Below are 115343 nucleotides of genomic sequence, written 5' to 3'. Positions count from 1 at the left end.
ATGGTGCCGCTGATTAATCACGGGGATGAGGAATTTTTTATCGCCAAGGGAACCAGAGTGGCCCAAGGGATTTTCTATAAGTATCTCACAGTGGACGGGGATGATGCCGGCGTGGGTGCTGAAAGAACCGGGGGCTTTGGTTCAACGGGAAAGTAAGTGAGCAGTATGGAATTAGGCATGGATTTATTTGCGGCGGCGGAAAAAAGCGACAGCAAAAAATATGAGCCACTGGCCCAGCGCATGAGACCACGGAATTTTGACGAGTTTATTGGCCAGGAGGAGGCCGTGGGCAAGGGAAAGTACCTTAGAAAAATGATTGAGAAGGACCAGCTTCCTTCCCTGATTCTCTATGGCCCCCCGGGGACGGGGAAGACCACCCTGGCCCAGATGGTGGCCACTCTTACCAACAGTAATTTTAAGAAGCTGAATGCTGTATCCGCGGGAATTGGCGATATCAGAAAAATCGTGGATGAGGCGGCGGAGGCCCGTCGTTTCTACCAGAAACGCACAATTGTATTTATAGATGAGATTCATCGCTTTAACAAGAGCCAGCAGGACGTGCTTCTTCCCTATGTGGAGGATGGACGTCTTATTCTCATTGGTGCCACCACGGAAAATCCATTTTTTGAGGTAAATCACGCCCTTTTGAGCCGGGTGAGAATAGTGCGGCTTTCTGCCCTTTCCGACAAGGATCTTATGCGCATGCTGCAGCAGGCCATTTCAGATAAGGAAAGGGGGCTTGGCTCCCGCAATCTTACCATTACCGATGAGTCTGTGGAGGCCATTGCCCAGCTGTCCGGAGGGGACGGCCGTATGGCCCTGAATCTTTTGGAGCAGGCCGCTGCCATGATTGAGGACGGCAGTGAAATTAATATTGAGCTTCTCCATACTATTTTGGGGGAGCGGATTCAGACCTACGACAAAAAGGGAGACAACCATTATGATACTGTGTCCGCCTTTATAAAGAGTATGCGGGGCAGTGACCCCGATGCGGCCATTCACTATCTGGCAAGGATGCTGGCTGCGGGGGAGGATCTTAATTTTATTGCCCGCAGAGTGGCCATTTGTGCCGCCGAGGATGTGGGAAATGCTGACCCCTTTGCCCTGGTTGTGGCCATGGCGGCGGTGCAGGCGGTACAGTTCGTGGGAATGCCGGAGGCACGGATTCCTTTGGCTGAGGCTGTGACATACGTGGCCTCTGCGCCCAAGAGCAATGCGGCTTATCTGGCCATTGATGCGGCTTTGGCAGATGTGCGTCACCGTGACTGCGGGCCGGTGCCGGAGCATCTTAGGGATGCCCATTACAAGGGGGCGGCCAAGCTGGGCCACGGTATAAATTATAAATATGCCCATGATTTTCCGTATCATTTCGTGAAGCAGCAGTATCTGCCAAACAAGCTTAAGGGCACCACATATTACCATCCAACTGCCAACGGCAGGGAAGGAAGAATCAGCGAATATCTGAAGGCCTGCTGGCCGGAGCGGTACAAATAAAAGATGGGGCAACATTATATGGGGCGGCTGTGGGGCCGTCCCTTTCTTTATGATTTTGGGAGCGGATAATTATTTTCTGAAATAGAAAAATACGCCTAAGTGATGTATAATATTTTAGTTAGACATTGATGTGAAAAACAGTTTTTTAGATTGGATTGAGATTTTTGAAGCGATTAATTGTTAATGCTGACGATTTCGGTCGGCATGAGCTTATAAATAAAGCGGTGGAGCAGGCTGTGGAAAAGGGCATTTTACGTTCTGCCACCCTAATGCCCGGAGCAAAGGCCTTCGATTCTGCAGTGGAAATTGGCAGAAAGCACCCGGAGCTGGGAGTTGGAATCCATTTCACACTGGTAAATGGATATCCCGTATTGCCACCAAATGAGATTCCTTCCCTTGTAACTGAGGAGGGAGTCTTCGTTGATGACCATACAGCCTTTGTAAAGAAGCTGGTTTCCGGCCATGTGAATATGCAGGAGGTTAGGGCTGAGCTCAGCGCCCAGCTGGAAAAAATGCAAAATACAGGCCTTGAACTGACCCACGCAGACAGCCATCAGCACATGCACACCCTGCCCGGGGTAATTAATGTGGTTATTGATCTGGTGAAGGAAGCGGGCATTAAGGCTGTGCGTATACCCAAGGCGCCTCTTTTCAGCGGTGAATTTGGTGGTATTGGACAGCTTATCGGCCGCTTTGGCCTGGGAACTCTGGCCCGTATTTCTGGCAGTAAGGCAAAAAGCAGAAATATTGCTTCTCCTGATTATTTTGCCGGTATTGTGGCGGGGGAGGCGGTGTCCGAGGATGAACTTTTGGCTGTGATTAAGAATCTTAAGAATGGCACAACCGAAGTTATGATGCACCCTGGTATTGATAATAAGCAGCTAATTCCCGATACTGGTTGGGACCATGATTTTGAGGCGGAATACAGGGCCATGGTTTCACCTGAAATTATTAAGCTGATTGAAGAAAATAAGGTGGAGATTACAAATTTCCGTTCCTTGTGGCCGAATGATTAAGGAGACAAAGTAATCTATGGATAAGATAACAATCATAGTTCCCTGCTATAACGAGCAGGAGGGCGTGGAACAATTTTATACTGTGGTAACTGATGTCTTAAAGGGCGTAAAGGATTGTGAATTTAACTATCTCTTTGTAAATGACGGCAGTACTGACGATACTTTGGTTAAAATCCGTGAGCTGGCGTCTGCCCATGAGGATGTAGCATATATAAGCCTTTCCAGAAATTTTGGCAAGGAGCCTGCCATGATGGCGGGACTGGATTATGCAGATGGTGATGCGGTAATCATTATGGATGCTGATTTGCAGCACCCGCCCCAGCTTATTCCGGAGATGATTGACTGGTGGCACAAGGGCTATGATGATGTGTGTGGCAAACGCACCGGCCGTGAGGATGAAGCCTGGCTTAAGCGTACCGCAGCCAATTTCTTTTATTTGGGTATGGACTCCGTTTCAAAAATAAAACTGCAGCGGGATGTGGGGGATTTTCGTCTTTTGGACAAGCGCTGTGTGGCTGCCCTTCGTCTTATGCGGGAAAATCAGAGATTTACCAAGGGTATGTATACCTGGGTGGGGTATAATAAAAAGGAGATTCCTTTCAAGGTTCAGCCCCGTGCCTACGGCAAAACTACTTGGAATTATTTGTCCCTGTGCAATCTGGCCATTGAGGGGATTACCTCATTTACCACAGCACCTCTAAGGATGACCACCATGCTGGGAATGGGTGTATCTGTCCTGGCCCTGGGGTATATGTGCTTTGTGCTGTTTAATGCCCTGTGCTACGGGGATCCTGTGGCGGGCTACCCTACATTGATAACTGTTGTGCTGTTTTTGGGTGGTGTCCAGCTCCTATCCCTTGGTATCATTGGGGAATATTTGGGCCGGGTATTTACGGAAAGCAAGCATCGTCCCGCCTATCTGGTAGATGAATATAATGGCATAAAGGTTATATACGACAGTCCGGTGAAAAGACCGGAATTGACTAAAAAGTAAGGAGTGTAAGGTTTTGTCCCAAGAGAAAAATAGTGGCTGGCAGACGGGATTGATATTGGCGGGACTGTTTCTGCTGATGTTTATGCTGAATGTATTAATGCCCCTTCACCGCGATGATTATGATTATTCAATGATATATACTATGGCCGAGCACATCGTAGATTTTGATGGTGTGCTTCGCTCCTGCTATGTGCATTACATGCTGCATGGGGGCAGAATGTTTACTGTGTTCTGTCTGGATTTGTTCCTGTGGTTGGGGAAAATCTGGTTTGATATTGCCAATGCCCTGATGTTTGTGGCTTTGGTGGTGCTGATATACTTCCATGCCCGCCGTGATATCAAGCTTTTTGGAGAGCCTGTTATGGTGGCCATTGCCAGTTTATTGGCCTGGCTGTCCTTCCCTCATTTTGGGGAGGTGGCTATCTGGAAAAGCGGCTCCACCGTTTATTTGTGGTCTGCAGTGCCTGTAGCCCTGTTTTTACTGCCATATAATCTCTCATTGAAAAAAGGGGAGTCTGTACTTAAGGGCTGGATGCTTGTTCCCATGCTTCTTCTTGGGATAATTGCAGGCTGGTCCGTGGAAAATCTGGCAGTTACTGTGGTTGGAGTCACTGCAGTTATGAGCTGGTATTTCCACAAAAGGAAAAACCTTTCTGGCTGGATGCCTGCCGGCTGTTTTGGTGCTTTACTTGGACTTATTGGTCTGGTGGGAGCTCCCGGCAATTATGTCCGCTATGATGATCAGGGCTCCGGAAAGGGAATTTTCACCCATATTGGCAATCAGTTTGCTGGAAACGGGGAAATGGTTCTCTATATTCTCCCTATAATATTGGCCCTGCTTATTGCCTGGAGAATTTTTAAAATTGTGTTGGCGGAGAAGAAGGGCATAGCCCTGAAGCCCGTTGATGCCAGGGTAACTGTTGGCCAGTGGATTCTCCTTGGTCTCATTGTGCTGTTGGTTGTTTCCTACTTTAACGGCAGCTTTGTGGCTTGGGCCATTAGGGATGCCCTTTATATTGGCGTCATGGTGCCCGTGGGACTAACGGATCCTAATGTGTTGGACAAGGTAAACAATATTTTCCGGGGCTTTGAGGAAATGGCCATTTACTGGTTCATTATTTTCTTTATATATGCCATGGCCAAAAAGAGACTTGGCCTTTCCAAGGAAAACATCAAGCTTCTTGCCGAAAATGTTAAGGCCAGGGAAATTTGGGAAGCATACGAGTCTGTACGATATGCGGGCTGGATGCTGGTACTGGCGCTGCTTAACAATATGGTTATGATTGCGGCACCTACCTTCCCGGCAAGGGCCACCTTCAGCTCAGTTGCCATGATTATCATTGCGGCCATTGCTGTATTCAGGGAGCCTGTAATCCGCCAGTATTACGAAAAATACACATCAAAAATTTTGTATGCCGGTGCCTTTGGTATAGGATTATTTACTGTATCGGCGGCTACTCTGGTGATGTACACCATGCAGCAGGAGAATGATGTACGTATTGCCATTGTGGAGGAGACTGCTGCCAGGGGTGAAGCCGTTGCCTATATGGAGCCTATAAAGATGACAAACAGGGCCCTGCGCCACGTGTTCTTTGTGGATTTTGACAACGGTGTAACCAAGGACGGTCTGTGCAGATACTACGGCATAAAAGATATTAAGGTCTTAAATGACGAAAACAAATAAGGAAAAACAATAATTAATAAATAAAGCTTTTAAAGCATTTTAAAAGGACAGAGGATTCATTGTTGCAAGTATGCAGCGATGAACCATCTGTCCTTTTTTTTTACTCCCTGGCCTGCAAAAGTATTGGATTAAGTACCTCGTCCTCAGGGGTAACATATAACGTGTTTTGGTTGGTAAATATCACAAAGCCCGGCTTTGCCCCGGCGGGCTTCTTTACGAAGCGGCAGCGGGTGTAGTCCACGGGCACCTTGGAGGAATTGGCTGCCTGGGAGAAATGCACTGCCAGATATGAGGCAAGCAACAGTGTATCCTCAGAAGGATCATCCCCATCACAGCGGATAATAACATGGGAACCGGGAATCTCCTGGGTGTGAAGCCAGATATCCCCGGGGTTGCTTACCTTGAAGGTAAGACGGTCATTCTGGTAATTGTTCTTCCCCACAAGAATAACGGTTCCGTCAGGGGCGGTGAACTTGAATGGCTGGGACTGCTTCACGGAGGCGTGCTTCTTAAGGTTCTCCCTTAAAATATTGTTGGTAATGAGCTCTGTATTAATATCATTTATCTCCGCCAGGGAGGTGGAGGCCTCCAGGGAGGTTTCGATGGAGGCAAGATACTTGATGTCATCAAGACATTTTGTCAGCTGATTTTCCAGAAGCTCCTTGCCCCGCTTCAGCTTGTCGTATTTTTTGTAATAGGCCTGAACATTTTCGCTGACGGAAAGGCGCTGGTCCATGGCAATGGAAATCTTTTCTCCGGCTTCGCTGTAAATGTTCGTAACCGTAACAGTGGCATCCTCACGATCTTTTAACTGATATTGATAGGTCATAAGGTTGTCCGCCTTGATGCGGTATTCCTCCGCATTGTCTGCTGCGGCAATATCCTCCTTCAGCTTATCCACCTTGTGCTGGGCTCGGCTAAGCTCATTTTTTATAAGCTTTTTAAAGCGGTCCCTGTCAGGAAGCTGGAAGCTGCCGGCAATGGCAGAGGCCTTGGCCAGCATTTCGCTGATGGTGGGGAACTTTACGACAGTGTCATTAATATAGTAGTGGAGTGGGAAGGAGGCGGTGGCCAGCAGCTTTTGGTTGGCATCAACCACAAGGCAGGCTTCCCCGCAGGGCTCCTTAAAGGCCTCTCTTATTTCCTCCAGACCATTTTTAAGGGAGGCAAAATCACTTTCATCCAATTCGCTTACTAATGAATTGTGGGGAAGACCCGCCAGATAGGCGGCTTCCTTTGCGGTAACGGGACCAAAGCCGAGACATGTATCGAGGATGGCCTTGCTGAGCTTCAGCTCCGCCTTTGATTTTATAGATCCAATAACATTATCCAGGTCACATTCAAGGAGATCAATTTTATCCTGCACCGGCGGTAAAACATAAGGGTCACCTGGCAGAACGGTTCTTATGCGGCTGGAGTTGGCCCCGACTCTTCTCAGTACATCGATGATGTTTTCATCCTGCACAAGAATAATATTGCTGTACTTGCCCATAAGCTCAACCACCAGGGACTTTGTAACAATCTGTCCACCGGCGGCCAGCACGTCCATGTCCAATATAATGATGCGGTCAAGGCTGTGCTGATAGACCCTTGCTATGCGTGCAGTTTCAATGTGCTTTCGGAGAACCATGCAGAACATAGGGGGCTCCGGGGGATTGTCCGGTGCCTTTTCAATAATGTGAACAGCCGGGTTCTGGGGATTAATTGAAATGTGAACCAAATAATTTTTCCCGGGCTGTCTTACTGAAAGAATGACAGACTGTTTATTTGGCTGATTTATTTTATCTATGCGGCCTCCTGTAATGGCCCTGTCAAGCTCAATGGCCAGGGGGTGCATGGAAATACCGTCCAAACTCATAAGAGTGTACCTCCAAACAATTGGATTTATTCAGTGGGAGCGTTTGAGCCCCGTGAATAAAACTAGAATAAGCATAACATTTAAGGTTATTTCGGTCAAATTGGGATAATATTATCTAAAATATCATATAAAATTTTATAAAAATATTTTAAAATAATTTTGTGGATACATGTAACTATTCCCATCATAATCGGGAATTAATCCTAAATACAGGCTAAAGTTACCCAATATATACCCAAAATATGGGTAAACAATAAAAAATACTGTGTAATTTACTAAAATTTTATTGAAAAATTTATATGACCGATGTTATAATGTGAGTGTAATAAAAGAGAAAATTGTAGAGGGTCAGGAAGATACCCACAAAGAGAAAACTAAAAATTAGTATTATCTTATTAAGTTATATATTTTATGTGTGTTATTTTATAGGGGGAAATGACATGGTAAAAATCAAGTTAGGCTACGCGCCTACCAGACGCAGTATCTTCAGTGCTCCGGATGCAGTTAAGTATCGTGGATTAACCCGTCAGCGCCTTGAGGAATTGGGCGTTGAATTCGTTGATATTGATGACATCAACGAGGAGGGGCTGCTCTACGATGAGAACGATCGCTTAAAGATTGTAGAGAAATTTAAGAAAGAAAAAATCGACGGACTGTTTTTGCCGCATTGCAATTTCGGTACTGAGTATTTGTGCGCACGTCTCGCCAAGGACATGAACGTTCCTGTCCTTCTCTGGGGACCTCTTGATGAGCGTCCTGAGCCAAACGGCGTAAGACTTCGCGATACCCAGTGCGGACTTTTTGCAACTGGCAAGGTACTCCGTCGTTTTCAGGTGCCATTTACTTATATGACCAACTGCCGTCTCAGTGATCCTGTTTTTGAGCGCGGTATCAAGGACTTTTTGGCAGTATGTAATATAGTAAAGACCTTCAGAAGTATCCGTATTCTCCAGATTGCACCGCGTCCTTACGATTTCTGGACCACCATGTGCAACGAGGGTGAGCTGTTGGAGAAGTTCAACATTCAGCTTTCCCCAATCCCGATGCCTGAGCTGATGGATGCCGTAAAGGCAGCCAAGGAGGAGGGCACCGAGGTTCAGAAGGTTGTGTCTTACTGCCGCGAGAAGATGGAAATCAAGGTTAAGGACGACGAGCTTGAGAACGTGGCAGCTCTCAAGGTGGGCATGTCCAACCTTATAAAGAAATATGGCTGTAATGCAGCAGCAATTCAGTGCTGGAATGCTCTCCAGTCTGAGCTGGGCATTATGCCATGTGCAGCCAATGCACTTTTAAATGATGAAGGTATTCCTGTAGTTTGCGAAACCGATATTCACGGTGCCATTACCGCCCTTCTGGTGGAGGCAGCAGGCATGGGTGAGACCCGTTCCTTCTTCGCTGATTGGACTATCCGTCATCCTGATATTGAAAATGGCGAGCTTTTGCAGCATTGTGGCCCATGGCCAATTTCCATTGCCAAGGAAAAAGCTCAGCTTACATATCCGTTAGCATTTGACCATCCTGGTTCCCTGACTGCTGAGGCACGTCACGGTGATGTTACCCTGTGCCGCTTTGACGGCGACAACGGCGAATACTCCATGCTCCTGGGTAATGCCAAGGGCGTTGAGGGTCCGCGCTGCATGGGTACTTATCTCTGGATTGAGGTTGAGAACATCAAGCGCCTGGAGGCCAAGGTGGTTGAGGGACCATATATCCACCATTGCGTAGGTATTCACAAGAATGTAGTGCCCGTTCTTTACGAGGCATGTAAATATATTGGGGTAAAGCCGGATCTTTACGACCCAATTGAGGAAGAGGTAAAGGCGTATTTGAGAGGTGAGTAAGCTATGAATCTTGAAGCAAAGGCTTTGGATATCCGCAAGGATATCATCGAGCTGATTTATAGCGCAGGCTGTGGCCATATTGGCGGCGATCTCAGTGTTACCGACATTCTGGTGGACCTGTACTATAAGCAGATGAATGTGGATCCTAAAAAAATGGACGACCCGAACAGGGACCGTTTTGTACTGAGCAAGGGTCATTCCGTGGAGGCACTCTACTGTGTACTGGCTGACAGGGGATTCTTCGACAAGAAGGAACTCTTCGATACTTATTCCAAGTATCTGTCAAAGTACATTGGCCATCCAAACAACAAGATTAACGGTGTGGAAATGAACACCGGCTCCCTTGGTCACGGTTTGTCTGTGGCTGTGGGCATGGCCCTGGCGGGAAAAATGGACAAGAAGGATTATCGCGTATATGCTGTTATGGGTGACGGCGAAATGGCAGAGGGCTCCAATTGGGAGGCCGTTACTGCAGGCGCCCACTACGGACTGGATAATCTTACTGCCTTTGTGGACCGCAACAGACTCCAGATCTCCGGCACCACCGAGGAGGTTATGACCGCAGACGATCAGGAGGAGCGCTGGGCAGCATTTGGCTGGAATGTTATTTCCATTCAGGGCAACAATATGGAAGCAATTGACGATGCAGTGGAAGAGGCCAAAAAAACCAAGGGCAAGCCAACTGTAATTATTGCAAATACCACCAAGGGCTGTGGCGTTTCCTTCATTGAAAACAAGGCAGCATGGCATCACAAGGTTCCTACTGAGGCTGAATATCAGCAGGCCCTTAAAGAGCTTGATGAAAGGAGGGCCCAGTTATGAACAAGATAGCTAATAAGCAGGTCATCAATGACGTTCTTTTGGAGGAATCCGCAAAGGACAAGGATATTATCGTTCTGTGCAGTGATTCCAGAGGTTCTGCGGGAATGAAATCCTACGCCGAGCAGCGTCCTGAGCAGTTCGTGGAGGTAGGTATTGCAGAGCAGAATCTGGTGGGCATTTCCGCGGGTCTGGCATCTTGCGGCAAGAAGCCATTTGCCGTATCCCCGGCCAGCTTCCTTTCCACCAGAAGTATGGAACAGGCCAAGGTGGATGTGGCTTATTCCAATACCAACGTAAAGCTTATCGGTATCAGCGGTGGCGTAAGCTACGGAGCTTTGGGCATGACCCATCATTCCGCAACCGATATTGCAACTATGGGCTCCATGCCTAATATGAGGGTATATCTCCCAAGTGACCGTTTTCAGACAGAGGCTTTGATCAGAAGCGTATTAAAGGATGAAAAGCCAGCCTATATCCGCATTGGCCGTAATGCCGTTGAGGATGTGTACGAGGAAGGCAATGTTCCTTTCGAGCTGGACAAGGCTACTCTGGTAAAGGATGGCACTGACGTTACCATTATCGCCTGCGGTGAGCTGGTGGGAGATGCCAAGGCAGCGGCTGAGGAGCTCAGCGGCAAGGGCATTTCCACAAGGGTTCTTGATATGTATTGCGTAAAGCCAATTGACAAGGATGCAATCATCAAGGCTGCCAAGGAAACCAAGCTCATTGTAACTGTGGAGGAGCACACCATGTATGGTGGTATGGGCTCCATGGTGGCTCAGATTACCTCAGCCAACGCTCCTGTTAAGGTGGTAAATCTCACCTTGCCGGATGCTCCTGTGGTAACGGGCAAATCAAGAGAAATTTTCAAGTATTATGGTCTTGATGCTGAAGGTATTGTTAAGACAGTAACGGAGCAGCTGTGATATGGCCAAATACATTTTAGGAATAGATCAGAGCACCCAGGGCACCAAGGTTCTTCTCTTTGACGAAAAGGGTAAAGCCGTTTGCCGCGTGGACAAGGGGCACCGTCAGATAGTGGATGAACGGGGCTGGGTAGAGCATGATCCCGAGGAAATCTGGAATAATCTCCTGGAAATTACCAAAGAGCTTTTGGCTGAAACCAATGTGGCCAGCAAGGATATTGCAGCAGTTGGTATCAGCAACCAGCGGGAAACCTCCGTGGCCTGGAACAGGGAAAGCGGAAAGCCCGTGTACAACGCCATTGTGTGGCAATGTGCCAGAGGCACCGCCATCTGCCAGAGACTGGACAAGGATGGCTTTGGTGAAAAGGTGAAGGCCCATACTGGTCTTGCCTTATCCCCGTATTTCTCCGCCGCCAAGCTGGCCTGGATCATAGAAAATGTAGGCGAGGCAAAGTCCTTGATGGAAGAGGACAAGCTGGCAGTGGGCACCATGGACAGCTGGCTGGTGTACAAGCTCACCAATGGCAAGGTCCACAAAACCGATTATTCCAATGCTTCCCGTACAGAGCTGTTTAACATAAACACTCTAAAATGGGATGAGGAAATCAGCAATGCCTTTGGCATTAAGGCTTCGGCCCTGCCTGAGGTCTGCGATTCCAATGCTTTGTATGGAACCACGGACTTTGGGGGACTCTTTGACACAGCAGTGCCGATTCACGGGGTATTTGGGGATTCCCATGCGGCCCTTTACGGCCAGGGGTGTCACTTGCCGGGCATGATCAAGGCCACCTACGGTACCGGGTCATCTGTAATGATGAATATTGGTGAAAAACCAATAACCAGTCAGAAAGGACTTGTTACTTCCCTGGCCTGGAGCCTTGACGGCAAGCCGGAGTACGTTCTGGAGGGCAACATAAATTACACTGGGGCCTCCATTACATGGCTCAAGGATAACGTTGAGCTTATAGAAAGTGCGGCGGAAACCGCAGCACTGGCCAAGAAGGCAAATCCAGCCGACAAGACCTACTTCGTTCCCGCCTTTTCAGGGCTGGGAGCCCCTTATTGGGACAGCGAGTCCACGGGCCTGTTTACGGGGATTACCCGTGTAACTGGGAAATCAGAGCTGGTAAGGGCAGTGGTTGATTCCATAGCTTATCAGATTTCCGATATCGCCACCCTGATGGAGGAAGAATCTGGTAAGACCCTGAAGGGACTCCGTGTTGACGGAGGGCCAACCAGAAATGATTATCTCATGCAATTCCAGGCGGATATTCTTGACAGACCAGTGGAGGTTCCTGATTCCGAGGAGCTTTCTGCCATGGGTGCAGCATACGCTGCGGGAATTTCTGTAGGAATTTATGATAATAAGAAGGTTTTTGACGAAATATCGCGAATTAGTTATGTGTCGGGTATGAGTCAGGACCGAAGGAACCAATTGAAATCCGGTTGGGAGAGCGCAATAGGGAGAACATTGGCTCGTACATAATATTATTGGATTTAGCAGGGAGCCTAAACCTGATAAATCATAAACGTTTTCCAATTATATCTTAAAGGAGGAAAAAAACAAGATGGGTAAGTTCAAGAAAGTTTTGGCATTAGTGGCATCTCTTTGCATGATGATGATGCTGATCGCCGGCTGCGGTGCAGACAAAAAAGCTGCTGATGGAGGGGACAAGGCTGCTCTGAAGGGTGGCGGATCCAATATTCTTTATATTATCACTCCATCTCATTCCAATCCATTCTTCAAGACTGAGGCTGATGCAGCTGCTGCTAAGGCAAAGGCTCTTGGTTATGAAGTAAAGATGGTATCTCATGATGACGATGCAACTAAGCAGTCCGAGCTGTTCGAGAATGCAATTTCCGACAAGGCTGCAGCAATTATCTGCGACAACGCAGGTGCTGATGCAACTGTAGCAGCTGTAAAGAAGGCTCGTGAGGCTGGTATCCCTACTTTCCTGATTGACCGCGAGATCAACGCTAGCGGTGTTGCAATCTCCCAGATTGTAGCAAACAACTATCAGGGTGCAAAGGCTATTGCCGAGGCATTCGTTGAGAAGATGGGTGAGAAGGGCGAATACGCTGAGCTGCTCGGTAAGGAGTCCGATACTAACGCAGGCGTTCGTTCCAAGGCATTCCATGAAGTTATTGATCAGTACAAAGACATGAAGATGGTTGCTCAGCAGACTGCAAACTGGGAGCAGACTGAAGGCTTCCAGAAGACTGAGACCATTCTCCAGTCCAACCCTAACATCAAGGGTATCATCTGCGGTAACGACACCATGGCTGTTGGTGCTGTAGCTGCTGTTAAGAATGCAGGTCTCCAGGGCAAGATCGCCATCATCGGCGTTGACGGTTCCGACGAGGCTGCTGCTGCAATCAAGGCTGGCGACATGACCGGTACTGCACTGCAGCAGGCTGCAAAGATTGCTGAAATGGCTGTTGAGCAGGCTGACAAGTATCTGAAGACTGGTTCCACTGGTCTGGACGAGAAGCAGCTTGTAGACTGCATTGCAATCACTGCAAAGAATGTTGACAAGCTCAAGGCTTTCGTATACAAAGAGTAATTCTTAAGGTATAAAGAGCAAAGGTGAGGGTGGACAATAGGCGGTTCACCCTCTTTCCTTAGAAAATTGGAAAACGAGGAGTACACAATTATGAAGAAGAGAATCAGTTTAATTTTAATGATCTGTCTGGTAATGGTATTTTCTCTTACTGGCTGCGTAAAGGTTGTGCAGATCGGTCATGAGGATGAGGTTACCGGCAACAAGGCATTTAATGCTGCTGAGTCTGTTGAGGCCATCTGGGCTTCCCAGGCTGTTCCAGAATTGAAGGAAAAAGCAGTTGATCTGCCAACGCTTCTCAATGAAGCAAATGGCAATTTGAAGGCCGTAGCAGGCAAGTACGGTAAATATTCCATGGGTGATTCCGGCGAGCTGAGCTTTGTTGTAAAGGGCAAGGGCCAGGTTACCGAGGTTAACACCGAAAAGAAGGCTGGTTATATGACTGTTCAGCTGGATGGATACAGCGGCCCAATGGTGGTTAAGCTCCAGATCGGCAGCGTATTCAAGGGCGCAGCTATCCGCGACAGCCTCAGCTTTATTAAATATGAAGATTACACCAATCAGGTTGATTGGGCTAAGATATCCCAGAGCATTCATGACGTTGTGGCAAAGGATGTAATTGAGCCAGCAAAGGTTACTGAGCTCAAGGGCAAGACCATTGAATTCACTGGCGCATTCACTGTGGACAAGCCAGACGAAATTCTCGTAACCCCAGCAGAATTAATTGTTAAGTAAAGGAGGCAACTGCAAATGGCAGTCAATATAACAAATGGGCCTGATGTTTGCCTTCACGCTGAAAAAATCAGCAAGATTTATCCGGGTACCAAAGCCTTGGACGAGGTTTCCTTCAATGTGTACAAGGGCAAGGTAAATGTACTTATTGGTGAGAATGGTGCTGGTAAATCCACTCTTATGAAGATAATAGCCGGAATTGAGCAGGAGTCTGAAGGCGAGCTGTTCATGGGTGAGGAGAAGGTTCATTTTGATGATGTAACTGAGGCCAGAGAGCATGGCATCGGCATTATTCATCAGGAGCTGAATCTGTTCCCTAACCTTGCGGTATATCAGAATATTTTCATGGCCAAGGAGCGCAAAAAGGGCTCCGTTGGTCTGGATAATGAATATCATATCAAGGAAACAAAGCGGATAATGGAAAAGCTCCAGCATCCACTTGATCCTCATACTATCGTAGGTGACCTCCGCGTAGGTCAGCAGCAGATGATTGAGATTGCCCGTAATCTGATTCAGGATGATCTGAAGATTTTGATTATGGACGAGCCTACTTCCTCCCTCAGCGAGCAGGAGGTACAGGTTCTCTTTAAGATTATGCGTGAGCTGACAGCCGAGGGCATTTCCATCGTTTATATCTCCCATCGTCTGGAGGAAATTATGCAGATCGGTGACTATGTAACCGTTCTTCGTGACGGCAAGCTGGTGGATAGTGCAGCCGTTGAGGACATTGATATCTCCTGGATTGTTCAGAAGATGGTGGGCAAGGGCAAGAGCTATCCTAAGCGTGATGGGGATATTGACTGGTCCTCCAGGGAAACAGTTCTTGAAGTTAAAGACCTTTCACTTCCTAAGAAGGGCGGCGGCTGGCTCCTTGACAAGGTCAGCTTCAAGCTGAAAAAAGGCGAAATCCTTGGTATTTACGGACTTATGGGTGCGGGACGTACCGAGATATTTGAGTGCATAATGGGCCTTCGTCCGGAGCACACGGGAGAGGTTATCCTTAACGGTGAGACCTTGAATATCAAGAGTATCACCGAGCAGATTGACCGGGGCTTCGCCCTTATTCCTGAGGACAGACAGCGTGAGGGCCTGGTTCAGACCATGGACATTGGCAAGAATCTGTCTCTGTCCAGTCTTAAAAATTATGCCAAGGGCATTTTCCTCAAGAGCAAGGAGGAAGAGGCCAACATTGACAAGATTATCGACGAGATCCACATTAAGGTTGCTGATAAGCGCCTGCCAATTCTTTCCCTCTCTGGTGGTAACCAGCAGAAGGTGGTAATTGGCAAGGGCATCATGACTAATCCAAAGATTCTTCTTCTGGATGAGCCATCCCGTGGTATCGATATCGGTGCCAAGACCGATGTATTTGAAATAATGAATCATTTCGCCGATGCAGGTCTTTCCCTGCTGGTAGTTTCCTCTGAGCTGGAGGAGATTAAATCCATTGCAGACCGCATCATAGTCCTCTCCAATGGCATCAAGACTGCTGAGCTGGCAGGAGATGAAATCACAGAGGACAGACTTGTTATGGCTTCCTATGAGGGGCATAACTCCGGGAAGAAGAATTAAAGAAGGGTGGATAACTTAAAATGTTTAAAGATAAAACATCAATGATGATGACCCTCCTGAAGGGCCGTACCTTGATCGTATTGGTGCTGCTGCTGATTTTCTTCAGCGTGGCAAATGACAATTTCCTTTCTACCAACACTTTGCTGCTCCTTGCAAAGCACGTGGCACTTTATGGTATTCTGGCCATCGGCATGACCTACGTAATTATTACGGGCGGTATCGACTTGTCGGTTGGTGCCGTGGTTGGTCTGGCCGGCATGATTGCCGGCGGTATGCTTCAGAATGGTGTAACTCTCCAGTTTGCAGGAGTAACCCTTTACTTCAGCGTTCCTCTGGTAGTTATTCTCACCATTATTGTGGGTGCCTTTATCGGCTGGCTGAATGGTATTATCATCACCAAGTTTGGTGTAGCACCATTTATCGCAACTCTGGGTACCATGTACATGGCCCGTGGTTGGGCAATGCTCCATTCCAATGGTGCAACCTATTCCAGCCTGGCTGGTAACGAGGCGTTGGGAAATACGGGCTTCAGCTTCTTTGGAAGCCGCATCGCCGAGATTCCTGTTGGTGCATTGATTCTGGTGGTTATTGCCATCATTGCCCATATTCTTCTGAAAAAGACCGTATTCGGCTGGCACATTTTCGCCATCGGCGGTAACGAGAAGGCCGCAAAGCTTTCCGGTGTAAAGGTTGATAAGGTTAAAATTCTGGTATACATTTTCTCCGCAGTATGCGCCGCTATCGTAGGTCTTATTACTGCATCACAGCTGGAGGCAGCACATCCTGCCACCGGTGAGACCTGGGAAATGAACGCCATCGCTGCGGCTGTACTTGGTGGTACTTCCATGGCCGGTGGTATCGGTACTATTGGCGGAACCATCGTCGGTGCTTTCGTTATCGGTGTAATTTCCGATGGTATGGTTATGTGCGGTGTATCCGAGTTCTGGCAGATGATTATCAAGGGTCTCGTAATTATCCTGGCCGTAATCATTGACCAGTTCCAGCGCAACATGGAGGCCAAGATGGCTCTCCAGGCCCGCAACGAATCCAAGGACTAATTTGAAAAGCAGAAAAATACGAGGCGATTATTATGAAAAAGACCGGAATTTTAAATGCAGACCTTTCCTATCTGGTGGCTGGGTTGGGTCATAAGGATTTGGTTATGATTGGTGACGCCGGAATGCCTATTCCGGAGGGCGTTACTATTGTAGATATGGCACTGGTTCCTGGTATTCCAACCTTTAAGCAGACCCTTGATGCCCTGCTTACTGAGATGGAAGTGGAATACTATTTCCTGGCTGATGAAATGGATGAGAAAAATCCAAAGCTTAAGGCTTACGTGGGAGAAAAGCTTCCTGGCATTGAGCATGAATCCATGCCACATGATGCTTTGAAGGAATTCTCCGCACAGGTGAAGTTCGCCATCCGCACAGGTGAGTTTAGTCCGTATGCAAATGTTATTTTGAGGGCTGGCGTAGTATTTTAAGGGGACCGCTATGAAGGTAAATATAAAGAAAATCAGTGAATTATCTGGTTTTTCTGTAGCGACGGTTTCCAATGCCCTTAGTAATAAGCGGGGAGTGAACAAGGATACAGCTGAGAAAATCATCAAAATAGCCCGGGAAAACGGCTATATCAAGGATGAGAAAATCAAGCGTATCAAGATGGTTACTTACCGCGACAGTGGAGAGGTATTTAACGAATCACCATTTTTTTCCACGCTGCTGGACAGCATTGAGGCTGAAAGCAGGCGTTCGGGCTACGATGTTTCTATTGTGAATCTTTACCGGCATCATAGCGATTTTGAGGACAATGTCCGTGAGCTTTTAAATGACACATCATCGGCGGTATTGCTGGTGGGCACCGAAATGAGCGAGGAGGATGCCCGTATCTTTGAGGATGCCAGCATTCCTCTGGTGATGGTGGATAATTATTTTGAATCCCTGAATTTTGATACTGTCCTTATGGACAACGAGGATTCCGTATCAAAGGCTGTGAAGTATCTGCTGGAGAACGGCCACACCAAGATTGGCTATCTCCAGGGGGATACCCGTATCAGAAACTTCGTTGCCAGAGGACGGAGCTTTAATCGGACGTTGTGGGAAAACGGCTTGACCATGGACAAGAATCTGGTGTTCAATGTGAAGCCAAATGTGGTGGGTGCCTTTGAAGGGCTAAACCGTTATATTGCAGAAGGCAGAGAAATGCCAACCGCATTTTTTGCCGATAATGATATGATTGCCTTGGGGGCCATGCAGGCCCTGCAGAAAAATGGATTTTCCATTCCCGAGGACATTTCAATAATCGGCTTCGATGATATTACTTTGGGAGAGGCCTTCTCCCCGGGGCTGACCACCATCAGCGTGGACATCAAGGCCATGGGACGTCTTGCTGTGCGCCGTCTGGTGGAGCAGATCCAAAACCGCAACGAGGCCCATTCATGTACCAGACTCTACAACAATCTGGTTATAAGGGGCAGCGTGGGTAAATTAAAAAGATAAGGTGATTATATGAAGATTGCAGTTATCGGTTCAACAAATATGGATGTTGTATCCTACACTGATAAGATTCCCGAGGCTGGGGAAACCAGGGAAGCCACGGGCTTTCACACCGCCTGCGGCGGCAAGGGTGCCAATCAGGCTGTGGCTGCGGGGAAGCTTGGCGCTGATGTTATGATGGTTACCGCCATCGGCGATGACCTCTTTGGTGAAAAGTCCATGGACAACTTCCTTGAGAATAACATCAATACGGATTATGTGTGGACTGCCACTGGCGTTGCCAATGGCGTGGCTACAATTTTGGTGGACGAGTCCTCCCAGAACCGTATCCTCATTCACAAGGGAGCCAATGCGTGCCTTACTCCTGAGGTTATTGAGGATGCTGAGGATGCCTTGAAGGAATGCGGCCTTATAGTGCTGCAGCTGGAGGTTCCTCTGGAGACTGTCTATGCCGCCATTGATATGGGCAAGAAGCATAATGTCCCGGTTCTCCTGAACCCTGCTCCTGCCAGCAAGGAGCTTTCCATCGAGAAGGCTTGTCTCTGCGATTTCTTCGTGCCAAACGAGACTGAACTTTCCATTCTCACTGGTATGCCAACCAACTCTCTTGAGGAGATCAAGGCGGCTGCCCAGACACTGGTGGACAAGGGCCTTAAGAACGTAATCGTTACCATGGGCTCCAAGGGCTCCATGTGGCTCACCAAGGAGGATTATCTGGTAGTTCCAGCCGTCAAGGTGGATGCCGTTGACACCACTGGCGCCGGGGATTCCTTTATCGGCTGCTTCGTGGAAAACTATTCCCGCACCCAGAACATTCCTGAGGCCATGAAGGAAGCTTCCCAGTATGCGTCCTTAAGCGTAACCCGCAAGGGCACCCAGGATTCCTATCTTACAAGGGAAGAGTTTGATAAGCTGAAGAAATAAATAGCGTAACATAAAATGCACACCCGTTTTGCTAGACTTTGTTTAGTGAGATGGGTGTGTTTTTATGAGTTTAAAACTGCATTTAAGAAGTTTTATTTTATATTGACACCGTGACGTTTTTTATATACAATAAAACTGACACGAAGTCATTTTTATATTACAGAGTTGGAAGATTCCTAAACTGGTATACCTAAAATATTAATAGCTAATTGTAAAGGGACATGAAAGGTAGCGTGATTTGAAAATGTGGAAAGCCAAAGGTAGATTGTGCAGAATTCTGTTTGCTGGTTTTGTTGGCACAGTAATTGCCGTTTCAAGCTGGTCAGCGCAGGCAGCTGAAGCATGGAAGCTGCCCGATTCCGGTATCATTATGGCTGATAAGGAAAAACAGGCTTATGTGGCAGAAAAAATGGGAAAGATTTTTCAGCCAGCGACAAATACCCCAAAAGCTACAAATGGACAAGTTCCAAAGACCAATTTTGCTGCACCGGATGGTTGGGACTATAAAGTCTTTAGCTTAGGTGATTTACCTGTGGAACAGTTGAATAATCCTTCTGCCACATCTAAGCGTACCGTATTGCAATTTCACGGCGGTGGCTATATTAATTCTTTGGGAGATGGACATCGCTTATTCTGTGTAAAACAGATGGTTCTTACTGATGCAAAGGCTGGTTATATTGTGGATTACAGGACTGCACCGCAGAATACCTATCCAGCTGCCTTGGAGGATGCAGTTCGGGCCTATGAGGATATCCTGGCTAAAGGAACCGCTCCTCAGGATATTGTCGTATTTGGTGATTCTGCCGGGGGAAATCTGGCCCTGGAATTGTCTCTTTATCTGCGCGAGCACAATATGCCACAGCCAGGTGCAATGGTACTGGCTTCTCCCTGGGCTACCTTTGAAACTGATTTGCCATCTCGTAAGCAAAATGCTGATAGAGATTTGATACTGGGAAAAATTAATCCGCGTATGTATAATGAAATCCTTAATCCGTCTTATGGAAAGGGGCTTTCTGCCAAGGATGTGCATCTGTCGCCAATGTATGCTGATCTGGCAGGCTTACCACCAATGCTGATACAGGCTGGAGGATATGAGCTGTTTTTGGATGAAAGCATAGCATTGGCTCAAAAGGCCGCAGGTGATGGTACAGACGTTACCCTTACAGTTTATCCGGGTATGTCCCATGATTTTGCACTTCTGCTTCCAGAGCTTGATGATAGTGTGAAGTCCTTCAAGGAAATTCGCGATTTTGTGGACCGTTATATGGAAAAATGATAAAGTGATAATATGTCGTTTGTTTTACACAATATAAAGTAATGGAGGCAAATTGTTGTCCCATGGAATATTTTAAGGTTTAAGGAGAAGGATATGCCAAAGGTTACAGAGGAATTTTTGCTGGCGAAGCGGGAGGAAATTATTGATGCTTGTGCCCAGCTGTATGAGACAATGAGTTTTAAGGATATAACCCTTAAAGAAATTGCCAATGCCACTTCCCTTAATCGTACATCAATATATAATTATTTTGATACGAAAGAGGAAATTTTTCTGGTGTATATGCAAAAAGAGTACGAGTTATGGATAGAAGACCTGGAAAATCTGTGCAGAAATAATAAGGAGCTTTCCAGGGATGAGCTGGCTGATAAGTTGGCAAAAACTCTGGAAAGGCGTGGAAAGCTGCTTAAGCTGATGACCATGAACCACTTCGACATGGAGGGAAACAGCAGGTATGAAATCCTTGTGGAATTCAAAAAGGTATATGGTAACTCAATAAGGGCGGTAAAGAAGTGCCTTGATATGTTTTGCCAGGATATGACCGAGGACGCCAAGCAGGAATTTTTGTATGTATTTTTCCCTTTTATTTATGGTATTTACCCCTATGTAGAGATCAATGAAAAGCAAAGGGAAGCCATGGATGAGGCCAAAGTGGGTTTTGTATATCACTCAGTATATGAAATAAGCTATAATTGCCTAAAAAAGCTATTAGGCTCTGAAAATAGCTAATGACGTGAGCTTATCTGGTGGGAGTTATCGCCTCCCACTGGATAAGAAAAAATTTTCTTTTTAATAAACAACCTGTCGTTTTTATTGTTAAATTAGGGGGGCTAAAAATGAAAAAACTGCCAAAGATTGCGTTGGGTGCATGGTCATGGGGAACGGGCATGGCTGGTGGAGATCAGGTTTTTGGTAATAACCTGGGAGAAAAGGATTTGAAACCAATTTTTGACGTAGCTATGAAGCATGGATTAAATCTGTGGGATACGGCTACTGTCTACGGAATGGGCTCTTCCGAGGACATTTTGGGAAGCTTTGTAAAAGGTGTAAAGAGGGATGAGGTAATTATTTCAACTAAGTTCACACCTCAGATTGCTGAAATGTACGATAATTCTATGGAAAAAATGGCTGATGCCAGCATGAAGCGCCTTGGTATAGACGATATAGATATTTATTGGATACATAATCCGGCAGATGTAGAGCAGTGGACACCTCAGCTGGCACCGTTGGTGAAAAACGGCAAGGTAAAAGCAGTGGGGGTATCAAACCACAATCTGACTGAACTGAAGCGGGCCAATGAAATATTATCGGGGCTTGGTTGTAAGATAGAAGCTGTACAGAATCATTTCAGCCTTTTAAATCGTTCCTCAGAGACATCAGGTATATTGGATTATTGCAAGGAAAATGATATTATCTTCTTTGCCTATATGGTTCTTGAACAGGGAGCTCTTTCCGGTAAGTATGATACAAGCCATCCATTCCCGGAAGGTTCTGACAGAGCGAGAAGCTATAATCCGATTTTGCCACAGCTGGAAGAACTGACGAAATTAATGCAGGAAATAGGTGAAGCTAATGGTATATCGGTGGCCCAGGTTGCTACGGCTTGGGCTATAAATAAGGGGACTTTACCCATCATTGGTGTGACAAAAGTTCACCATGTAGAGGATGCCGTAAAGGCTGCCGGGATGGTGCTGACAAATGATGAAATTAGTCGTTTGGAGTCTGTTGCCGATAAAGCAAATGTTTCCACTATTCGTGAGTGGGAAAAGAAGATGGAATAATCAAGATAAATAGAAAGGCAGGCAATGTATTATGTTTATCATTAATGAAGTCCTTAAGAAGGATAAGATTCCGGCAGATAAAATGGATGAGCTCTTTAAAAAGCATGTGGAATGGTTTACCCATCATTTTGAGGAAGGTAATTTTGTTTTATTGGGGCCATATACCGATCAGGAGATGGTGGGGATTATGTTGTCACCAGTTAAAACCCGTGAAGAATTGGAAAATATTTTGAAAAGTGACGTTTATTATGCCGATGGTATGGCTGATTATGAGGTTCACTCATTTACTGCGGCAAAAATTTCGCCAAAAATTATGGACTATGTTGGGAAATAATTTGAGAAATTCCCATTGATTAGGAAGCTAAGGTGAGAAGCCATGGATAGACGAGAGTTTTTAAAGGTCACTAGTATGGGGGCTATCACCCTGTTTCTTTCAGGATGTGGTTTCTCAGGTCTGACAGGAAAAAATAAGAATAAGACAACTGAGGTGCCAGCGAAGGGCAGTGTATCGGGAGGAAAAAATATGAAAATAGTAGTAATAACATCAAGTCCTCATCCTAAAAATGAATCCACATCTATATACTTGGCTGACCGTTTTACCGAGGGCGCAAAAAGTGCAGGGCATGAGGTATTTACCTTTGATGCGGCCAACGAGGACACCCATCCGTGTCGGGGCTGTGACAAGTGCGGTATGGATGGCCCATGTGTATTTAAGGACGCTATTGAAAATACACTTATGCCGAAAATGCTGGAGGCGGACCTTATCGTGCTGACTACCCCATTGTATTATTTTGGTATGTCAGCCCAGCTGAAGATAATAGTAGACCGGTTCTATTCACGCACGGAAAAGCTTCACAGGAAAAAGTCTATAATGATGGCCACTGCTTATAACAGTGCTGACTGGACCATGGAGGCCCTGTCAAATCATTATGATACTTTGGTTCGTTATATGGAATGGACTGATGTGGGGCAGGTATGGGCAACAGGCTGTGGAGCCCGCTCTTTGGTGGAGCGTTCTGAGTTTGCAGATGTGGCCTACAAGATAGGAGCTAATCTGTAAATACTATAAAATGTTAAAACTCCCGGACAATTATGATGTCTGGGAGCTTTTCATTTTTTAGGTTTATATGCAGCTGAAGCAGGGGGAATTTTTGAAGTGAGGAAAAATTAGTGATAATAAATATAGAGAAAATTTCGAAAAAGACTAAAAAACTTGGAAAATATAACTTTTTTCTTATAATATATAGGTAGGGCATTTATACAAAAAAGACTGTGACGAACCTAAAAATCCCGCCTGATGGTGGCATGATGCCAACCGTCAGACGGGATAAGTCTTTTTTGTGGTAAAGGACTAAAGCTTTGTGGCCAGCTCCTGAATTTGCTCTTCAGTGAGGCCGGTGTATTCGGCTATTTTATCAATAGGCTCGTTTTTGCTAAGCATATTCATGGCAACAGTGGTGGCCATTTTAGTAAGGCCTTCAGCAAGACCTTCAGCAAGACCCTCTTCTTTGCCTTCATTACGTGCTTCTTGCATTTTCATTTCAAAGGTCATATAGCTCACCCTTTCCTTTTCTTGAAGTTTGATATCACTGATTAGAGTTTGAATCTCAACTACAAAGTCGTTGGTAACTGGAAGTCCCTTCATAAAATCAAGGAATGCCTTGACATCTGGTGATACATCATCCATTGTGCCATCGGAACAGAGGAAAATCTTTGTAGTTCCGTCCTCTAGCCTGATTTGAGTGTCTTGGAGGCATACATTGCGGAATGTATACATATGGCGCTTTTTATCAAACATGGCAAACGGGCACAGGAAAATAATAAAAGAATTTTTGAGTTCAGTGTAGTGTTTGGTGCCGGCAGGCAGCACATCATTGTCAATCATGGACTGATAATATCTGGTACGGTATGCAAATTCAGTATCGTCGTAGTGCTGCACTTGCATTTCAATGTCATAAATGACATTATCACCCTCGACATAAACATCAAGGCGAATCCCTTTTCCTGTATAGCTGTTATCCAAGGTTTTCTCTGTTTCAAGATACTTTATGTGCTTAATCTTGATGTTGAGAATTTTCTCAATAAGCCGTTGACAGATACGGGGATGTTTCATTACCAGCTTGAACATATAGTCATCAGTAATGGTCAAGTCTTCCCATGGTTTGATTGTGTGTTTTGTAGTGCTCATAAGGTGTTTCCTTTCTAAAATTATAACATATTTGTAAAAAATGAGAAAAAATATAATGCAAGTCATATATACTAATTAATATAATAATAATATCATAAATACAAAATAAAACAAATGATAATCTATATATATCCTAACAATATTATACTATAAGATAGTCACATGTATACTTAAAAACAGATTATGATAAAAATCCCGTCTGATGGTGGCTATGCAGCCAATATGTCAGACGGGATGTGTCTTTTAAAGAAAATATATAAATTGAATTTATGAGCTGACTTGTGCAACTTTGCAAATTCTTTCATTCACTGCATCAGCAATAATTTTGGTTGACGAGTCCTCCCAGAACCGTATCCTCATTCACAAGGGGGCCAATGCGTGCCTTACTCCTGAGGTTATTGAGGATGCTGAGGATGCCTTGAAGGAATGCGGCCTTATAGTGCTGCAGCTGGAGGTTCCTCTGGAGACTGTCTATGCCGCCATTGATATGGGCAAGAAGCATAATGTCCCGGTTCTCCTGAACCCTGCTCCTGCCAGCAAGGAGCTTTCCATCGAGAAGGCTTGTCTCTGCGATTTCTTCGTGCCAAACGAGACAGAGCTTTCCATTCTCACTGGTATGCCAACCAACTCTCTTGAGGAGATCAAGGCGGCTGCCCAGACTCTGGTGGACAAGGGACTGAAGAACGTAATCGTTACCATGGGCTCCAAGGGCTCCATGTGGCTCACCAAGGAGGATTATCTGGTAGTTCCAGCCGTCAAGGTGGATGCCGTTGACACCACCGGCGCCGGGGATTCCTTCATCGGCTGCTTCGTGGAAAACTATTCCCGCACCCAAAACATTCCTGAGGCCATGAAGGAAGCTTCCCAGTATGCCTCCTTAAGTGTAACCCGCAAGGGCACTCAGGATTCCTATCTTACAAGGGAAGAATTTGATAAGCTGAAAAAGTAAGGTATAAAAAAGCTAAATTAATAAGCTGAAAAATGAGTTAAAAAATAACGGGACTGCCCTTTGATGAAAGCATCAATGGGACGGTCCCGTTTTTTTTAGTTCAGTCAGTTCTTTAGTCCAGCAGTTTGGTTTCCCCAAGCTTATCCAAAAGGAGATTTGTTTCCAGCACGGAAAGGTTATTTTCCAGGGCATGCCATATTACGCTGTCCCAGCTGTTGCGCACGTAAAGGCGTTCAGCCTTTGCATAATATAAAAGGTGCTGTACCTCATCAGGAGTAAGCTTCATGGCAATGGCCAGTGCCAATATCTTATTTCGTGATGGATTTTTGCGGCCCGCAAAAATGTGATAGGCGTAGACCTTATCCAGTCCGGATTGCTCAATTACCTCGGCTTTGTTCAGTCCTTTTTCTGTTATAAGCTTCTCCAAATGCTCAGCCAGGGACTGGTTGATAAGCTCAGAATCGTTGGCAGAAAGATAATCCTCGATTCTTTTGGCTTCACTCAGTTCATGCTCCAGACTGGCAGTAGTTTTATTTTTCATGTCCCCTCCAACAAAAATGGTGTATATTATGTTAAACTATGAGTATGATAATATACTTTAGCGAACAAAGCAAGGTGATATTATGGGGCAGGACAATTCCAGAACAGCCATGGAGCTGGCGGAGGAATATATAAAAAGCAAATACGAAAAGGTGCGTCTGCTCCATGAGAGTGACAGGGCAGAGGTGTGGCTGGCCGCGGACAGTACAGGCAGCTTTGTGGTTATTAAATATATTAAGCTGGCCAATTTGCCATATTCCACACTTAAAACAATGGGGAAATCCCTTTGGCCGGAGGTTATTTACTGCACCGAGGATGAGCATAACACCATTGTGGTGGAGGAATTTATCAACGGGGAGTCCTTTGAGGAGCTGCTGGCAAACAGGAAGCATTTGACGGAGGCAAGGGCAAGGGAGCTGCTTTTGCAGCTTTGTGACGGCCTTGGCATGCTCCATAATAAGGGAATAATTCATCGTGATATAAAGCCGTCGAATTTAATACTACAAAATGTTGGCGGCCATGATTTTGCAAGGCTCATAGATTATGATGCTGCCCGCACGGTGAAGGAGGAGCAAAAGGAAGATACCCGCCTTCTGGGCACCAAGGGCTATGCTCCCCCGGAGCAATACGGCTATGGCCAGACTGACCAGCGAAGCGATATTTATTCCTTGGGCATCACCTTTCAGGAAATGATGGGGCCTGATTATAAGGGCTGGCTGAAAGCAATATTGCAAAAATGCACTGAGGTTGACGCAAGAAGCCGTTACCAGACAGTTAAGGATCTGAAAAATGCTTTGCTCTATCACAGGAGGAACAAGCTCCTTAAAGTGGCGGGGATTGCAGCTGTATCACTGGCGGTTGTGCTGGTAATATGGACAAACTGGCAGCATTCTCATGATGAAAAAATCATTCCTCCTGCAGTGGAAGAAATAATGGAGGAAGTAAAGGAAAAAGTGCCTCTTCCTTCAGTAGAGGAAAAGACACCAGAAGCTGAAAAGGATAAGCCTGAATCAAAGGAAAGCGGGTCTGTACAACAGGAAAATGGCCCTATACCACATGAAAATAAGCCAAACACCATGGAAAACAATAAAGCAGTACAGGAAGCGGCAACTGGTGCTGAAACGGGGAAAAATGCTGTTTATGCCAAGTATTATTTTAATGGCGAAAGGCAGGGGGCGTGGACGGACAGATTTGAAACACCAAGAAATGATTGGGGGACGTTTTTTACAATTCCGCCTAATATATGGAAAAATTGGAGTGACACCTATCCAAACGATTGGGAAGTTCGTGTAACGGTGGATAATAGGAGCAATAAGCATTGGGAAAATCCACATCTCAGTGTATGGACCACAGATGGTGTGGGGGGAGAATCAAAGGACTATTACGGAAATACTTTGGCACCAGGGGAAAGCTGTGTATTTGTGGTTCCACTGAATGAATTCAGATTGCCTGTTCTGCATAAGGAGAGGCGAAGACAGGAAATGCATTTCCAATTATATGCCTCGGGAGATCAGATGCTTTTTGGTGAAAAAGCAGAAATGGATTTTGAACTGGAAAAATAAATAGTGGCTATAAAAAATTGTCCCAGCGGGTAAACAAACCCTGCTGGGACATTTTGTATAATTTCGTTGAACACAGTTTTTAGCCTTCCCCTATGGGGAAGCACCTAAAGGTACTAGGAGCAAAGCTCCGTCGGTGTCAGCCTTATAGGCTGACGGATGAGGTCTCTCTACCCATTATTAGTGGTTTTCCTGCTCATACACGGCATTAAGGGTAATATCCACAATATCCTTGCCGGATTCACTTAAATCAAGATACTTTCGGAGCTGCCCGCTGATATGGGGAGATACCTCCCGTACCTTGCTTTCAAGGGTGGATTCCTCACGGCCAAGCAGGTAATCGACACTGACATTAAATAGGATAGCCAGTTCATTAAGCTTTCGTACAGGTTTGATGTCGCCACTTTCGTACTTGTTATAGGCTGTTCGAGTGATACCAAGATATTTGGCTACATCTTCCTGAGAAAGCTGCTTTAACTTACGTAGCTCCCGCAGTCGGGACGCTATAATATCCATACGCAATCACTCCTTACTTTAATAAGTATAGGGGTTATTTGTCGTATGAAAAAGATGTGATTTTAAGTTAAAATATTGTTGTTTCAATGGCAGGATTTTTGGCTTTGAGTGTTGAAATAGTGAGTTAAAGTTAAAAAAACGAGCCATTTAAGATTGAAATTTGGATATTGTATTTACAGATGTATAAGAAATGTCAGCCAGTTAATCGCAGGTGATTGATTATGATGTATAATGCAGTTTCTGAATACAGAGAAATATATAGAAAATTATTGCGTTCGTTTCTGCCAGACTGAAGATGGGCATACATAATATAGGTGTGTGCTGATTTTCGCCAGGGCAGGGCGGACTCTTTTTGTTTTGTGGAGGTGTTAGTCGCATGATGAAAACCTTTAATGTAAAGACCCATTCCCGGTGCTGTGCATTTTGCAAATATTGGTATGATCCGGCAAACAGTGCCATAGCCCCAAAGAATATTGTGGGCGGATTTTGGGAGTTTGATGACAAGGTATGGAATGTCTGTAAAAATTTTGGAACAAAACAGCCCGCTGGGGGTAGCTGTCCAAAGTATGAGTGCAAGGTATAGGGGGAACGATTATGGCTAATCCATTCATTGAATATATGTGTTCGCATTGTGGCGCTAAGAAAGTAATGCCAGCGGTGCGCGGTAAACCACAGCCAGGAAGGTGCCCAAAACGTAAAAACGGAAAACCTCATGTATGGACGGTTAACAGAAGAATGTAGGGTGAGGGAGGTAATGGATTATGAGTATCGTAAAATGGGAAGGAATATGTAAATATTGTGGCAAGAGATCCGAAGTGAAAAGTATATCAGATACACAGGGGGGGCCAAACAGGGCTCCTACACCGCCATCGGGAAAATGTCCATCTAGCCCAGATGGTAAACATAAGCCACAGTGGGAAAGAGCATAAATTATATGGCCAGTAAGCTGGAATTTGTATTGTGAGTAAGCAACGGTTATGGGAGGGAGCGTTTATGGCTATTATTAAGGTGACGCAGAAAGATTTGGATTTGATTCGGGTGGAAGCAGAAGATGTTACCACTATTGATGATAAATACTTTTTGATGGAAAAATTGCATAAATACATAGAAGCCCTGGATGCCCAGGTGGATGCTTTCGATTATGATAACAACGTGTCAGCTAAGGAAAGGGAGAAGCTGTTGAGTTTACAGAGATATTCTCAAGAAATACGCCAGTTCATAATGAGCAGACCTATTGGGCCAAGGAGATTTGGTTTGTTTGTGGAGTATCCTGAAGGATATGAAGGGTGAGGGAGCTTAATTTATGGGATACAGAGATGATTACTTTGATAACACTCCATCAAATTATGGATGGTATACCTGTGTACGATGCGGAAAGAAATTTAGAAAAGGCGATGTGGATATAGATCATATTTTGCCACAAAAATATGGTGGCGGAGATGGACTCGATAACTTGCAGTGTATGTGCAAACACTGTAATCGCTCCAAACAAGCAGATTTGCGTGATACAGTTCCTGATTACTTAAGGAATAACACGGAAAGAGCCAAAAAATCTATCTTAGATTTGTTTAATTGAGATGTGTTAAAGGAGGAATATATTTATGAGTATCTTAGATGCTTACCCTGACGCTGGTATCATTAATAATAAGTTTGAGGAAAGCGAAAGAAATATGCTAACTGTTAATATTATTGTGACAGGTAAATCAGGAACAGGAAAAAGCACTTTAATTAATACGTGCTTACGTAAAAAAGTAGCAGAAGTAGGCGTTGGGCGTCCTGTAACTAAAAGGGGCACATGGCTGCCGGAACCTCCTGAAAGGTCATTTCCCATGCGTGTATATGATACTGTTGGCCTCGAATTATCAGAAAATAATAAAAAAGCTACTATAGATGACATGATGGAAGTGATAGAGCAAGGCAATATTCATTTGATGTGGTATTGTGTATTATCGGCTTCAAATCGTTTGGAGCAGGGAGAAGAAGATTTTATTGAAGCTGTAACTAATAGGGGAATACCTGTTATTATAGTTTTGACTCAATCATTCAGAAAAAAACAAGCAGAAACATTTTTAAATGAGATAAAGAATATTGGAACAAAAGCTAAAGATATTTGTATTGTAGTGGCTGAAGATGAAGAAGAATTTAATATTAAAGCATTTGGTAAGGATGAACTTATCAAAAAAACTGCTAATTTATTGAAAAATGATAGATTGAAAGAATCATTTATAAATGCTGGTACAAACCTGGAATTAAAACGAGAATTATCACTAGAAAAAATTCATCTTGCTTTAGCAGCTGCAGCTGCAGCTGCGGTTGTGCCAGTTCCACTGGCTGATTCGGCAATGCTATTTGGAATACAGGCAAAAATGATGGCGGATATTGCGATTTCTTATGGTGTGGAATTTAAAAAGGAAGATATTGTAAAATTAATAACCACTTTGGGGGCAGCTGCAGGAACAGGGTATGCCGGACGCGCTATTTTTTCCAGTTTAGTAAAGATGATTCCTGGTGCAGGGAGCGTCGTTGGTGGTGTTGTAGGAGTATCTACTGCTGTAGTGCTGACATATGCTCTTGGGAGAGCCTATATGTATGCCATGGAAAAAGTGTTTACAGGAGAATTTAATATAGATAATATAAGCAGTTCATTTTTGAAGGATGCAATGAATTTCTATATGAATAATGCAAGTGATTATATTAGAAATCATGATATAAGTGATTTTGGAAAAGATGATGTAGATAAATTTGAAGAATATATGGATAGCAATACCTATAATGCTGAGAATACACTTACTGATGATGTGTCAATAGATAATGCAAAAGATATAGATTTAGACTCTACACAATCAAAAAAAGGGCTATTGGGTAAAATATCTGGTTTATATAAACGTCAATCATAATTTGAGTCTCAGTGGCTCAAATTATGATTAGAATTTATAGGTTTATTTGATTAATGCATAACATAATATAAAATTATTGTCCCCTGCCAATGTAGGTAGGGGACAATAAAATATAGTAGGTGGAATGTATTTGACAAAAAAGTATTGGTAAGTAGTGGTGAGAGGGTATATATGATGGCAGATAAAATGAGTAAAAAAATCAAATTTGCCTTAATAATGCATGGACATGAAGTACGTACCATGACTGAATTGCAGAAAAGGTTCTCTTTGGGGGATATGTTGGATGATTTTATGGATTTACGGGAAGAAGGAGAAGAAAGTAAATTATGTGAGTGGTTATCTGATAGATATTTATATACGGAAGCAAAAAAAATAGGAGAGCTACAAGAAGAATGGGCAGGTTATTCAGAACTAAGTGAAGAAAAAATGGCAGAACTCGTAGAGCGTATACAAGATGTTTTTTTGCCAAAAGATAAATTCCAACAAAAGAAGAGTCGGGAAGAAATAAGGAATTATGTGTTACTGACAAAGACTGAATTTGAGTCTAAGGTAGCTCGAATAACTGAATATTTAGAAAATGAATCCGTTACAGATGGATTGCAGGACTGTGAATATGATGCGGATATGTGGCGAAAATACTTGGCACGTCTGGCATGGAACAATAAAAGCCTCAGTGAACTCAAGGCCCAGAAGAAGGTTAAAAAAATATATTTACTAAGGTCACCCCAAAAAGATGAAATGTATAATTTGACTTTAAAGGATTTTGAAAATATATATTTCGTGGGTGTCCGTGATAAAAATGGAAAAGTACCTCGGATTAAAATAACACAGGGGCGTGAATTTATATCTGAGGAAAAATGGAATAGCACCAATAAAAAAGAATATAGAAATATCAAAATCTACTTAGAAAATGATAAAGGTGAATTAAAAGAATGGCATGAAGAAAAAAGCAAAGAAGTCGTGTACAGCTCAAAGGGAAGCAGCGAAGGAGAAGCTAAGAAACAATTAGCCCGTTATATGGATGCCCAATATCCCTTGATATATTTCAAAACATATGAGGAAGATAAAGCGGATGAAATTATACGTGAAATAGCAGCGGGTAAACGTATTCTTGAATGGAGTGTAGAGGGATTTTTTGACAAAAATCCAAAAACAGAAAATATAAATCATCAGAGGAATAAACCGTTAGATGATACGTTAAATATGCTTATTAGACAATGTGATACGTATGCAAATATAGTCGATAAAAAAGCAATATACATGAAAAACGCTGTCCTCGTGTTAAAGGATGTGCATGAATTACTTAAGGATCATACTATTGCGGCTCAATTAAAGTATTTAGCTCAGCTCATTTATAAAGGTTCATTAGAAGAATGCAATATTATTATAGTTTCCCCATTGTTGGTTATTCCCAAGGAAATAGAGCATTATATGGTTCTATTGGAATTTAGCCATTTGGCTGATGAAGAAATAAATGATTTGGTCAATGAATTTTGTGCAGGACAGAGCAAATTAAGAATAAGTGATACGACCAAGTCAAAACTAAAAATAGAGTTACGGGGGTTAACAGAGTTTCAAATAGTAAATATTTTGGGCTTGGCTTACGCCGGTGATGGTGAAATTAACGAAGATGATTTGAAGCAGATTACCGAACAAAAGAAACAGATTATACGTAAAAGAGGTCTTTTAGAAATTGTAGATGTAAAGGTGAAAAAAGACGAGATTGGCGGTCTTGATAATTTAAAGGAGTGGTTGGAAAAGAAAGGGCAGATATTCCATAATTGGCAGGAAGCTGAAAAATGCGGTGTTGCACTGCCTAAAGGAATTTTGATTGCCGGTATGCCAGGATGTGGTAAATCACTTTGTGCCAAGGCAACAGCAACTATATTTGGTGAAGTTACATTGTTGCGAATGGATATGGGAAGGATGATGGGAAAGTATGTTGGCGAATCGGAAGAAAATATGCGTCATGCTCTTAAACAAGCTGATGATATAGCACCATGTGTATTATGGATAGATGAAATAGAGAAGGCCTTTGCTGGTGTTGGTGGTGATGGCAGCGGTGCGGATGTGGCTACACGGTTATTAGGTACATTTCTAACCTGGATGCAGGAGAAGCGAAGTAAAACCTTCGTAGTTGCCACGGCAAATAATATTAATCTTTTACCACCGGAATTATTGCGCAAAGGACGCTTTGATGATGTATTTTATGTGGATTTACCAACATACGATGAACGGGTGAAGATACTTGAAATACATATAAAAAAGAAATATGAAAAAGATATTAGCAATAATAATATAAAAATAGAAGATTTAGCCAAAGAAATGGACGGTTATAGCGGTGCTGAAATAGAGGGAATAGTACTTGAGAGCATTGAAAATGCATTTATAAGAAATGCTAAAGAAAAAGAATTTGAAAATGATGATAATAGGGAGATACATTTAAGTACCGATGACATAAGGCAGGTAAGGAAGAAAACAAAATCACTTAAAGAAATGCGTCCAGAAGCCATTAAAGAATTGCGTAAAATTTATGGTAAAAATAATTTTAAAAATGCAACCAAGCTAATTCCCGAAAAAACAAAAAGGGGGGATCGCTTTGTATCAATATGGTGGGATAAGCTCATTAGAGGCTAAAACGCACTTCGGTGAATTTGATGTAGATAAATTCAATAACATTGTGCAGGAGATTATTTCATCCTTTTGCCAGCATTTTATTGATTCACAAGGTTATTTTGATGAAGAAAAATCTATTTCTACATGGCTTGTAAAAGAGTTGACCAATCATGGATTAGATGAAAGTCAACAGGCGGTTGATGAAATAATGCAGTTATGTGAGCAGTTGGAGAAAATTGAGAAAATACTTACAGAAGCCATACTTCAAGGAAAAGATATTACATTATGGTTATATTCACAACTACGTCCTGATGTTGATATGACAGATGATGAAGATTTTGGTTGCCCCATCTCTATTCATAGCCTTTTGGAAATGTATCGGCAAAGTATTATAGCAAGGGAAATTGTCTTTGGCTCTTTGCCAGTTATCAATATTTTACCCGGAAAAATTTTTCAGGAAACTAATTATCGGGAAGCAAATTATCAACAGATTGGAAAGTTTCAGGGGAAGACCCAAGTTAATAGCAGCATACAACAGGTATTGATGCAACAGTATCAAAGACAAATGCAGTTGGATATAAGCTATAGCATGACGTCGTATGATATGAGTATATGTGCTGTGGACGATATGGCGTATATTTTAAGTAAAAATGCATTGCTTATGGGAACAGGGAGTTTGGCTTTATCAGCCGCCTTTTCTTTAGGGCAAACTGTTATTAGGAACAAAAGATTAGGGGGGGAATTTTATGGTATTTCCAAAGAACTATTGCGCCCAGGCGCAAAAAGAGGATTGCGTCTGGCTTTCTTGGGTGCTATGAAGATTGGAGCTGCCCGAAATGCTTTGCCAATTATAGGTATGGCTTCATCAGGAACTTTACTAGGAATCGCAACAGTAGGTGTAGAGTGCTGTGATGCTATGTATAGGTATACTAATGAGGGCATTGAGGCTTGGCAAGCGGTGGACCAGGCTGGACGTGCTTCGGTTGCGAGTATTTGTGCTATGACGATGAGCGCACAGGGGGCTGTAGTGGGAGCGGCTACATTTACAGGAATGATGTCATGTATTCCTTTGGTTTCTCCGTTACTTGTGGGGCAATTAGTTGGTGCAGGTGCGGGAATCTTTGCAGGCAATATTTTAGGGCAGAAAGCTTATGAGTTAGCCAGAGGATTAGCTGTTTATTCTTACGAGAGAGCCAGGGAATATATAAATACAGAGACATTGTTAGAAATGCCAAAGGTAATGGTTGGGAATATACGGCATGAGGCTCAGAAGCTATATACTGGTTCTTCGTTGGCGTAATTATGCTACTTTAAGTACAAATATATTATTTTTTGCCAAATTCTTACTAAAAGAGGGGGAATATGAAATTCATAACATGATTATGGACAGGTGCCAGATAATATGTTTGTGCAGTGAAGTTGGAACAGAGGGAGGTTGTCAAAAGGTTTTTTAAAGATATGAACGAGTATATTGAAAAGCTTGATTTGTACCATAAAGAAGCTGGGGCTGGAAATGCTAAAGCCATGGTCGAAATTGGCAAAGAGTGCAGTTGGGAGAACGCTTTTCACATGATGGTTTATTGGTACTACAAAGCCTTTGAGCTTGGGGAGTATCATGCAGCAGGATTGCTAATTCGCTATTATTATCTGCAAGAATATTACAAGGAGGCCTTGCATTGGATTGATAGTGCATTAAAAGAGGATGACCGCAACGTAGATGCCTTGTATTTTAAAGGTTTGTTGTATTTATATGGTTATGAAGTTGAAAAAGATGAGAGCAAAGCGATAGAATATTTGACTCAGGCAGCAGAGCAAAATTCCAATTCAGCCATTCTTACCATGGCGTGTATTTACCGTGATGGACTTGGAGTGCCAGTAGATAACGATAAGGCAGCAGAATGGGTTAAAAAATAGATGATGAATGGGATTATGGTTTGGGCTATGCATGTAGCATATTGAATCCAAAGCCGGAAGAGTGGATAAAGGATTTTGTTTATAAAATTACTCTTGAATATCAGATGTACAGCTCGGATGATACTGATGAATATGAATTACAGCATCCTGATGATTTACCTGATTTTCATGCTAAACCAGAAAAATTAACTTTAGATATGAAAATTATAGAAGATGTAGGATTTGATTCATTGGATGCTGTGGAGTGGTTTATGGCGATAGAGGAAGCAATAAATTCAGAAATCATGGATGCAGAAGCTGAAAAGATCGTGACATTACAGGATATGTATGATTTATTATTAGAGAAGCAGCAGAAGGGAGTTATAGATTTTAAAATAGAGAATATTCATCATGATGTTTACTTGGATCATGTTTTCTATGAGCATGATGAAGAAGTTTAAGTGATAGGCGGATTTGTGACGATTCATTTGCTATTCAATCCTGGTTAGATTATTGGCAAATCAATTTCTTTTAGAAGTACATGATATTTATCCCCTGGGTAAACAAAAGCGCATTCCCTTGATGCTAAAATTAGACTAATCAAAAAGAGTTAGCTGTATCATCTGCTAACTTGGAGGTATGGTTTAGTAGCATTTTATAAAGACATTTAAAGAGGGAGTGTGACAAACATGAAGAAGAAAGTAATTGCGTTGGTTACGATCATTTCAATTCTTAGTATTGTTGCGGTGGCTTATGCTGGCAGAGCTACTCTTTATCAATGCGACAAATGCGGTATGCAGGTTACCACAACCGCCAACGGGGGACCAAGTTCACTGGGCTGCGGGGGAAAGTTTAGTGAGCGACATGTATGGAAAATTTTGAAAGTATATTGATACAACATAATATGAGCCTATAAGAAATCCCGTCTGATGATTGGTGGTTATGCAGCCAACTGTCAGACGGGATAAGTCTTTTTTATGGTAAAATTGTTAATAACACCTCGTAATTAAATTAAAACACGTAATAATACGTAGTGCAATAAGCTCTTAGCATGTAAGGAAAGATGTTATATACTCTGGTAGCCTTTTTGTAATAAGAACATATTTTAATGGCGGTAATTTTTTGGTACACGAAAGTCTTTTCAAGATTCAGTAGTGGTGCTATTATACATACAATTAATATTAAATGGTTATGGAAGAGAAATATAGGAAGATTGCTTGACTGGTTAAATGTTAATTAATTGCTTTTTAAGAAGATTATTATGATGATACAGTGAACTGAAGGGAGGGATAGTTATGGCTGTAAAAGAAGATACACTTAGTAAGGATGAAATTGATGATTATATTAGATTAAATTATCAGCCTGATGATAATGAATTTGATGAGTTTAAAAAATCCCTTAATAAAACGCAGGGCATTGGTAATTCTGTTACACGATTTAAGGGAGGTATGTCTGGCGTTCCATTTCTGATATTAGATTCAATCCGTGATTTATTGGAATTGTCTTTTTCGGAAAAATTAATGGAACTTATTTGTGAAAAGGGTAAAAAACCAGCGGAAATATACAAAAAGGCGAATGTAACCAAGGAGACATTTTCTAAGATTAAACGTGACAAAAAATATCATCCAGAGAAGGATACGGCCATAGCATTGGCTATTGCCTTGCATCTGAATGTAGATGAAACTCAAGATCTTATAGGCCGTGCTGGTTATGCTTTGTCCAGAAGTACATTACGTGATTTAATTATATTATGCTATATTGAATCTGCGACATATAATATAGATGATATTAATGAAAAGCTGGTGGATTACGACTTTTATCCCCTTACAAATAAAAAAGGTGCATAGTATAAAAAAATGAAAGGTTGCTTAAGCGGCAACCTTTTTTAGTGCCAATTATTTTATACTTAACTCAAGTCGCAGAGCAAGGTCACCGGGTGGCCACATATATAATTTCCTGTGCTGGACTCAATAAATGAAAAATCAATTGTTATATAAATGACTATAATTTTGTTTTAAATATATTGGCAGGATTTTTATTACTAAAGTTGAATATTTTATGGTGAAGAAAATTTTGATTTAGGTGATTGTTTATGATACATAACGATTTAATAAAGCTAATATCATCTATACAGCAAATTAGTATCAGTGTCTGTGGAACCCAAGACAATTTTCGACAATTTAAAATTATGGATAACTATGCCCGTTTCTGCCAAGTTGAAGTTGGATATGCGCAGTTTTAGTGTGTGCTTATTTTAGCTGGGGTATGACGGGCTATTTTAATTAATGTTATCTGGGAAGCAACCTTTGGGAGATTGACAAGTCATATATTGAAAGCACAGATGTATAAGTATTAATGACAAGGGAGGTTATATCATGAATTTGAAGGAAGCATTTCAGATGCAAAATAAACTTGGTGAGTTACTGGATCGTATCACAGAATATTTATCTGATTACGATAATGTCATGACCATTACCGAGAAACACCTTCGCAGTAAGGCATTGGCAGGACAGCAGGATGAGGAAGTAGACGCCAGTAATAAAGAGGAAGAAGGCTATGATGTAGCCAAGCTCCTTACTATATGGCAGGATTTAATGGCAGAGAGAAAAAATCTGGGATTGGCTATAGGAAAGGCCAAGGAAGGAATGCCCTTCAATCTGGATGTTGCGGTGGACAACAATAAAGACCGACACAGAATGATTAATACTTTACATGGATTGGCTAATGCTAAGAGTGCCCATCGTTTGGAAAAAGGTGCAGGTACGGCCTACGTTTTTAACAATGATGGCAATCAGACAGCCTATCATTATGATATTGACGTTATAAAGACCATTAATTATGACCGTAATCGTGTGAGGAATATGATTAAAGATCTTCATCGTGAAGCGGAAGAAATATCTATTAAGATAGATGAGGCACTGCTTCAGACCGAGGTAGATTTTACACCAAAATATGATTTGTCCGGGGAGGATTGGTTTATTTTGGAGGAATTGGCAGGAAAATAATATTATGGGGGCCAGTTAAGTGATTGGCCCTTTGAGTAGGGACAGACCATGAAGGAACTTCGGTTCAGTTGCAGATGAACTGAGAGGCTGCAAATCAAAGGATATGGTTTAAATAGCGGTAGCTATTTTGAAGATAAAAGAGGCAAAAGAGCCAGAGGGGAATGCCCCCGAATCTTCGCCATGACGTATAATCAATCGTGCTGTCACAATCCGCAATGGCTTCATAACTTTAGTTCGACAGACAACAGCACGTACTTACGTTTCGCCGTGCGCCAATGCTTTCTGTTCCCATTTTGTGGGAACGATCCACAATTTACGCCCGACCACTAAGCTTCGGTTGCAGTGTAGGGCAATGGGAGGGAATTTGTGTGTCTGTCTCTGCTCAAGGGGCTGTGACATGGTAATAATATATCATTTGTATTAATTGGCAAAATAATAAAATATGACTCTTTTGAATATGTAGATACATATTTTGTCTGATGGAAGGAGAAAAATACAATGCAAAGTAGTTCTACTGTCGCATCAACCAAGTATATTTATGATAATATTGCAAATAAAGTAAGTGAAATTTTAACTTCTCTTGATATTGAAACGGAGGATGAGGAGGTAGCTAGTGCACAAAAAAATGCAAAGGAAATATTCAGCATACTAAAAGATGAAATAAATGAAGAATATAGTGCGTTAAGTAAAAATGCTGAATGGGATAGATTTACAATAGCCTTTTACGGAGAAACAAACGCGGGCAAATCAACAATAATTGAAACTTTAAGGCTATTGCTAAAGGAAGAAACAAAAATACTATCCTGCAATACATTTAGAGAACTTCAAGAAAAAAATAATATAACACAACAAGATTTTGATACATTACAAGAAGAAATCTTGAAACTAGAACGAGAAAGTGAACGTATCAAAAATGATATTAATATGCTTGAAAAATCATCCAGCGAGGAAATTAAGGCGAAAGAGGCTGAAGTTAATTTATTAAAAGAACAGGTTGATGAAGAACAAAAAGCCCGTAATTGGTGGCAAAAAATTGTCCATTTATTTATAAAATCAGCAATAGATAAAGAATATGGCAAAAAACAAAAAATATTTCAGGGTTTATATAGAGATTTAAACAATAAGAAAAACGAGCTAAATAAAGCGTTAAATGTGACACAGTTGCAACATGCAGAAGTAACACAGAAAGAAAAGGATTTACATGATAGGTGTAAAATCCTCGAAGAATATGCTGATGGAAAAATAATTGGTACTGGTGCTTCTGATTTCACTCGAATAAATACCACATATAATTTTTCTATTGAAAAAACAGAGTTTTCACTGATTGATGTTCCTGGTATTGAAGGAAATGAAAAAAAAGTTTCAGATTCCATTATGGAGGCTGTTCAAAAAGCACATGCTGTATTTTATGTTACTCGTAAAGCGGCTGCACCACAAACTGGAGAAGGCGTTGAAGGGACGCTGGAAAAAATAAAAAAACACTTGGGGGCTCAAACGGAAGTATGGACTATATTTAATCAAAATGTTGTAAATCCAATCCGTTTGCAAAGGCCATTGGTTAGCTCTGATGAAAAGGACAGCCTAAACGATATGCATAATGTGCTTAGTAAGCAGTTAGGTGAACATTATTGTGGAGAAATTGTTCTTAGTGCTTATCCTGCATTTTTAGCGGCGTCAAATTGTCTATTGCCGGGTAGTGTGAGCGTTAAAAGAAAAAAGAATTTTCTGAAACAATATAGTGCAGAAGAATTATTAACTATGAGTGGTGTCGATGAATTCATTAGGAAAATTAAATATGAGATCATTGGCAATTGGAAACAAAAAATACTACTATCCAATTATAATAAAGCAACGGTTACTTTGGATAAGGCTATTATTCAAATAGAGAAAATAAAAAAGGAAAAATTTGAACCACTTGTGTTACAAATGGAGAAAGCTATAAAGGATGCTAAAATCAGCATAGATAATGGCTATTATGGGCTAGAGGGACAACTTGACAATGTTGAGCAAGATGTTGTTGAAGATTTCAAAAAAAAGGTTAGAGAAGAAATTTACAATCAGATTGAAGAAGATATAAGCAATGACTATTTTAAAAGCCAGCTAAAAAATATAATAGAAAATAAAAAAGAAATTTTGGAAAAAGAACTAACTGATGGATGGAATCAAAAAATAACTGATTTTAGAATCGACTTGGAAAAAAATATAGATCGAACACTTAAGAACTTAGGGATTTTAGTTAGTAACGCATCTCACAATCCAAAGTTGGGAAAATTTGATTTAGATATTAGCGTTGGGAGTACGTTGCAAGGTAAATATATTATTGGTGTTGTGGCATCTGGTATTGGTTTAGCTCTAGCTTCTGGTGGTGTTGCTATAGTATTAGCGGTTGCTTCGCTTGTTTTCAATCTCTACAAAGCAATTAGAAGTTTTATTAGTTCTAGCTATAAGATGGAACAACAAAGAAAGGATGCAGATGAAAATATACGGAGAGTAGCTAATGACATAAAGGATCAGATTGAAAAATCAAAATCGATACAATGCAAAAACATAGATGAATGTTTAGTTAAGTTAAAAGTAGAGTTGGATAAACCATTAAATGTTGTAAAAGATATTAATAATTGTTTAGAAAATACAAAAAAAGATTTATATAATTTAAGGAATTCATTAGATAAAGGAGTATAATATGAACAAAAATGCAACTGTTGAAAAATTTAAGGAACAAAACCGGAAAATTGCATTGTTACTTGACAAACTCAAGGAATTTGTTGTTAAGGGCGAAAAACTTGGTGTAATAGTTGATCGGAGTATTGACAACAAGTTAGAACGTATTACCAATTTGATTGGTGGAGAGGCCAGATTGAAAATAGCTTTGATTGGCGGATTTTCAGAAGGAAAAACTTCTATAGCAGCGGCCTGGATGGAGCGGTTAGATAAAAATACAATGAAGATAAGTCAACAGGAATCTTCTGATGAAGTCAATGTTTATATTGTAGATGAAGATATTGAGTTAATTGATACGCCTGGTCTGTTTGGATTTAAGGAAAAAATTAACGATGCAGGAGCCGTGGAGAAGTATAGAGAAATTACAAAAAAATATGTTAGTGAAGCACATTTAGTGCTTTATGTTATGGATTCAGCTAATCCTATAAAAGAAAGTCATAGAGAGGAATTGGTTTGGCTTTTCCGCGAATTGAATCTTTTGCCAAGAACTGTGTTTGTTCTTAGCAGGTTTGATGAGGTATCAGATATAGAAGACGATTGGGATTATCACGAAAATTTGAACATAAAAAAATCGAATGTTATCGGTAGGCTAAAAAACGTTTTAAACTTAAGCAATCAAGAAGAAGAGGAGCTTCAAATTGTTGGAGTTGCAGCAAATCCATTTGGCATGGGTACAAGTTATTGGCTACAAAATATGGATCAGTTCAAGAAAATTTCTAAAATTGAAACGTTACAGGAAGCAACCCGAAAGACGATAAGTCACAATGGTGGATACGTACCCTTGGTTTACGAGATGCAACATAGTGTAATTCAAGATGTTTTATTACGCCAAATGCCTGAGGTTAAGGCGCAGAAACAAGAAATAGATAAAGCAGTTGATGCATTAGAAGAAAATTGCGATAGCTTGGAAAAAAATATAAATGGCATTGAAAAAAATATACCAATAGTACAACAGAATTTACTAAAATCAATTAACTCATATTTTGACGACCTAATAGTTCAGGCTCGTGGTTGCGGAATAAATACTGTACAGGCTTTCCTAGATGCGGAAATTGGAAAGGAAGGCTGTATAATGTACTCTCACCTACAAAATGAAATTGCCAGGAAGACCAAAAGTATTGAGGCAGATATAGATAAGACGACATTAGAATTTAATGCAAATTTAAATCAATTTGATTCAGCCGTCGCAGGCTTAAGCAAAAAAGGACTTTCTTACTTAACAAGTAACTCAAAAACACTTTTTAACTCTCAAAACGTGTTAGCAGTCCGGGACGGTGTTGTAGGCTTGGGTAAAATGATGGGCGCTGATTTAAGCAAGGTATTAAAATTTAAACCATGGGGTGCCACAAAATTAGCAAATAGCCTTGGCAATGTGGTGGCTTTTGTTGGTATGTTTATGGAAATATGGGGTGAGTATAAAGAAAAAAAAGCTGAAGAAGAGTTTCATGCTGCAATGAATAAATTTATTGAAGATATGGGAAAAATACAAAAAGAGATTATTGAAATGATAAACTCTTCGGATTTTGCTGAAAAATTTTTCCCAGCGTATGTTAGTCTAAAAGAGAACTTAGATCTAGAAAAGAAAAATATCAGAGATTATAAGGATAAGCAAAGCCAATTTAATAATTGGTGTCAAGAAGGTGTTGTGATTGAGGCGGAATTTACGGAATTAAGTTCGCATATCTAAACTACCGTAACCAATATATCATGATTAATAAAGGTAATATTATGGCTGAAAAAGATCAAACACTAAGCAAAAAGATAATTGACGAATTTCATGATCTTAACATTAATTGTTAGAATATGATCTTGACCAAATCTCCAACAATCGTAGCTAATAATAATACGGGGGGCAGAAGTTTTGACTGCGTTGAGGTTTTTATATGAAATCACCCTGTTCCTTGATAGTTTAGGCGTATTACAGTTTGTTTTAGGTATATTGGCTGTTTTTGGGGCAATAATATTGGCAGCGATTTTTCAATTTTGTTGGATTTTTCTTAAAGATGAGATGAAGGTTCTTATAGGCGTATTGCTATTTGTTTTAGCATGTTATTATCTGTTGCCGTATGTTTGGGATGTTTTGAAGTACCTGTTTTACCTTTTGATGTAGATTTTCGCGTATATGCTTATGTCTTTATAAAAAAATTTAAAGGTTGCCTGTGTGGCAACCTTTTTAGTTTTTCCCTGATTTATACTTAAATCATCCTAAAGAAACTATTAGAACATCAAAGGAGGAATTAATTATGAGTTGGTGGAAAAATGGATTGTTGTTGGGTGCAGGCGGTATCGCAGGATTGGCTATTGCAGCATGGTTAGAGTCTGAAAGAATTTTTGATGATGACCATTACACTGTTAAAAGAGAGACCAAAAGGGAGCCGTCCACTGCGGAAAGCATTGAGGCATTGATGGAAAAAATCCGGGATGAAGCCAAGTGGGCCATGGATGAGTGTACTACTGATGAACAGCGGGAAAAGGTTTATGAGGAAGTAAAGTCATCCATCCAGAAGCTTCAGGCTGCTCTTGAAAGGAGTGGGGATAAGATTATTTCTGACCTTAAGGCTTCAGCAGTGGAGAATGAGGATAATGAAATGAGTGCCACTGACCCGCTGATACACTACAGAAGCACTCTGGAAAAGCTCCTTAAGGATTTGGATAATAGCAAATCGACAGGGGATAATGAAAACATCATAAAAATGGAATTACCTAACAGCACAACCAGAACTGATGTAAGACCGTCATAATAATGATGATACTGGAGGGAGTTTATCAATGACAATAAGTTTTGAAGATTTTGATCACAAGGTCGTAATTAAAGTAGTAGGTGTTGGCGGTGGAGGAATTGAAGCGGTAAAATACATGATTAAAGCTGGTGTAAAAGATGTTGAGTTTATTACTGTAGATACTGGTACTGTTTGCAATGTAGGAACCGAAACTGTAAAACGTATTAGTAAATCCGATGGGAACTATGTTGAATATATTGATGTATATTCCAGTACATCAAATCCTTTGGCTACCTCCCACATAAAACTTGGTGATGCTACAAATTTTGATCCTGAGTCCGTTGCCAAGGAGGCTGATGAACACAGTGAAGAAATTCTCTATGCACTTCGAGGCGCAGATATGGTATTTATAGTAGCTGGTATGGGTGGGGTTACTGGTAATGGTGTAGCTCCTATAGTAGCAAGGTGTGCCAAGAATATTGGTGCTCTCACTGTAGGGGTAGTAACTTGTCCGTATTCTTATAGAGAAAGTATACCATCCGAACGTGCCACACGTGGTATTGAGGATTTGCGTCGCACTGTTGACCAAATTATTATCATCCCTAATGAAAAGGTGTTTGGTAATCTTGATAAAACAACTTCAATGGCCGATGCTTTTAAGTTAGTCGATGATATTATATGCCAAGGTGTTCGGGCTATTTGTGACCTTGTCAGTGATGCAGGTTATGTGAATTTGGACTTTGCTGATGTTAAGTCAGTTTTGAGCAATGCCAATCTGTCATTTATCGGTATTGGAGAAGCTGTCGGTAAAAACGCTCCTGTTGCTGCTCTCCGTGAGGCAATAAAATCGCCTCTTATGGAAGTCCCGTTATGCGATTCAAAAGAGATTATTATTAGTTTTGTGGGTAATGCGTCACACCTTAAGATGATGGAGCTTAATGAGGCCGCACAAAGTATTGCTGAAGAAGCTCATCCCGAAGCAAATATCCTCTGGGGAGTTTCTGTAGATGATAACATGGGTGACACTATCCGTGCCGTAGTTGTGGCGACCAGCCCCCGCAAACAATATCCCTAATAATGTAAAATTTCAAAAAACTATCTGTTAGGGGCTTGGGGATATTAATCTGAAGTTAAAAAATATGTAGGTTGAGGTGGTATACGATATGGACTATAAACCGATTGTTTTTGATAAGGAATATTCTGCCTTTGAGTACGGGCCTGATGATTGGGATCCTTTTACAACTATACTGGTGTTTGATGACAAAAATTGGATGCATTACACGCTTACCGCTGATTTACCAACCAAGGCTTATGGAAAAATACGGTTGAAATTTGAATATTGTGGCTGTGAAACCTGTCATTTGGAAATTAATAACCTTCAGGGCCACTATAAGGATGCACGTTATCTAACTGTTTTTGAATTTAGCACGGAGCTGTTCAAAAAACATATTATTAAGTTCATGGAGAGGCATATCAGTAGTTGGGACGAGGAATATGCATTTACTGGAGAAAAAGAAGTAGTAGCGTTCTATAATGCTGTATTGACAGCTCCTGATACCAAGCTGCTGCGGGATTGGGCATAATTATTCGAAAATAGTATGAACACTATGGGGGGAGGTGCGTAAATTTGAGCAGAACCAGTAGGAAACAGCAACATAGGAAATATTTTAAAAGGGATATTAACAGGAGACCATTAAAACCAATTCCTTATGATGATCAATTAAGCCATTTTGTGCTTTCAGGTGATACGGATTTTCGGGACGAAATGTATACGCAATTGTTTCTTGATGATTATGATTGGATGGTTTATAAACTTAAGACATTTTTTAATACCAAGGATTACGGAAAATTGACCATCGAGTTTGAGTATTTTGGTGGCGGGCTGTGTGATTTGCACGTGATCCAGGAAATAGAAAATAAGATATACGCTCATAAAATATCTTTTGACAGTGATATTTTTAAGGAACATATAAAGGCATTTATGAGAAAACATATAGAGCATTGGGGTGATAAGCAACCTTTCAATGGATTGGATGTAGCCATAGGATTTTATAACGGTGTGTTAGAAAATTTCACAAAATATGAATTACAGAAATTTTCGCCGGAAGACAATGTGTACGATAATAAGTCTCTATGGTCTATATCTTATTGGTGAGGTGATAAAATGAAGCAACAGGACAGATATATTTGTTTTTTATGTGGTGAGCGGCGGCGCAGTTCTAATGGGGAGCCACCAGCGGGGAAATGTCCTCAAGGCGGTGAATATAAGAGTCATATATGGCTTGATGATAAGCGTATACCACGGCGCTATCGGGAATATATCAGGAACAAGGAGGCAGGGCCTCTGACCCCGGAGCGTATGTGTGCTCTGGGTAGTTACTATAAAAATTCCCCCGATATGAAGAAATCTTCAGAGTGGTTTCTAAAGGCTGGTAATTTGGGCAGCGTAGAGGGCATGCTTGCTATGGGCAGTGCATATCTAGATGGGAGTGGGGTTACAAAAGATATTGGGGAAGCTATTAAGTGGTATCAAAATGCTGCCAATAAAGGAAATAGACATGCAAAACAAGTTATGCTGGAATTGCATGAAAAATATAATACGGGTGCAACATTGGAATATGTTAAGAAAGAGGCTAATAAGGGAAAATTGAAGGCTGTTCTTTTGCTGGCCCGTTCCTATGAGGAAGGAAAAGTAGTTGCGCAGGATAAGACGAAAGCTATGGAATTGTACCGCCAGGTAGCAGAGAAGGTTACAATAGGACCATCCTTTATGATTGGTGGGGCGATGATAGGGGGCGCACTTTGGGACGGAATTATTATGGATGTTTTGGCTCAAACAAATGAAAATAACGTATACGATATGACACGACGGGGCTACGCCTATGAGCACGGGACCCATGGAGTAGAGCAGGATAAAAATGAAGCCTTGAAATGGTATCAAAAGGCTGCCGAGGCTGGAGGCACCTATGCTATGTTTGTTCTTGGAAATGAATATGCAAGTGGAGAACACCAAGACAAGGAAAAAGCTTTAATGTGGTATCGAAAGGCTGCTGAAAAGGGCTTGGCATCTGCAAAAAAGAAGCCTAGCCCATGGGAGTCTTCTTAATTGGCCTATGAAATGACGAAAAATTATATCTGACGAGTCTGTGAAAAAAACTCTGTGACGAACCTAAAAATCCCGCCTGATGGTGACATGACGCCAACCGTTAGACGGGATAAGTCTTTTATATGGTAAAGTATTAAAGTTCTTGAGCCAGTTTCTGAATTTCCTCTTCCGTGAGGTCGGTGTATTCGGCGATTTTTTCGATAGGTTCATTTTTTCGGAGCATATTCATGGCAGTGTGGCGGTTAGCGTTTTTTTCGCCCTCAGCGAGGCCAGCCTTATGCCCCTCTTCAAGCCCGGCGTTATATCCCTCTTCGCGGGATACACTCATATCGGTATTGTAGTCCATAATGGCCATTTGGCGGTTTATGTATTTTAGCCGTTCTTCGAAATCCATCATAAATATGTCAGTGTCATTAACGGCTTTTTTTATAGTAGCGTCACTCATGGCAAGTTCCTCCATTTCCTCCGTATTCAGCTTGTTTGAGAAGTAGGCCAGCCACCGTTCCATGCGGGACATCTCAACAATTAAATTGTAATGTATCCGTGATTAACAATCAATAATATTTATATTAAGTAAATATTATTGAAAATTGTGCAAATATTATAAAGTATAAAATGATAACTCATTTAAAAGTATAAAAGATTTTTTAAAAATAATAGAAAAAATAAAATAAACATGATAATATAGTGGAGAGATGATAGATTTGATAAATAATAGATGTTATTGTATTTTGATAACTAATATGTTATCATAACTATGAAAGGTCAGTTAAATGCACAAGATAATATTTTATGTAGATAAAAAAGGAAAATCTCAATTATTAGAGTACTTGAATGAGTTGGAGCAAATTAATAGTAAGGACAGTCGGATTAAGCTGACTAAAATTCGTGAATATGTTAAAGCATTGGCTTTGAATGGTACATTTCTTCCAGAAAAATATGTGAAACATCTTGATGGAGAAATATGGGAGCTTAGGCCACTGGATAATCGTATATTATTTGCCGGATGGGTAGATGGTGCTTTTGTGTTACTGCATAGTTTCATAAAGAAAACCCAGAAAACACCAAAGCGGGAAATAGAGCAGGCTAAAAGGGAACTATTGGACTTCAAGGAACGGGAGGGAAAAGCATGAATTATACAAAAGGTGGTTTTCCTATATGGGATGAAGAATTTGATCGGGAGCATTTTACTCCGGAGGAGATAGCAGAGAGTGATTTAAGAGCTGAACTCATAACAGCTATGATTAAAGCCAGGCAAGAAAAAGGACTTAGTCAACGAGAGTTGGAAGCTATAAGTGGGGTCAAGCAGCCACAGATAGCACGTATTGAGCGTGGGGATACGAATCCGCAGTTAGATACGATGCTTAAGGTCCTTGCTGCGATGGGCAAGACCCTTGCTATAGTGCCGTTGCCTTCAAAAATATAATTGAATAAGTAATATTAATTCACAAGTACAAAATCCCGCCTGATGGTTGGCTATGCAGCAAACCGTCAGACGGGATAAGCTATTTTTTATGGTAAAGTATTAAAGCTTCGTGGACAGCTCCTGAATCTTTTCTTCAGAGAGGCCGGTGTATTTTATGATTTTTTCGATAGGTTCTTTAGCTTTTAGCATATTCATGGCCACTTCACAGATGCCCTCTTCGCGGGATACACTCATATCGGTATTGTAGTCCATAATGGCCATTTGGCGATTTATGTATTTGAGCCGTTCTTCAAAATCCATCATAAATATATCAGTGTCATTAACGGCTTTTTTTATAGTAGCGTCACTCATGGCAAGTTCCTCCATTTCCTCCGTATTCAGCTTGTTTGAGAAGTAGGCCAGCCACCGTTCCATGCGAGTCATTTCACCAATAGGCTTTTTCTGGAATTTTGGTACTTCGAGAAAATGCAGCTCTAAATCCTCATTTAGTCGGCGACCAGTTTCAATGTTATAAATACTATACATTGAATGTAGTGGCTCATTAGGGAAGATTTCATGTCCCATAATATTTATGGTAATGGCCGGATTTAGTACGTTATACTTTTCACCCTTATGCAGCCCCATCAAATACATTTGTGACCAGTAGAAGAGACTGCGCCGTTCCATGTTCTTCTTGTTGATAAGTTGAACTTCCACATCGATTTTGGTTTTGTCCTCTGTTATGCAGAAAATATCAAGACGGGTCAGCTTGTCATCTTCATAGTACGGAACAATTTCACTGTTTTTGAACTGAATATCCCTGATAGCCTGCTTGCCTGTGCGGTTGAGTATGGCGTTCAGTAAATCAATGGTGATATTCTTCCGCTCATCTTTGCCGAAGATGAATTTGAAGAGGACATCATTCATAGGATTGTATCTCTTGTTGGCGATGTCGTTTTCAACTTGTTGCTGTGCAACAGAACGCTGGTCTTTCATGGTGAATCTCCTTTGCGCCAAATAAATTATAACATGAAAAAGATTATTAGGGTAGAAGCTGTTGGGATTAGGTAATGTTAAGGCAGGTCACTAGATTCTGTTAATATAATAAAACAAAAATAAGAACAAATCAAAGAATTTTTTAAAAAATATTAAAATAATTTTGATAATTTACAATACTACGATGATATATTAAGAAACAAGTGGTATTGGGCGTTTTTAGCAGGATAGCAGCAGTATATTGTATAACTATACCCATGAAGATGATATATGATATAGATAGAATATGGGCAATACAAAATCCCGCCTGATGGTGGCGTTTTGCTACCTGTCAGACGGGATGTGTCTTTTAAAGACAATATAAAATGAATTTATAAGCCAGTTTGAGCAACTTTGCAAATTTTTTCATTGACGGCATCAGCAATAAATGTGTTTAAGGATATGCCCTGAAGCTTGGCTGCGATAGAGGCACGGCGATGAAGCTCTGGCTGAAATCTGACATTTATTTTTCCAGAGAAGGGTTTTTCTGGATCAATCCCATCAGCCTGGCACCATTCCAGATAGTCATCAACAGAGGCCTTGAATTCGGCTTCAAGCTCCTTTACTGACTCGCCCTGGAAGGTTATGACTGTTCTGGTATTAATGACTTCACCGGTAAAAATGTGCTGTTCTTCATCAAAGGCGGCTTTTCCAATATAGCCCTTATACATCATAATTATTCACCCCCGAATTGTGTAAAATATATCATTTGGCATAGTAGAATTTTTTTATTCATATATTAATAGTACTATTATTTAGTACTATTATCAATGCAACGAATCATGATATCTCGTATTTTATTATTTGTCAGCATTCGTTGAAGCGTGATAACTAATATGATATGCTCCCCTTATTAGAGACAGTGAAAAATAAAACTGTCATCATAGGGGGGATTTTTTTGCGAATATTATCTGCACAAATCTCTTGTTACTATATCTCTTCAGCGATATAATTGTTACAAAGGAGTGGTCGTATGGTTGTTTATCATGGTTCTGATCATATTGTTGAAAAACCGGTATTTCATGGGGGCAAAAGGAATAATGACTATGGCTATGGCTTTTATACCACGGAAAGTTTGGAAATTGCCAAAGAGTGGGCCTGTGCCAGGAATACTGATGGTTTTGCAAATCGATATGAACTGGATACGGAGGGACTGGCCATCCTGAATTTGAATTCATCGGAGTACAATATTCTTAATTGGCTGGCTTTGCTGACGAAATACCGCAGCTATTGGCAAAGTGGCAGTATTGCTGAGGAAGCCAAGGATTATCTGCAACAGCATTTTTTTGTTGACCCGGATAAATATGATGTGATTATTGGTTATCGGGCAGATGATTCATATTTTAGCTTTGCCCAGGATTTTATAGCGGGAACAATTTCCTTAAATAAACTGTACGAGGCCATGCGCCTTGGTAAGCTGGGGGAACAAATTGTATTAAAAAGTGAGAAGGCCTACAGCCATATTAAATTTTTGGGGGCAGAACCGGCAGAGGCCAGTGTTTGGTATGAGAAAAAGTCTATTAGGGACCGGGATGCAAGACGGGCATATCGTAAAGACAGAACTCAGACCGACAGCGCATCAGAGATTTACATGCTGGATATTATGAGGGAAGGGATGACAAATGGCGATTCGCGCTTACGATGAAATGTATTTGCATAGTGCCCAGAATATATTGGGACACGCTGTGGATTTTGCCATTATGTCTCTGGAAATAGAGCCAGATGATTTTGGCAAGGCTTTGATGGTAAGCACAAGTGCAAGGCAATTTGCCAAGGGAAATCCCCGTTATGTGGCGGGGATGAACGGCTGCGAATTTGCCAGATATGTTTTGGATGAAGCCCTTATTTCGTATCCTGATGTAGAGGACATTATGTATCTGGATAAATCCCCGGAATACTGGGCAGGCTGGGCATTGGCCTATTATCAGTGGTATGCAGATTTTTCCTTTGGGGATATTTTGAAGGTGGTTTCATTGGAGGATATAATCGGCATGTATTCCCTTTACCATGAAATGGATATATCCCATTTTACGGAGCAAATCAATCAGCTTATGGAAAAGGCCTATACTCAGACGCGGCTGCGGGCAAAGCGGGATAATTGCGGACTATCCCAGTCAGAGCTGGCAAAAGAGGCGGATGTGCCATTGAGGCAGATACAGCTTTTTGAACAGGGTCAGCGTGATATTAATAAAACCTCGGCCATTACACTGTATAAGCTCAGCAAGGCTCTTCATTGCCAGATGGAGGAGCTGCTGGAGCCGTTGATATGATTTTATGTGTGCTGATCAGACTTAGGGGGTAGATTAATAATGGAGAGAATTGGCAATACGGGTAATACTGGTATGAATGATTGCACTAATATTCTGGATTTTATAAATAAGGTGATGGAGGAATGTAAAAAGGAAATGAAAAATCTAGGCCATGTAAATCTGATAATAGCCGGCAAAACAGGCGTTGGCAAAAGTACCTTGATAAATGGCGTATTCCGGGAAAAATTGGCAGAAACAGGCATGGGGGAGCCGGTTACCAGGTATTGCCAAAGAATAGAAAAGTCCGGGGTTCCGATTAGAATTTACGATACCGTTGGGCTGGAGCTGGATAAGGAGCGCCAGGAAAAAGCAATTGAAGACATACGTAACCTGATACAGGAAAAAATAGATTTGGGCCCTGACCACGCAGATGAATTTATTCATTGCCTATGGTACTGCATACAGGCGGACTCCGATAGATTTGAGGAAACTGAGCGTAATTTTATAAAAACAATTGCCAGTGAATGTGATATTCCGGTTATATTGGTAATCACCAAGGCATATCTGAAAAAGCATGCAAGAGAGTTCATGGAAGATATCATGAAATACAATTTGCCTGTGAAGGGAATATGCTGTGTTTTGGCCCAGGCCTATGAGGATGAGGATTTTGCCGTAAAGGAATACGGGCTGGGTGAATTGGTGGAAAAGACTGTTGATGTAATGCCGGAATCAGCACGCAGGGCCTTCACAAATTCACAGAAGGCATCCTTGAAGCTTAAGTACGATGAATCCATAAAGATTATAAAGCAGACTGTTTCCTTGGCATTTGGTGCAGGATATAATCCGCTGCCTATGTCTGATGCAATTGTACTGATTCCTATACAGATCAGTATGTTTGCACGGATAACCTCTGTATACGGAATAAATATGACCAAAGCCATGATAAGCTCCATTGCCAGTTCCTTGTTGGGGATTGCCGGAGCAACATTTTTAGGCAGAACAATAGTGGCTAATATTTTGAAGTTAATTCCCGGTATTGGAACAATTGGCGGTGGCACCATAAGCGGTGCAACAGCTGCTGCCCTGACCTGGGGATTGGGACGGACATATATAAAGCTTATGGAAAAATTATTCATGGGTGATATAAAGATCGAAGATCTGGAAAATGAAAGCGTAAAGGAAGAGATACGAAATTTGTTAAAAGAAAATTTGGCGAAGAAAGGCGAATAAAATATTATTGGTGCGGAAAGATTTGGGCGAAGTATGGCGGTATGGTATAATTAGAAAATGAGTAAGTTATGGAGGATTAAGCATGGAAGAAAGTGTGCTTGAAAATAATATACCCTTTGCCCATCTCCACGTACATACGGAGTACAGTCTGCTGGACGGGGCAAACAGAATAAAGCCATTGGTGAAGCGGGCCAAGGAGCTGGGCATGAAGCACCTGGCCATTACGGACCATGGCAATATGTTTGGCGTTATTGATTTTTATAAGGCTGCCAAGGCGGAGGGCATAAATCCCGTTATCGGCTGCGAGGTTTATATGGCCCCAAGGGACCGTCGGGAGAATTTTGAGGTGGATGGTACAAAGTACTATCACCTCATTTTGCTGGCTGAAAATGAGACCGGCTACAAGAATCTGGTGCAGCTGGTGTCCAAGGCAAATATTGAGGGCATGTATTACAAGCCCCGTATAGACAAGGAGCTTTTGCGTCAGTATCATGAGGGGATTATTTGCCTCAGCGCCTGTATTGCGGGGGAGATTCCCGCCTGGATTCTTCGTGGGGACATGGACAGGGCGGAAAAGTCCCTGCAGGATTATCTGGAGATTTTCGGCAAGGATAATTTCTTTATTGAAATTCAGTACCACGGCATGGAGCAGGAGGTTAAGGCCAACAAGGGGCTTATTGAGCTGGCCCAAAAGTACAATATCGGTTTGGTGGCCACAAATGACGCCCATTATTTGACCCGTGAGGCCAGTGAGTTCCACGATATTCTTCTCTGTATTCAGATGAGCAAAACCGTGGATGATCCCAGCCGCATGAAGTTTTTTGGTCAGGAGTTCTATCTCAAGAGCCCTGAGGAAATGGCCAAGCTGTTCCCTGAATACCCTGAGGCCATGTCCAATACAGTAAAAATTGCTGAGCGCTGTCATGTGGAATTTGATTTTGAGCACCGTCATTTGCCGTTGTTCCCGTTGCCGGAGGGTATGACAGATGAGCAGTATCTGAGAAAGCTGTGCGAGGATAACCTCCCATCCCATTATTCCGAGGAAACCAAGGAGGTCCGTGACCGCCTTGAGTACGAGCTGGGTGTCATACATACCATGGGCTTTGACAGCTACTTCCTTATTGTTTGGGACTTTATAAATTATGCCCGCAGCGAAAATATTCCCGTGGGGCCGGGACGTGGCTCCGCGGCAGGCAGTATTGTGGCCTATTTGCTGGGGATTACGGATATTGACCCACTTAAATATTCCCTGCTCTTTGAGCGCTTCCTCAATCCTGAGCGCGTAACCATGCCTGATATAGACGTGGATTTTTGTTATGTGCGCCGTGAGGAGGTTATTGAGTACGTTAAGCGCCGCTACGGGGAGGACCATGTGGCCCAGATTGTTACCTTTGGTACATTGGCGGCCAAGGGCGCTATAAAGGATGTGGGCCGGGCACTAAATATGCCATTCAGTGAGATGAACAAGATTACCAAGCTGGTACCTTCAGAGCTTGGTATTACTATTCAGAAGGCCTTGGACACCACCAAGGAGCTGAAGGCTCTCTATGATGAGTCTGAGGAGATTCACCGTCTGCTGGATTTTGCCATGGGGGTGGAGGGCCTGCCAAGACATTCCTCAACCCATGCGGCGGGTATTGTGATTGCCCGCAATCCTCTTACGGACTATCTTCCAGTTATGATGACGGACGGCACATTGGTGACCCAGTATGACAAGGACCATGTGGAGGAGCTGGGACTTCTGAAAATGGACTTTTTGGGCCTTCGTACCCTTACAGTACTTGATGATGCCATTAAAAATATAAAGAAAAATCGGGGACTGGACGTGGATTTGAGAACCATTCCCCTGGTGGATGTGAAAACCTCTGAAATGCTCTGCAAGGGCTTTACTGGGGCGGTGTTCCAGATGGAATCCAGCGGCATGACCAATATAATCAAGGAGCTGAAGCCTGAGGGCTTTACGGACCTTATTCCATTGGTGGCCCTTTACCGCCCGGGCCCATTGGGCAGCGGCATGGTGGATGACTTTATCGCCGGCCGTCACGGCACCAAAGAAGTTAAATATATGCACCCCCTTCTGGAGCCAATACTTAAGGAAACCTTTGGCGTGGTTCTATATCAGGAGCAGGTAATGCAGATTGTGCAGGTGCTGGCGGGCTTTACTTTGGGACAGGCGGATCTTCTCCGCCGTGCCATGGGTAAGAAAAAGGCGGCTATTCTGATGGCCCAGAAGGAAAATTTCCTTAAGGGCTGTGATGCCAACGGAATTGACGCTGATCTTGCCAACAAGATATTTGATTTGCTGACCCATTTTGCGGACTATGGCTTCAATAAGTCCCACAGTGCGGCATACGCCTACGTGGCATGGCAGACGGCATATCTTAAGGCCAATTATCCGGAGGAATTCATGGCGGCCATGCTGACCAGCGTTATGGATACCACGGACAAGGTGAGCGTGTATATTGAGCAGTGCCGCCGTATGGGCATTGCAGTTCTGCCTCCTGATATAAATGCCAGCTCCGTAAACTTCAGCGTTGACGGAGATGCCATTCGCTTTGGACTGGCGGCTGTGAAAAATGTGGGGGATGCTGCCATGCAGAATCTGGAGGAGGAGCGTGCCAATGGCGGCCCATTCACCTCCCTTATGGATTTTTGCACCCGTATCGATATGCGCACCATTAATAAGCGGGTTATTGAGAGCCTTATTAAGTGCGGTGCCTTTGATTCTATTGGCGCAAGGCGGTCTCAGCTTTTGGAGGTGTTGTCCAAAACTGTAGATGCGGCGGCTGTGTCACAAAAGGACAAGGCCACAGGCCAGATGGGGCTCTTTGATGATGAGGTTTTAAATGACGTTACTGAAGTAAAGCTTCCGGATATTCCTGAGGTGGATCGCAGCATAATGCTCATGTGGGAAAAGGAAATCACCGGCTTCTATATTACAGGGCACCCTTTGGATGAATACAAGGAAATTCTGGATGGCCTTACCCCTATCAGCGATATTGTGGCTGGAAAGCTGAGAGATGGCAAAACTGTGAAGCTGGGGGGCATGGTGGTGAGCGCTAAGCGCATTGCCACCAAGAAGGGCGATACCATGTGCTTTATGGAGGTGGAGGATTTCTCCCATTCCATGGAAGTGGTGGTGTTCCCTAAGGTCTTTTATAACAGTACCAATGCTTTGGAGCCTGATTCTGCAGTTATGGTGGCGGGCAAGATCAATTACACCGACGAGGGCATCAAGATTTTGGCAGACAGGGTATGTCTCCTGAAGGATTACAAGCCAGATATTTATATTGCCATCAGCGCTGCCCATGAAAATGAAGCGGTGTACAAAGCAGTGAAGGACGTGCTTACAACCCATCAGGGGGAGCATATCGTATATATTTATTATTCAGCCCGCAAGAAGGTTATTAAGACAGAGCGGGCCATGTGGATTGACGGCTCCGAGGAAGCCATTTCCCTCCTTAAGGAAATTCTTGGGGATGATTGTGTAAAGACAAGATAAGCATAGGATAACTGGAAAGTTGAGGTTATTTTTATGACTGATATAAAATGCGGCCCAAAGACCGGGGTATTTCTCCTGGCCGGGGGCCACTTCATGGTTGATTTCTATAATAATTTTCTCCCGGTGCTTTTGCCCATAATCATGGTGCGGATGGACATGTCCCTTACCATGTGCGGCCTTTTGGTAATGGTGCTGTCCATAACCTCCAATTTGTTTCAGCCCATTTTTGGCTACTTTTTTGACAAGCACAATTTCAGCAAGTCCATGATATATGCGGTGTCATTGGCGGGAGTCTTTATTTGCCTCGTGGGCTATGCCCCAAACAAGCCCGTGCTGTTTTTGCTCTGCGCCCTTTTGGGAGTGGCGGTGTCTGCCTATCACCCCTTGGGCACCTCTCTTTTGAGGAAGGTCAGCAGCAAAATGAATCTGGGCCGCTCCGTTTCCTTCTATGTGGCTGGGGGAAATATTGGCTTTGCCCTGGCTCCTGTGCTGGTGGTGGCCTTTTTGGACCGCTATCCGCTGGAGAGCCTTCCCGTGCTGATTATTCCCGGGGTGTTGCTGGCAGGGGCCTATATTTTCACCAATTTGTGGAATCTCCATTCAACAAGCGACAAGCCCTCTGATGAGGCGGCGGAAGCTGATTTTAAGAGTATTTTGCGAAACATTGATGTGGTGAGGCTGAACCTTGCCATGGGCTTTAGATGCTGGACCCATGTATGTGTTGTTACCTTTCTGCCTCTGCTGATGCAGAGCAAGGGCATATCCCCTGTGATGTCGGGGACACTTTTGGGAGTGTTTCTGGCTGGCTCCGCCCTTGGGGGCCTTTTTGGGGGCGAAATAGGGGACAGAACCAATCATAAAAAGGTAATGGCCTATTCCCTGATTTTCTCATTGGCTCCTGTTATTTACTTCTTTTTGATGCCAAATGACAGTGTAATGGCCATTATTGCCCTGTTTTTGGCAGGAGCCCTGCTGATGGCTTCCCAGCCAAGCTCAATTGTGTGGACAGGCCATCTGATGCCTCAGTTTATTGGCGTGGCCAGCGGTATGATGATGGGCCTTTGCTACGGTATTGGCAGTATTGGTGCCGCAGTGACAGCAGTGTTGGGAGACCATATCGGTCTGGAAACAGCCCTTCTTATAAGCATAGTGCCAGTATTTTTGGCCATTGCCATGGTTATAATCACCCCATACAGGGAAGAATAAGAGCTTTAACCATAAATTTTTTAACCATAAGAAATTCAAGAATAAATTTTTAAAGAATTACGCCGAAAAGAAGCCTGCTCTTTTGACTATTGTTGAAAGAACAGTCTTTTTGTGTTATGATATTTTAGTTAGAGTGTTTATTGGATTATCTTTCCAAACACCATGAAAATACTAATGAAAGCGAGGCGATTATTTGCCAGCTATAACTTATGAATTAATAAAGCAGGACCCTGCCACAGGGGCCAGGGCCGGTATTATTCATACACCTCATGGCAGCTTTCCAACCCCGATTTTCATGCCTGTGGGAACTCAGGCATCTGTAAAGGGGGTTTCTCCGGAGGAGCTTCACGATATGGGGGCTGGGATTATTCTCAGCAACACATATCATCTCTTTTTGCGTCCGGGCTCCGATCTGGTAAGGGAGGCCGGGGGACTTCACAAGTTTATGAACTGGGACGGGGCTATTCTTACGGACAGCGGAGGTTTCCAGGTGTTCAGCCTTGGTGATCTTCGCAAGATTACCGAGGAGGGGGTTACCTTCCGTTCCCATATTGACGGTTCCAAGAAGTTCCTGTCTCCTGAGGTTTCCATGAAGGTTCAGATGGATTTGGGCTCTGATATTGTTATGGCCTTTGACGAGTGCATTCCTTATCCTGCTGATTACGATTATGCCAAGGCCTCCACAGCCCGTACCACCCGTTGGGCACAGCGCTGCAAGGAGGTTATGACAAGCCCTCACCAGGGCCTCTTTGGCATCGTTCAGGGCGGTATGTACAAGGACCTCCGCACCCGCAGCGTAAATGAGCTGGTGGAAATGGATTTTCCTGGCTATGCCGTTGGCGGCCTCAGTGTAGGGGAGCCAAAGGAGCTTATGTATGAAATGCTTGACCATACGGTGGAGCAGCTGCCAAAGGATAAGCCAAGATACCTTATGGGGGTTGGCACTCCTGATTGTCTGGTGGAGGGTGTTATGCACGGCATTGACATGTTTGACTGTGTATTCCCTACCCGTGTGGCCAGAAATGGCACAGCCATGACCTGGAATGGCAGACTGGTAATGAAGAATGCTGAATTTACCAGCGATTTCAGACCTCTGGAGGAGGGCTGTGACTGCTATGCCTGCCGTAATTTCAGCCGGGCCTATATTCGTCATCTGGTCCGTGCCAACGAGATATTTGGTTTAAGGCTTTTATCCTTGCATAATCTGCGGTTCCTGCAAAGATTTATGCATGAGATGCGTCAGTCAATTATTGAGGAGAGATTTGGCGAATTCCGCCGCAATTTCCTCGACAATTATAACTATGGGGCAAAAAACAATTGCTGCAATTAATTATCTGCCCAGAGAGCAGATTAAGGGGGTAATGTAATGGGGGAAGATTTCTTCGGACTTGGTGGAGCGGCACCGGTTATTCTGATGGTTATTCTGTTTTACGTGCTGCTTTATCGTCCCCAGAAGAAACAACAGGAAAAACAGCAGGACATGGTGTCCAAGCTCAGACGGGGAACCAAGGTGGTGACCCGGGGCGGCATCTACGGCAGAGTGGATATGGTCAAGGAGGCCACCATTATGCTGGAGGTTGCTGAGGGCGTGGTTATTGAGGTAGCCAAGTCCATGATTGCCACAGCCATTGTGGGCAGTGAGGAGGAGCGCAAGGAGCTTTTGTCCGGATCTGCACCAAAGGATGAAGCTGTGGAAGAAGCAAATGTTGAGGAAGCAAAGGATAAGGAATAATGGAGAAAGACCTTAATCTTTTGAAAAAAGAGCTCAGAAAGACTGCTCTTATTAAAAGACGGGCCATGCGCCCGGAAAAGCGGGTGGCTGAAAGCCATGGTATTTACAAGCAGCTCAGGGATTTTGAGCTGTACAAAAAAGCCTCCTGCGTTTTTTGCTATGTTTCAGTGGAAGAGGAAGTTCAGACCAGGGAAATATTGAACCAGGTGCTGGCAGACGGGAAGAAGCTTTGCATTCCCTATATTGGGGCGCCAAAGACCCGTATTATGACAGCGGCCAGATTGAACAGCTTGAATGAGCTGGAGCCCGGCTACTGGGATATTCCCACGGTGAACAAAGAGAATTATCACGAGGTGAGTCCTGAGGAGATTGATTTCGTGGTGGTTCCCGGCGCGGCCTTTGATAAGGAGGGCCATCGTCTTGGTCTGGGCGGCGGATTTTATGACATATTCCTTAAGAAAACCCAAAATGCTGCGCTGGTGGGAGTTGCCTTTGAGTGCCAGCTCATGGAGGAAATTAAGGTTATGGACCATGATATTCCTGTGGATTATCTTCTTACACATAATGGAATTATAAAATGTTCCAAATAATAAATAATAATTCGAAAGAAGGATGGAAGTAGTTGAGAAAGGATAGTTTATTAAAGCTTCTGGCTGCCATCATCGTCATCGTAGGCATATTCTTTGCCTTTGTTGGCCCATTGGCAAAGTCCATCAGACAGGGTCTTGACCTGCAGGGTGGTACCCACGTGGTGCTGGAAGCAGAAGACACCCCTGAAGCACCTGTAAATGGTGACGCCATGGATCGTGTAGTACGAATCATGGAAAAGCGAGTTAATGAGTTGGGTCTGGCAGAGCCAATTGTTCAGCGCCAGGGCGAGCGCCGTATTATCATTGAGCTGCCGGGTATCAAGGATCCTGATAAGGCAATTCAGGTAATTGGTAAGACCGCAATGCTGGAATTCAAGAATGACAAGGGCGAGACCGTTCTTACTGGTACTGACCTTAAGGACGCCCGTGAGCAGACTGACCAGCAGGGCCAGAATCTTGTAGAGCTGGAGTTCAGCCCTGAAGGCGGCGAGAAGTTCGCTGATCTGACCTCCAAAAATGTGGGCCGTAACATTGCCATTCTCCTTGATGGTGAGGTTCTGACCAACCCACGTGTAAATGAGCCTATTATGGGCGGCAAGGCAGTTATCACCGGTAACAAGACTTTGGAGGAAGCCCACAATCTGGCAATTCTTCTGAGAAGCGGTTCCCTGCCAGTAAAGGTTAACATCATTGAGACCAGAACTGTAGGTCCTTCCCTTGGTCAGGATTCCAAGGATAAATCCGTTTATGCCTTTGCAATTGGCCTTGGCGCCGTAGTTCTCTTTATGATTTTGTTCTATCGTCTGCCAGGTATCATTGCGGATATTGCATTGATGGCTTACGTTATTATCCTGCTCTTCAGCCTGAAGATACTGGATGCAACCCTTACACTTCCGGGTGTGGCTGGTATCATCCTGTCCATCGGTATGGCGGTAGATGCCAACGTGCTTATATTTGAGCATTTCAAGGAAGAATTCCGCACTGGAAAGACCATGCGACTTGCTATGGATGCGGGCTTTGAGCGTGCTTTCACCACAATTTTCGACTCCAATATTACTACTATTATCGCCTCTGCGGTGCTGTTCTGCTTTGGTACTGGCAGCATCAAGGGCTTTGCCATTACCCTGGGCCTTGGCGTAGTGCTGTCCATGTTTACAGCCATTACCCTTACCCAGTTCATGTGCAAGAATCTCATTGCAGCACAGCTCTTTAAGAATCCTGCCATTTATGGTTATGGAATCAGCAACGTGGCAAAGGAGAAGGAGGAGGTGACCAAGCTTGGCTAAGAAGACTGTTGAACAGCAGGTGAAGATTCCTTTTGATATCATGCATCGTTCCAAGATTTGGTTCGCCATTTCCCTGCTTATAATTATTCCCGGTATTATCAGCATGTTCATCAACGGTTTTAACTTTGGTATTGATTTTACAGGCGGTACCATTATCGATATGCGTTTTGAGAAGGAAGTTACCCTTCCTGAAATCCGCGACTCTTTGAGAAAGTATAATCTGGATAACGCTACAATTCAGTTATCCGGCGATGTTACCAATGTGGAGGCCTCCAAGGATGTTATGATCCGTACTGTGGATCTGGAGGAAAACGATCGTAAGGCCGTAATGGCGACCCTGAAGGAAGATGTGGGTGACTACACTGTTCTCCGTGAGGAGAAGGTGGGTGCCACCATCGGCGGCGAGCTCATTATGGATGCTCTTATGGCAACCCTGATTTCCTGGGTACTGATTATTATGTACGTATCCTACCGCTTCGAGTGGCGCTTCGGCGTATCTGCGGTGCTGGCACTGGTACACGATATTCTGGTTGTTCTGAGTATCTTCTCCTTTACCCAGAAGCAGGTGGACAGCTCCTTCGTGGCAGCTATCCTCACCATTGTAGGTTATTCCATCAACGATACCATCGTAATTTTCGACCGTATCAGAGAGAATCTGAAGCTTCACTTCCGTCGTGGCGGTGACCTTTTCGAACTGGCAAATCGCAGTATTTACCAGACTCTCACCCGTTCCCTGTACACTGTATTTACCTGTTTGTTTACAACCTTTGCACTGTACTGGTTCGGCGGTGAAACCACCAAGGATTTCGCCTTTGCACTGCTGTGCGGCTTCTTCAGCGGCTGCTATTCCTCAATCTTTATCGCCAGCCCATTGTGGGTAACTATGCGTAACATTGCGGAAAGCAAAAAGACCGGCAACACCAACAAGCCGGCTGCAACTGAAGCATAAAAACTTAAAACATAAAACATTAAAAGGACTACTTCCGTAGGGGGCAGTCCTTTTATTGTGTAGAAAATTATAGATAACAAAATGGGAAGCCCATGTGCGGAACGCTCTCGCTCACTAGTTTACATAACGGATACTAAGCTCATTCTGCGCTTTCAGCTTGAATTCGCTAAGTACCGATGTAAACTACGTCCGCCCATAGGCTTCCCTTTTATGTTATATTATAACGCCATTGTTCAAATTTTTCTTCTTTAGAAGAAAAATCTTCCAATTAGCGTTTCAACGAGCTGGGAGATATGCTCGCCAGCTGTTGTAGTTTGTTTTCCCCCACCTAAAGAGGTGGGGGACATCTTAAAGCTCGTTATAGACTTCATAAACTACGTTCCGCCTATAGACCTACCTTCTTTTTACTATTTAATATTATGCATAATAAAAGCGCGTTGTCGGGGAGACAACGCGCTTTTATTTTGGGTTGTTAGATAAAGGGAATATTCATAAGTAGCCTGTCGGGGTGGCAGACCACCTACTAACTAAGATTGCTTTTACTAACTGGGGGCTAAATAATCCCTACTGCCAATGCTCCAAGCATTGCGGCCATGAGCACTATGTACCAGACTACCCACGGCAGTGCGGCGGCCTTTATCATCTTACCTTCAGCACCAATAATGCCCGTGGTAGCACACACCGCAACGATGTTGTTGATGCAGACGATGTTACCAATGGCACCGCCCTGGTTCTGGAGGGCAACTATAAATACCTGAGGTAAGTTCAGGATGGTTGCAGTCTCGAACTGGAGCGGGGTAAACATAATGTTGGATACTGTGTTGGAACCAAACATGAATGCACCGATGGTACCGATGAACGGAGCAACGAATACATAATTGGCCCCTGCCAGATCAGCCATGCCCTTGGCCATGGAAACCAGCATGGAATCCCAGCCAAGTGGGTTGGCGTTGGAATAACGATAAATATAAACCATTGCAAAGCCGAAGAGCAGGGCAATGGTGGCACCGTAAAGCTGATTGTAGGATTTCTTTACGATACCCTTCACCTGATCTCCACTTAGACCGTAGAACGGAATGGAAATCAATACCACCAATACAAATGGGAACAAACCAGGATTGTTGAAGTATTTCATGGCAAAGCCTGCACCCTCAACACCCATAATGTTGTTCATGGAGAATACGAAGCTGGTGATAATACTCTTAAGACCAATCTCCGGAATTCTGGTAAGTACCAGCCAGAGAGCGATAAGCAGATAAGGAGTCCAGGCCTTTAAGAGGGACATGGAAGGCTTATCTTCATTGGATTCGGTTTTAGTCTCAGTTTTTCTTTCAGTACCAGGGAAACGCCATGTATCCTTTGGTACAAGGAAGCCAGCCTTGGCTGCTCCGATAGTGGCAAATATTGTTACAGCACCGGCGCAGATTGATACCAGCTCGGAGCCGATGAATTTTGCAACGATAAGATAAACAACGTCAAATACTACAGTAGTGAACAATACAAATGGAACCATTGGCAGTGAATGCTTGATGAAGGATTTCTCCTCGCTGTACTGCTTTGTAATCAAAGCCAAAACCACCATAATAACAAAGAAGGTACCAGCTGCAAGACCAACAGCAGAGGCCCAGGACAGATCAAGCTTCCACGCTTCCAAATCAGTAACGCCGATAGTAGGAAGGGTATCCTTCAAAATTTCAGCTGCAGAGTTGGTTGGTGTACCGGCGGCACCGAAGGATACCGGCGGTGAATCCAAAATCAGACAGGCTATAGCAGCAGCCATTGGAGGGAAACCGAGACCAATCAGCAGCGGAGCGCAGATTGCCGGTGGAGTACCAAAGCCTGCAGCACCCTCGATAAATGCGGAAAGGCCATAGCCTACAATTACTAACTGAATACGGGCATCCTCAGAAATACCATTGAACATTGATTCAATTTTGCGCATTGCCCCGGCTTCGTTTAGCATATTCATCAACAGAATAGCACCGAAGATAATCAGCAATGTATCAATAGATCCCAGGAAACCAGTAATGGTATAAGCGGTAACATGGAGCATGTCCATTTGCCAGTAGAAGAGACCAATCAAACAGATAGACAGCCAGGCAATAGGCAGTACCTTTTTTGCCGGCATATTAACGCCTACCGTAAGAATAATGGTAATAATAATTGGTATTGCGGCGATAAGTGCTAACACATACATCATCTCCTTGCATTTCATTCATATATAATGATAAAAACTTCGCAATATTGACTCGCAATATAAATGGGAGAAACATCATTATATGTTACTACAGCGGAATAGAAATGGTTTTGCCGGTTCACTTAAAATGAATGAACTTCGATTTGTAAGATGATTTCCACATACGCCTATTAAAAATATAATATCGTATTTAATTGTTATGATAATTATATTTTATTTGAAGGCAAGAATCAAGCACAATATAAAAAATTGTCTGAATAATTTTTTCAATGGATAGTTATTTTTATCATATTTAATATTGATTGGTGATTATTTAATCCTATTGACAGACGATTTGTACGATATTATAATAAAACCATGAATAGAAATGGTTTGACGATTTTGTTGGATGAATTTCTCTGAAAGGAGAGTATCTAATGGAAAAGGTGTGTGAGAATTGGCCAGAAAAAGCGTTCATCAGCGGACTGGTGGATGCCAAGTACTGGACCGACTTTGAGGCTAATGCCACAGCTGCAGCTGCCCAGGTATATAAGGTAGCTGATTATGCAGCAGGTGAGGCAAAACTCAAGGAAGTATTAAAGGAGTATGCCCCAAAGGAAATCATTGCTGTAGGTGGAGATGAAAACCCTGCATTAAAAGGGATCTACTCCAGACTGAGTGAGGATGGTACAAAGGTTTATACCGAAAAGTTTGATATTGCCGAGCATGCTGCCAGCGCAGATGTGGGCATTTCAACTGCTGAGTTCGGTGTAGGCGAGTCTGGAAGTCTTGTTGTTGATAATTATTCATACGAAGCAAGAGTAACCAGTATGCTTCCGTTTGTAAATGTTGTTTTTGTAAATGCCAATTATATGGTAGAAAACATTACCTCAGCCTGTCAGATTATCGGTAAGGTTTTCCAGAAAGGCTATTGTGGATTCGTTACTGGCCCTAGCCGTACAGCTGATATTGAGCGCGTACTGAGCCTTGGTGTTCATGGCCCTAACAAACTCATTATCATTGCTGTAGAAAATGAAGGGGGGGCTAAGTAATGGCACGTGACCTTAAAAGAGAAATTAAATCAAAGCTGCAGGATAATATCATGCAGGATGCCCTGTCCCGTTTCGCTGACCAGTATCCGGGTTCACGCCTGAAATCCTATGCAGGCCAGGATATTGAGGCACTTCGTGAAAATCTTCGTTGCATGAAGGCTGATGCTGTAGACCACATTGAGGAGCTGGCTGACAAGTTCGAGGAAAATGTACGGGCCCGCGGCGGTGAGGTTTTCAGGGCAAAGGACGGAGACGAGGTTAAAAAGTTCCTTATTAAAATATGTAAGGAAAATGGTGTCAAGAGAGTTGTTAAATCCAAGTCCATGGCATCTGAGGAAATTCACCTTAATGAATGCTTCACAGAGAATGACATTCGTGTTAAGGAAACTGACCTTGGTGAGTGGATGATTGCCATTGCCGGGCAGAAGCCATCCCACATGGTTATGCCGGCCATTCATCTGAACCGTTATCAGTGTGCTGAGATGTTCGAGAAGGAGCTTCAGGAGGAGGTTCCTGGTGAGGACATCCCATATATGATTCAGAAGGCCCGTCAGACCCTGCGTCAGGAGTTTTTGCAGGCTGATATGGGTATCACTGGTGCCAACTTCGGTATTGCGGAAAATGGTGCCATTGGTCTTGTTACCAATGAGGGTAATGCCCGTCTGGTAACCACCCTTCCTAGAATTCATGTTGTACTTATAGGTTATGAAAAGCTTATTCCTAAGACAGAGGATGCAGCCAAGATTCTGCGCCTGCTGCCTCGTAACGGCACATGCCAGAAGATGACCAGCTACATGACAATGATTGATGGTCCAACTCCTGTAATGTACAAGAAGGATGGCAAGTGGGTAGAGGAGAACAGAAAGCAGTACGTAATCCTTTTGGATAACGGCCGTCTGGAGGCTGCCCATGATCCTGTTATGAAGCAGGTTTATCAGTGCGTACGCTGCGCATCCTGTCTGAATGTTTGCCCAATCTGGACTCTGGTAGGCGGCCATGTATATGGTCACATCTACTCTGGCGGTATTGGTGCAATCCTTACAGGCCTCTTAAATGGTATTGAAAACTTCAGTCAGTTCTCTGATCTGTGTATTGGCTGCCGGACTTGTACAACTGTATGTCCTGGTAAGATTCCAATTCCTGATCTCATTGACGAGCTGAGAAATAGATATGTTAAGAAGCATGGTGTTCCATCCATGGACAAGTCCTTCTTTGACAATGTCCTTAATGACAGAGGCTTGTTCCACAAGCTGCTGTTGAAGGCTGGTTCCGTTGGCCAGGCACCATTTAAGTCCGGCAAGTATATCCGTCATTTGCCACTGTTCTTTGCTGGCATGACCAAGGGCAGAAGCTTGCCAACCATCGCCGAAAGGTCAATTCGTGACCGTATGCCGGCTCTGGAAAAGAAGAACCCTTCCAATGCAAAGAAGAAGGTAGCATTCTTCAGCGGCTGTAATACAGACTTCGTATTTGCCGATACTGGTGAAAATGTAGTAAAGGTACTGCAGCATCTTGGTATGGAAGTCGTATATCCTATGGCCCAGAGCTGTTGCGGCAAGCCAATTCTCGGTGTAGGCGACCGTGAAACTGGTATGAAGGCAGCCAAGCGCAATATTGAGGCTCTGGAAGCTGTAAAACCAGATGTTATCGTTACTTCCTGCCCAACCTGTGCTGAGACCTTGATGGAGACCTACGAAAAGCTCTTTGAAAACGATCCTGAATGGGGTCCAAGAGCCAAGGCCTTCAGTGCCAAGGTTCGCGAATTCTCCAGCTTTGTGGCTGAAGAATACAAGGCTCAGGGCAAGCTCCTGCCAGCTGCTGGCGGCGAAAAGGTTACTTACCATGATTCCTGCCACATGAAGCGTGGTATTGGCGTTTATGAGGAGCCAAGAGCCCTTATTGATGCAACTCCAGGTGTAGAGCTTGTGGAAATGAAGAACTGCGATAAGTGCTGTGGTATGGCCGGTTCCTTCGGTATGAAGTATTCTGAGGTTTCCATCCCAATGCTGGAGGAAAAGGTAGAGAATATTAAGAATACCGGTGCTACCACCTGTATCGTGGCCTGCCCATCCTGTATGATGCAGATTGGCGGCGGCCTTGATAACCAGAATACTGGAATTAAGGTAAAACATATTGCAGATTTGTTGGCTGAAAAGCTTTAAAAATTCTTTCCTTTTAGAAAGAAAATTTTGAACAAATGCGTTATAATTGTATTCAGGGGAAAAGTTCGGGGTGAGCCTTTCGCTTACCCCGGACATATAATGAAAGTATGAGGAGGATTTATTCATGGAAATTCTGGTTTGTATCAAACAGGTTCCAGGCTCCAATAAGGTAGAGGTTGATCCTGTTACCGGAGTATTGAAGCGTAACGGCGCAGATAGCAAGATGAACCCTTACGATCTGTATGCGCTTGAATGTGGACTGAAATTGAGGGAGCAGTACGGCGGCCGAGTGAGCGTAATAACCATGGGACCACCACAGGCTCAGGCAATTATCAAGGAAGCGTATGCAATGGGTGCAGATGCAGGAGCAATCGTATCTGACCGTGCATTCGGCGGAGCTGACGTGTTGGCTACCGCACATACTCTTGCACAGGGTATCAAGAAATTTGGCAAGTTTGATATAATACTTTGCGGACTCCAGACTACAGATGGTGATACTGCACAGGTTGGTCCTGAGGTATCCGAGCAGCTGGATATTCCATGTGTATGTAATGTAAAGGAAATTAAAGGCGTTGAGGGTGACAATATACTTGTAGACATGGAAATGGCACAGGATATTGAGCATTTGAAGGTTTCCTTCCCATGCCTTATCACTGTTCAGAAGGATATTGTACAGCCACGCCTTCCATCTTATTTAAAGAAGAAGGACACTGAGAATCGCGAGATCGTTATGTACACCTTAAAGGATATGGAAGACCAGAACAAGAACAACTATGGTCTTAATGGTTCCGCTACTCAGGTTCAGCGTATATTCCCACCTACATCCGACAAGGTTCAGGTTACCTGGGATGATCCTGCTGATGTATTGGCAGAGAAAATTTACAGTACAATCAAGAGCAGAAAATTGTTAGGATAAGGGGGATTAACAATGGGAAAACTGATAGTTCATCAGGACAAAGTAACTGATATTAATGCAATGATTTCCATTTGCCCTTTTAATGCTTTGGAGGAAAAGGACGGCAAGCTGGAAGTTAATGCCGGCTGTAAGCTCTGTCAGCTCTGCGTAAAGAAGGGCCAGCCAGGGGCAATGGAGTATGTAGAGGAAGAAGTAAAGACTGTGGACAAGTCTTTATGGAATGGTATTACCGTGTATGTTGACCATGTAAATGGCGAGATTCATCCGGTAACCTTCGAGCTTCTTGGTAAAGCTGGAGAGCTGGCCAAGAAGATCAATCATCCTGTATATGCTATCTTTATCGGCAGTGATATTGAAAAGAAGGCAGAGGAGCTGCTTCACTATGGCGTAGACAAGGTATTCGTTGTGGATGCCCCTGAGCTGAAGGATTTCCAGATGGAGTCCTACACTGCAGCCTTCGAAGCTTTTGTAAATGAGATTAAGCCATCCGCTATTTTGGTAGGTGCCACTCCTGTAGGCCGTCAGCTGGCTCCAAGAGTTGCTTCCAGATTTAACACCGGTCTTACTGCAGACTGCACAATTCTGGACATTCATGAGAATACTGACCTCGTACAGATTCGTCCTGCATTTGGCGGTAACATCATGGCTGAGATTCTGACTCCAAATTCCAGACCTCAGCTGGCTACAGTTCGTTATAAGATTATGGATGCTCCTGAGCGCAGTGCTGAGGCCAAGGGCGAAATCGTGAAGATTTCCGTTCCAGCTGAAAAGTTCAAGACCCGCACCCAGGTTCTGGGCATTACCCATAAAGAAAAGGAAAAGAGCATTGAGAATGCTGACATCCTTGTTGTTGCAGGCCGCGGTCTTAAGAAGAAGGAAGACCTTGAATTGGTTAAGGAGCTGGCTGATGCTCTGGGTGGCGATATCGCCTGCACCAGACCACTGGCAGAAGCTGGCTGGCTCAATGCCAAGCATCAGATCGGTCTTTCCGGCCGTACCGTTCGTCCAAAACTCATCATTACCTGTGGCGTATCCGGTGCAATTCAGTTTGTAGCTGGTATGAACAACTCCGAGAACATCTTTGCTATCAATACTGATCCTAATGCTAGTATCTTTAAGGTAGCAAACTACGCTATTATCGGTGATATTTATGATGTTATTCCAAAGCTCATTGAGCAGGTTAAACAGGGAAAGGGTGTAAAGGCATGAGCGAATACAAGGTTTTAGATGCTTCCGATTTAGAGGCTATCAGCCAGTATGTGCCTCGTGAGCGCATTCTTTGGGCTGATGAAATTAATGAAGAATACAGTCATGACGAGTTAAGTGCTGACGCTTCTTATCCTGAGATGGTAGTAAAAATTACCTCTGCAGAGGAAGCATCAAAGGTTATGAGATATGCTAATGAGAAGCATATTGCTGTAACCCCTAGAGGCGCCGGCACTGGTCTGGTAGGTTCCTCCGTTGCAGTTGAGAAGGGTATCATGATCGATACTACTCTTATGAACCACTTCCTGGAGCTGGATGAAAAGAACCTTACTCTCACTGTAGAGCCTGGCGTTCTGCTGATGGAAATTGGTCAGTATGTAGAGGAGAAGGGCCTTTTCTATCCACCTGATCCAGGTGAGAAGACTGCAACTATTGGTGGTAACATCAGCACCAATGCCGGTGGTATGCGTGCTGTTAAATATGGTGTAACCAGAGACTATGTACGTGGTTTGGAGGTAGTTCTGGCTGACGGTACTATCATGGAAGTAGGCGGCAAGGTTGTAAAGAACAGCTCCGGCTATGACCTTAAGGACCTGATTGTAGGCTCCGAGGGTACTCTCTGCTTGGTTACTAAGGCAATCCTCAGACTGTTGCCACTGCCACAGAAGAATGTTTCTCTGTTGATTCCATTCCCAACTTTGGCACAGGCTATTGGCACTGTACCTCTTATTGTTAGCTCCAACGTTATCCCTACTGCTGTAGAGTTCATGGAGCGCGAGGTTATTATGGACTCCGAGGAATATCTCGGCAAGAAGTTCCCTGATAACCAGGCTGATGCTTACCTCTTGCTGAAGTTCGATGGTGCTTCCGTTGAGGAAATCAGTAAGTATTATGACAGCGTTGCTCAGATCTGCTTGGAGCAGGGCGCACTTGACCTCTTGATTGCTGATACTGACGAGCGTGCAGAGGCAATCTGGAAGGCAAGAGGTGCATTCCTTGAGGCAATTAAGGGCTCTACCACCATGATGGATGAGGTAGACGTAGTTGTTCCTAGAAGCTGCGTAAACGAGTTCGTTGAGTTCGTTCACGATCTTCGAAAGGAAATGGGCATCCGCATTAAGAGCTTCGGTCATGCTGGTGATGGTAACCTCCATGTATACATCCTTCGTGATGACATGGATGACAAGAAGTGGGCTGAGATGCTGGGCAAGGCAATGGAGCGCATGTACCTCAAGGCTCGTGAGCTGAAGGGCCAGGTTTCCGGTGAGCACGGTATCGGTCTTGCCAAGAAGCCTTATCTGAAGGAGAGTCTCCCTAAGGAGTCCATGAAGCTGATGCAGGGGATCAAGAAGGCATTTGATCCAAACAATATCCTGAATCCTCATAAGGTATGTTTCGATTAATACCTTTTTTCAATAGTTTCCCTTTCATGAAGAGTTCGCCGCGAAAGAAATTTTGCGGCGGATTCTTTTTTTGTTGGATTGGAAGATTTTTCTTTTTCAAAAGAAAAATTTGAGCATTTGGGTTATAATTAGATGGTAATGTTCTTTTCGGAAAATTCGGGGGTTTTGCTTTTTATGGATAAATACTGTATTGTCCCAAAGACCAGCCGCATATTGTTTGAGCTGGCCAGGGGAATGGAAATGAATAATGATGAGGAAGAGCTGCTTAAGGGCGGCTTTATTCGTCATGTGGAAATTTCCCTGGATACAAATACATGGGAGATACTGGCATGGACTATGCCGGAAATTGCTGAACCCCTTCTGGATCGCGTGGCCTCCTTTGTGGAGCAAAAAAATAAGGTGGACAAGGTACATATCTACCAGAGTGCCATGAAGCTGGATAAAATTGTGGAGCAGAACTGGGAGAAGCTGGTTGATTACGTGGCCGGGGAAAACCAGGGGGTACGCCACATTCTTCTTCATTCCAACCGCATATACAAGGAATCCAAAATTATGCTGCAGGTAAATGGGGATTTCAGCAAGTACCTTCTTGAAGAACACAATGTACTTCAGGACTTAAAGGAAGCTGGTATCAAGGTAATCGGTTATCCTATTAAGCTGGAGTGTCAGACTGTATACGAGGAAATAGAAGTACCAGATGTGGAGGAGGCAGTTCACGAGACCAAGGAGTACAAGGCTGCCCTTGAGGCTGCCCAGGCGCCTGCCCCAAAGCCGGCCCAGGGTGGTGGCGGATATGGGGGCAGCTATGGCGGAGCTCCTTCTGGAGGCTCATCCTTTGGGGGCAGCGGGGAAAAGAGCTCTTCCAGCAAGCCTTCCCGTCCGAGACGCGCTGCTGTTCCAATTGGGGATGATGACAGCCCGCTGGTTTACGGTGAGGCCATTGTTGGTGAGATTACCCCTATTTCCCAGATTGAAGGGGAAATGAAGAATGTGGTGGCCCAGGGCACCATTGCCGGTGTGGACGGCCGCAGCTTCCAGACTACAAATATACTTCTTTTTGCCGTGGCGGATAATACTGAGGGTATTTCCTGCAAGGCCTTCTTAAAGGACACAGAGGGCTATGAGAAGGTCCTTGGCCGCCTAAAAAAAGCCGCCAAGGGTGGCGGCACCATAAAGGTGAAGGGCTCCGTCCGCTACGATAAATACGACAACGACTATGTAATGTTTGCTGACAGCGTGCTGCTGGTGGATGTTGAAAGCCGCAAGGACCAGTCGGAGGAAAAGCGTGTGGAGCTTCATTGCCACACCACCATGAGCAACATGGATGCGGTGTCTTCCGCCAAAAGCCTTATTACCACCGCGGAAAAATGGGGCTGGCCAGCCATTGCCATCACTGACCACGGGGTTGTTCAGGCCTTCCCGGAGGCCATGGATACTGTTTTTGGCCGTAAACCACTGAATATAAAGGTTATTTACGGTGTGGAAGGCTATCTTGTGGGGGAGGACTATGAGCAAAAGCGGGCAAATCATATTATTTTGCTGGCGAAAAATCCAAACGGTCTTCGCAATCTCTACAAGCTAATAACCATGTCCCATCTGCGGTTTTTCCATCGTACCCCAAGACTGCCACGGCAGCTTATTCAGGAATATCGTGAGGGCCTGATTATCGGCTCTGCCTGCGAGGCGGGGGAGCTTATCCGTGCCATTGTGGCGGGGCAGAGTGATGAGGAGCTGCTGGAAATAGCTGATTTCTACGATTATCTGGAAATTCAGCCCATCGGCAACAACGAATTCCTTGTAAGAAGCGATGATTTCCCTAATATAAAAGACGATGATGACTTAATTAAGATAAATCTGAAGGTGGCGGAGCTGGCAAAGAAGCTGAACAAGCCCCTTATTGCCACCTGCGACGTGCATTTTCTCAATCCAGAGGACCAGATATACCGCGCCATTCTCATGAAGGGCAAGGGCTTTGATGATGCTGATTTGCAGCCGCCATTATATCTGAGAACAACTGAGGAAATGCTGGCAGAATTCCAGTATCTGGGAGAAGAAGCCGCATACGAGGCGGTGGTTACAAACCCAAGGAAAATCGCCGATATGTGCGAGAAGTTCAAGCCGATTCCGGATGAGCTCTATTCACCAATGATTCCGGGGGCAGACGAGGAAATTACCTCCATGACCTACAACAAGGCCAAAAGCCTTTATGGGGAGGTGCTGCCGGAAATCGTTCAGGCCCGCATTGACCAGGAGCTGAAGCCAATTATTGCCCACGGCTTCTCCGTGCTGTATCTCATTGCCCACAAGCTGGTGCGCAAATCCAATCTGGACGGCTATCTGGTGGGCTCCCGAGGTTCCGTAGGCTCCTCCTTTGTGGCCACCATGACGGATATTACCGAGGTAAATCCGCTGCCGCCACACTGGCGCTGTCCTCATTGCAAGCACAGCGAGTTTATTACCGACGGTTCCTACGGCTGTGGCTATGATTTGCCGGACAAGGACTGTCCAATTTGCGGTTCCAGCATGGTGAAGGACGGCCATGAAATACCATTTGCGGTATTTTTGGGCTTTGACGGGGACAAGGTTCCTGATATCGACTTAAATTTCTCCGGAGAGTACCAACCAGTGGCCCATAAGTACACCGAGGAGCTTTTCGGCAAGGATAACGTATTTAGGGCCGGATCCATTGGTACTGTGGCGGAGAAAACCGCTTATGGCTTTGTAAGAAAGTATTATGAGGAAAAGGGCCAGAGCAAGCGTGAGGCCTATATTAACAAGGTGGCCATTGGCTGTAACGGCGTTAAGCGCACCACTGGGCAGCACCCAGCGGGAATCATGGTAGTGCCAAGGGATATGGACGTTCATTTCTTTACCCCTCTCCAGCACCCTGCTGACGACAAGACCTCAGCCACCATTACAACCCATTTCGATTATCATTCTATTTCCAGCCGACTTGTTAAGCTGGATATTCTGGGCCACGATGATCCTACGGTAATAAAAATGCTGGAGGATCTTACCCACCGTGACCCTAAGACAATTCCCTTTGATGACCCGGCAACTCTCAGTCTCTTTAACAGCACCAATGCTTTGGGCGTTACGGAGGAGGAGCTGGGGGCAAATTCCGGAACCTTTGGTATTCCGGAGTTCAGAACCAATTTTACCCGCCAGATGATTGCGGACACCAATCCAAGCTGCTTCTCGGATTTGGTGCGTATATCCGGCTTTTCCCACGGCACAGATGTATGGCTGGGAAATGCCCAGGACCTTATCAAGGCGGGTACATGTACCCTGCAGAACGCCATTGCCGCCCGTGATGACATTATGATGTATCTGATGCATAACGGGGTGGAGCCGCTTCTGGCCTTCAAGACCATGGAGAAGGTGCGTAAGGGCAAGGGCATTGAGCCAGATGTTGTTGAAATTCTTAGAAAGACGGGGATTCCTGAATGGTATATTGAGTCCTGCCAGAAGATTAAGTACATGTTCCCACGGGCCCATGCCACAGCCTACGTTATGATGGCCTATCGCATTGCCTTCTGTAAGGTTCATTATCCGTTGGCCTATTATGCGGCCTATTTCTCCATCCGGGCTGCGGCCTTTGACTCCGACATTATTGCCAAGGGGCAGAAAGCAGTTAAGGAAAAAATGGAGGAGCTGGAGGCAAAGGATAAGAGGGATGCCAAGGAGGAGGAGCTTTACGTTGTCCTTCAGCTGGCATGGGAGATGTATATCCGCGGCTTTACGGTGAAGAAGGTGGATCTGTATAAATCAGGGGCGGACCGCTTCCAGATGGTTACAGAGGAAAATGCCCTTCTGCCGCCATTTACTACCCTTACAGGCCTTGGTGGTGTTGATGCCAAGTCCATTGTGGAGAAGAGAAAAACCGGCCCATTTTCTTCTGTTGAAAATCTGAAGAAGCGGACCGGCATAACCAAAACCAGTATTGAGGCCCTCAGAGTCCACGGCTGTCTTGAGGGCATGGATGAGAGTGACCAGATGTCGCTGTTTTAAGCGGGAGAGGCTTTGCTATGTTAAAAGAAATAAAGAGAAAAGTGCTGGAGTGCGCTGTTAAGGCGGAAGAGATGGGGCTTTGCCAGCATCGCTCCGGAAATTTCAGTATCCGTGATGAGGATACGGGGCTTATCTGTATTACTCCAACTGGTATGGACCGAAGTGAAATGACCTACCATGATATTGTGGTGGTGAATATGAATGCGGAGGTGGTGGAGGCAGAGACGATGCACCGTCCCACCAGCGAGGTAACCATGCACCTTAAGATTTACCAGGCCCGTCCTGATGTAAATGCTGTGGTGCATACCCACTCCAAGTTTGCTCTGACCTTTGCCATTCTCAATAAGCCTATTCCTGCCATTGTGACTGAATTGATGCATCTGGGCTGCAAGGAGGGCTATATTCCCGTGGCTCCCTACGGGCGGCCTGCCACTCCGGCGTTGGCGGAGTCTGTTATAAAGCCCTTGCAGATTTCTGACGTGGCCCTTATGGAAAAGCATGGGGCCGTGGCGGTGGACAAGGATATAAAGGAGGCACTGACCAAGGCGGCCTATGTGGAGGAGCTGGCGGAGATTTATTATAATACCCTGACTATTCTGGGTCCCGGGAAGGAGCCGGATTACGTTGACAAGGAAGAGCTTCAGAAGTGGGCTTATCCAAAGGAAATTAAGCTTCTGCCAGGGGAAGATAAGTGAGGGATTAATATGAGCAAGAATACTATTATGGATTATGATACAGTGGCTCTTGATGATGCCAAAAGCGCCTTGGTGATAATTGACCAGACCAAGCTGCCCTACAGCACGGAAATATTGGAGCTGACGGATTTAAAGGAAATATGGGATGCCATATATCTGCTGCAGGTCCGGGGCGCTCCTGCCATTGGGGTGGCAGCGGCCATAGGCATATATTTAGAGGCAAAGAAAATTGGGGCGGTGGAGTCTGAATTTGATGGCTTCTATGAGAAATTCAAAAAGGCCAAGGAATATCTGGATTCTGCCCGTCCTACAGCCGTAAATCTGTCCTGGGCCCTGAACCGCATGGAGCAGGTGGTATTGGCCAATAAATCAAAGAGTGTGGCAGAAATAGTGAAGTGCCTTCATGCTGAGGCGGTGGAGATCCGTGAGGAGGATATCCGGGTGTGCCGTGCCATTGGGGAGCATGGTCTCACCCTTATTAAGGACGGGGACGGCATATTGACCCACTGCAATGCGGGAAAGCTGGCGGCAGTAAAATATGGCACAGCCACGGCTCCTATTTACGTGGGCCAGGAGAAGGGCTTCAGCTTTAAGGTCTTTGCCGATGAAACGAGACCACTTCTCCAAGGAGCACGCCTTACTGCCTTTGAGCTTCAGGAATCAGGCATTGATGTGACACTTATCTGCGACAATATGTCCAATATGGTTATGCGAAATGGCTGGGTTAACGCCATATTTGTGGGCTGTGACAGAGTGGCAGCCAACGGTGATGTGGCCAATAAAATTGGCACCTCCATTGTGGCTACAGTTGCCAAGCGTTATAATATTCCGTTTTATGTGTGCGCCCCAACGGCCACCATTGATATGGCCACACCTACTGGGAATGAGATAACGATAGAGCAGAGAAAGCCTGAGGAAGTTACGGAAATGTGGTATGAAAAGCGTATGGCACCTGAGGGGGTAAAGGTCTATAATCCAGCCTTTGATGTGACGGATAATGACCTTATAACCGGCATTGTAACGGAATTTGGCATTGCCAGACCGCCATATAAGGAGAGTCTGAAAAATATATTCGCCATGAAGGAAAAGAACAGATAATACGTACAAATGTGCAAAATTATTGTTGACAAAGGTATTCCTATCACTTATAATAGTTATCGTCGTCAAAAGCGATAACTAAACGCGGCCCGGTAGTTTAGTTGGTTAGAATGCCGCCCTGTCACGGCGGAGGTCAGGGGTTCAAGTCCCCTTCGGGTCGCCATTTTGCGGAAATAGCTCAGTTGGTAGAGCATCACCTTGCCAAGGTGGGGGTCGCGAGTTCGAGTCTCGTTTTCCGCTCCATTATGTGGTGCCATCGCCAAGTGGTAAGGCCAAGGTCTGCAAAACCTTTATTCCCCAGTTCGAATCTGGGTGGCACCTCCAAGGTATATCAAGCCCTCGCAGGTTTTTTAATCTTGCGATGGGCTTTTTTTGTGCTAATAAAAGTAAAATTGCAGCAATTTTATGAAAAGTGTAGATGACATTATCAAAAATAATGTATAATAAGTTGAAGTTAATTTCATTGAAAATAACTTCAACTAAGAATGATAGGCAGGTGAATCCGATGAAAGAATTTATTGGTCGTCAGCGTGAACTTGATGCTCTTAATAGTATTTGCAACAAGGAAGGCTTCCAAATGATGGTGCTTTATGGTCGGCGCCGGGTTGGTAAGTCCACATTATTACAGAAATTCATTGAAGGAAAGAAATCTATCTTCTACACAGCTGTGAGAAGCAGCAGTCAAAGGAACCTTAAACTTCTGAGTGATTATGTTGTTGAGGCTTTGGCACCGGAAATGCAGGGCATCAGCTTTGATTCATACGAGCAATTATTTCATTGGATAGGTGAAAAGGCAAAAAATGAAAGAATCATATTCATAATTGATGAGTTCCCTTATATGGCTGAGCAGGATAAAACATTGCTGTCAGTGCTGCAGAAGTATATCGACAGGGAATGGATCAAAGGAAATATGTTTTTTATCATAAGCGGTTCTTCAATCAGTTTCATGGAAGATGAAGTATTAAGCGAAAAGAGTCCTCTGTTTGGCCGCAGGACATCACAGTTAAAATTAAAAGCCTTCAACTATCGGGAAGCAGCAGAATTTGTACCAAAATACAGTTTTGAAGACAAGGCTGTTGTATATGGTGTTACTGGTGGTATAGCCAAGTATCTGGCAATGTTTGATGACGGGTTATCCTTGGATGATAACCTTAAGAATCTGTTTTTCTCAGATACAGGATATTTGTACGAGGAGCCTAATAATCTGCTGACACAGGAGTTTAAAAATGTGGCTCTTTATAATGCCATAATTGAAGCTGTAGCCTCCGGCAGAAACAGAATAGTCACCATAGCTGATCTTACCCACATGGATAAAACACAGGTTTCTCATGCGGTAGCAAATTTGGTTAGTACAGGAATACTCAGTAAAGACTATGCCATTACAGATGAAAGCAATAAACGTAAGGTACAGTACGTTTTGGCTGACAATATGTTCAGGTTTTGGTATCAGTTTGTTTCTCCGGCTATCAGTATGATTGACTATGGACGGGGAGCCATATACTACGAAAATGTGGTGAAAAATAATCTTAACCACTATATGGGGAGCGTTTTTGAGGATATGTGCCGTTACTTTACCATGGATGTTGGTTGTACCGGTGAATTGGCTTGTATGGTAATGAAGGTCGGAAAATGGTGGGGCACTAACCCAGCAAAAAAAGAGGAAACTGATATTGATGTAGTAGGTATTGATACTATTGGAAAAAAAGCTGTTATTGGTGAATGCAAGTACAAGAATGAATTATTGGATAAGAGCGTCTTTGAACAGCTGGAAGAAAGAAAGGATTTGATTAATAAAAAGTATCAAGTAGTCCAATACCTGCTTTTCTCCAAGAGTGGTTTCTCGGACTGGGTTAAGAATAATGCTAAGAAGAAAAATATATTTATGACAGATTTGCCACGACTGTATAGGTAAATAAAGAATTGTAGATGTCATCTCAGATTATGGCATTGACCGTCAGCAGCTGAATGACTACAGTAGCAAAGCTCGTGGCTTTGATGAAACAGATGAAGAAGGAGGACGCAAGTGTAGCGGTCAAGATGGCTTTGACAAAAGAAAGACTGATACGCTTCGGCTTTTGTGATTTAGCCTTGGCGTATCAGTCTGTGTACGTCAACTATTGAAACCGCTGTTGTTCCCTTTGTAATTTATTTTCCCTGCTTTTCGTACAGCAGAAGGAGCAATTCCTTTTGCGAAGCGGCGCTGGTCTTGCGCAGCAAGTTGGTGATGTGAAACTTGACAGTCCGCTGGCTAATGAAAAGCGCTTCGCTGATTTCGGCAATGCTTTGGCCGGAAAGAATACAATCCAGCACCTCGGTCTCTCGCTGGGTCAGCCCGTAGCGGGCGCAGTAATCCGGGGCGGGGAGCGGGGCCGTTATCTCGGTTGCGGGGAGCGAAGGTGTTACCTCCGCTGCGGCGGAACCGAGGTTAAAACGCAAGGCACTGCTATAAAAAACAATGACCAGACACCCGACAATGGCTAATACATACAGCAACGTAAAGAACAGTTTGTCCGCATCCAGGATAAAAGCGCCGAAAACAGTGGCCGCACTGACGGTAAACATCTGCACGGAACGACTGGTTACGGCCCAGGGCTTCAGCGATGGCCGATGGGCGGCGAGGTCTACAAAGGCCAGAATGATGAACAGGGTAAAGAAGCCATTCATGAAATCGCCAAAATAATGAAGTGGGTAATACAAAACCTGTTCTTGTCCGACCCAGATATCCAAAATGTCCTGCGCTTTGGCAAACAGTGCAGCCAAGGGCAAATACAACCGATTGCGGTCGGCAAAATAACCAGCTACGATGGAACCTAAGCAATAGGACAGGCGAGAGAATCCAAATAAATCATTAAAATTGTGATAAGCGTCCATATACAGGTCCCCAATGCCATGGAGCAGGGAAAGCAGTACGACAATCAAAAGCGTCATGGGTACTGACCAGCGGAAAACGGATATATCGACAAGGGGAGGCTTTGGTTCCGCTGGTTGTTCAACTGCTGGCGTTTTCATCGAGGCAAGTTGTTCCAGACATTTGGGCAATAGCATTGCCAGACCGCCCACGCACAGCACCGAGGCAGTCAGAAAGCCAGTCAACGAGGCGTCCAGAACAGCATGGAAACCTGACTGCAACAGCAGGGAAAAAGCGGTCGAAAAACCGAAGAAGCGACCAGTCAAGTTCGGCGCCACGTGCAGGGAAACCAAATGGAAAATCAGCGCAAACACGCCACCTGAAAGTGCCATAAAAAAGGCAAGCATCAACAGGCGAAGGCTAGCTCCCACGAATGGGAACACCATTACGGAAAGCATGATCATCGCCAACACCGGAAGTAGATACCGCTGCCAGCATGGGGGCCGGAGCCCATAGCACACGGTGCCGGAGAAAACTGCCAACATCATGCAAAGATCCGGTAACATTTCCGTACCGGGGATAATGGAAGAGAAAAAGATTTGTGGCCAGTCGATGCCGGCAAAATGGAGCGCCATGTACACCGTGGTGGCCCAGAAAAAGTACAACGCATTGGCCACGAACAGGGACACGGTGCATATATCTGCACCGACAATTTTTTGTAAGATAATGGAACGCGATATCGGCGATAAAGGTATAGGATTCATGTTCATCAAATCCTTTTTTATTCAAATTGGCAATCAAAATGAAAAAATATAACGAGCTTTAAGATGTCCCCTTCCTCTTTAGGTGGGGGAAAACAAACTACAACAGCTGGTGAGAATATCTCCCAGCTCGTTGAAACGCTAATTGGAAGATTTTTCTTCTAAAGAAGAAAAATTTGAACAATGGCGTTATAATGCAAATAATTTCTTGTTAAGGATAACAATTGCACATGGTTATTATAAGCAAAAAATCTTGTATTAGCAATCATAAAACGCCGATTAGCGGGTATAATTGCAATACTGTACGCGGGTACAGATCGATTTTGTCGTATTCCTCTTGCCTTATATAAGAGCGTCTTTGGACAGCTGGAAGAGAGAAAGGATTTGCTTAATAAAAAGTATGTTGTATTTTTTTAATATTGCATTTGACACGGGACTCGCATAAATGCTATAATTCCTAAATGTGAGAAATATTCATTTTTCTTTCTAATTTAATAGCAATAAAAAATATGCGGAAATAGCTCAGTTGGTAGAGCATCACCTTGCCAAGGTGGGGGTCGCGAGTTCGAGTCTCGTTTTCCGCTCCATTTTATTTGGTGACATCGCCAAGTGGTAAGGCCAAGGTCTGCAAAACCTTTATTCCCCAGTTCGAATCTGGGTGTCACCTCCAAAGTTTAATCATCCCGGAATTATTTCCGGGATTTTTTATTGCAATCAATAATTATATTTATAATATTAGACAAATATGATATAGTTACAAATAATATAAAGTAAACATGAATATAATATACAATTAATAAACTAATTGCTCCAATATAACGAGCTTTAAGATGTCCCCTTCCTATTTAGGTGGGGGAAAACAAACTACAACAGCTGGTGAGAATATCTCCCAGCTCGTTGAAACGCTAATTGGAAGATTTTTCTTCTAAAGAAGAAAAATTTGAACAATGGTGTTATAATGATTAGCTATATGAAATGTCAAATTACGCTATTTTAAAGTATGTAATTATAAAGTATGTAATTTTTTGGTATGTATGTAATTGATATTTAATTCTGATGGTAATATAATTATAGAAAGGAAGCAGAATATGACGGCGAAGGAAATGGAAAAGATAATCCAGGAAGATGGCTGGTATCTTGTTAAGATTGAAGGATCACACCATCATTATAAGCACCCAATGAAGCATGGTAAGGTTACTATTCCATTTCATAAAAAGCCTAAAGATTTAAAAATCAAGTTAATAAAGTCTATTTTGAAACAGGCTGGTCTGGTATGAAAGGAATGATAGCTTATGCTTAGCGTTTATCCTGCAATTTTTTATGTAGATCCATCAGGAGGATATTCAGTTGTCTTTCCTGACCTTAATCATCTTGCAACCTGCGGTGATGATATGCAGGAAGCAATGGAAATGGCTGTGGATTGTCTGGCCGGGTATCTATTTTCTGAAAAAATAGACGGAAACAGTATTCCTGACCCTACACCCTTTGACCAAGTGGACCCATATTGTGAGGATGATACAGAGGAGGAAAGACAGGCTGTTCGTTTTGTAAATATGGTGTCAGTTGATGTGGAGGCCTATGCTGAAAAGCATTTCAACAAAGCGGTGAAGCGGACTGTTTCCATTCCACAATGGTTAAACAATCGTGCCATGGCTCAAAATATCAATTTCTCCAAGGTTATGAAAAAAGCACTTTTGCAGGAATTGGATATAGCTCAATAATTATTTAATACTTCTTAATATGTGAAAAAGGACTGTGTTGGAAATGCTCCAATACAGTCCTTTTAAGTTTCGCTAATTAAAGATATTAATAAACTTACTTTATGCTGTTAAGCTTATTTGCAATTTCTTCGGCGGAGGCGTCGGTGTTCAGGGAGGTTATAATGCCCTGGTTGCCCATGTATACAGTGCCATCGTAGGCAATGGCATCAACACCGCCGTTGTCGTGGAAGGCTCTGGCAAGATTGCCGGCCACGTAGAAGGCACGTACCTTTTCAGACATTTCATCGGTGGCAGCTGGAACGATAAATTCCTTGTCGTTTACATACACTGCATTGCCCTTCACGTCAACCTTATTTCCGCTGTATTCCTTAAGTTTCTTCACGTAGTTGTCAAGGCGTTCGCTGTGGGATGGATGATCGGAAACGGAGAAAATATCGCCGGTCATTTTGTCACTGCCGGATTTTTCAATAACACGCTGCCATACAGCTGCGCAGGCTCCCAAATTATAGTTTGAATCTGCCATGTACTGGAAGGCTATATTATCTGCTTCCCATTCCATTGGCTTGGTAATGTGCACCTTTTCGGTATAGTTGGCAACGATATTGGTTACGGCTATACCTACGCCATTGGTGTTGGAGGCAATGGCAGTGGCAATAAGGGTAACCGGCACAGACTTCTTGAAGCCCTTAACCACATGGTCACGCATACCATGGGACATTTCATGGCCCAGTACAACAGCCACCTCGTCATCAGTGCGCAGTAAATCAAAAATGCCCGCATTTACTGTCATTACATGGCCCAGGGAACAGGCGGCATTAAAATCTTTCTGTGGGTTAATAAAATAAAGGAAAGGCTTCTCATTAATGGAAGGCTCTGTTACGGCCACAGCATTGGAGAGGTTGGACATAATCCCATCCAGACGCTGATTCAGGGCAGGGTCATTCTCCACACCCTGTTTTTCCTTCATCTGGGCATAAAGCTGCTGTCTGCCTTCCTCGGTGGTATTAATCTTGTCAATCTGCTTGTTGTACTCTGACATCTGGTATCCCGCAATGCCCACATTTATAGCTGCTTCAAGCCAGTTGGCATCAGCCTGGGATGGTAATGCGGCAAATACAGGCATGGTTACCAGCATGGCGCTGGCAATTATTTTGGAAAGTTTCTTCTTAAAATTTAACATTGCAATCGCCCCTTATAAAACTTAAATTATTTACCTTATTTATTATATCATAGACCACATTAAAATATCCTTAAAGCAGGAAAAATAGGACATTAGAAGTGCTATTAAGTGCCTTAAGATGCCATCAAATTTTGACGGTGGCAAAAATCCGGCAGTTGGGGTATAATATTTGAGTATATTTTAAATGAGGTGCAAGAAAGACAATGCCAGAAATTGATATGACAAGAATTACCGATAATCTCATGAGCGTATATAACTACGCTTTTATAGATGCAATGCCTTACGGCTTTTATAAGCCAAATGATGCCATGTATGTAGGGGTTAAGCTGGTGGACAAGATGTACCACTGCCCAAAGTGCAAGGGCGAGTTTACTGTTAAGTACCGCAACGACAATGACGGCATTACATATTTTTCTAAGAGCCGTATTGCTGCCCAGAAAAAGGTATATGAGGAGCTGGGATTGGATTTCCCTGCCAACTGGGAGCTGATGGAGCAGCCCTTCACCTATCATATAGTGGGTATCTGCAACGAGTGTGCCAGAAAGGATATTATGACTTCCCAGGAGGAGGGCCAGCATATCTACAATCTGTGCCATGAGCTGCACATGCAGGATGAGCTGATGGCGGCAAAGGCCAAGAAGTATATGACAGACAGTCTGCAGAAATGGCTTGATGGCATAACTGAGTCTTCCTATCTTATGCAGTTTGACCTTTCTACCCGTGAAAGCCTCCGTGACCTTATTTGTGCCGTGATTTTACAGGACACCAAGGCGGTGGAGGATGCCCTTCAGGAGTATCGTGATACCATTCAGCCTATTATATATGAAGCAAAGAAGCTGCTGGAAAAGCAGACTCCTGCCTGGAAGGCAAATGTGGCCCATTCCTGCAGCTTGCCTGATTCCATGTCTGATGAGGAATATCACGAATATACTGTGGCCTTCCCGGATGAAGCTTCTGAGGGTCAGGAGTTCTATATGGAGAAGTCCATTGAAAAGGATCGTGTTTCCATGTTCCTTACCCAGCATCGCCTTACCTCCCTTGAGGAAGTGCTGATGGATGCAGGATTCCATGAGGAATGGATAGACATGGTGGTGGACAAGGGAACATCCCTTAAAAAGTAAGGTGTTATTTAATTATGAAAGCAATGAAATTCAGAGCAGGACTGGTGCTGTTTCTGCTGTTAATGATATTTTCCACTGTGACTTTTGCGGCCACCGACGAGGATTTTTCCTTTAAGGGTCTGAGACTGGGAGACAGCTATGAAACCATGGTGGAGAAGCTTGGGGAGCCGGATTTTGATACTGATATGTATCTCCGTGGTGTCCAGGTTATTCGCTATACATATTCCGCTGATCAGAAAATATACCTTGATGCCAAGGACAAAAAAGTAGTGGAGATGTTCTGCAAGAGCAAGCACTATGTGGGACCCCACGGGGTAACCTATGGTGCCACCAGAGCCGGCCTTACCAAGGCCTTTGGAAAGTCAGAGCACAAGCATCTGGACGGCAATGTATATTATATTTATTACAATCCCGCGGCTTCCAAGGAAAAGCTGCTTATATCCATGGAACCGGAGCAGCTTTATCTTTTAAGCTGGACCTATACCAGCCTGGATTTAGATGATCCGGGAATTATTATTACTGCTGCTGAGGAAGAGCAGAAGCCTTCCAAAAGGTTTAATTATGGCGGCTTGCCAACGGATTAAGAGAATAAAAAATCAGGTGAGTTATATTGATTTTTAAGAAGAATATAAAAACAATTGTCTTGGCAGTTACCCTATTGGTGTCCATGTCGGTGATTTCCGTTATGGCTTCCATGGCGGTGGCAAAGACAGTGGTGCATAGTGATTATTCAAGGGCTGTTCAGGGCAAGGATAAAAAAACTGAAAAAACTCAGAAGGTGATGCCGGCAGCTCCCCAGGTCACTGCAGATGCTGTGGTGGTAATGGACAATAAGACCGGGGATATCCTTTATGAGAAAAATGGCGATAAAAGCGAGCATCCTGCCAGCCTTACCAAAATCATGACAGCTATTTTGGTGCTGGAGGATGACAGGGATGACCGCATTATTACTGTCAGCCCTTGGGCGGGGCAGAAGCCATATTCCTATTGCTATACTGGTCAGTCCATGCGTCAGTATGACATGCTGACCCAGATGATGCTGATTTCAGACAATGTGGCAGCCTCTGCATTGGCTGAAGCTGTGGGCAATGGCAGTGCATGGCAGTTTTGGCAGATGATGAATGCCAAGGCCAAGGAATTGGGGGCAAAGAGAACGCATTTTGAGAATGCCAATGGTCTCACTTCCAATTTGCATTATTCAACAGCAAAGGATTTGGCTGTTATTTCTCATTATGCTATGGAAAATCCAAAGTTCAGAAAAATAATAGCTATTCCAGAAAAAACTTTTTTCAGTATAAATCCTCAGGGGGAAACCCTTCATTGTGAAAATACCAATGAGCTTCTTACTGATTATCAGGGGTGTATTGGCGGAAAGACCGGATATACAGATGCTGCCGGGGGATGCCTTATGGCGGCTGCCCAGCGTGGCGGGGAAGAGGTGCTGGTGGTGCTCCTTCATTCCAAGGACACGGATACCAGATTTACAGAAGGTGCTATGCTGCTTGATTACGGCTTCAAAGCTTTGGCAAGCCGTTAAATACAAGGAGGTACATATATTATGAAGAAGATTTTGGCTCTGGCCATGATGCTGCTGCTGGTTATGACCACAGGCTGTATGGCTTCAGACAAGACAAAAGGAGAGAATGGAAAAATGGCAAATCGTATTGCGGTATTTGATACCAACAAGGGAACCTTTGAAATCGAGCTTTTTGAGGACAAGGCTCCTGTTACTACCGGCAATTTTATTAAGCTCAGTGAAGAGGGCTTCTATGATGGGGTTATCTTCCATCGCATTATTGACGGCTTCATGATTCAGGGCGGTGACCCAACCGGTACTGGCATGGGTGGTCCTGGTTATACTATTAAGGATGAGTTCCACAAGGATCTCCGCCACGACAGCGAGGGCATTTTGTCCATGGCTAATGCAGGCCCTAACACCGGCGGCTCCCAGTTCTTCATTACTCTTGCTGCAACTCCTTGGCTTGATGGCCATCACGCAGTATTCGGCAAGGTGGTAAAGGGCATGGATGTGGTTCGTGAAATCGGTCACACCAAGACTGGTGTCCAGGATCGCCCGGTTCATGAGGTGGTTATCAACAGCATTAAGATTAAGGCTGCTGAGTAATACATTGAATATGAAGGTAAGTTAAATGAAGGCATTTGCTTACATACTGGAATGTGCCGACGGCACCCTTTATACAGGGTATACCACGGATATGGAAAAGCGTCTTGCCACCCATAACAGCGGCAAGGCCAGCAAGTATACCAGAGGCCGTCTCCCCGTAAAGCTGGTTTATCTCGAAGAATGTGAGGATAAGGAAACAGCCATGAGCCGGGAATGGCACATAAAACAATTGAGCCGTGATGAAAAACTAAAGCTCATTGAAGAAAATAAGATTAAATAAAAATAGACTGTGATAAAGTTGAATGATTTTATCACAGTCTATTTTTTACTCATAAGATAAGCCCCCTGCCGAGGCAGAGGGCTTGAAGTTTTTGTAAAGGTATTAGTTGTTGCCTTCTTCGCTTGCATTAACAACTACTGCAACAGCACCATCACCGGTGATGTTAACACAGGTACGGAACATATCCAGTACACGGTCAATACCTGCTACCAGAGCAAGACCCTCAAGAGGAAGACCTACAGACTGGAGAACCATTGCCAGCATGATAAGACCGGCACCAGGAACACCTGCAGTACCGATGGAAGCAAGAGTACCAGTTAATACAACCATCATCATCTGCTCAAAGCCAAGTGGAACACCATAAACGTTGGCAACAAACAGAGTACAAACACCCATGTAGAGTGCGGTACCATCCATGTTCAGGGTGGCACCCAAAGGAAGAACGAAGGACGCAATTTCGCGCTTTACACCCAGCTTCTCCTGGCAGTTCTTCATGTTAACTGGCAGTGCAGCTGCGGAGGAACAAGTGGTGAATGCGATCATCATCTGCTCGGACATGCCCTTGAAAAAGTCAACAGGGCTGTGCTTGCCGAAGATTCTTGCCATGGTGGAATATACACCAACGGCGTGAATGGTACAACCTACAGCTACGCAGGCGATAACGGTAAGCAGTGGAAGCAGTACCTTAGGACCATTTGCAGCAACTACAGGAAGCAGTAAGCAGAATACGCCGATAGGAGCGAGATCCATTACAATGGCGATAACCTTGTAGCAAACCTCAGCACCGGCATCAAAGAATCTGATGAGAAGATCCGCCCTCTCACCGCCAACTTTTACGATACCTACACCAATGAACAGTGCAAATACGATAGTAGGCAGAATAGCGGCCTTAGCCATGGAATCGATAGGGTTGGAAGGAATCATGTCAAGGAGAACCTGCATAATGTAAGGAGCTTCCTTAACCTTTGGCTGAGCACCAGCAACGAAGTCAGCACCAACACCAGGTCCGATAATTCCAGCTACCACGAAACCAATGGTGATAGCGATGGCCGTGGTAAAGAGGTAAATAGCTACCGTCTTGAAACCGATACGGCCCAGCTTCTTGGTATCACCCAAGCTGGTAATACCTACAACCAGGGAGAAGAATACAACCGGTACGATCATCATCTTGATCAGATTGATGAACATGGTACCAACTGGTGCGATCCACCATTTAATGAACGGCAGACCAGCTTCACCGGCAATCAGACCGACGATTACGGAGAGAACCAGTGAAATGAAGATTTTTACAGATAAGTTCATTTGAAATACCCCTCCTTCTTAGATTATATTAACCTATTTGTAGTATAACATAACAATATTATCTGTTTCAACTAAATTATGTCATTTTTATATCGAAGCATAAATATTAGTTATGTTTACTATACTTAATTATATATAAATTGAATTTATTTACAGTTATATTGTATAATGGTTACATCAGGAAAGGAGTTTTGTCTATGGATTTTGAAATTATGGGCTTTCTGGCCCTTTTCGGCTTCTTGGGAGCATTTATTGATGCCGCAGTTGGCGGAGGCGGACTTATTACCATTCCGGCCCTGATGTGGACAGGACTCCCGCCGGTTACGGTGCTTGGTACCAACAAGGTGGCTGCCTCCATGGGAGCTGTTTTTAGCTTCCTCACCTTTGTGAAGGCCGGGAAAATGGACACTTCATTAATGAAGAAGCTTTGTCCACTGTCATTCATCGGCTCATTTGCCGGCGTATTATTAGTTCAACATATCTCATCAGAATTCCTGCGTCCTTTGATAATTGTTATGCTTATTTTGGTTTTTTTTTATACAGTCTTCAAAAAAGACTGGGGCAAGGACGCCAAGCCTCAGGAGATAACTGGCAAAAAAATGATTTTATGCCTTATTATGGCCTTCGTGCTGGGCTTCTATGATGGCTTCTTCGGACCGGGCACCGGTTCATTTATATTATTTTCTTTTATAATGATAGGTTTTGATTTTATATTTGCCACGGGAAACGCCAAGGCCATGAATTTTGCCAGCAATATTGCGGCAGCCATTCTCTTTTCATATTTTGGCAGCGTTGACTTCACCTATGCTATTCCAATGGGTATTTTCATGATATTCGGTGCCATCGCCGGCTCCAAGATGGCCATTACCAAGGGCGTCAGCTATATCCGCCCAATGTTCATTATCATCACTGCTGTATTAATAGGAAAGCAGATTTTGACAATGCTGGAATAAAATTAGACATAATATTATATTGAAGCAAAAAAACAAGGACCGCTGACTCAGTTCGAGTTAGTGGTCCTTTTATCATGTCCGATTCACAATGGGGATGGCAGGGATTTCTTCATTTCTGTTTATTTGATTAAAATAGCCGTATAATAATAAATAGTGTTATAACGAGCTTTAAGATGTCCCCTTCCTCTTTAGGTGGGGGAAAACAAACTACAACAGATGGTGAGAATATCTCCCAGCTCGTTGAAACGCTAATTGGAAGATTTTTCTTCTAAAGAAGAAAAATTTGAACAATGGCGTTATAACGAGGTTAAGATGTCTCATTCCTCTACATGTGAGAGCATGTTTACCACCACCTCGTTGAAACGCTGGTTTGAAGATTTTTCTTTTCTAAAAAGAAAAGAAAAATTTGAACAACGGCGTTATAATATGTATTGACGGTAACTAGGTAATGTGTTAGTATAATTAACATGTTAATACTTTAACAAGATAAAGAATAAAAATCTTTTAGGCAAATGGAGGAAAGCTTATGACTTCAAATAATATGGAATACCTGACAATAGCCCTTCCAAAGGGGAAGCTCTTTGGATTATCCGCTGACCTTCTTGCCAAGATAGGATATACCGCCGAGGATTTAAGTGAAAAATCCCGGAAGCTGGTTATTACCAACGAAGAAAAGAAGATTCGCTTTATAATCAGTAAGACAGCTGATGTTCCAACTTATGTGGAATACGGAGCCGCGGATATTGGGGTTATTGGCAAGGACGTGCTGCTGGAATCCGGCAAGGACGTTTATGAGCTGTTGGATCTGGGCTTTGGCAAGTGCCATTTGATGATGGCTGTAGATAAGAATCATAAGCGGGCCAAGCTTTCAGATTATGCCCATACCAGGGTGGCCACCAAGTTCCCTCATATTGCGGAAAAGTTTTTCAACAGCAAGGGTATGCAGATGGAGTTCATTAAGCTGAACGGTTCCATTGAGCTGGGGCCTATAGTGGGACTTTCCGAGAGCATTGTGGATATAGTTGAGACTGGCACAACCCTGCGGGAGAACAATCTGGAGGAAATTGCATTTATAATGGATGCCACCGCCCGTCTCATTTGTAACAGGGTAAGCTTTAAACTGAAATTTGACCGAATCCATCAGATGACTGAGGATTTGCGCAAGATACTGGAAATGGCCAAATAATCGGGAGGAATAGTAATGGAGATAGTTAATGTTAAGGACAAGGGACTTATTAATGTTGAAAAGATGCTGAAAAAGCCTGCCTTTGACCAGGTGGAGCTAAATCCTAAAATCCGTGAGGCGAACAAAAAGCTTTTTGGCCGTGATATGACTGCCGCTGAAATAGTTGACATGATTGTGAACGAAGTAAGGGCAGAGGGAGACAAGGCGGTTATTAAATACACCAAGCTTATTGACCGCACTGAGTTTACTGCCGATGAATTTCTGGTAACAGATGAGGAATATGAAGCTGCATATAAGGCCGCTGATCCTGAAATTGTGGAATCACTTAAAAGGGCTGCAGCCAATGTGCGTCAGTATCATCAGGAGCAGAAGCCAAATTCATGGATGACCTACCGTGGCCAGGGCTCCCTGCTGGGGCAGTCCGTTATTCCATTGGACAGAGTTGGTATCTATGTGCCCGGTGGCACTGCCGCATATCCATCTTCCGTTATAATGAACGCAGTTCCCGCCGCTGTTGCAGGGGTTGGGGAAATAATAATGATGGTTCCGCCAAAGGATGGCAAGATTAATCCTTATGTGCTGGTGGCAGCCAGGGAAGCAGGGGTTTCCAAAATCTTTAAGATTGGCGGGGCCCAGGCCATTGCCGCCATGGCCTTTGGCACGGAAACCATTCCAAGGGTGGATAAGATTACAGGTCCTGGCAATATCTTCGTGACCTTGGCCAAAAAGGCCGTATATGGTCACTGTGATATAGATATGCTGGCTGGTCCAAGTGAGATTCTTATTGTGGCTGATGAAAGTGCTGATCCGGCCTACACTGCGGCTGATATGCTCAGCCAGGCGGAGCATGATATGCTGGCCTCCAGCATCGTCATTACAGACAGTCCTGAATTGGCGTCGAAGGTTGCAGAGGAAGCAGAAAAGCAGCTTCAGCAGCTGCCACGTCAGGAGATTGCCAGAGCCTCCCTTGACAAGAACGGTCTTATCATTGTGGCTGAGGACATTATGAAGGCCATTGAGCTGGCAAATGTATCCGCCCCTGAACACATGGAAATTCTTACAAAGGAGCCATTCCAGCTTCTTCCTTATGTGCGTCATGCGGGGGCTGTATTCCTTGGGGCCTATTCCCCTGAGCCATTGGGGGACTACTTTGCGGGACCAAATCACGTACTTCCTACGGGGGGTACTGCCAGATACTATTCCGTGCTAAATGTGGAAACCTTTATGAAGCGCACCAGCCTCATATCCTACACACAGCCTGAATTGAGCCGTGTAAGTGACGATATTATCCGTCTGGCAGAGGCAGAGGGCTTGCAGGCACATGCAAATGCAATCCGTATAAGAAAAATGGAAAAGTAAAAGGGAGACTGGAAAATTATGGCAAAGCTTAAATATAGAAACAAACTGGCAGATATGCCCTCCTACGATGTGGTGGAGCGGGAATGGAATATTAAGGTAAACGCCAACGAAAGCGGCATGAATCTGCCGCCTCTGGTGGAGGAAAGGGTAATGAGCCGCCTTTCCCGTGTGGCCTTCAACCGCTATCCAAATGAGGATTTGGAGATGCTTATGGAGGCAATTGGCAGGAATTTTGGTCTTGGTGTAGAAAATGTTCTTATAGGTAACGGCTCCAGTGAGATTATTGAGAAAATCTTTTATTGCTTTGGCGGCCGCGGCAGAAAGATTGTATTTCCGCAGCCATCATTTTCCATGTATCACATTTATGCCAAGGCAGCGGAGGCTGAGGCAATTCCTGTAAACTTAAATGAAAAGGATTACAGCCTTGATGTGAAGGAATTTGTTAATGTGGTAAATGAGAATAAGGCCGCCCTTTGCGTAATTTGCAACCCAAATAATCCAACAGGCAGCTTTACCTCCCTGGAGGACATTGAATATATTGCCAGCCATACCAGCTGTGCATTTTTGGTGGACGAGGCATATATTGAGTTCCAGGGCCAGACAGCCATCGGACTCATGAAGAAATATCCAAATATGATTATTGCCAGAACCTTCTCCAAGGCCTATGGCCTGGCGGCCTGCCGTTGCGGCTACATGCTGGCGGCTGCACCGCTGACTGAGATGATTGGCAAGTCCATGATGCCTTATCACATGAATGTGCTGACTCTTGTTACTGCCGATACTGTATTCCAGATGCGTGATGAATATGTGCCACGGATTCAGATGATGATTGCTGAACGCAAGCGCATGGAGGCCCAGTACGGCACATTAAAGGGCTTCAAGGTGTTCCCTTCCAATACTAACTTTATTTTCTTAAAATATAAGAAGGCGGTGGAGCTTAATAAATATCTGGAAAGCCGCGGTATTGGAATCAGAAGCTTTGGCAAGGCACCTCTTTTGGAAAATGCCCTGAGAATTTCCATGGGCAACAGAGAAGAAAATGATGCTGTATTTAAGGCTGTAAAGGCCTTTGTGGAGGAGCAGAAATAATATGCGTACAGGAAAGGTTATCCGTGAAACCAAGGAAACTTCTATTGATTTGACCATCAGCCTTGATGGCCGGGGGATGTCCGATATTGACACGGGCATCGGCTTCTTTGACCACATGCTGAATCTCTTTGCCGCCCATGGCCGCATGGATCTTGTGGTGGGCTGCAACGGGGATATTGAGGTGGATGGCCACCATTCCGTTGAGGATATTGGTATTGCCTTGGGAGAGGCAGTAAAGGAGGCTCTGGGGGACAAGAAGGGGATAAATCGCTATGGCACCTTCTTCCTTCCAATGGATGAGACCCTGGTAATGGTATCCCTTGATATAAGCGGCAGACCGTTTTTGGTATACGATGCAGGTGGACCAATGGCTCCAATGATCGGGGATTACGATACGGAGCTTACTGAGGAATTTTTGCGGGCCTTTGCCTTCAATGCGGGCATTACCCTTCACGTAAAGGTGATGTACGGAACAAATTCCCACCATAAGGTGGAGGCTGTTTTCAAGGCCCTGGGTCACGCCATGCGTCAGGCAACAGCCATTGATCCCGAGGCGGCAGATGAGATTCCTTCCACCAAGGGTGTGCTGTAAAGGCTTCTTCCATCAAGGACATGCTGTCATTGTTTGTCCCACTAAGGACGTGCTGTAACGGCTGGTTGAGTAAGTAGGAGGAAATGTAAGTGATTGCTGTAATTGACTATGGTGTGGGGAACCTTTTTAGCGTGGAAAAGGCCTTTGCCCAGTATACAGATAATGTGAAGGTAACCAGTGACAGGGCTGAAATAGAAGGCGCTGAAAAGCTGGTTTTGCCCGGAGTTGGGGAATTTGGGGCCTGCATGAAGAATCTGGAGGCCTCCGGACTTATACCAACTATCATGGAAAGAATTTCTGCGGGGGTGCCACTTTTGGGAATCTGCGTTGGTCTGCAGGTGCTTTTTGAGGGCAGCGAGGAATCCCCTGATGCCAAGGGCTTGGGGGTTTTTAAGGGCATGGTAAAGCGCATTAATGCCCCCGGACTGAAGGTGCCTCACATGGGCTGGAACAGTGTGGAATTTGCCCAGAAGGACCTTTGTCTCTTTAAAAATGAGCCACAGGTGCCATATTTTTACTTTGTCCACAGCTATCACGCAGTGCCCCAGGACAGCTCCATAGTGGCTGCCACCACGGAATACGGTGAGAAGCTGACAGCGGCAGTGGCCAGGGACAATGTAATGGCCACCCAGTTCCACCCGGAAAAATCCGGAGACGTGGGGCTGCTGATTATTAAGAATTTCATTGAGAGTTAATTGCAATTAACATAATTATGTATTGCTGGGCGTTAGTGGAAGGAAGATTTTATGCTTATTTTTCCGGCTATAGATATTCGTGGAGGCAAGGCTGTACGCCTTTATAAAGGTGATTTTTCCCAGGAGACGGTTTTCGGTGAGCCAGAGGAGATGGCCGCAAAATGGGAATCTCTTGGGGGGCAGTATCTGCATCTGGTGGATCTGGACGGTGCCAGGGCTGGCAAGTCCGTAAATCTTGATGTGGTAAAGAAAATTATTGCAAGGGTCAATATTCCCGTGGAATTGGGCGGCGGTATCCGCACCATGGAAAACATAGATGAGGTTCTCTCTGCCGGGGTACAGCGGGTTATCCTGGGGTCCGTGGCTGCCAAAAATCCAGCTCTTGTTCAGACTGCCTGTGCAAAGTATGGCGAGCGGGTGGTGGTTGGCATTGACGCCAAGGACGGCATTGTAGCTGTGGAGGGCTGGGAGGTCTCCGGCAACGTGGAGGTTGGTGTACTGGCCCGTAAAATGGCCCAAGTTGGTGTCAAAACAATTATTTATACAGATATATCACGTGATGGCACATTAACAGGTGTAAATGTTGAAGCTACTGCCAAGCTGGCAAGGGAAAGCGGCGTCAAGGTGGTGGCCTCCGGCGGGGTGAAGTCCATTGAGGATATTAAGGCCCTTCTTCCTTATGAGAAGGATGGCATCGAAGGAGTCATTGTGGGCAAGTCCATTTACACGGGCTCTCTTGATTTGTCTGTGGCAATTAAGGTGGCCTCCGGGGCAGAGGGGTGATTGGTATGTATACAAAGAGAATTATTCCCTGTCTTGATGTAAAAGGTGGCCGCGTGGTGAAGGGCACAAATTTCGTGGGGCTCCGTGATGCAGGAGACCCTGTGGAGCTGGCCCGCCGCTATGATGAGGAGCGCTGTGATGAGCTGGTATTTCTGGATATTACAGCCTCCAATGAACAGCGTGACACCATAGTTCAGGTGGCAAGGGACTGTGCTTCCCAGGTGTTTATTCCCTTTACCATAGGGGGCGGTATACGAACCCCAGAGGATATGCGGAAAATGCTTAAGGCCGGGGCTGACAAAACCTCTGTGAACTCCGCCGCAGTGAAAAATCCTGATATTATTCGTCAGGGGGCGGAAATCTTCGGCCGCCAGTGTGTGGTATTGGCGGTGGATGCCAAAAAGACCGGGGAGGACAAGTGGGAGGTCTTCGTAAATGGGGGCCGAACTCCTACGGGAATAGATGTTATAGATTGGGTTAAAAAGGGCACTGAATTGGGAGCCGGGGAAATACTGCTCACCAGTATGGACGCAGACGGCACCAAGGATGGCTATGATATACCTCTTACCAGGGCCGTTTCCGAGGCAGTTGATGTTCCTGTTATTGCCTCAGGGGGAGCGGGAAAACTGGAGCATTTCTATGATGTGCTCACCCTTGGAAAGGCCGATGCAGTATTGGCCGCCTCAGTATTCCACTATGGACAGTTCACCATCAGACAGGTGAAGGAATACTTAAGGGACAGGGGCATAGAGGTAAGATTATAATTTAAATGGCAGGGGGATTTTGCCCCTGTCAGAGGTAACTTCAAATGGAGGGATATTTATGATTGACATTTCAATGATTAAATTTGATGAAAAGGGCCTGGTACCAGCCATTGTCCAGGAGGAAAATGGCCAGGTGCTGATGATGGCATACATGAATGCTGACTCTCTCCAAAAAACCATTGAAACGAGAACCACCTGGTTCTGGAGCCGCAGCCGCAAGGCATTATGGAACAAGGGAGCCACCTCCGGCAATGTGCAGGAGGTAAAGGACCTTTATTATGACTGTGATGGGGATACCCTTTTGGTTATCGTTCATCAAAGGGGCTCCGGAGCCTGCCATACTGGAACATATTCCTGCTTCAGTGGCCGCAGACTGCTGAAAAATGAAAAGGCACTGGCTGTGGTTGAGCAGCCGGAGAAATATTATCTGGCCAACATCATGAATGAGCTTTATGATGTAATCAAGGACCGCCAGCTGAATCCGAAGGAAGGCTCCTACACCAACTATCTCTTTGAAAAGGGTCAGGACAAGATCCTCAAGAAGGTGGGTGAGGAGGCTGTGGAGACTATTATTGCCTCCAAGAACAAGGACAAAAATGAAATCATCTATGAGATGGGTGATCTCTGGTATCATTGTCTCGTGCTCATGGCATTCCACAACATCAACCCTGAGGAAGTGTTCTGTGAGCTGGTAAATCGTCATAATGGCGGCGATTATCATAAATTTACGGGTAAAACCGGCATTCGTCCTGTAGATTAAGTTAATAATGTATTCAAAACGCCTGTCCTTTGCGGTATAATATAAGTTAGAGAACTTTGAAAGGCAGGCGTTTTTATGTACAAGGATATATTTAAGGCTTTGCGGGAAGCTTCCTTGGTAAAAAATAATCTTAATACAAGGAAGATTAACCAGGAGGCAGTGCCAATGCCCCAGAAGCCATATCCTGAAGATGCCCAGCTGATACCCTTGCCGGAGCCTGATTATCTTGAGGACAGGGAAGTCAGTTTTTTGGAGCTTATGGAGCTGCGGTCCACTATTCGTGAATACAGTGAGCGGCCCCTTACCATGAATGAGCTGTCCTTTCTTCTGTGGTGTACCCAGGGGGTAAAGATGCTTCTTCCGGCTGGTGCCACAAAGCGCACTGTGCCTTCGGCGGGTGCCAGAAACGCCTTTGAGACCTACCTTTATATAGATAAGGTTGAGGGAATTGAAAAGGGGTTATACAGATTTTTGGCCTTTGAGCATGCGCTTTTGCCAATTGATACCTCTGATGGGGTGAAGGAAAGGCTGCGCAAGGGCTTCAATAAAGTAAATATGTACGATGCAGGTGCCGTTACATTTATGTGGGCGGCAGTTCTTGACAGAATGGACTATGCCTTTGGGGGAAGGTCATTGCAGTATCTGTATTTGGACGCGGGCCATGTGTGCCAGAATCTTTATCTGGCATGCTATACCCAGGAGATAGGATGCTGTGCTATAGGTCATTTTAATGATGAAGAGCTGAACCGTGAATTGGGCCTTGATGGGGAAGAAGAATTCATGGTCTATGCGGCACATGTGGGCAAAATCAGATAAAAGGGGTTGAGTTATTATGGCTCAGAATACAAGAGAGAGTTCTATTTTTGCACCAATGACAGGAAAAATCGTTGATTTAATTGAGGTGCCTGATGATACCTTTTCCAAGAAAATGATGGGTGATGGTGTGGCCATTATTCCTAAGGACGGTATGCTGTACAGTCCTGTCAGCGGTATTGTTTCCGCAGTGGCTGCCACCAAGCACGCCATTGGCTTTCAGACCAATACTGGGCTGAATATCCTGGTACACGTGGGTTTGGAGGCCCATGAGGTGGCAGAGAAGACCACAATTGTTCACGTTAAGCAGGGCCAGAAGGTCCAGGCCGGTGATCTGGTGGCAGAATACGATCTGGGGGCCTTTGAGGAAAAGGGTATTAATACCATTACCCCTGTAATTCTCGTAAATGAGGAAGAGGATGACACGGAAATCAAGGCCAATGTAGGTGACGTTGAGGCTGGTGCCGGGGAAATATTTAAGGTTGTTGAAATAATCAAGGAAGAGGCGACCGCTGAGAGCGAACAGCCTGCTGAAGAAAAGAAGGAAGAAGCTACTAAAAAGGAGGAGGCTGAGCCATCAGAGGAAGTTTCCGTTATAGAAGAGCTTAAAAGTGAAGGCAAGGAATTTTTCAGCGATTCAAAGAATCTTGTAAAGCTGGGGGTTCTTTTTGTATCAGTAGTTGTTATTATGGTTGCAGTGTTTGTCACCGTCACCTTGATGTTTAACAGCGGCGGCGGGGAATAAGTCAGGGAATGTGGCATATTTGCGCAGTTGTTCTGTATTTTGTAGTCTTGGAGGTTTTTCATGGAGCTGGAGCAGGATATTCAATATTTGAAGGGAATCGGACCAAAGAAGGCTCAGCTCCTTAAAAAATTAGGCATCAGCAAGATATTTGATATGCTGACTCACTATCCCCGTGGCTATGAAGATCAAAGCAGCATTACCCCTATTGGGGAGCTGAAGCCGGGGGAAAAATCCACAGTTTCAGGTGTTATTACATCTTTGCAGGAAAAGCGGGCCGGGCGGCGGAATATGTTTATTCTGACAGCCATGATCAGTGATGGCACGGGATTTATACAGATAACATGGTTTAATCAGCGCTTTTTAAAGGCAAAGCTGAAGCCAGGCAAAAAGGTTTTTGCCACAGGAAAGGTGGAATTTGCCTTTGGGGGCCAGGGCCAGTACGCCATGAGCCAGCTTTCTTCCTTTGAAATAATGGACGCTGATGAGGACGAAACCAGGGGACTGGGCATACTTCCCATTTATCCTTCCACAGAGGCCCTTAATCAGAAATTTTTCCGCAAATCCATCAAAGAACTGCTAAGCAGCGTGGATTCCATTCCGGAGGTGGTTCCGGATAATATTTTAAGGCATTATAATCTGTTATCCCGCAGAGAAGCCTTTCAGTCCATTCATTTTCCCGATACCTTCCTGAAGGTAAAACAGGCCAGAAATCGTCTGGCCTTTGAGGAGCTGTATCTCATTCAGTGCGGTCTTATGATGCTGAAGAAGCGGACACAGGAGAAGAAGCAGGGCATAAGACACGGCCTCAACAGCGTAATGGTGGAAAAGCTTATGGGACTGCTGCCCTTTAAGCTGACGGGGGACCAGGGGAAGGCCTGGAATGATATCTGCAACGATATGGAGAGCTCTGTGCCCATGCGCCGTCTGGTGCAGGGTGATGTGGGCTCCGGCAAGACGGTTATCGCCATGCTGGCCCTTGTAAAGACAGTAGAAAACGGTTATCAGGGGGCCCTTATGGCTCCTACGGAAATATTAGCCAGACAGCATTATGAAGGTTTCATTAAACAGCTGGAGCCACTTGGAATAAAGGTGGCTCTTTTGTCTGGAAAATTGACGAAAAAGCAGCGGGAGCAGATTTACGGGGAGCTGGCGGCCCAGCAGATAGATATTGTTATTGGAACCCATGCCCTTATTCAGGAGCAGGTGGCTTTTAAAAAGCTGGGACTGGTGGTAACAGACGAGCAGCACCGCTTCGGCATTAATCAGCGGGCGGAGCTGGAAAAGAAGGGTACCCTTATGCCCGATGTGCTGGTTATGACTGCTACCCCTATTCCACGTACCATGACACTTACAGTATACGGCGATCTTGATGTTTCCCTTATCCGTGAGCTGCCCCCGGGGAGAAAGCCGGTGCGGACCTTTGTGCGGACCCCTGACAGACGGGAGCTTATTTATAAGTTTATGCGGGATGAGATTTCCAAGGGGCGTCAGGGATATGTAGTGTGCCCTCTTATTGAGGAAAGCGAGGAAAGTAGTCTCCTTTCAGCGGAGGCGGTTTACGATGAGCTTACTCACGGCATTTTCCGGGATATACCCTGCGGGCTGGTTCATGGCAAGCTGAAGCAGAAGGAAAAGGAAGACATTATGCAGGAGTTCTACGAGGGACGCCTTAAGGTGCTGGTGGCAACAACAGTTATCGAGGTAGGGGTAAATGTGCCCAATGCCAGCATGATGGTTATTGAAAATGCCCAGCAGTTTGGTCTGGCCCAGCTCCATCAGCTTCGGGGACGCATCGGCCGCGGTGAATACAGCTCCTATTGCGTGCTGGTAACCAACGGAAAAACCGAGGTGTCCAAGGAGCGTATGCGGATTATGGAGACCACCTCCGATGGCTTCATATTGGCTGAGGAGGACCTGAAGCTCCGTGGTCCCGGCCAGTTCTTCGGCTCCATGCAGCACGGTTTGCCGGATTTGAAGATTGCGGATGTACTGCAGGATATAGATATATTGCTGGAGGCCCGCCGTGCAGCCTTGGAAACCATGGAAAACAGGGTGGATCTGGATTATGTGCTGCCTATTTTGGAGCTGCAGTATAAAGAGCATTTTATGAATATCACGGACACCTGATTGGTGGAAAATAGTGAAGAAATAGTGAAGAGATAGTAAAAAATAGTGAAAAAATAGTGAAATTTTAGTGAAAAAAATGGTTGGTTTTGAAATGCTGTCATGGGTTAAAAACTGTGGCGGCATTTTTATATATTTTTATAGAAAAATTTGAACAATTGCGTTATAATATATTTATATTTTCACAAAGTAAAGTGTGAAAGAGTGAAAGCACGAAAGTGAATGAACATAAAATATTACAACAGGTGGTGTATTTATGGTAAATCCAAAACTTAGGGATGATCTGAACGACCAGCTTTGCGAGGCGGTTTTGAAGCTGGAAACTGTGGAGGAATGCTATCAGTTCTTTGAGGATATCTGTACTATCAGCGAGATCAAGGCCATGAGCCAGCGCCTTGAGGTGGCCCGTATGCTGCAGGATCGTCACACTTATGATGATATTGTGAGTCGCACAGGTGCCAGCACTGCCACCATCAGCAGGGTAAAGCGTTGCCTGAATTATGGTGCAGACGGTTATTCATTGGTACTTGACCGCTTAAAGGACAAGGAATAGTATTTTAGCAAGTTGGGCTTAGGAGAAGTGACTATGGAAAATAGAGATATGGTTCTGGAAATCCCTTATGGAACAAGAGACTTTTTGCCTCGTGAGGCTGCGGGCAAGCGTGCCATTGAAGCGGCCATAGCTGAAGAATTCAACCTTTGGGGCTATGACGAGATTGTGACTCCAACCGTTGAATTTTTGGACACCCTTACCATGGGCAATGGCAGCAATTTGGAGCCGCACATGTTTAAGCTCTTTGACAAGAATAACCGTACCATGGCTCTGCGCTACGAGATGACCACTCCTATTGCCAGGGTGGCTGCCTCCCGTATGAAGGAAGACAAGCTGCCTTTGAAATTGTCCTATATCAGCTCTGTATTCCGCTATGAGCAGGCCCAGACCGGCCGCCAGTGCGAATTCCATCAGGCGGGAGTTGAGCTTTTGGGCAGTGACAAGGCCACTGCAGATGCTGAGATTATCGCTCTGGCCATTTCTGCCCTGAAAAAGACCGGACTTAATGACTTTATTATCTGCCTTGGACAGGTGGACTTTATTAACGGACTTATGAAGCAGTGCGGCCTTAGCTCCAAGGAAATGGGCAAAATCCGTGCGGCCATTGAAAACCGGGATCTGGTGGGGCTCAATGCCATTGCTGACAAGGCGGATATTTCCGATGATGCCAGAAGTATGGTTAAGGAGATTCCGCTTCTTCATGGTAACCGCGAAGTTCTAAAGAAGGCCTATTCCATGGTGAACAACGAGCAGTCCCGAAAGGCTCTGGACAATCTTTCCGAAATCTGTAATCTTCTGGAGGCCTACGGGGTTTCTGAGTATATTACCTTTGATCTGGGCGTAATCCGTGATTTCAGCTATTATACGGGCATGGTATTTGAGGCATATACCCCGGAGCTGGGGTATCCCCTCTGTGGCGGTGGCCGCTATGACAATATGCTGACGAATTTTGGTACAGATATGTCAGCCACGGGCTTTGCCTTTGGCATTGAGCGGGTAATGCTGGCTCTGGAGCGCCACGGACTGAAGGCTCCAGAGACCCAGCGTGACGTGTATGTGGCCTTTGCGCCGGGCAGGGAGCCGGAGGCCATAAAGGCAGTTCAGAAGCTGCGTATGGCAGGGGAAGCCTGTGAGATGGCCATGGGTCCTTCCACGGAGCAGGACGCCGAGGAATATAGGGCAGGAAAGGGATATCAGCAGCTGATATTCGTGAAATGAGACCTGTAAATTGGAAGATTTGGCAAAAGCTTATAACGCCATTGTTCAAATTTTTCTTCTTTAGAAGAAAAATCTTCCAATTAGCGTTTCCCTAAAGGACTAACTCACTTCGTTCGTGTCGCAACGAGCTGGGAGATATTCTCACCAGCTGTTGTAGTTTGTTTTCCCCCACCTAAAGAGGAAGGGGACATCTTAAAGCTCGTTATATTTTGCAACAGTTTTTATGGTAAAAAAATGCTAAAAAGAGTAATTCAGTTTTTTAAGGGGGTCCTGGCCAAGGGGCCCGACAAGGAAGAACAGAATACAATAAATGACCTGCTGTCCCCTGAGGCTCAGCAGGCCTTTTATCAAATGACGGTGGCCGACCAGCGCCATACCCTGAATGTAATGAAAACTGCGGTGGAAATCGCTGAAAAACAGGGCGTTGCCGGCTCCTTTGACATGGATTTTTTAAAGCGCTGCTGTTTGCTTCATGATATTGGCCGTGGGCCGAAGATGAACAGCATCAGAAAATCCTACGGGGTTTTGCTGGATAAATTTTTCCATGGCTGGTCTCTGGAAAACAGTCAAAAGCCAAGTGACAGCTACTTTAAAGATATAATGTACCGCTATTACAATCACCCGGAAATAGGCTGTAGCGAGCTGATGAAGCTGGGAATGATACACGAAGCGGATATTATACTTCGTCATCACAGTGGAAAAGATGAAGAATTATTAGCTCATGAGCAGGCTGTTCTTAGGATATTGATGGAGGCAGACCGCTTAAATTAGGTAAAATACAAAAAAATTGAGAAATTTGCAGGATATTAATTTTTTTTATAGAATATTACTCATCGTACGAGATTTGTTTATGGAAGGAAGAGGCGGAGAGTTATGCGCTATGAAGCAGTAATATTCGATTTAGATGGAACACTAATAAATTCAATAGAGGATTTGGCAGACAGCTGCAATGAAATGCTTGCGGCATACGATTTGCCAAAGCACGATGTTGAGGCTTATAAATATTTTGTTGGAAATGGGGTTGGCAAGCTTGTGGAAAGAGCATTGCCAATAGACAAATCCGAGGACAGAACCTTTTACGGGAAGGCATTGGCAAAATTCAAGGAGATATATAATGGCAAGGTGCTGAACAAGACCCGTGCTTATTCAGGTGTCCGTGAGCTGTTGTTGAAGCTTATTGAAAAGGACGTTCCTATGGCGGTTTGCACCAATAAGCCAATGGATGCGGCAAAGACCATTATAAGCATTCTGTTTGAGCCTGGAACCTTCAAGGTTGTAATGGGAGACCGTCCTGGTCACCCAAGAAAGCCGGATCCTTCCACTTGTCTGGAGATTTGCAAGGAAATCGGCGTTGAGCCTGATAAAGTGGCTTATGTGGGGGACAGCGGCGTGGATATGCAGACGGCTGTAAATGCCGGGTTTCTGCCTATTGGTGCCCGTTGGGGCTTCCGCAAGGACGATGAGCTTCTGAAGAATGGAGCAAAAATACTTCTTGATAAGCCAACTGATCTCCTCTTTGAGGTTCAGTTCAAAAAGAAGAACTGATTGAAAAAGTAATTATTACGGTGTGGCGTCAGTCACGGATGTTTGTGGTATAATAAACCATGCAAATATTCCGAGGGTGACGCCCTCTTTACGTTTTGGAGGAAAATAAATGGCTAAGGTTCCTGTAGAAAAGGGAAAGCAGTACAATATAAAAATCAACAGCTTGGGCAGTAGCGGCGAAGGCGTGGGCCGAATTGAGGGCTTCACTGTATTTGTGGTGGGGGGACTTCCAGATGAGGAGCTTACTGTAAAAATTAGTGAAGTTAAGAAAAGCTATGCCACTGGCAAGCTGGTGAAGGTGTTAAAGCCAAGTCCTGACCGTGTGGTTCCTTCCTGCGGTATTTACAAGGAGTGCGGTGGCTGCCAGCTACAGCATCTTTCCTACGAGGGACAGCTGAAGGCAAAGCATCAGCATGTGAAGGACGCCATGGAGAGAATTGGCCATCTTAAGAATTTGCCTGTGCTGCCTACTATCGGGGCAAAGGAACCATGGAATTACCGCAATAAGGTGGCATTCCCGGTGGGCCGTGAAAAGGGCAGGACCATTATCGGCTGCTTCGCCCAGGGAACCCACAAGATTATTGATTCCTCTGACTGCATTATTCAGGACAAAATCAACAACGAGGCCATCAGTGCAGTTCGAGAGGTAATAGATAAGCTGAATATTCCTGTATATGACGAGGACCGTCATACTGGAGTAATGCGCCATGTGGTGGCCCGCACTGGTGAAAAAGGCCAGCTTATGGTGGTGCTGGTTACTGCCACCAAGCAGCTGAGCCGTGAAAAGGAAATCATCAAGATGCTCCGCAGCCGTCTGCCTCAGATGGTTAGTCTGCAGCAGAATATTCAGACCTACAGAAATAATGTAATATTGGGTCGTGAGACCAAGCTGCTGTGGGGCCGTCCAACTATAAAGGCAAAGCTGGGGAAGTTCAGCTTTAATGTGTCTGCCCGTTCCTTCTTCCAGGTTAATACCAAACAGGCAGAGGTGCTTTATGACAAGGCCCTGGAGTTTGCCCAGCTTACGGGGAAGGAAACAGTTATTGATGCTTATTGCGGCACGGGCACCATCAGCCTTTATCTGGCCCAGAAGGCCCACAAGGTGTACGGCGTGGAAATCGTCAGCCCTGCCATTAAGGATGCGGAGAAAAATGCCCGTGAAAACAACGTTAAGAACGCTGAATTTATAGTAGGTGACTGCACAAAGGTAATGCCAAGGCTGTTTAATCAGGGAATCCGCCCCGATGTTATAGTGGTGGATCCACCAAGAGCCGGCTGCACCGAAGTGGTATTGAAGACCTTTGCCAATATGCAGCCAAACCGCATTGTTTATGTGTCCTGCAACCCGGCCACACTGGCCCGCGATCTGGAAATACTGGACAAACTTGGCTATAAGGCTGAAAAAGTCCAGCCAGTGGATATGTTTATCGCCAGCTCGCACGTTGAGTCAGTGGCTCTGATTACGAGGAAATGAGCGAAGCGATTGCCCGAGAAATCAGTTAGCACTGACCATGCCAAAACTGCCCAAGAAGTCGAGCGATAGCGAGGACTGATTGGCAGCAGTTAACGGCTGAGAGCGTAGCACTAATTAACAGAAAATAAAAATGCCATAAGCACTTGTCCTATAAGGCTTAACGGCATATTTGATAAATATAAGAATAAGGAATAATGCTGTGCCAGAAAGACAGTATTTTAGTGATTTTCAGCATAGCAGCATACTAAAAGTGATAGTTGGGTATGTTGCTCTGCTGATTTTTTGCATTAGGGTAGAGTATGTGGTACTGCTATTGGCATAGTTGGGAATGTGGGGATAATGTTGTTCTGAAACTATAAACATATCTACTCTGGAATAGGCATGATTACTGGGGTGGGATAGATATGTTTATGACACCTGCCCTTTTTTATAAGTTGGGTATGTGGGAGTGCTAGGATGTGGAATTGATGTTAGAAAAGTAGAGTGGTGAATTATTATAACGCCATTGTTCAAATTTTTCTTCTTTAGAAGAAAAATCTTCCAATTAGCGTTTCAACGAGCTGTGAGATATTCTCACCAGCTGTTGTAGTTTGTTTTCCCCCACCTAAAGAGGAAGGGGACATCTTAAAGCTCGTTATATTGCTGGAGGAATTGCACCTGCGATTCAGCATTATGCTATAATATGGAGCAGAGAGCAGGGGAGGGATAGACTTGCCTAATATAGAAGAAACAGCTAGAGCTTTGCGAAAAAGAGGATATGAGGTATCGTGTTTTGAAACAGGCGAGGAAGCAGCGCAGTATCTGGATGTATGGTGATGGTGGTATATTTTAATGATACAAGGTTTGTGTAATACGGAGGGCAATCAACTGTTATGAATAAAAAGATATTGGTAGCAGTACTTCTGACAGCGATATTAGCGGTTGTGGCTATGGGCTACGCTGTGGGGAACTATTTTGTAGATTTTGCCTTAAAGAGAGGTAATGATAACGACCCGTTGGCACCGCCGGCGGCATGTGCATATATTCAGGATAAAAACCTAACGGTTCCTCCGGAACCAATAGCACTAAAAGAAACATGGAGTGCTATATCCTCTGATAACCGGCATTTGGCAGCAACCCACTTTTCAACAGCACGTACTGGAAAACGCTGGGCCATTTTAATACATGGTTATGGAATGAATCAGCATTGTGCTGGGGATTATACCGAAGTTTATCTACAGAATGGATATCAGGTTTTGACACCAGATCTTTGTGCATCGGGAGAAACCGATGGTCAGTATATTACCATGGGGGTCAAGGAAAGTGAAGAAATCGCTGTTTGGACCAGGAAAATAAAGGAACAATACCCAGATGCTGAAATCGTATTGCATGGCGTGTCCATGGGCGCTGCTACAGCATTGATGGCCGCTGCCAGAGATGATATAGAGGGAGTTGTGGCTGTAATCGAGGATTGTGGATATACCAGTGTCTATGAAATGTTTTCCACCCAATTGGGAGTTCTCTTCGATCTGCCAGAGTTTCCTATTATGAATTGCATTGACATAGTCAGTGGCATAAAAACTGGTGTGATGCTTTCTGATGCGACTCCTATAAAGGTTATGGATAAAATAAAGGTACCAGTATTGTTCATTCACGGTGAGGCTGATAAGCTTATTCCTCCTGTCATGATGGAGCAGCTATATGATGCTTGCAAAGCCAAAAAGGAAAAGTTCATTGTATCAGGTGCTGGGCATGGCAATTCTATGTCAACAGACAGCAAGAAATATTGGTCGGGAATTTTTGATTTCCTGGCACAGGCTGAGGGGAATTAATAGTAAGGGGAGTAAAAAAGCCGTATGAGCGTAAAAATTACGGTTATAGACAAAAAGTGCTTTACGGATTATTAGGAACCTAATGAACTGGTGAAAGAAATTGACACAGAAGTTGAGATGTCAAAGAGCCGTGATGAATAAAACCCTTAGATGAAAACGGAGCCTATCTCACCCAATGAGAAGGCTCCATTTTTGCAGGAAAACCAAATTTTTTGCAGAAAAGTAAAAAAGAGATAACACTTTTATCCTCTCATGGATATAAAGAACAGGAAGAATTTAAATCACAAAAAATAACACAGGGGGGATAAAAATGAATGATGAGAAGTTGACAAAACGGCTGGAAGATTTTGATTTTTCTCTCCTGCATCCAGTGAGGGAGACTTTAAGGAATCAGTTATTGTTCATGCACCGTCGGGATAATGCCATGAAAGGTATTATGATGGGGAAGATGACAGATGATGAGCTGGATATGGTGGTTGCAGCCGGCAATCCTGCAATGGAAAAAATTAAAAATATAGATAACAAGAACAAATAAAAAATACAACTAATGGGAGGGAAAAATTATGGCTGTTGAAAATGTAAAAATGTTTTTTGACAAGGTATTAGAGAACGAGGAGCTTGGAAAAAAACTAAAAGAAGCAGATAATATTTATTGCGAAAAAAATCCTATACCACCGGAATCTACTACAGAAATTGACATAAAGGACTACAATGACAAATATTTTGCAGAGGTACTTCAGCCATTGGCTAAAGCAGAGAAATTACCCTTCACTTTAGAAGAATATCACCTTGCAGGGCAAACACTTACTGATGAGGAACTAGATAAAGTTGCTGGTGGATGGTCTATTGGTGGCTTCGTAAAAGGGATAGCGCTAACTGTTTTTAAACCAATTGCTATACCAGTGAAAATAATATCGGCCGTTAGTGACATTGGTGTCATAGTAAAAAAAGGCTGCAATGCCGCTCAAATTGCTTATTTAGTGTACAAAAATGTAATGCCACTAGGTGATGATCTTGCAAAAGCATTTATTGATGCTACAGTAGGTAAGCTCAGAAAGGATGGAAAACATGAATTGGCCGATAACTTATTGAAAGAGTTTAATAAGCTAAGCTATAGGTCGTAAACGGAAAGATAACACCGTTATATACCAATGAGAATATTGAGGGCCTGCTTGCCAAGAGACATTTTATAAAGAAAATGAGAAATGCCACTCATAAAAACCATATAAAGGGACCCCGTAAGAGGACAGACGAGGATGACGAGAGATTCATGGAGGCATTTGAGCAACTGCTAAATAAAGTAATAGAATTCCAATAAGTTGTTCTTATTGGAAATTATAAAAATACAGACCGCGAGATCATTGATTTTACTGGTTTCGCGGTCTGTTTTAGTTTGGCATTTTTACCTGAAAATCAATTTCCTTGTGCCTGGATAATGGTTTCCAGCCTGCTTTGGTGAATTCCCATGAAATCTTGTTGGAGCTGCTCCAGGTTGAGTAGAAGCCTCAATAAATTATAGATTGACCGTCCTTTGGCATATCATAATTAGTTACATTACGTTCGGCAAGGTTGCCCTTTAGTGTATGGCGGGTGAGTGCGGCATGGGCAACATTATCCAGATGCGTCAGATACAGTCTGGCGTTAGGCACAGTCTTGGCAACGCAGTGGACATCTTCGGCATCCATGATTAGTCGGCCATTTTCCACCGTCTCGGCGGCACAGCAGTTGAGTGCTACGACTTCCGGTTTCCAACGCTTCAAGGAGTCGGCTACTGTGGAATACCATATTGTATCACCGGCTAGATAAAAGTTTTTTTCCATTTCGCTTTCAAACATTATCCCCATTGCATCACCACAGGGATTTACTGTGCCATGGAGAGCTGGTACCTTGGTCAGCTTTGCTTGGCCAAACAGCATGCCTGCGTCGGAAAGTACGGTCACATCGTGGAAGCCGGATTTTTTGAAGACAGTGGCATCTGCTTCATTTTGGCAAATTACAGGCACATTCTTGTCCAAAGGTGCGCCCACAGTACCATCCATGGACATATCGATGTGGTCGGGATGGATATGCGTTACCAGATAATAATCAATTCCGGCGAGTATTTCTTCCATCGGCATGGGAAGGTCATAGAAGGGCATAGGCAAATGCTCCTTCATTTCATCCGGCACATGATAAGGCTTGCCGGGAACATCGACGAAGGAAAACTGGTGCTTGGGCATCAGCCACGGGTCAATCAGGAAAGTTTTGTCGGCATATTCAAGGCGGTTGGTGGCATTGCGGATTTGTGTCAATTTCATGGTCATGTCTCCTTTTTTGTAAACTATGAATTGCTTTATCTAATTTATGCTTCTAGTATAATGCTCATATTGAGGTACAACAAGCAAGGAAATTCTCTTTTGACGCAATAAAAAGGTTGCTGTAAAATAATAGGAGGGGGGATTTGATGAATCAGAAGCAAATGGAATATTTTCTCGAAGTATATAGGCAAGGCAATATTCAAAGTGCCGCAGATAAGCTCTATGTGTCGCGGCAAGGTGTCAGTAAGATGCTTAAGACTTTGGAGGAAGAACTAGGGCAGCTGCTCTTTATCCGTAATCCGCATGGCCTTGTTCCTACTGACTATGCCAATGCACTGTTACCGCATGTGCAGCGGCTGCTGGCAGAATATCGGAGCATTGCGAGCATGAGCACATTGGCGTCCCAATCCAAAAGCGTGGTGACTATATATGCGCTTGATCACATTATGGCTTACTTGGGGGCAGAGTTCCTTTTGAATTTTCACCATGCATACCCAGATATTATTCTCAGCACTGTGGATACGACAGATGATGCAGCCTTGAAGGGCGTGCTGGAAAAGCAATGCAACTTTGCCATTGTCACAGGAGAAGCTGACAAAAATCGTTTCGAAGCTGAACCACTGTTCTTTTCACGGTACTGCGCGCGGCTCCATCGCCAGCATCCGCTGGCCGGCAGAGAAAAAATTGATTATACGGATCTGGAAGGCGCGCGCATCGTCAGCAAGGGGCGGGCCTATCAATGTTTCAGACATAATATTGATAAATATATACTATTGCCAGGATTAAATGTTGACATTGTAGCCGAAACTGCCGATGAAATGATTATCACCGACCTGATTCTTCGGCATCAGGCTATAAACCTTAGCTATGATTACTCTGCTGTACTGAATAATTACCCGGATATAATTTCAAAGCCATTAGGCACAGGCGATGATATTGGTCAAACCGTATATCTTGTCTGGGATAAATCTACAGTTCTTACTCAGGCTAGCCAAAACTTCCGTTCCTTCCTACTGAAATGGTTACCTGCAAATGCAAGACCGCTTGATATGTTTATGAGTGAAGTGGACCGTAAGAAGTATCCTGAGGTTGAGCAACAATATAGATTTGAACGAGTGGAGTAGAAATGACTAATATTTATGTTGACGCCGATGCCTGCCCGGTGGTCCGCCTGACAGAACAAATTGCTCAAAAATATAAGATACCTGTAGTTCTTCTATGTGATACAAACCATATGCTTACTTCTGAATATAGGAGAAATAGGAGCAATATGTGAAGAGGATGAATTGAAGGTTGAGGTAAATGTGGAAAAGGATAAATTGAAACAAACCATTCAGGCAATTAGAGCTATACATCCCTACGAAGAACCGCTTATCAATGTCATTCGCCTATACAGTGAATAGAGAATATCAAAGGAACCAAATACTGAATGCATTGGTGTAGAATAATCAACAATGGAACCCGAAGAATAAAGCAGAGGTTAGCCTTAAGTGGCTAGCCTCTGCTTTATTTCATGGTGTGCCCAGTATGGACGCATATAATGGGTGAAATCCTTAGTCAGCCCTGATAGCGGAAATTTACGAATACAGAGCTATTGGGGAAACTAATAAAACAGCATACTTAACTATAAGCTTTGTCTCGTAAGCTGATGCCAACTATACCGACTATAATCAGCAGACCGCCAATTACTCCAGCAGTACCTAAGGCTTCGCCCATAAAAATCCATCCCAGGACAGCTGCGGTAAGGGGATTTAGTCCGAACATTACCCCTGCCATTTGAATACTGATACGACTCTGCGCTACCGGCTGAAGAACAAAACCCAGACAGGTGCATACCAGTACAAGCATCATCAGCATCATCCATTGTTCCGAAGTATTCGGAAGATGCGGGGACTCAAAAACAAGGGCAGCTGTTATTGCCATAAAACCCATTGTGCCAACGCTTAATAGGCCTATTGTAAAAGAATCGTGTGCTCTGGAGCTTCGGCCATTGATAATAATCGCTATGGCAAAGGTCAGGGCAGCAATTACACATAAAAATTCACCTATGCCAAAACCATCAAATCCACTTCCTATGGTAATCAGTGCAATACCAACCATTGTAACAATGCTACATACAATAATCTGCCATGAAGGGGCTCTGCGAAGCAAAAAGGCTTCCATGACAGGAACAATTACTATTGCTGAATTTTCAATAAAGGCACAGGTGGAGGAGGTAGTATATTGCAGGCCAATCAATTCTGATGCCATACACAAAAAATTAATTACTCCCAAGATTACACTTATTCGTATGACAGTTGAGTCTTTTTTTACAGCTTTATTTATATATCTGAAAAATATCGTGAATATAATAATAAAAGCCAATAAAAATCTTATTCCTAACAGGCTTAGTGGCCCCATGTCTGTTAGAAGAAGCTTGGAGAACATGAAGGATGTTCCCCTGGCGATTACCAATGCAGCCATCAATATGGTTGCTCCATTGACGCTTAAGTTATTTAGTTTATTCATTTTATATCCTTCTAAAAAATTTTATTATTAGTGACATAGCCATTGTAGCTTGCTATTGCAAACCAGATAGTAAACCGGAAAATCTGGTTGTTCAGTTATAGACCATAGATGTTTATTTTGCTAAGTAAATTCTTCATTATATAATCATTCCGTAGGTAAAGCAAAATAGAAAAATAATCTTGTTATGGACTATATACCTAATCGTATGTATATAGTATTGGTACAGCAAAGAAAAACGGGAAAAAGGGATTTTGTGCTTTGATCGGTGGCTCTACCGGCCCAGTTGCTGATTGCAAATGATAGGCCAAACAGCTAATAATAAGCAAATACAAACTTCTACGAGGGCAGTTCATTATGGACTGCTCCTTTTTTGCAGGAAAACCAAATTTTTTGCAGAAAGGTAAAAGAGATAACACTTTTATCCTCTCATGGATATAAAGAACAGGAAGAATTTAAATCACAAAAAATAACACAGGGGGGATAAAAATGAATGATGAGAAGTTGACAAAACGGCTGGAAGATTTTGATTTGCTCCTTTTACTATGCTCTTTTCTTCTCATATTTTCTTTCTTACATTTTCTTATGGGTCTGTACAATTTTAATGGTCTGTTCTGCTATAAAATGCTCCAGCCCTTGTTTTAGACTGTTTCCGAGTCCTGAGCAGGGGCATTTTTACGGCCCAAAATCTTTTTGTGGCCATGGAAATCCAGTCCTTGTGCCATATTAAATGCAATAGTAGCCCAACGCCCATAATATAATCGCTGTAAGTATGTATGTGTCTGTAAAAGAGTCTTGCTTCCCTGCCACCGGAAATAAGGTGGAAATCCAGCATTAATCCAGTAACAATGCAAATCAATCCGCTTATAAATAGTATCCAATCCAGCCAATAATTCTTCTTCATGGAGATACCCCTTTCATTAATTACTGTGTATATTATAAGGCTTAAATCTAAACTGGAGATAAATAAATAATAAAAAAGGAGGATAAAGGAAGCAACCAACAAAACACAGCTCGCTGCCCCCAAATAAAGCAATGGTAAGAACTGCCATAGAATGATATAATTTCTCCAAAGAAATCGGATGTTTTAGGTTGTAATTTTTATGGAGGGTCGTTCAACTCAACCAGCTTTGATTTGGCAAGAATTATTACAAGAAAGAGGCTGTCAGCGATTAGGACGTGTTGTTTAATTCCAGATAGGATAATGCTGTATGAAAAAATCTTGGCTAACGGCAATTCTATTATTGCCTTTTAACGTAACAGTCATAATACCGACCCTGTTGTTATGGTATACAGATTATCAGTGGTGCATTCCATCAATTTCACAAATCGTTTTAGGCGTTATATTATTCTGTGGTGGCTTGGGCTTATTTATCAAAACCACGTTGCTTTTCCATAAGGTAGGCCAGGGAACCCTTTCGCCGTTAGCGCCGCCTAAACGACTCATCATTAAGGGACCCTATAAAAGAGTTCGTAATCCTATGCTATTAGGAATCCTGTGTATTCTTTTATCAGAAGCGCTCCTTTTTAGCAGTAGTTGTATTTTTATATATACGCTTATCTTTTTCGTTGTCAATTGTATATACTTTAAGACTGTAGAGGAAAAGAGGCTAATAAAACGCTTTGGTCAGGATTACATCGTATACAGGGACAGTGTTCCCATGTGGCTGCCTGATTTTCACGGTAAGCGCAGGGTAAAATAATGTCCATATTATATGCGGGATAAAAAGAAGGATTGTGATTTTATGTTTTACATATTTCTGGATGTGGACGGGGTGCTGAATACGGAAATGGACTGGAAACGCCCATTCACCTTAAATAGCAAATGTATCAGCTGCTTTCTTGAATATATGGCCTATCTTAACGAGAAACATAACCATGAGGTGGGCATTGTTCTTACTTCTTCTTGGAAAACTGGCTTCAATAGTGACGGAATTCATGCAGTGTATATAAAGGAGTTAATTCACGCCATGGCCCCTGAGAAAATTCGCATATTGGATAAGACTGAGGAGCTTGACCAGCTGGACAGGGGGCGGAGCGTACTGAATTACTGCAAGGCCCATAATATCAGGGATTATATTGTTTTTGATGATGACAAATCCCTGTTTAAAACCGCCCCGGAGATAAATATTTACTACACCAACGCCTCCAGAGGCTTCAACAAGGAAGATGTCAAAAAGCTGATAAACAGTGATAAATCCGGTTGGCAGAGGATTATGAATTTCTTTGGGGGAAAGTAAAAGAAAAAAAGCCAGTCCATAGACCGGCCCTTTCCCCCGTAAGGCTCTGGCACCCCACGGGAAATAGTGTAAGTAAGTATTCTAATATGCGGATATTCTACCATAAGAAAGTTACCTGGCGCAAATTATCGAAATTCAAATTATTGGTAAGAGCTGCCATATAATGATATAATTTCTCCAAACAAATATTAAAGAAAAGGAAATTAAAAGAAAAGAATTTCATGATGAAATACTAAAGGGGTATGGCATAACTGGCAGTAAGGAATATGATTGGGGAAGTGTTTCCTCTGATTATGACCGCAGAGGAAATACAAGCAGCATTAACTTTACATATCATATATAGGAAGATACAGAATAGTAGACTCTTGGTATTATTGAAAACACGGAGCTGCCCCGTGTAGTGACCCCATAAAGTTAGACCTTAACGGTAGTAGCAATTATTTGCTGCTACCGTTTTTTATGCTGCGGCATGACGTAAACGGTAGTCGACTGGGCTGAGCCATCCCAGCTTAGCTTTGATTCTTTGTTTATTGTAGTATGTGATGTAATGTCGGATTGCTCGTTCCAGTTCGTCAAAGCTGTGATAGGTATGTCCATAATAGATTTCCTGTTTTAGTAGGCCAAAGAAATTTTCCATCACGCTATTATCCAGACAGTTTCCCTTGCGAGACATGCTTTGAAAGATACGTTCTTCTCTTAATCGGTCTATATAATTTCTCATTTGATAGGGCCAGCCCTGGTCTGAATGGAATGTCCGACGGTAAGGGCAGTCACTGGTAATGTCAATTGCTTTCTCTAAAGCAGACATAATACCTTGTGATGATGGTCGTTTCGTGATACTAAAACTAATGATTTCACGATTATAAAGGTCAAGAAACGGATCTAAATATGCTCTGCGAGTGATAATATTCCCTTTGCTGTCAATCTCATAATACTTGAATTCAGTGGTATCTGTGGTGATTTTCTGATGTGGAATACATGTATCAAAGCGGCGACGTAGCCGATTTGGTGCAACGTGCCCAATAGTTCCTTTGTAAGAATTATATTTGCGGCTTTTGTGGGCAAATGATTTTACCTGTAATCCCAATTTCTGAACAAGACGTTGGACCTTCTTATGATTGACTAAAAAGCCCTCTTGGCGGAGCTTGCCATAAATTCGACGATAACCGAAGTCCTTGTCGCTCTGCCGAATTGCTTTGATTTTTGCCTCTAATTCGGCATCCGGATTTTCCCGGTCAAATCGCTTCTGCCAATACATATAGGTGGCTTTTGGAAGTTTAATAGCTGCAAGGATATCTTTTAATTTGAATGATCCTCGGAGACTGTGGGCGATCCTTGCTTGCGCTTCTGCGCCTCTTGCTCCAGGCGCAATCTCCTCAGTTCTTTTAAATAGGCTACCTCAATGCGTAGCTTGAGATTTTCTTCTTCTAGCTGCTTAAGTCTCTCATCTTGATTAATATTACATTCAGGTGTAATGCTGGTTTTGTCTGGCACCTTTGGCCGCCTGCCTTTCCGTTGCGGTTTGAGACCTTCTATACCAACAGCACGATAGCGTCGAACCCAGTTTACTAAAATCCCGTCAGATTTTAATTTAAGTTGAAGTGCTAAATCTTGGTAAGACATCTCTGTACTTAAATATAACTCTACAGCATGTAACTTGAATTGGAAAGAATATGTTTCATTTTTTCTTGACCGTTGAAGTCCTTTTTCCCCCATTACCCGATATTTTGCAACCCAAAATTGAATACGTTTTTTGTCAGGTATACCATATTTGTGGGCTAAAGCATGGTATCCGATATCCCCTTTCAAATATTCCTGAACTATCTTCAATTTGAATTCAACACTGTATTTTGCCATAAAAAGACCCCCATAAGTTAGATTACTTAGTCTAACTTATGGGGGTCTCTACA

At 43.8% G+C, this 115343-nt stretch carries 110 protein-coding genes and 5 tRNA genes (1 of these 115 running past the window's edge); 100 read left to right on the top strand and 15 right to left on the bottom strand.

Going from position 1 to position 115343, the window contains the following annotated elements; translation table 11 throughout:
- From dut to T525_RS0105810, 5 genes are all read left to right on the top strand, one after another.
- Positions 1-156 carry the end of a dUTP diphosphatase gene (dut, locus tag T525_RS0105830; RefSeq protein WP_027406442.1) on the top strand. Its footprint begins 303 nt before the window's first position, so only the last 156 of its 459 coding nucleotides appear in the window; its start codon lies beyond the left edge, outside the window; the stop codon is at positions 154-156.
- 21 nt (positions 157-177) lie between these two features.
- A complete protein-coding gene (locus T525_RS0105825) occupies positions 178-1494 on the top strand; it encodes a replication-associated recombination protein A (protein WP_037325278.1) in 1317 nt (438 codons plus the stop codon).
- Positions 1495-1658: 164 nt separating this feature from the next.
- Positions 1659-2510, top strand: coding sequence for a ChbG/HpnK family deacetylase (locus tag T525_RS0105820; protein ID WP_027406440.1), 852 nt, complete (start codon positions 1659-1661; stop codon positions 2508-2510).
- A gap of 16 nt (positions 2511-2526) precedes the next feature.
- Positions 2527-3504, top strand: a complete 978-nt coding sequence (locus T525_RS0105815; RefSeq protein WP_027406439.1) for a glycosyltransferase family 2 protein — start codon at positions 2527-2529, stop codon at positions 3502-3504.
- Between the two features lie 13 nt (positions 3505-3517).
- Positions 3518-5188 (top strand): DUF6056 family protein, encoded by a 1671-nt coding sequence (locus T525_RS0105810; protein ID WP_027406438.1) that lies wholly within the window; start codon positions 3518-3520, stop codon positions 5186-5188.
- A gap of 100 nt (positions 5189-5288) precedes the next feature.
- On the opposite strand, the gene T525_RS0105805 is transcribed toward T525_RS0105810, so the two are convergent.
- Entirely contained in the window at positions 5289-7046 is a 1758-nt protein-coding gene (locus T525_RS0105805) for an NFACT family protein (protein ID WP_027406437.1), read from the bottom strand.
- A 440-nt stretch (positions 7047-7486) separates the two neighbouring features.
- Here T525_RS0105805 and T525_RS0105800 point away from each other — a divergent pair, with 440 nt between their 5' ends.
- The 16 genes from T525_RS0105800 to T525_RS0105725 all read left to right on the top strand — a co-directional run bounded on the left by T525_RS0105800 (position 7487) and on the right by T525_RS0105725 (position 23036).
- On the top strand, positions 7487-8887 hold the full coding sequence (locus T525_RS0105800; protein ID WP_027406436.1) for an L-fucose/L-arabinose isomerase family protein: 1401 nt from the start codon (positions 7487-7489) through the stop codon (positions 8885-8887).
- Between the two features lie 3 nt (positions 8888-8890).
- Complete coding sequence (locus tag T525_RS0105795; protein ID WP_027406435.1) at positions 8891-9709, top strand: transketolase; 819 nt, start codon at positions 8891-8893, stop codon at positions 9707-9709.
- Positions 9706-10635, top strand: a complete 930-nt coding sequence (locus tag T525_RS0105790) for a transketolase family protein (RefSeq protein ID WP_027406434.1) — start codon at positions 9706-9708, stop codon at positions 10633-10635. The genes T525_RS0105795 and T525_RS0105790 overlap by 4 nt, the downstream gene beginning before the upstream one ends.
- Before the next feature lies 1 nt (position 10636).
- Positions 10637-12121 (top strand): glycerol kinase GlpK, encoded by a 1485-nt coding sequence (glpK, locus tag T525_RS0105785; RefSeq protein ID WP_027406433.1) that lies wholly within the window; start codon positions 10637-10639, stop codon positions 12119-12121.
- Between the two features lie 82 nt (positions 12122-12203).
- Positions 12204-13199 (top strand): D-ribose ABC transporter substrate-binding protein, encoded by a 996-nt coding sequence (locus tag T525_RS0105780; protein ID WP_027406432.1) that lies wholly within the window; start codon positions 12204-12206, stop codon positions 13197-13199.
- A 90-nt stretch (positions 13200-13289) separates the two neighbouring features.
- Complete coding sequence (locus T525_RS0105775) at positions 13290-13931, top strand: DUF2291 domain-containing protein (protein WP_027406431.1); 642 nt, start codon at positions 13290-13292, stop codon at positions 13929-13931.
- 15 nt (positions 13932-13946) lie between these two features.
- On the top strand, positions 13947-15500 hold the full coding sequence (locus T525_RS0105770) for a sugar ABC transporter ATP-binding protein (RefSeq protein ID WP_027406430.1): 1554 nt from the start codon (positions 13947-13949) through the stop codon (positions 15498-15500).
- Positions 15501-15520: 20 nt separating this feature from the next.
- Entirely contained in the window at positions 15521-16558 is a 1038-nt protein-coding gene (locus T525_RS0105765) for an ABC transporter permease (RefSeq protein WP_027406429.1), read from the top strand.
- A gap of 32 nt (positions 16559-16590) precedes the next feature.
- On the top strand, positions 16591-16986 hold the full coding sequence (gene rbsD, locus T525_RS0105760; RefSeq protein WP_027406428.1) for a D-ribose pyranase: 396 nt from the start codon (positions 16591-16593) through the stop codon (positions 16984-16986).
- 10 nt (positions 16987-16996) lie between these two features.
- The gene (locus T525_RS0105755) at positions 16997-18001 is read left to right on the top strand and encodes a substrate-binding domain-containing protein (protein WP_027406427.1); all 1005 of its coding nucleotides are present in this window, start codon (positions 16997-16999) and stop codon (positions 17999-18001) included.
- A gap of 9 nt (positions 18002-18010) precedes the next feature.
- Positions 18011-18922, top strand: a complete 912-nt coding sequence (rbsK, locus tag T525_RS0105750; RefSeq protein ID WP_027406426.1) for a ribokinase — start codon at positions 18011-18013, stop codon at positions 18920-18922.
- 244 nt (positions 18923-19166) lie between these two features.
- A complete protein-coding gene (locus T525_RS0105745) occupies positions 19167-20198 on the top strand; it encodes an alpha/beta hydrolase (protein ID WP_051533437.1) in 1032 nt (343 codons plus the stop codon).
- Positions 20199-20291: 93 nt separating this feature from the next.
- Positions 20292-20924, top strand: coding sequence for a TetR family transcriptional regulator (locus tag T525_RS0105740; protein WP_027406424.1), 633 nt, complete (start codon positions 20292-20294; stop codon positions 20922-20924).
- A 107-nt stretch (positions 20925-21031) separates the two neighbouring features.
- The gene (locus T525_RS0105735) at positions 21032-21976 is read left to right on the top strand and encodes an aldo/keto reductase (protein WP_037325235.1); all 945 of its coding nucleotides are present in this window, start codon (positions 21032-21034) and stop codon (positions 21974-21976) included.
- A 31-nt stretch (positions 21977-22007) separates the two neighbouring features.
- Positions 22008-22310 (top strand): YciI family protein, encoded by a 303-nt coding sequence (locus T525_RS0105730; RefSeq protein WP_027406422.1) that lies wholly within the window; start codon positions 22008-22010, stop codon positions 22308-22310.
- A gap of 189 nt (positions 22311-22499) precedes the next feature.
- Positions 22500-23036, top strand: coding sequence for a flavodoxin family protein (locus tag T525_RS0105725; protein ID WP_027406421.1), 537 nt, complete (start codon positions 22500-22502; stop codon positions 23034-23036).
- Positions 23037-23327: 291 nt separating this feature from the next.
- On the opposite strand, the gene T525_RS0105720 is transcribed toward T525_RS0105725, so the two are convergent.
- A complete protein-coding gene (locus tag T525_RS0105720; RefSeq protein ID WP_027406420.1) occupies positions 23328-24164 on the bottom strand; it encodes an Rpn family recombination-promoting nuclease/putative transposase in 837 nt (278 codons plus the stop codon).
- 289 nt (positions 24165-24453) lie between these two features.
- Here T525_RS0105720 and T525_RS14370 point away from each other — a divergent pair, with 289 nt between their 5' ends.
- The gene (locus tag T525_RS14370; RefSeq protein WP_051533435.1) at positions 24454-25113 is read left to right on the top strand and encodes a PfkB family carbohydrate kinase; all 660 of its coding nucleotides are present in this window, start codon (positions 24454-24456) and stop codon (positions 25111-25113) included.
- Between the two features lie 112 nt (positions 25114-25225).
- Here T525_RS14370 and T525_RS0105710 read toward each other — a convergent pair whose 3' ends face one another.
- On the bottom strand, positions 25226-25654 hold the full coding sequence (locus T525_RS0105710) for a helix-turn-helix domain-containing protein (protein WP_027406419.1): 429 nt from the start codon (positions 25652-25654) through the stop codon (positions 25226-25228).
- Between the two features lie 82 nt (positions 25655-25736).
- On the opposite strand from T525_RS0105710, the gene T525_RS15550 reads away from it, so the two are divergent.
- On the top strand, positions 25737-27215 hold the full coding sequence (locus T525_RS15550) for a serine/threonine-protein kinase (protein WP_051533434.1): 1479 nt from the start codon (positions 25737-25739) through the stop codon (positions 27213-27215).
- Positions 27216-27392: 177 nt separating this feature from the next.
- Here the strand turns inward: T525_RS15550 and T525_RS15545 are convergent, their stop codons facing one another.
- Positions 27393-27728 carry a helix-turn-helix domain-containing protein gene (locus T525_RS15545; protein ID WP_051533433.1) on the bottom strand — a complete coding sequence of 112 codons (336 nt, stop codon included), beginning with the start codon at positions 27726-27728 and terminating at the stop codon, positions 27393-27395.
- Between the two features lie 376 nt (positions 27729-28104).
- Here T525_RS15545 and T525_RS0105695 point away from each other — a divergent pair, with 376 nt between their 5' ends.
- The 19 genes from T525_RS0105695 to T525_RS0105600 all read left to right on the top strand — a co-directional run bounded on the left by T525_RS0105695 (position 28105) and on the right by T525_RS0105600 (position 46686).
- The gene (locus T525_RS0105695; RefSeq protein WP_051533432.1) at positions 28105-28311 is read left to right on the top strand and encodes a hypothetical protein; all 207 of its coding nucleotides are present in this window, start codon (positions 28105-28107) and stop codon (positions 28309-28311) included.
- Positions 28312-28721: 410 nt separating this feature from the next.
- Positions 28722-29018 (top strand): hypothetical protein, encoded by a 297-nt coding sequence (locus tag T525_RS0105685; protein WP_027406417.1) that lies wholly within the window; start codon positions 28722-28724, stop codon positions 29016-29018.
- Between the two features lie 13 nt (positions 29019-29031).
- Positions 29032-29304 (top strand): HNH endonuclease, encoded by a 273-nt coding sequence (locus T525_RS0105680; protein WP_027406416.1) that lies wholly within the window; start codon positions 29032-29034, stop codon positions 29302-29304.
- Positions 29305-29329: 25 nt separating this feature from the next.
- Positions 29330-30625 (top strand): DUF697 domain-containing protein, encoded by a 1296-nt coding sequence (locus T525_RS0105675; protein ID WP_027406415.1) that lies wholly within the window; start codon positions 29330-29332, stop codon positions 30623-30625.
- A 171-nt stretch (positions 30626-30796) separates the two neighbouring features.
- Positions 30797-33262 carry an AAA family ATPase gene (locus T525_RS15540; RefSeq protein ID WP_051533431.1) on the top strand — a complete coding sequence of 822 codons (2466 nt, stop codon included), beginning with the start codon at positions 30797-30799 and terminating at the stop codon, positions 33260-33262.
- Positions 33225-34541, top strand: a complete 1317-nt coding sequence (locus tag T525_RS0105665; RefSeq protein ID WP_027406414.1) for a hypothetical protein — start codon at positions 33225-33227, stop codon at positions 34539-34541. Before T525_RS15540 ends, T525_RS0105665 begins: the two co-directional genes overlap by 38 nt.
- Positions 34542-34699: 158 nt before the next feature.
- Positions 34700-35155 (top strand): tetratricopeptide repeat protein, encoded by a 456-nt coding sequence (locus T525_RS15535; RefSeq protein ID WP_027406413.1) that lies wholly within the window; start codon positions 34700-34702, stop codon positions 35153-35155.
- A gap of 20 nt (positions 35156-35175) precedes the next feature.
- A complete protein-coding gene (locus T525_RS16785; RefSeq protein WP_072031628.1) occupies positions 35176-35595 on the top strand; it encodes an acyl carrier protein in 420 nt (139 codons plus the stop codon).
- A 228-nt stretch (positions 35596-35823) separates the two neighbouring features.
- Complete coding sequence (locus T525_RS0105650; protein WP_027406412.1) at positions 35824-36027, top strand: hypothetical protein; 204 nt, start codon at positions 35824-35826, stop codon at positions 36025-36027.
- A gap of 402 nt (positions 36028-36429) precedes the next feature.
- Complete coding sequence (locus tag T525_RS0105645; RefSeq protein WP_027406411.1) at positions 36430-36981, top strand: helix-turn-helix transcriptional regulator; 552 nt, start codon at positions 36430-36432, stop codon at positions 36979-36981.
- Between the two features lie 528 nt (positions 36982-37509).
- On the top strand, positions 37510-38139 hold the full coding sequence (locus tag T525_RS0105640) for a hypothetical protein (protein WP_037325232.1): 630 nt from the start codon (positions 37510-37512) through the stop codon (positions 38137-38139).
- 498 nt (positions 38140-38637) lie between these two features.
- Positions 38638-40821, top strand: a complete 2184-nt coding sequence (locus T525_RS0105635; protein ID WP_027406409.1) for a hypothetical protein — start codon at positions 38638-38640, stop codon at positions 40819-40821.
- Between the two features lies 1 nt (position 40822).
- The gene (locus T525_RS0105630; RefSeq protein ID WP_037325230.1) at positions 40823-42547 is read left to right on the top strand and encodes a LeoA/HP0731 family dynamin-like GTPase; all 1725 of its coding nucleotides are present in this window, start codon (positions 40823-40825) and stop codon (positions 42545-42547) included.
- 174 nt (positions 42548-42721) lie between these two features.
- On the top strand, positions 42722-42970 hold the full coding sequence (locus T525_RS0105625) for a hypothetical protein (protein WP_027406407.1): 249 nt from the start codon (positions 42722-42724) through the stop codon (positions 42968-42970).
- Between the two features lie 133 nt (positions 42971-43103).
- Positions 43104-43601, top strand: a complete 498-nt coding sequence (locus tag T525_RS0105620) for a hypothetical protein (protein WP_027406406.1) — start codon at positions 43104-43106, stop codon at positions 43599-43601.
- Between the two features lie 28 nt (positions 43602-43629).
- Entirely contained in the window at positions 43630-44655 is a 1026-nt protein-coding gene (locus tag T525_RS14340) for a cell division protein FtsZ (protein WP_051533430.1), read from the top strand.
- Between the two features lie 88 nt (positions 44656-44743).
- Positions 44744-45163 carry a hypothetical protein gene (locus T525_RS0105610; RefSeq protein ID WP_027406405.1) on the top strand — a complete coding sequence of 140 codons (420 nt, stop codon included), beginning with the start codon at positions 44744-44746 and terminating at the stop codon, positions 45161-45163.
- A 44-nt stretch (positions 45164-45207) separates the two neighbouring features.
- Entirely contained in the window at positions 45208-45735 is a 528-nt protein-coding gene (locus T525_RS0105605; RefSeq protein ID WP_027406404.1) for a hypothetical protein, read from the top strand.
- Between the two features lie 9 nt (positions 45736-45744).
- Complete coding sequence (locus T525_RS0105600) at positions 45745-46686, top strand: tetratricopeptide repeat protein (protein WP_027406403.1); 942 nt, start codon at positions 45745-45747, stop codon at positions 46684-46686.
- Positions 46687-46819: 133 nt separating this feature from the next.
- Here T525_RS0105600 and T525_RS14335 read toward each other — a convergent pair whose 3' ends face one another.
- Entirely contained in the window at positions 46820-47194 is a 375-nt protein-coding gene (locus T525_RS14335) for a hypothetical protein (protein ID WP_051533429.1), read from the bottom strand.
- Positions 47195-47459: 265 nt separating this feature from the next.
- Between T525_RS14335 and T525_RS0105590 the strand changes: the two genes are divergently transcribed.
- Positions 47460-47819, top strand: a complete 360-nt coding sequence (locus T525_RS0105590; RefSeq protein ID WP_027406402.1) for a type II toxin-antitoxin system RelE/ParE family toxin — start codon at positions 47460-47462, stop codon at positions 47817-47819.
- Positions 47816-48112, top strand: a complete 297-nt coding sequence (locus T525_RS0105585; protein WP_027406401.1) for a helix-turn-helix domain-containing protein — start codon at positions 47816-47818, stop codon at positions 48110-48112. The genes T525_RS0105590 and T525_RS0105585 overlap by 4 nt, the downstream gene beginning before the upstream one ends.
- 99 nt (positions 48113-48211) lie before the next feature.
- Here T525_RS0105585 and T525_RS14330 read toward each other — a convergent pair whose 3' ends face one another.
- Both T525_RS14330 and T525_RS0105575 read right to left on the bottom strand, forming a co-directional pair.
- A complete protein-coding gene (locus T525_RS14330; protein WP_037325227.1) occupies positions 48212-49087 on the bottom strand; it encodes an Rpn family recombination-promoting nuclease/putative transposase in 876 nt (291 codons plus the stop codon).
- Positions 49088-49458: 371 nt separating this feature from the next.
- Positions 49459-49800: a type II toxin-antitoxin system HicB family antitoxin gene (locus tag T525_RS0105575; protein WP_198022632.1), complete on the bottom strand. Its 342-nt coding sequence runs from the start codon at positions 49798-49800 to the stop codon at positions 49459-49461.
- 299 nt (positions 49801-50099) lie between these two features.
- On the opposite strand from T525_RS0105575, the gene T525_RS0105570 reads away from it, so the two are divergent.
- The 10 genes from T525_RS0105570 to secF all read left to right on the top strand — a co-directional run bounded on the left by T525_RS0105570 (position 50100) and on the right by secF (position 61870).
- Positions 50100-50771 carry a DUF3990 domain-containing protein gene (locus tag T525_RS0105570; protein WP_027406399.1) on the top strand — a complete coding sequence of 224 codons (672 nt, stop codon included), beginning with the start codon at positions 50100-50102 and terminating at the stop codon, positions 50769-50771.
- The gene (locus T525_RS0105565) at positions 50749-51396 is read left to right on the top strand and encodes a helix-turn-helix domain-containing protein (protein ID WP_027406398.1); all 648 of its coding nucleotides are present in this window, start codon (positions 50749-50751) and stop codon (positions 51394-51396) included. The genes T525_RS0105570 and T525_RS0105565 overlap by 23 nt, the downstream gene beginning before the upstream one ends.
- A 39-nt stretch (positions 51397-51435) precedes the next feature.
- Positions 51436-52605 carry a GTPase family protein gene (locus T525_RS0105560; RefSeq protein ID WP_084276916.1) on the top strand — a complete coding sequence of 390 codons (1170 nt, stop codon included), beginning with the start codon at positions 51436-51438 and terminating at the stop codon, positions 52603-52605.
- Positions 52606-52687: 82 nt separating this feature from the next.
- Positions 52688-56107: a DNA polymerase III subunit alpha gene (locus T525_RS0105555; protein WP_027406396.1), complete on the top strand. Its 3420-nt coding sequence runs from the start codon at positions 52688-52690 to the stop codon at positions 56105-56107.
- 33 nt (positions 56108-56140) lie between these two features.
- A complete protein-coding gene (locus T525_RS0105550; protein ID WP_051533428.1) occupies positions 56141-57313 on the top strand; it encodes an MFS transporter in 1173 nt (390 codons plus the stop codon).
- Between the two features lie 193 nt (positions 57314-57506).
- Positions 57507-58643 carry a tRNA guanosine(34) transglycosylase Tgt gene (tgt, locus tag T525_RS0105545; protein WP_027406394.1) on the top strand — a complete coding sequence of 379 codons (1137 nt, stop codon included), beginning with the start codon at positions 57507-57509 and terminating at the stop codon, positions 58641-58643.
- Positions 58644-58679: 36 nt separating this feature from the next.
- A complete protein-coding gene (gene yajC / locus T525_RS15530; RefSeq protein WP_051533427.1) occupies positions 58680-59045 on the top strand; it encodes a preprotein translocase subunit YajC in 366 nt (121 codons plus the stop codon).
- Positions 59045-59635, top strand: coding sequence for a 5-formyltetrahydrofolate cyclo-ligase (locus tag T525_RS0105535; protein WP_027406393.1), 591 nt, complete (start codon positions 59045-59047; stop codon positions 59633-59635). The genes yajC and T525_RS0105535 overlap by 1 nt, the downstream gene beginning before the upstream one ends.
- A 32-nt stretch (positions 59636-59667) precedes the next feature.
- On the top strand, positions 59668-60921 hold the full coding sequence (secD, locus tag T525_RS0105530) for a protein translocase subunit SecD (RefSeq protein ID WP_027406392.1): 1254 nt from the start codon (positions 59668-59670) through the stop codon (positions 60919-60921).
- Between the two features lie 25 nt (positions 60922-60946).
- Positions 60947-61870 (top strand): protein translocase subunit SecF, encoded by a 924-nt coding sequence (gene secF, locus T525_RS0105525; protein WP_027406391.1) that lies wholly within the window; start codon positions 60947-60949, stop codon positions 61868-61870.
- 553 nt (positions 61871-62423) lie between these two features.
- Here the strand turns inward: secF and T525_RS0105520 are convergent.
- The gene (locus tag T525_RS0105520) at positions 62424-64061 is read right to left on the bottom strand and encodes an L-lactate permease (RefSeq protein ID WP_027406390.1); all 1638 of its coding nucleotides are present in this window, start codon (positions 64059-64061) and stop codon (positions 62424-62426) included.
- 422 nt (positions 64062-64483) lie between these two features.
- Here T525_RS0105520 and T525_RS0105515 point away from each other — a divergent pair, with 422 nt between their 5' ends.
- The 12 genes from T525_RS0105515 (at position 64484) to T525_RS0105460 (ending at position 78501) form a co-directional block, all read left to right on the top strand.
- The gene (locus T525_RS0105515; protein ID WP_027406389.1) at positions 64484-65098 is read left to right on the top strand and encodes a lactate utilization protein; all 615 of its coding nucleotides are present in this window, start codon (positions 64484-64486) and stop codon (positions 65096-65098) included.
- Positions 65098-67260, top strand: a complete 2163-nt coding sequence (ldhH, locus tag T525_RS0105510) for an L-lactate dehydrogenase (quinone) large subunit LdhH (RefSeq protein WP_027406388.1) — start codon at positions 65098-65100, stop codon at positions 67258-67260. Before T525_RS0105515 ends, ldhH begins: the two co-directional genes overlap by 1 nt.
- 124 nt (positions 67261-67384) lie before the next feature.
- Positions 67385-68176, top strand: coding sequence for an electron transfer flavoprotein subunit beta/FixA family protein (locus T525_RS0105505; RefSeq protein WP_027406387.1), 792 nt, complete (start codon positions 67385-67387; stop codon positions 68174-68176).
- Between the two features lie 12 nt (positions 68177-68188).
- Entirely contained in the window at positions 68189-69385 is a 1197-nt protein-coding gene (locus tag T525_RS0105500) for an electron transfer flavoprotein subunit alpha/FixB family protein (protein WP_027406386.1), read from the top strand.
- Positions 69382-70785: an FAD-binding oxidoreductase gene (locus T525_RS0105495; protein WP_027406385.1), complete on the top strand. Its 1404-nt coding sequence runs from the start codon at positions 69382-69384 to the stop codon at positions 70783-70785. The genes T525_RS0105500 and T525_RS0105495 overlap by 4 nt, the downstream gene beginning before the upstream one ends.
- A 174-nt stretch (positions 70786-70959) precedes the next feature.
- Positions 70960-74796 (top strand): PolC-type DNA polymerase III, encoded by a 3837-nt coding sequence (locus tag T525_RS0105490; RefSeq protein ID WP_027406384.1) that lies wholly within the window; start codon positions 70960-70962, stop codon positions 74794-74796.
- Between the two features lie 17 nt (positions 74797-74813).
- Complete coding sequence (locus T525_RS0105485) at positions 74814-75491, top strand: class II aldolase/adducin family protein (RefSeq protein ID WP_027406383.1); 678 nt, start codon at positions 74814-74816, stop codon at positions 75489-75491.
- Positions 75492-75500: 9 nt separating this feature from the next.
- Entirely contained in the window at positions 75501-76589 is a 1089-nt protein-coding gene (gene mtnA, locus T525_RS0105480; protein WP_027406382.1) for an S-methyl-5-thioribose-1-phosphate isomerase, read from the top strand.
- An 86-nt stretch (positions 76590-76675) separates the two neighbouring features.
- A tRNA-Asp gene (locus T525_RS0105475) sits at positions 76676-76752 on the top strand.
- 4 nt (positions 76753-76756) lie between these two features.
- Positions 76757-76832, top strand: a tRNA-Gly gene (locus T525_RS0105470).
- A gap of 6 nt (positions 76833-76838) precedes the next feature.
- A tRNA-Cys gene (locus T525_RS0105465) sits at positions 76839-76913 on the top strand.
- 181 nt (positions 76914-77094) lie between these two features.
- Positions 77095-78501 (top strand): ATP-binding protein, encoded by a 1407-nt coding sequence (locus T525_RS0105460; protein WP_037325225.1) that lies wholly within the window; start codon positions 77095-77097, stop codon positions 78499-78501.
- A 233-nt stretch (positions 78502-78734) separates the two neighbouring features.
- Here the strand turns inward: T525_RS0105460 and T525_RS0105455 are convergent, their stop codons facing one another.
- The gene (locus tag T525_RS0105455; protein ID WP_084276914.1) at positions 78735-80207 is read right to left on the bottom strand and encodes a helix-turn-helix transcriptional regulator; all 1473 of its coding nucleotides are present in this window, start codon (positions 80205-80207) and stop codon (positions 78735-78737) included.
- A 502-nt stretch (positions 80208-80709) separates the two neighbouring features.
- Here T525_RS0105455 and T525_RS0105445 point away from each other — a divergent pair.
- The 4 genes from T525_RS0105445 (at position 80710) to T525_RS0105430 (ending at position 81919) form a co-directional block, all read left to right on the top strand.
- Positions 80710-80785: transfer RNA gene (locus T525_RS0105445), tRNA-Gly, on the top strand.
- Positions 80786-80793: 8 nt separating this feature from the next.
- A tRNA-Cys gene (locus T525_RS0105440) sits at positions 80794-80868 on the top strand.
- Positions 80869-81286: 418 nt separating this feature from the next.
- Positions 81287-81475 carry a type II toxin-antitoxin system HicA family toxin gene (locus T525_RS0105435; protein WP_027406378.1) on the top strand — a complete coding sequence of 63 codons (189 nt, stop codon included), beginning with the start codon at positions 81287-81289 and terminating at the stop codon, positions 81473-81475.
- A gap of 15 nt (positions 81476-81490) precedes the next feature.
- Positions 81491-81919, top strand: coding sequence for a type II toxin-antitoxin system HicB family antitoxin (locus T525_RS0105430; RefSeq protein ID WP_027406377.1), 429 nt, complete (start codon positions 81491-81493; stop codon positions 81917-81919).
- A gap of 94 nt (positions 81920-82013) precedes the next feature.
- Here T525_RS0105430 and T525_RS0105425 read toward each other — a convergent pair whose 3' ends face one another.
- Complete coding sequence (locus T525_RS0105425) at positions 82014-83099, bottom strand: M48 family metallopeptidase (RefSeq protein WP_027406376.1); 1086 nt, start codon at positions 83097-83099, stop codon at positions 82014-82016.
- Positions 83100-83302: 203 nt separating this feature from the next.
- On the opposite strand from T525_RS0105425, the gene T525_RS0105420 reads away from it, so the two are divergent.
- From T525_RS0105420 to T525_RS0105400, 5 genes are all read left to right on the top strand, one after another.
- Complete coding sequence (locus T525_RS0105420) at positions 83303-84220, top strand: hypothetical protein (RefSeq protein WP_027406375.1); 918 nt, start codon at positions 83303-83305, stop codon at positions 84218-84220.
- Between the two features lie 14 nt (positions 84221-84234).
- On the top strand, positions 84235-84804 hold the full coding sequence (locus tag T525_RS0105415) for a hypothetical protein (protein WP_027406374.1): 570 nt from the start codon (positions 84235-84237) through the stop codon (positions 84802-84804).
- Between the two features lie 26 nt (positions 84805-84830).
- Complete coding sequence (locus T525_RS14320; RefSeq protein WP_051533426.1) at positions 84831-85757, top strand: D-alanyl-D-alanine carboxypeptidase family protein; 927 nt, start codon at positions 84831-84833, stop codon at positions 85755-85757.
- A gap of 63 nt (positions 85758-85820) precedes the next feature.
- Positions 85821-86345, top strand: coding sequence for a peptidylprolyl isomerase (locus tag T525_RS0105405; protein WP_232219189.1), 525 nt, complete (start codon positions 85821-85823; stop codon positions 86343-86345).
- 25 nt (positions 86346-86370) lie between these two features.
- A complete protein-coding gene (locus T525_RS0105400; RefSeq protein WP_027406372.1) occupies positions 86371-86625 on the top strand; it encodes a GIY-YIG nuclease family protein in 255 nt (84 codons plus the stop codon).
- Between the two features lie 102 nt (positions 86626-86727).
- Here T525_RS0105400 and T525_RS0105395 read toward each other — a convergent pair whose 3' ends face one another.
- Positions 86728-87927, bottom strand: a complete 1200-nt coding sequence (locus T525_RS0105395) for a dicarboxylate/amino acid:cation symporter (RefSeq protein ID WP_027406371.1) — start codon at positions 87925-87927, stop codon at positions 86728-86730.
- 197 nt (positions 87928-88124) lie between these two features.
- Here T525_RS0105395 and T525_RS0105390 point away from each other — a divergent pair, with 197 nt between their 5' ends.
- From T525_RS0105390 to T525_RS16780, 21 genes are all read left to right on the top strand, one after another.
- Positions 88125-88880: a TSUP family transporter gene (locus T525_RS0105390; protein WP_027406370.1), complete on the top strand. Its 756-nt coding sequence runs from the start codon at positions 88125-88127 to the stop codon at positions 88878-88880.
- Between the two features lie 526 nt (positions 88881-89406).
- Positions 89407-90066, top strand: coding sequence for an ATP phosphoribosyltransferase (gene hisG, locus T525_RS0105385; RefSeq protein WP_027406369.1), 660 nt, complete (start codon positions 89407-89409; stop codon positions 90064-90066).
- A 15-nt stretch (positions 90067-90081) separates the two neighbouring features.
- Positions 90082-91425 (top strand): histidinol dehydrogenase, encoded by a 1344-nt coding sequence (gene hisD / locus T525_RS0105380; RefSeq protein ID WP_027406368.1) that lies wholly within the window; start codon positions 90082-90084, stop codon positions 91423-91425.
- 18 nt (positions 91426-91443) lie between these two features.
- A complete protein-coding gene (gene hisC / locus T525_RS0105375) occupies positions 91444-92514 on the top strand; it encodes a histidinol-phosphate transaminase (protein ID WP_027406367.1) in 1071 nt (356 codons plus the stop codon).
- 1 nt (position 92515) lies between these two features.
- Positions 92516-93106 carry an imidazoleglycerol-phosphate dehydratase HisB gene (gene hisB / locus T525_RS0105370; protein WP_027406366.1) on the top strand — a complete coding sequence of 197 codons (591 nt, stop codon included), beginning with the start codon at positions 92516-92518 and terminating at the stop codon, positions 93104-93106.
- A gap of 89 nt (positions 93107-93195) precedes the next feature.
- Complete coding sequence (hisH, locus tag T525_RS0105365) at positions 93196-93801, top strand: imidazole glycerol phosphate synthase subunit HisH (protein ID WP_027406365.1); 606 nt, start codon at positions 93196-93198, stop codon at positions 93799-93801.
- A 51-nt stretch (positions 93802-93852) separates the two neighbouring features.
- Positions 93853-94584, top strand: a complete 732-nt coding sequence (gene hisA / locus T525_RS0105360) for a 1-(5-phosphoribosyl)-5-[(5-phosphoribosylamino)methylideneamino]imidazole-4-carboxamide isomerase (protein ID WP_027406364.1) — start codon at positions 93853-93855, stop codon at positions 94582-94584.
- Positions 94585-94589: 5 nt separating this feature from the next.
- A complete protein-coding gene (hisF, locus tag T525_RS0105355) occupies positions 94590-95348 on the top strand; it encodes an imidazole glycerol phosphate synthase subunit HisF (RefSeq protein ID WP_027406363.1) in 759 nt (252 codons plus the stop codon).
- A 58-nt stretch (positions 95349-95406) separates the two neighbouring features.
- Positions 95407-96108, top strand: coding sequence for a bifunctional phosphoribosyl-AMP cyclohydrolase/phosphoribosyl-ATP diphosphatase HisIE (gene hisIE / locus T525_RS0105350; RefSeq protein WP_027406362.1), 702 nt, complete (start codon positions 95407-95409; stop codon positions 96106-96108).
- Positions 96109-96183: 75 nt separating this feature from the next.
- Complete coding sequence (locus T525_RS0105345; RefSeq protein WP_051533425.1) at positions 96184-96924, top strand: SagB/ThcOx family dehydrogenase; 741 nt, start codon at positions 96184-96186, stop codon at positions 96922-96924.
- A 16-nt stretch (positions 96925-96940) separates the two neighbouring features.
- Positions 96941-97666 (top strand): PTS glucose transporter subunit IIA, encoded by a 726-nt coding sequence (locus T525_RS15525; protein WP_051533424.1) that lies wholly within the window; start codon positions 96941-96943, stop codon positions 97664-97666.
- Positions 97667-97726: 60 nt separating this feature from the next.
- Positions 97727-99793, top strand: a complete 2067-nt coding sequence (gene recG, locus T525_RS0105335; RefSeq protein WP_027406360.1) for an ATP-dependent DNA helicase RecG — start codon at positions 97727-97729, stop codon at positions 99791-99793.
- Between the two features lie 253 nt (positions 99794-100046).
- Positions 100047-100343: a YerC/YecD family TrpR-related protein gene (locus T525_RS0105330; protein ID WP_027406359.1), complete on the top strand. Its 297-nt coding sequence runs from the start codon at positions 100047-100049 to the stop codon at positions 100341-100343.
- A 33-nt stretch (positions 100344-100376) separates the two neighbouring features.
- Positions 100377-101561, top strand: coding sequence for an ATP phosphoribosyltransferase regulatory subunit (gene hisZ, locus T525_RS0105325; protein WP_027406358.1), 1185 nt, complete (start codon positions 100377-100379; stop codon positions 101559-101561).
- Positions 101562-101795: 234 nt separating this feature from the next.
- Positions 101796-102332 (top strand): HD domain-containing protein, encoded by a 537-nt coding sequence (locus tag T525_RS15520; protein WP_051533423.1) that lies wholly within the window; start codon positions 101796-101798, stop codon positions 102330-102332.
- A 102-nt stretch (positions 102333-102434) separates the two neighbouring features.
- On the top strand, positions 102435-103106 hold the full coding sequence (locus T525_RS0105315) for an HAD family hydrolase (protein WP_027406357.1): 672 nt from the start codon (positions 102435-102437) through the stop codon (positions 103104-103106).
- A gap of 109 nt (positions 103107-103215) precedes the next feature.
- Positions 103216-104580 carry a 23S rRNA (uracil(1939)-C(5))-methyltransferase RlmD gene (gene rlmD / locus T525_RS0105310; protein ID WP_027406356.1) on the top strand — a complete coding sequence of 455 codons (1365 nt, stop codon included), beginning with the start codon at positions 103216-103218 and terminating at the stop codon, positions 104578-104580.
- A gap of 872 nt (positions 104581-105452) precedes the next feature.
- On the top strand, positions 105453-106391 hold the full coding sequence (locus T525_RS0105305) for an alpha/beta hydrolase (protein WP_027406355.1): 939 nt from the start codon (positions 105453-105455) through the stop codon (positions 106389-106391).
- 310 nt (positions 106392-106701) lie between these two features.
- Positions 106702-106926: a hypothetical protein gene (locus tag T525_RS0105300; RefSeq protein WP_027397969.1), complete on the top strand. Its 225-nt coding sequence runs from the start codon at positions 106702-106704 to the stop codon at positions 106924-106926.
- Between the two features lie 28 nt (positions 106927-106954).
- Positions 106955-107515 carry a hypothetical protein gene (locus T525_RS0105295; RefSeq protein ID WP_027406354.1) on the top strand — a complete coding sequence of 187 codons (561 nt, stop codon included), beginning with the start codon at positions 106955-106957 and terminating at the stop codon, positions 107513-107515.
- A gap of 8 nt (positions 107516-107523) precedes the next feature.
- Positions 107524-107709 carry a DUF188 domain-containing protein gene (locus T525_RS16780; RefSeq protein WP_084276912.1) on the top strand — a complete coding sequence of 62 codons (186 nt, stop codon included), beginning with the start codon at positions 107524-107526 and terminating at the stop codon, positions 107707-107709.
- A 187-nt stretch (positions 107710-107896) separates the two neighbouring features.
- Here T525_RS16780 and T525_RS0105285 read toward each other — a convergent pair whose 3' ends face one another.
- Positions 107897-108688, bottom strand: a complete 792-nt coding sequence (locus T525_RS0105285) for an MBL fold metallo-hydrolase (RefSeq protein WP_027406353.1) — start codon at positions 108686-108688, stop codon at positions 107897-107899.
- A gap of 146 nt (positions 108689-108834) precedes the next feature.
- Here T525_RS0105285 and T525_RS14305 point away from each other — a divergent pair, with 146 nt between their 5' ends.
- Positions 108835-109812 (top strand): LysR substrate-binding domain-containing protein, encoded by a 978-nt coding sequence (locus T525_RS14305; protein WP_084276910.1) that lies wholly within the window; start codon positions 108835-108837, stop codon positions 109810-109812.
- A gap of 96 nt (positions 109813-109908) precedes the next feature.
- Complete coding sequence (gene cutA / locus T525_RS16775; protein WP_156945590.1) at positions 109909-110091, top strand: divalent cation tolerance protein CutA; 183 nt, start codon at positions 109909-109911, stop codon at positions 110089-110091.
- 217 nt (positions 110092-110308) lie between these two features.
- Here cutA and T525_RS0105270 read toward each other — a convergent pair whose 3' ends face one another.
- Together T525_RS0105270 and T525_RS14295 are read right to left on the bottom strand one after the other, a co-directional pair.
- Complete coding sequence (locus tag T525_RS0105270) at positions 110309-111196, bottom strand: DMT family transporter (protein WP_027406352.1); 888 nt, start codon at positions 111194-111196, stop codon at positions 110309-110311.
- Between the two features lie 598 nt (positions 111197-111794).
- Positions 111795-112097, bottom strand: coding sequence for a DUF4405 domain-containing protein (locus T525_RS14295; RefSeq protein ID WP_072031627.1), 303 nt, complete (start codon positions 112095-112097; stop codon positions 111795-111797).
- A gap of 307 nt (positions 112098-112404) precedes the next feature.
- Here T525_RS14295 and T525_RS16770 point away from each other — a divergent pair, with 307 nt between their 5' ends.
- On the top strand, positions 112405-112896 hold the full coding sequence (locus T525_RS16770; protein WP_027406351.1) for an isoprenylcysteine carboxylmethyltransferase family protein: 492 nt from the start codon (positions 112405-112407) through the stop codon (positions 112894-112896).
- Positions 112897-112938: 42 nt separating this feature from the next.
- A complete protein-coding gene (locus T525_RS0105255) occupies positions 112939-113433 on the top strand; it encodes an HAD domain-containing protein (protein WP_027406350.1) in 495 nt (164 codons plus the stop codon).
- Positions 113434-113890: 457 nt separating this feature from the next.
- Here the strand turns inward: T525_RS0105255 and T525_RS16025 are convergent.
- A protein-coding gene (locus tag T525_RS16025; protein WP_156945588.1) for an IS3 family transposase occupies positions 113891-115290 on the bottom strand; the annotation gives its coding sequence in 2 pieces (ribosomal slippage) (positions 113891-114744 and positions 114744-115290; 1401 coding nt in all).
- Positions 115291-115343 lie beyond the last annotated feature (53 nt).

It is taken from the genome of Anaerovibrio sp. RM50 (assembly GCF_000622005.1).
In the GTDB taxonomy this organism is placed as follows: domain Bacteria; phylum Bacillota; class Negativicutes; order Selenomonadales; family Selenomonadaceae; genus Anaerovibrio.
This window is presented reverse-complemented; position numbering and strand designations above follow the sequence as displayed.

Coding starts and splice junctions, on each gene's coding strand:
- T525_RS0105825 (WP_037325278.1), top strand. CDS start 178: ATGGATTTATTTGCGGCGGCGGAAAAAAGCGACAGCAAAAAATATGAG.
- T525_RS0105815 (WP_027406439.1), top strand. CDS start 2,527: ATGGATAAGATAACAATCATAGTTCCCTGCTATAACGAGCAGGAGGGC.
- T525_RS0105805 (WP_027406437.1), bottom strand. CDS start 7,046: ATGAGTTTGGACGGTATTTCCATGCACCCCCTGGCCATTGAGCTTGAC.
- T525_RS0105800 (WP_027406436.1), top strand. CDS start 7,487: ATGGTAAAAATCAAGTTAGGCTACGCGCCTACCAGACGCAGTATCTTC.
- T525_RS0105795 (WP_027406435.1), top strand. CDS start 8,891: ATGAATCTTGAAGCAAAGGCTTTGGATATCCGCAAGGATATCATCGAG.
- T525_RS0105790 (WP_027406434.1), top strand. CDS start 9,706: ATGAACAAGATAGCTAATAAGCAGGTCATCAATGACGTTCTTTTGGAG.
- glpK (WP_027406433.1), top strand. CDS start 10,637: ATGGCCAAATACATTTTAGGAATAGATCAGAGCACCCAGGGCACCAAG.
- T525_RS0105780 (WP_027406432.1), top strand. CDS start 12,204: ATGGGTAAGTTCAAGAAAGTTTTGGCATTAGTGGCATCTCTTTGCATG.
- T525_RS0105775 (WP_027406431.1), top strand. CDS start 13,290: ATGAAGAAGAGAATCAGTTTAATTTTAATGATCTGTCTGGTAATGGTA.
- T525_RS0105770 (WP_027406430.1), top strand. CDS start 13,947: ATGGCAGTCAATATAACAAATGGGCCTGATGTTTGCCTTCACGCTGAA.
- T525_RS0105765 (WP_027406429.1), top strand. CDS start 15,521: ATGTTTAAAGATAAAACATCAATGATGATGACCCTCCTGAAGGGCCGT.
- rbsD (WP_027406428.1), top strand. CDS start 16,591: ATGAAAAAGACCGGAATTTTAAATGCAGACCTTTCCTATCTGGTGGCT.
- T525_RS0105755 (WP_027406427.1), top strand. CDS start 16,997: ATGAAGGTAAATATAAAGAAAATCAGTGAATTATCTGGTTTTTCTGTA.
- rbsK (WP_027406426.1), top strand. CDS start 18,011: ATGAAGATTGCAGTTATCGGTTCAACAAATATGGATGTTGTATCCTAC.
- T525_RS0105745 (WP_051533437.1), top strand. CDS start 19,167: ATGTGGAAAGCCAAAGGTAGATTGTGCAGAATTCTGTTTGCTGGTTTT.
- T525_RS0105740 (WP_027406424.1), top strand. CDS start 20,292: ATGCCAAAGGTTACAGAGGAATTTTTGCTGGCGAAGCGGGAGGAAATT.
- T525_RS0105735 (WP_037325235.1), top strand. CDS start 21,032: ATGAAAAAACTGCCAAAGATTGCGTTGGGTGCATGGTCATGGGGAACG.
- T525_RS0105730 (WP_027406422.1), top strand. CDS start 22,008: ATGTTTATCATTAATGAAGTCCTTAAGAAGGATAAGATTCCGGCAGAT.
- T525_RS0105725 (WP_027406421.1), top strand. CDS start 22,500: ATGAAAATAGTAGTAATAACATCAAGTCCTCATCCTAAAAATGAATCC.
- T525_RS0105720 (WP_027406420.1), bottom strand. CDS start 24,164: ATGAGCACTACAAAACACACAATCAAACCATGGGAAGACTTGACCATT.
- T525_RS0105710 (WP_027406419.1), bottom strand. CDS start 25,654: ATGAAAAATAAAACTACTGCCAGTCTGGAGCATGAACTGAGTGAAGCC.
- T525_RS15550 (WP_051533434.1), top strand. CDS start 25,737: ATGGGGCAGGACAATTCCAGAACAGCCATGGAGCTGGCGGAGGAATAT.
- T525_RS15545 (WP_051533433.1), bottom strand. CDS start 27,728: ATGGATATTATAGCGTCCCGACTGCGGGAGCTACGTAAGTTAAAGCAG.
- T525_RS0105695 (WP_051533432.1), top strand. CDS start 28,105: ATGATGAAAACCTTTAATGTAAAGACCCATTCCCGGTGCTGTGCATTT.
- T525_RS0105685 (WP_027406417.1), top strand. CDS start 28,722: ATGGCTATTATTAAGGTGACGCAGAAAGATTTGGATTTGATTCGGGTG.
- T525_RS0105680 (WP_027406416.1), top strand. CDS start 29,032: ATGGGATACAGAGATGATTACTTTGATAACACTCCATCAAATTATGGA.
- T525_RS0105675 (WP_027406415.1), top strand. CDS start 29,330: ATGAGTATCTTAGATGCTTACCCTGACGCTGGTATCATTAATAATAAG.
- T525_RS15540 (WP_051533431.1), top strand. CDS start 30,797: ATGATGGCAGATAAAATGAGTAAAAAAATCAAATTTGCCTTAATAATG.
- T525_RS15535 (WP_027406413.1), top strand. CDS start 34,700: ATGAACGAGTATATTGAAAAGCTTGATTTGTACCATAAAGAAGCTGGG.
- T525_RS0105650 (WP_027406412.1), top strand. CDS start 35,824: ATGAAGAAGAAAGTAATTGCGTTGGTTACGATCATTTCAATTCTTAGT.
- T525_RS0105645 (WP_027406411.1), top strand. CDS start 36,430: ATGGCTGTAAAAGAAGATACACTTAGTAAGGATGAAATTGATGATTAT.
- T525_RS0105640 (WP_037325232.1), top strand. CDS start 37,510: ATGAATTTGAAGGAAGCATTTCAGATGCAAAATAAACTTGGTGAGTTA.
- T525_RS0105635 (WP_027406409.1), top strand. CDS start 38,638: ATGCAAAGTAGTTCTACTGTCGCATCAACCAAGTATATTTATGATAAT.
- T525_RS0105630 (WP_037325230.1), top strand. CDS start 40,823: ATGAACAAAAATGCAACTGTTGAAAAATTTAAGGAACAAAACCGGAAA.
- T525_RS0105620 (WP_027406406.1), top strand. CDS start 43,104: ATGAGTTGGTGGAAAAATGGATTGTTGTTGGGTGCAGGCGGTATCGCA.
- T525_RS14340 (WP_051533430.1), top strand. CDS start 43,630: ATGACAATAAGTTTTGAAGATTTTGATCACAAGGTCGTAATTAAAGTA.
- T525_RS0105610 (WP_027406405.1), top strand. CDS start 44,744: ATGGACTATAAACCGATTGTTTTTGATAAGGAATATTCTGCCTTTGAG.
- T525_RS0105600 (WP_027406403.1), top strand. CDS start 45,745: ATGAAGCAACAGGACAGATATATTTGTTTTTTATGTGGTGAGCGGCGG.
- T525_RS14335 (WP_051533429.1), bottom strand. CDS start 47,194: ATGGAACGGTGGCTGGCCTACTTCTCAAACAAGCTGAATACGGAGGAA.
- T525_RS0105590 (WP_027406402.1), top strand. CDS start 47,460: ATGCACAAGATAATATTTTATGTAGATAAAAAAGGAAAATCTCAATTA.
- T525_RS0105585 (WP_027406401.1), top strand. CDS start 47,816: ATGAATTATACAAAAGGTGGTTTTCCTATATGGGATGAAGAATTTGAT.
- T525_RS14330 (WP_037325227.1), bottom strand. CDS start 49,087: ATGAAAGACCAGCGTTCTGTTGCACAGCAACAAGTTGAAAACGACATC.
- T525_RS0105575 (WP_198022632.1), bottom strand. CDS start 49,800: ATGATGTATAAGGGCTATATTGGAAAAGCCGCCTTTGATGAAGAACAG.
- T525_RS0105570 (WP_027406399.1), top strand. CDS start 50,100: ATGGTTGTTTATCATGGTTCTGATCATATTGTTGAAAAACCGGTATTT.
- T525_RS0105565 (WP_027406398.1), top strand. CDS start 50,749: ATGGCGATTCGCGCTTACGATGAAATGTATTTGCATAGTGCCCAGAAT.
- T525_RS0105560 (WP_084276916.1), top strand. CDS start 51,436: ATGGAGAGAATTGGCAATACGGGTAATACTGGTATGAATGATTGCACT.
- T525_RS0105555 (WP_027406396.1), top strand. CDS start 52,688: ATGGAAGAAAGTGTGCTTGAAAATAATATACCCTTTGCCCATCTCCAC.
- T525_RS0105550 (WP_051533428.1), top strand. CDS start 56,141: ATGACTGATATAAAATGCGGCCCAAAGACCGGGGTATTTCTCCTGGCC.
- yajC (WP_051533427.1), top strand. CDS start 58,680: ATGGGGGAAGATTTCTTCGGACTTGGTGGAGCGGCACCGGTTATTCTG.
- T525_RS0105535 (WP_027406393.1), top strand. CDS start 59,045: ATGGAGAAAGACCTTAATCTTTTGAAAAAAGAGCTCAGAAAGACTGCT.
- T525_RS0105515 (WP_027406389.1), top strand. CDS start 64,484: ATGGAAAAGGTGTGTGAGAATTGGCCAGAAAAAGCGTTCATCAGCGGA.
- ldhH (WP_027406388.1), top strand. CDS start 65,098: ATGGCACGTGACCTTAAAAGAGAAATTAAATCAAAGCTGCAGGATAAT.
- T525_RS0105505 (WP_027406387.1), top strand. CDS start 67,385: ATGGAAATTCTGGTTTGTATCAAACAGGTTCCAGGCTCCAATAAGGTA.
- T525_RS0105500 (WP_027406386.1), top strand. CDS start 68,189: ATGGGAAAACTGATAGTTCATCAGGACAAAGTAACTGATATTAATGCA.
- T525_RS0105495 (WP_027406385.1), top strand. CDS start 69,382: ATGAGCGAATACAAGGTTTTAGATGCTTCCGATTTAGAGGCTATCAGC.
- T525_RS0105490 (WP_027406384.1), top strand. CDS start 70,960: ATGGATAAATACTGTATTGTCCCAAAGACCAGCCGCATATTGTTTGAG.
- T525_RS0105485 (WP_027406383.1), top strand. CDS start 74,814: ATGTTAAAAGAAATAAAGAGAAAAGTGCTGGAGTGCGCTGTTAAGGCG.
- mtnA (WP_027406382.1), top strand. CDS start 75,501: ATGAGCAAGAATACTATTATGGATTATGATACAGTGGCTCTTGATGAT.
- T525_RS0105460 (WP_037325225.1), top strand. CDS start 77,095: ATGAAAGAATTTATTGGTCGTCAGCGTGAACTTGATGCTCTTAATAGT.
- T525_RS0105455 (WP_084276914.1), bottom strand. CDS start 80,207: ATGAACATGAATCCTATACCTTTATCGCCGATATCGCGTTCCATTATC.
- T525_RS0105435 (WP_027406378.1), top strand. CDS start 81,287: ATGACGGCGAAGGAAATGGAAAAGATAATCCAGGAAGATGGCTGGTAT.
- T525_RS0105430 (WP_027406377.1), top strand. CDS start 81,491: ATGCTTAGCGTTTATCCTGCAATTTTTTATGTAGATCCATCAGGAGGA.
- T525_RS0105425 (WP_027406376.1), bottom strand. CDS start 83,099: ATGTTAAATTTTAAGAAGAAACTTTCCAAAATAATTGCCAGCGCCATG.
- T525_RS0105420 (WP_027406375.1), top strand. CDS start 83,303: ATGCCAGAAATTGATATGACAAGAATTACCGATAATCTCATGAGCGTA.
- T525_RS0105415 (WP_027406374.1), top strand. CDS start 84,235: ATGAAAGCAATGAAATTCAGAGCAGGACTGGTGCTGTTTCTGCTGTTA.
- T525_RS0105405 (WP_232219189.1), top strand. CDS start 85,821: ATGACCACAGGCTGTATGGCTTCAGACAAGACAAAAGGAGAGAATGGA.
- T525_RS0105400 (WP_027406372.1), top strand. CDS start 86,371: ATGAAGGCATTTGCTTACATACTGGAATGTGCCGACGGCACCCTTTAT.
- T525_RS0105395 (WP_027406371.1), bottom strand. CDS start 87,927: ATGAACTTATCTGTAAAAATCTTCATTTCACTGGTTCTCTCCGTAATC.
- T525_RS0105390 (WP_027406370.1), top strand. CDS start 88,125: ATGGATTTTGAAATTATGGGCTTTCTGGCCCTTTTCGGCTTCTTGGGA.
- hisG (WP_027406369.1), top strand. CDS start 89,407: ATGACTTCAAATAATATGGAATACCTGACAATAGCCCTTCCAAAGGGG.
- hisD (WP_027406368.1), top strand. CDS start 90,082: ATGGAGATAGTTAATGTTAAGGACAAGGGACTTATTAATGTTGAAAAG.
- hisC (WP_027406367.1), top strand. CDS start 91,444: ATGGCAAAGCTTAAATATAGAAACAAACTGGCAGATATGCCCTCCTAC.
- hisB (WP_027406366.1), top strand. CDS start 92,516: ATGCGTACAGGAAAGGTTATCCGTGAAACCAAGGAAACTTCTATTGAT.
- hisA (WP_027406364.1), top strand. CDS start 93,853: ATGCTTATTTTTCCGGCTATAGATATTCGTGGAGGCAAGGCTGTACGC.
- hisF (WP_027406363.1), top strand. CDS start 94,590: ATGTATACAAAGAGAATTATTCCCTGTCTTGATGTAAAAGGTGGCCGC.
- hisIE (WP_027406362.1), top strand. CDS start 95,407: ATGATTGACATTTCAATGATTAAATTTGATGAAAAGGGCCTGGTACCA.
- T525_RS0105345 (WP_051533425.1), top strand. CDS start 96,184: ATGTACAAGGATATATTTAAGGCTTTGCGGGAAGCTTCCTTGGTAAAA.
- T525_RS15525 (WP_051533424.1), top strand. CDS start 96,941: ATGGCTCAGAATACAAGAGAGAGTTCTATTTTTGCACCAATGACAGGA.
- recG (WP_027406360.1), top strand. CDS start 97,727: ATGGAGCTGGAGCAGGATATTCAATATTTGAAGGGAATCGGACCAAAG.
- T525_RS0105330 (WP_027406359.1), top strand. CDS start 100,047: ATGGTAAATCCAAAACTTAGGGATGATCTGAACGACCAGCTTTGCGAG.
- hisZ (WP_027406358.1), top strand. CDS start 100,377: ATGGAAAATAGAGATATGGTTCTGGAAATCCCTTATGGAACAAGAGAC.
- T525_RS15520 (WP_051533423.1), top strand. CDS start 101,796: ATGCTAAAAAGAGTAATTCAGTTTTTTAAGGGGGTCCTGGCCAAGGGG.
- T525_RS0105315 (WP_027406357.1), top strand. CDS start 102,435: ATGCGCTATGAAGCAGTAATATTCGATTTAGATGGAACACTAATAAAT.
- rlmD (WP_027406356.1), top strand. CDS start 103,216: ATGGCTAAGGTTCCTGTAGAAAAGGGAAAGCAGTACAATATAAAAATC.
- T525_RS0105305 (WP_027406355.1), top strand. CDS start 105,453: ATGAATAAAAAGATATTGGTAGCAGTACTTCTGACAGCGATATTAGCG.
- T525_RS0105300 (WP_027397969.1), top strand. CDS start 106,702: ATGAATGATGAGAAGTTGACAAAACGGCTGGAAGATTTTGATTTTTCT.
- T525_RS0105295 (WP_027406354.1), top strand. CDS start 106,955: ATGGCTGTTGAAAATGTAAAAATGTTTTTTGACAAGGTATTAGAGAAC.
- T525_RS0105285 (WP_027406353.1), bottom strand. CDS start 108,688: ATGAAATTGACACAAATCCGCAATGCCACCAACCGCCTTGAATATGCC.
- T525_RS14305 (WP_084276910.1), top strand. CDS start 108,835: ATGAATCAGAAGCAAATGGAATATTTTCTCGAAGTATATAGGCAAGGC.
- T525_RS0105270 (WP_027406352.1), bottom strand. CDS start 111,196: ATGAATAAACTAAATAACTTAAGCGTCAATGGAGCAACCATATTGATG.
- T525_RS14295 (WP_072031627.1), bottom strand. CDS start 112,097: ATGAAGAAGAATTATTGGCTGGATTGGATACTATTTATAAGCGGATTG.
- T525_RS16770 (WP_027406351.1), top strand. CDS start 112,405: ATGAAAAAATCTTGGCTAACGGCAATTCTATTATTGCCTTTTAACGTA.
- T525_RS0105255 (WP_027406350.1), top strand. CDS start 112,939: ATGTTTTACATATTTCTGGATGTGGACGGGGTGCTGAATACGGAAATG.